This window comes from Burkholderia metallica, from assembly GCF_001718555.1.
Lineage (GTDB): Bacteria > Pseudomonadota > Gammaproteobacteria > Burkholderiales > Burkholderiaceae > Burkholderia > Burkholderia metallica.
This window is the reverse complement of sequence record NZ_CP013401.1, coordinates 3407125-3519646: the sequence shown is the minus strand read 5'-3', so window position 1 is coordinate 3519646 and position 112522 is coordinate 3407125. Positions and strand designations below refer to the sequence as shown.

General features: G+C 67.9%; 107 protein-coding genes and 2 tRNA genes (2 of these 109 running past the window's edge). 52 read left to right on the top strand and 57 right to left on the bottom strand.

Translation table 11 applies throughout. The features are described 5' to 3' along the window. A protein-coding gene (locus WJ16_RS15930; RefSeq protein ID WP_069257874.1) for an alpha/beta fold hydrolase crosses the window boundary here: on the bottom strand, window positions 1-793 show its 5' portion. 23 nt of this gene lie to the left of the window's left edge; the window shows 793 of its 816 coding nt (coding positions 1-793); its start codon is at window positions 791-793; the stop codon falls past the left edge of the window. Between the two features lie 81 nt (window positions 794-874). Here WJ16_RS15930 and WJ16_RS15925 point away from each other — a divergent pair, with 81 nt between their 5' ends. Then, the gene (locus WJ16_RS15925) at window positions 875-1489 is read left to right on the top strand and encodes a CGNR zinc finger domain-containing protein (protein ID WP_069257873.1); all 615 of its coding nucleotides are present in this window, start codon (window positions 875-877) and stop codon (window positions 1487-1489) included. A gap of 60 nt (window positions 1490-1549) precedes the next feature. On the opposite strand, the gene WJ16_RS15920 is transcribed toward WJ16_RS15925, so the two are convergent. Both WJ16_RS15920 and WJ16_RS15915 read right to left on the bottom strand, forming a co-directional pair. Beyond that, window positions 1550-2464 carry a DUF3592 domain-containing protein gene (locus WJ16_RS15920; RefSeq protein ID WP_226263519.1) on the bottom strand — a complete coding sequence of 305 codons (915 nt, stop codon included), beginning with the start codon at window positions 2462-2464 and terminating at the stop codon, window positions 1550-1552. Between the two features lie 611 nt (window positions 2465-3075). Then, window positions 3076-3151: transfer RNA gene (locus WJ16_RS15915), tRNA-Lys, on the bottom strand. 189 nt (window positions 3152-3340) lie between these two features. Between WJ16_RS15915 and WJ16_RS15910 the strand changes: the two genes are divergently transcribed. Both WJ16_RS15910 and WJ16_RS15905 read left to right on the top strand, forming a co-directional pair. Further along, window positions 3341-3745, top strand: a complete 405-nt coding sequence (locus WJ16_RS15910; protein ID WP_006477449.1) for a PaaI family thioesterase — start codon at window positions 3341-3343, stop codon at window positions 3743-3745. A gap of 8 nt (window positions 3746-3753) precedes the next feature. After that, on the top strand, window positions 3754-4620 hold the full coding sequence (locus WJ16_RS15905) for a patatin-like phospholipase family protein (protein ID WP_069257871.1): 867 nt from the start codon (window positions 3754-3756) through the stop codon (window positions 4618-4620). A 44-nt stretch (window positions 4621-4664) separates the two neighbouring features. On the opposite strand, the gene WJ16_RS15900 is transcribed toward WJ16_RS15905, so the two are convergent. After that, on the bottom strand, window positions 4665-5678 hold the full coding sequence (locus WJ16_RS15900; RefSeq protein WP_069257870.1) for a D-2-hydroxyacid dehydrogenase family protein: 1014 nt from the start codon (window positions 5676-5678) through the stop codon (window positions 4665-4667). A gap of 429 nt (window positions 5679-6107) precedes the next feature. Here WJ16_RS15900 and WJ16_RS15895 point away from each other — a divergent pair, with 429 nt between their 5' ends. Then, window positions 6108-7157, top strand: a complete 1050-nt coding sequence (locus WJ16_RS15895) for a LysR family transcriptional regulator (protein WP_069257869.1) — start codon at window positions 6108-6110, stop codon at window positions 7155-7157. Between the two features lie 132 nt (window positions 7158-7289). Here WJ16_RS15895 and WJ16_RS15890 read toward each other — a convergent pair whose 3' ends face one another. The 3 genes from WJ16_RS15890 to dprA form a co-directional block, all read right to left on the bottom strand. Continuing rightward, window positions 7290-9887 carry a DNA topoisomerase III gene (locus tag WJ16_RS15890; RefSeq protein ID WP_069257868.1) on the bottom strand — a complete coding sequence of 866 codons (2598 nt, stop codon included), beginning with the start codon at window positions 9885-9887 and terminating at the stop codon, window positions 7290-7292. A gap of 192 nt (window positions 9888-10079) precedes the next feature. After that, on the bottom strand, window positions 10080-10460 hold the full coding sequence (locus WJ16_RS15885) for a thioredoxin family protein (RefSeq protein ID WP_069257867.1): 381 nt from the start codon (window positions 10458-10460) through the stop codon (window positions 10080-10082). A 36-nt stretch (window positions 10461-10496) separates the two neighbouring features. Then, the gene (gene dprA / locus WJ16_RS15880; RefSeq protein ID WP_236858162.1) at window positions 10497-11882 is read right to left on the bottom strand and encodes a DNA-processing protein DprA; all 1386 of its coding nucleotides are present in this window, start codon (window positions 11880-11882) and stop codon (window positions 10497-10499) included. Window positions 11883-12067: 185 nt separating this feature from the next. Between dprA and def the strand changes: the two genes are divergently transcribed. From def to WJ16_RS15810, 14 genes are all read left to right on the top strand, one after another. Continuing rightward, complete coding sequence (def, locus tag WJ16_RS15875; protein ID WP_069257865.1) at window positions 12068-12571, top strand: peptide deformylase; 504 nt, start codon at window positions 12068-12070, stop codon at window positions 12569-12571. Window positions 12572-12605: 34 nt separating this feature from the next. Beyond that, window positions 12606-13589, top strand: coding sequence for a methionyl-tRNA formyltransferase (gene fmt, locus WJ16_RS15870; RefSeq protein WP_069257864.1), 984 nt, complete (start codon window positions 12606-12608; stop codon window positions 13587-13589). 120 nt (window positions 13590-13709) lie between these two features. Further along, a complete protein-coding gene (locus WJ16_RS15865) occupies window positions 13710-14345 on the top strand; it encodes a LysE family translocator (protein ID WP_069257863.1) in 636 nt (211 codons plus the stop codon). Window positions 14346-14445: 100 nt separating this feature from the next. Further along, window positions 14446-15303 carry a zinc metalloprotease HtpX gene (gene htpX, locus WJ16_RS15860; protein ID WP_006485774.1) on the top strand — a complete coding sequence of 286 codons (858 nt, stop codon included), beginning with the start codon at window positions 14446-14448 and terminating at the stop codon, window positions 15301-15303. 234 nt (window positions 15304-15537) lie between these two features. Next, the gene (gene rsmB, locus WJ16_RS15855; RefSeq protein WP_069257862.1) at window positions 15538-16929 is read left to right on the top strand and encodes a 16S rRNA (cytosine(967)-C(5))-methyltransferase RsmB; all 1392 of its coding nucleotides are present in this window, start codon (window positions 15538-15540) and stop codon (window positions 16927-16929) included. Continuing rightward, complete coding sequence (locus WJ16_RS15850) at window positions 16926-17516, top strand: DUF4390 domain-containing protein (RefSeq protein WP_069257861.1); 591 nt, start codon at window positions 16926-16928, stop codon at window positions 17514-17516. Before rsmB ends, WJ16_RS15850 begins: the two co-directional genes overlap by 4 nt. Continuing rightward, a complete protein-coding gene (gene esaS, locus WJ16_RS15845; protein ID WP_069257860.1) occupies window positions 17506-19920 on the top strand; it encodes a sensor histidine kinase EsaS in 2415 nt (804 codons plus the stop codon). The genes WJ16_RS15850 and esaS overlap by 11 nt, the downstream gene beginning before the upstream one ends. Then, complete coding sequence (esaR, locus tag WJ16_RS15840) at window positions 19921-20622, top strand: response regulator transcription factor EsaR (RefSeq protein WP_069257859.1); 702 nt, start codon at window positions 19921-19923, stop codon at window positions 20620-20622. 61 nt (window positions 20623-20683) lie between these two features. After that, window positions 20684-20759: transfer RNA gene (locus tag WJ16_RS15835), tRNA-Phe, on the top strand. Between the two features lie 347 nt (window positions 20760-21106). Next, the gene (gene queC / locus WJ16_RS15830; protein WP_069257858.1) at window positions 21107-21841 is read left to right on the top strand and encodes a 7-cyano-7-deazaguanine synthase QueC; all 735 of its coding nucleotides are present in this window, start codon (window positions 21107-21109) and stop codon (window positions 21839-21841) included. A 76-nt stretch (window positions 21842-21917) separates the two neighbouring features. Continuing rightward, complete coding sequence (gene queE / locus WJ16_RS15825) at window positions 21918-22550, top strand: 7-carboxy-7-deazaguanine synthase (RefSeq protein ID WP_069257857.1); 633 nt, start codon at window positions 21918-21920, stop codon at window positions 22548-22550. Window positions 22551-22568: 18 nt separating this feature from the next. Next, on the top strand, window positions 22569-23021 hold the full coding sequence (gene queD, locus WJ16_RS15820; protein ID WP_011353563.1) for a 6-carboxytetrahydropterin synthase QueD: 453 nt from the start codon (window positions 22569-22571) through the stop codon (window positions 23019-23021). A 311-nt stretch (window positions 23022-23332) separates the two neighbouring features. Continuing rightward, on the top strand, window positions 23333-24118 hold the full coding sequence (locus WJ16_RS15815) for an HpcH/HpaI aldolase family protein (RefSeq protein ID WP_069257856.1): 786 nt from the start codon (window positions 23333-23335) through the stop codon (window positions 24116-24118). Then, entirely contained in the window at window positions 24115-24891 is a 777-nt protein-coding gene (locus tag WJ16_RS15810; protein ID WP_069257855.1) for a tetratricopeptide repeat protein, read from the top strand. Before WJ16_RS15815 ends, WJ16_RS15810 begins: the two co-directional genes overlap by 4 nt. Window positions 24892-24986: 95 nt before the next feature. Here WJ16_RS15810 and rodA read toward each other — a convergent pair whose 3' ends face one another. The 5 genes from rodA to WJ16_RS15785 all read right to left on the bottom strand — a co-directional run bounded on the left by rodA (window position 24987) and on the right by WJ16_RS15785 (window position 31291). Further along, window positions 24987-26135 (bottom strand): rod shape-determining protein RodA, encoded by a 1149-nt coding sequence (rodA, locus tag WJ16_RS15805; RefSeq protein WP_039353786.1) that lies wholly within the window; start codon window positions 26133-26135, stop codon window positions 24987-24989. 11 nt (window positions 26136-26146) lie between these two features. Next, the gene (gene mrdA, locus WJ16_RS15800) at window positions 26147-28414 is read right to left on the bottom strand and encodes a penicillin-binding protein 2 (RefSeq protein ID WP_069257854.1); all 2268 of its coding nucleotides are present in this window, start codon (window positions 28412-28414) and stop codon (window positions 26147-26149) included. Between the two features lie 114 nt (window positions 28415-28528). Then, the gene (gene mreD / locus WJ16_RS15795; RefSeq protein WP_009687274.1) at window positions 28529-29041 is read right to left on the bottom strand and encodes a rod shape-determining protein MreD; all 513 of its coding nucleotides are present in this window, start codon (window positions 29039-29041) and stop codon (window positions 28529-28531) included. Further along, window positions 29038-30114: a rod shape-determining protein MreC gene (gene mreC, locus WJ16_RS15790; RefSeq protein WP_069257853.1), complete on the bottom strand. Its 1077-nt coding sequence runs from the start codon at window positions 30112-30114 to the stop codon at window positions 29038-29040. The genes mreD and mreC overlap by 4 nt, the downstream gene beginning before the upstream one ends. 133 nt (window positions 30115-30247) lie before the next feature. Further along, entirely contained in the window at window positions 30248-31291 is a 1044-nt protein-coding gene (locus tag WJ16_RS15785) for a rod shape-determining protein (protein WP_004189550.1), read from the bottom strand. Between the two features lie 367 nt (window positions 31292-31658). Here WJ16_RS15785 and gatC point away from each other — a divergent pair, with 367 nt between their 5' ends. The 5 genes from gatC to WJ16_RS15760 all read left to right on the top strand — a co-directional run bounded on the left by gatC (window position 31659) and on the right by WJ16_RS15760 (window position 36771). Beyond that, window positions 31659-31958, top strand: a complete 300-nt coding sequence (gene gatC, locus WJ16_RS15780) for an Asp-tRNA(Asn)/Glu-tRNA(Gln) amidotransferase subunit GatC (RefSeq protein ID WP_069257852.1) — start codon at window positions 31659-31661, stop codon at window positions 31956-31958. 69 nt (window positions 31959-32027) lie between these two features. Continuing rightward, the gene (gatA, locus tag WJ16_RS15775; RefSeq protein WP_069257851.1) at window positions 32028-33518 is read left to right on the top strand and encodes an Asp-tRNA(Asn)/Glu-tRNA(Gln) amidotransferase subunit GatA; all 1491 of its coding nucleotides are present in this window, start codon (window positions 32028-32030) and stop codon (window positions 33516-33518) included. A gap of 4 nt (window positions 33519-33522) precedes the next feature. Further along, window positions 33523-34998, top strand: a complete 1476-nt coding sequence (gene gatB, locus WJ16_RS15770) for an Asp-tRNA(Asn)/Glu-tRNA(Gln) amidotransferase subunit GatB (RefSeq protein WP_069257850.1) — start codon at window positions 33523-33525, stop codon at window positions 34996-34998. A gap of 118 nt (window positions 34999-35116) precedes the next feature. Then, the gene (locus WJ16_RS15765) at window positions 35117-35956 is read left to right on the top strand and encodes a polyphosphate kinase 2 family protein (RefSeq protein WP_069257849.1); all 840 of its coding nucleotides are present in this window, start codon (window positions 35117-35119) and stop codon (window positions 35954-35956) included. Between the two features lie 41 nt (window positions 35957-35997). Beyond that, on the top strand, window positions 35998-36771 hold the full coding sequence (locus tag WJ16_RS15760; RefSeq protein WP_069257848.1) for an exodeoxyribonuclease III: 774 nt from the start codon (window positions 35998-36000) through the stop codon (window positions 36769-36771). A 129-nt stretch (window positions 36772-36900) separates the two neighbouring features. Here the strand turns inward: WJ16_RS15760 and WJ16_RS15755 are convergent, their stop codons facing one another. Beyond that, window positions 36901-37953: an NAD(P)-dependent alcohol dehydrogenase gene (locus WJ16_RS15755; protein ID WP_069257847.1), complete on the bottom strand. Its 1053-nt coding sequence runs from the start codon at window positions 37951-37953 to the stop codon at window positions 36901-36903. Window positions 37954-38180: 227 nt separating this feature from the next. Here WJ16_RS15755 and WJ16_RS15750 point away from each other — a divergent pair, with 227 nt between their 5' ends. Then, window positions 38181-39125, top strand: coding sequence for an AraC family transcriptional regulator (locus tag WJ16_RS15750; RefSeq protein ID WP_069257846.1), 945 nt, complete (start codon window positions 38181-38183; stop codon window positions 39123-39125). A 41-nt stretch (window positions 39126-39166) separates the two neighbouring features. Here the strand turns inward: WJ16_RS15750 and WJ16_RS15745 are convergent, their stop codons facing one another. From WJ16_RS15745 to argB, 8 genes are all read right to left on the bottom strand, one after another. Beyond that, a complete protein-coding gene (locus tag WJ16_RS15745; protein ID WP_069257845.1) occupies window positions 39167-40228 on the bottom strand; it encodes a M48 family metallopeptidase in 1062 nt (353 codons plus the stop codon). Continuing rightward, entirely contained in the window at window positions 40218-41639 is a 1422-nt protein-coding gene (locus WJ16_RS15740) for an AmpG family muropeptide MFS transporter (protein WP_069257844.1), read from the bottom strand. The genes WJ16_RS15745 and WJ16_RS15740 overlap by 11 nt, the downstream gene beginning before the upstream one ends. A 119-nt stretch (window positions 41640-41758) precedes the next feature. Beyond that, window positions 41759-42367: a methionine biosynthesis protein MetW gene (gene metW / locus WJ16_RS15735; RefSeq protein WP_011658215.1), complete on the bottom strand. Its 609-nt coding sequence runs from the start codon at window positions 42365-42367 to the stop codon at window positions 41759-41761. Beyond that, entirely contained in the window at window positions 42364-43509 is a 1146-nt protein-coding gene (gene metX, locus WJ16_RS15730) for a homoserine O-succinyltransferase MetX (RefSeq protein ID WP_069257843.1), read from the bottom strand. The genes metW and metX overlap by 4 nt, the downstream gene beginning before the upstream one ends. Before the next feature lie 263 nt (window positions 43510-43772). Next, window positions 43773-46700: an autotransporter family protein gene (locus tag WJ16_RS15725; RefSeq protein ID WP_236858160.1), complete on the bottom strand. Its 2928-nt coding sequence runs from the start codon at window positions 46698-46700 to the stop codon at window positions 43773-43775. Window positions 46701-46938: 238 nt separating this feature from the next. Next, window positions 46939-47601 (bottom strand): nucleoid occlusion factor SlmA, encoded by a 663-nt coding sequence (slmA, locus tag WJ16_RS15720; protein WP_069257841.1) that lies wholly within the window; start codon window positions 47599-47601, stop codon window positions 46939-46941. Next, window positions 47568-48359, bottom strand: coding sequence for a pyrimidine 5'-nucleotidase (locus WJ16_RS15715; RefSeq protein ID WP_069257840.1), 792 nt, complete (start codon window positions 48357-48359; stop codon window positions 47568-47570). Before WJ16_RS15715 ends, slmA begins: the two co-directional genes overlap by 34 nt. After that, a complete protein-coding gene (gene argB / locus WJ16_RS15710; protein ID WP_069257839.1) occupies window positions 48356-49255 on the bottom strand; it encodes an acetylglutamate kinase in 900 nt (299 codons plus the stop codon). The genes WJ16_RS15715 and argB overlap by 4 nt, the downstream gene beginning before the upstream one ends. A gap of 340 nt (window positions 49256-49595) precedes the next feature. Here argB and WJ16_RS15705 point away from each other — a divergent pair, with 340 nt between their 5' ends. The 3 genes from WJ16_RS15705 to WJ16_RS15695 all read left to right on the top strand — a co-directional run bounded on the left by WJ16_RS15705 (window position 49596) and on the right by WJ16_RS15695 (window position 51886). Further along, the gene (locus tag WJ16_RS15705) at window positions 49596-49820 is read left to right on the top strand and encodes a cysteine-rich CWC family protein (protein WP_069257838.1); all 225 of its coding nucleotides are present in this window, start codon (window positions 49596-49598) and stop codon (window positions 49818-49820) included. Between the two features lie 91 nt (window positions 49821-49911). Beyond that, a complete protein-coding gene (locus WJ16_RS15700) occupies window positions 49912-51330 on the top strand; it encodes an ATP-binding protein (RefSeq protein WP_069257837.1) in 1419 nt (472 codons plus the stop codon). A 13-nt stretch (window positions 51331-51343) separates the two neighbouring features. Then, window positions 51344-51886 (top strand): response regulator transcription factor, encoded by a 543-nt coding sequence (locus WJ16_RS15695; protein ID WP_021156278.1) that lies wholly within the window; start codon window positions 51344-51346, stop codon window positions 51884-51886. Between the two features lie 119 nt (window positions 51887-52005). Here the strand turns inward: WJ16_RS15695 and hslU are convergent, their stop codons facing one another. From hslU to dapF, 8 genes are all read right to left on the bottom strand, one after another. Further along, complete coding sequence (gene hslU, locus WJ16_RS15690; RefSeq protein ID WP_069257836.1) at window positions 52006-53349, bottom strand: ATP-dependent protease ATPase subunit HslU; 1344 nt, start codon at window positions 53347-53349, stop codon at window positions 52006-52008. A gap of 10 nt (window positions 53350-53359) precedes the next feature. After that, a complete protein-coding gene (hslV, locus tag WJ16_RS15685; protein WP_006477497.1) occupies window positions 53360-53896 on the bottom strand; it encodes an ATP-dependent protease subunit HslV in 537 nt (178 codons plus the stop codon). A gap of 234 nt (window positions 53897-54130) precedes the next feature. Then, entirely contained in the window at window positions 54131-54547 is a 417-nt protein-coding gene (dksA, locus tag WJ16_RS15680; RefSeq protein WP_006477498.1) for an RNA polymerase-binding protein DksA, read from the bottom strand. A 507-nt stretch (window positions 54548-55054) separates the two neighbouring features. Continuing rightward, window positions 55055-56125: a CobW family GTP-binding protein gene (locus tag WJ16_RS15675; RefSeq protein ID WP_069257835.1), complete on the bottom strand. Its 1071-nt coding sequence runs from the start codon at window positions 56123-56125 to the stop codon at window positions 55055-55057. 202 nt (window positions 56126-56327) lie between these two features. Beyond that, entirely contained in the window at window positions 56328-57542 is a 1215-nt protein-coding gene (locus tag WJ16_RS15670; RefSeq protein ID WP_069257834.1) for a class I SAM-dependent rRNA methyltransferase, read from the bottom strand. Between the two features lie 76 nt (window positions 57543-57618). After that, window positions 57619-58539, bottom strand: coding sequence for a tyrosine recombinase XerC (gene xerC, locus WJ16_RS15665; RefSeq protein WP_069257833.1), 921 nt, complete (start codon window positions 58537-58539; stop codon window positions 57619-57621). A 14-nt stretch (window positions 58540-58553) separates the two neighbouring features. After that, entirely contained in the window at window positions 58554-59282 is a 729-nt protein-coding gene (locus WJ16_RS15660) for a DUF484 family protein (protein ID WP_069257832.1), read from the bottom strand. A gap of 37 nt (window positions 59283-59319) precedes the next feature. Then, complete coding sequence (gene dapF / locus WJ16_RS15655) at window positions 59320-60189, bottom strand: diaminopimelate epimerase (RefSeq protein ID WP_069257831.1); 870 nt, start codon at window positions 60187-60189, stop codon at window positions 59320-59322. 419 nt (window positions 60190-60608) lie between these two features. Here dapF and WJ16_RS15650 point away from each other — a divergent pair, with 419 nt between their 5' ends. Continuing rightward, entirely contained in the window at window positions 60609-60872 is a 264-nt protein-coding gene (locus tag WJ16_RS15650; protein WP_069258095.1) for a HigA family addiction module antitoxin, read from the top strand. 36 nt (window positions 60873-60908) lie between these two features. On the opposite strand, the gene lpxL is transcribed toward WJ16_RS15650, so the two are convergent. Continuing rightward, window positions 60909-61793 carry a lauroyl acyltransferase LpxL gene (lpxL, locus tag WJ16_RS15645; RefSeq protein WP_069257830.1) on the bottom strand — a complete coding sequence of 295 codons (885 nt, stop codon included), beginning with the start codon at window positions 61791-61793 and terminating at the stop codon, window positions 60909-60911. 266 nt (window positions 61794-62059) lie between these two features. Between lpxL and metK the strand changes: the two genes are divergently transcribed. Next, a complete protein-coding gene (metK, locus tag WJ16_RS15640; protein ID WP_006482984.1) occupies window positions 62060-63247 on the top strand; it encodes a methionine adenosyltransferase in 1188 nt (395 codons plus the stop codon). Between the two features lie 123 nt (window positions 63248-63370). Here metK and WJ16_RS15635 read toward each other — a convergent pair whose 3' ends face one another. Beyond that, window positions 63371-63709, bottom strand: coding sequence for a hypothetical protein (locus tag WJ16_RS15635; RefSeq protein ID WP_069257829.1), 339 nt, complete (start codon window positions 63707-63709; stop codon window positions 63371-63373). 353 nt (window positions 63710-64062) lie between these two features. Here WJ16_RS15635 and WJ16_RS15630 point away from each other — a divergent pair, with 353 nt between their 5' ends. Continuing rightward, on the top strand, window positions 64063-64836 hold the full coding sequence (locus WJ16_RS15630) for a phytanoyl-CoA dioxygenase family protein (RefSeq protein WP_069257828.1): 774 nt from the start codon (window positions 64063-64065) through the stop codon (window positions 64834-64836). 148 nt (window positions 64837-64984) lie between these two features. Here the strand turns inward: WJ16_RS15630 and WJ16_RS15625 are convergent, their stop codons facing one another. Beyond that, window positions 64985-65191: a DUF3185 family protein gene (locus WJ16_RS15625; protein WP_069257827.1), complete on the bottom strand. Its 207-nt coding sequence runs from the start codon at window positions 65189-65191 to the stop codon at window positions 64985-64987. Between the two features lie 193 nt (window positions 65192-65384). Here WJ16_RS15625 and mgrA point away from each other — a divergent pair, with 193 nt between their 5' ends. After that, entirely contained in the window at window positions 65385-66428 is a 1044-nt protein-coding gene (gene mgrA / locus WJ16_RS15620; RefSeq protein ID WP_069257826.1) for an L-glyceraldehyde 3-phosphate reductase, read from the top strand. Window positions 66429-66537: 109 nt separating this feature from the next. Here the strand turns inward: mgrA and WJ16_RS15615 are convergent, their stop codons facing one another. Then, on the bottom strand, window positions 66538-66723 hold the full coding sequence (locus tag WJ16_RS15615; RefSeq protein ID WP_011353526.1) for a hypothetical protein: 186 nt from the start codon (window positions 66721-66723) through the stop codon (window positions 66538-66540). 303 nt (window positions 66724-67026) lie between these two features. Further along, window positions 67027-67908, bottom strand: a complete 882-nt coding sequence (locus WJ16_RS15610; protein ID WP_069258094.1) for a DMT family transporter — start codon at window positions 67906-67908, stop codon at window positions 67027-67029. A gap of 788 nt (window positions 67909-68696) precedes the next feature. Between WJ16_RS15610 and WJ16_RS15605 the strand changes: the two genes are divergently transcribed. Together WJ16_RS15605 and WJ16_RS15600 are read left to right on the top strand one after the other, a co-directional pair. Then, window positions 68697-68909: a hypothetical protein gene (locus tag WJ16_RS15605; protein WP_004198969.1), complete on the top strand. Its 213-nt coding sequence runs from the start codon at window positions 68697-68699 to the stop codon at window positions 68907-68909. A gap of 58 nt (window positions 68910-68967) precedes the next feature. Next, the gene (locus tag WJ16_RS15600) at window positions 68968-69990 is read left to right on the top strand and encodes a serine/threonine protein kinase (RefSeq protein ID WP_157126768.1); all 1023 of its coding nucleotides are present in this window, start codon (window positions 68968-68970) and stop codon (window positions 69988-69990) included. A gap of 70 nt (window positions 69991-70060) precedes the next feature. On the opposite strand, the gene WJ16_RS15595 is transcribed toward WJ16_RS15600, so the two are convergent. Then, on the bottom strand, window positions 70061-71503 hold the full coding sequence (locus tag WJ16_RS15595; protein ID WP_069257824.1) for a coniferyl aldehyde dehydrogenase: 1443 nt from the start codon (window positions 71501-71503) through the stop codon (window positions 70061-70063). Between the two features lie 39 nt (window positions 71504-71542). Continuing rightward, window positions 71543-72016: a hypothetical protein gene (locus tag WJ16_RS34825; protein WP_157126767.1), complete on the bottom strand. Its 474-nt coding sequence runs from the start codon at window positions 72014-72016 to the stop codon at window positions 71543-71545. Between the two features lie 216 nt (window positions 72017-72232). On the opposite strand from WJ16_RS34825, the gene WJ16_RS15590 reads away from it, so the two are divergent. Beyond that, a complete protein-coding gene (locus WJ16_RS15590; RefSeq protein ID WP_069257823.1) occupies window positions 72233-73873 on the top strand; it encodes a GMC family oxidoreductase in 1641 nt (546 codons plus the stop codon). A gap of 27 nt (window positions 73874-73900) precedes the next feature. Here the strand turns inward: WJ16_RS15590 and WJ16_RS15585 are convergent, their stop codons facing one another. From WJ16_RS15585 to fliF, 6 genes are read right to left on the bottom strand one after another with little or no spacing between them, the layout of a single operon-like run. Continuing rightward, on the bottom strand, window positions 73901-75265 hold the full coding sequence (locus WJ16_RS15585; protein WP_069257822.1) for a flagellar hook-length control protein FliK: 1365 nt from the start codon (window positions 75263-75265) through the stop codon (window positions 73901-73903). Between the two features lie 31 nt (window positions 75266-75296). After that, the gene (gene fliJ / locus WJ16_RS15580; protein WP_069257821.1) at window positions 75297-75755 is read right to left on the bottom strand and encodes a flagellar export protein FliJ; all 459 of its coding nucleotides are present in this window, start codon (window positions 75753-75755) and stop codon (window positions 75297-75299) included. A 5-nt stretch (window positions 75756-75760) separates the two neighbouring features. Then, a complete protein-coding gene (fliI, locus tag WJ16_RS15575) occupies window positions 75761-77308 on the bottom strand; it encodes a flagellar protein export ATPase FliI (protein WP_069257820.1) in 1548 nt (515 codons plus the stop codon). Further along, on the bottom strand, window positions 77302-77985 hold the full coding sequence (fliH, locus tag WJ16_RS15570; RefSeq protein ID WP_069257819.1) for a flagellar assembly protein FliH: 684 nt from the start codon (window positions 77983-77985) through the stop codon (window positions 77302-77304). The genes fliI and fliH overlap by 7 nt, the downstream gene beginning before the upstream one ends. After that, a complete protein-coding gene (gene fliG, locus WJ16_RS15565; protein ID WP_069257818.1) occupies window positions 77978-78973 on the bottom strand; it encodes a flagellar motor switch protein FliG in 996 nt (331 codons plus the stop codon). Before fliG ends, fliH begins: the two co-directional genes overlap by 8 nt. Then, window positions 78963-80726 carry a flagellar basal-body MS-ring/collar protein FliF gene (fliF, locus tag WJ16_RS15560; protein WP_069257817.1) on the bottom strand — a complete coding sequence of 588 codons (1764 nt, stop codon included), beginning with the start codon at window positions 80724-80726 and terminating at the stop codon, window positions 78963-78965. Before fliF ends, fliG begins: the two co-directional genes overlap by 11 nt. Before the next feature lie 249 nt (window positions 80727-80975). On the opposite strand from fliF, the gene fliE reads away from it, so the two are divergent. The 6 genes from fliE to WJ16_RS15530 all read left to right on the top strand — a co-directional run bounded on the left by fliE (window position 80976) and on the right by WJ16_RS15530 (window position 85449). Beyond that, on the top strand, window positions 80976-81320 hold the full coding sequence (gene fliE / locus WJ16_RS15555; RefSeq protein ID WP_069257816.1) for a flagellar hook-basal body complex protein FliE: 345 nt from the start codon (window positions 80976-80978) through the stop codon (window positions 81318-81320). A 249-nt stretch (window positions 81321-81569) separates the two neighbouring features. Then, window positions 81570-82004, top strand: a complete 435-nt coding sequence (gene fliS, locus WJ16_RS15550; protein WP_069257815.1) for a flagellar export chaperone FliS — start codon at window positions 81570-81572, stop codon at window positions 82002-82004. After that, complete coding sequence (locus WJ16_RS15545) at window positions 82001-82333, top strand: flagellar protein FliT (RefSeq protein ID WP_069257814.1); 333 nt, start codon at window positions 82001-82003, stop codon at window positions 82331-82333. Before fliS ends, WJ16_RS15545 begins: the two co-directional genes overlap by 4 nt. A 436-nt stretch (window positions 82334-82769) precedes the next feature. Next, window positions 82770-84131, top strand: coding sequence for a flagellar hook-length control protein FliK (gene fliK / locus WJ16_RS15540; protein WP_069257813.1), 1362 nt, complete (start codon window positions 82770-82772; stop codon window positions 84129-84131). Beyond that, on the top strand, window positions 84128-84445 hold the full coding sequence (locus tag WJ16_RS15535) for an EscU/YscU/HrcU family type III secretion system export apparatus switch protein (protein WP_006477526.1): 318 nt from the start codon (window positions 84128-84130) through the stop codon (window positions 84443-84445). Before fliK ends, WJ16_RS15535 begins: the two co-directional genes overlap by 4 nt. Window positions 84446-84714: 269 nt before the next feature. After that, window positions 84715-85449, top strand: a complete 735-nt coding sequence (locus tag WJ16_RS15530; protein ID WP_069257812.1) for a PepSY-associated TM helix domain-containing protein — start codon at window positions 84715-84717, stop codon at window positions 85447-85449. Between the two features lie 103 nt (window positions 85450-85552). Here WJ16_RS15530 and WJ16_RS15525 read toward each other — a convergent pair whose 3' ends face one another. The 9 genes from WJ16_RS15525 to WJ16_RS15485 form a co-directional block, all read right to left on the bottom strand. After that, window positions 85553-86578, bottom strand: coding sequence for an XdhC family protein (locus tag WJ16_RS15525; protein WP_069257811.1), 1026 nt, complete (start codon window positions 86576-86578; stop codon window positions 85553-85555). A gap of 167 nt (window positions 86579-86745) precedes the next feature. Beyond that, window positions 86746-88152: an amino acid permease gene (locus WJ16_RS15520; protein WP_069257810.1), complete on the bottom strand. Its 1407-nt coding sequence runs from the start codon at window positions 88150-88152 to the stop codon at window positions 86746-86748. 253 nt (window positions 88153-88405) lie between these two features. After that, the gene (gene rqpR / locus WJ16_RS15515) at window positions 88406-89062 is read right to left on the bottom strand and encodes a response regulator transcription factor RqpR (RefSeq protein WP_069257809.1); all 657 of its coding nucleotides are present in this window, start codon (window positions 89060-89062) and stop codon (window positions 88406-88408) included. Between the two features lie 7 nt (window positions 89063-89069). Further along, a complete protein-coding gene (gene rqpS, locus WJ16_RS15510; protein ID WP_069257808.1) occupies window positions 89070-89885 on the bottom strand; it encodes a quorum system sensor histidine kinase RqpS in 816 nt (271 codons plus the stop codon). Between the two features lie 415 nt (window positions 89886-90300). Beyond that, window positions 90301-91071 (bottom strand): ferredoxin--NADP reductase, encoded by a 771-nt coding sequence (locus WJ16_RS15505; RefSeq protein WP_069257807.1) that lies wholly within the window; start codon window positions 91069-91071, stop codon window positions 90301-90303. 233 nt (window positions 91072-91304) lie between these two features. Further along, entirely contained in the window at window positions 91305-91952 is a 648-nt protein-coding gene (locus WJ16_RS15500; protein WP_069257806.1) for a LysE family translocator, read from the bottom strand. 141 nt (window positions 91953-92093) lie between these two features. Continuing rightward, on the bottom strand, window positions 92094-92909 hold the full coding sequence (locus tag WJ16_RS15495) for an endonuclease/exonuclease/phosphatase family protein (RefSeq protein ID WP_069257805.1): 816 nt from the start codon (window positions 92907-92909) through the stop codon (window positions 92094-92096). Window positions 92910-92914: 5 nt separating this feature from the next. Then, complete coding sequence (locus WJ16_RS15490; protein ID WP_069257804.1) at window positions 92915-93403, bottom strand: hypothetical protein; 489 nt, start codon at window positions 93401-93403, stop codon at window positions 92915-92917. Window positions 93404-93549: 146 nt separating this feature from the next. After that, a complete protein-coding gene (locus tag WJ16_RS15485) occupies window positions 93550-94269 on the bottom strand; it encodes a nitroreductase (protein ID WP_069258093.1) in 720 nt (239 codons plus the stop codon). 228 nt (window positions 94270-94497) lie between these two features. Here WJ16_RS15485 and WJ16_RS15480 point away from each other — a divergent pair, with 228 nt between their 5' ends. The 3 genes from WJ16_RS15480 to WJ16_RS15470 all read left to right on the top strand — a co-directional run bounded on the left by WJ16_RS15480 (window position 94498) and on the right by WJ16_RS15470 (window position 97226). Continuing rightward, window positions 94498-95478 carry an AAA family ATPase gene (locus WJ16_RS15480; protein ID WP_069257803.1) on the top strand — a complete coding sequence of 327 codons (981 nt, stop codon included), beginning with the start codon at window positions 94498-94500 and terminating at the stop codon, window positions 95476-95478. Between the two features lie 166 nt (window positions 95479-95644). Next, window positions 95645-96754 (top strand): NAD(P)/FAD-dependent oxidoreductase, encoded by a 1110-nt coding sequence (locus WJ16_RS15475; protein ID WP_069257802.1) that lies wholly within the window; start codon window positions 95645-95647, stop codon window positions 96752-96754. Window positions 96755-96914: 160 nt separating this feature from the next. Then, entirely contained in the window at window positions 96915-97226 is a 312-nt protein-coding gene (locus tag WJ16_RS15470) for a high-potential iron-sulfur protein (protein WP_069257801.1), read from the top strand. A gap of 206 nt (window positions 97227-97432) precedes the next feature. Here WJ16_RS15470 and WJ16_RS15465 read toward each other — a convergent pair whose 3' ends face one another. Together WJ16_RS15465 and WJ16_RS15460 are read right to left on the bottom strand one after the other, a co-directional pair. Further along, window positions 97433-97948 carry a hypothetical protein gene (locus WJ16_RS15465; protein ID WP_069257800.1) on the bottom strand — a complete coding sequence of 172 codons (516 nt, stop codon included), beginning with the start codon at window positions 97946-97948 and terminating at the stop codon, window positions 97433-97435. Next, on the bottom strand, window positions 97945-99153 hold the full coding sequence (locus tag WJ16_RS15460) for a DUF6402 family protein (RefSeq protein WP_236858158.1): 1209 nt from the start codon (window positions 99151-99153) through the stop codon (window positions 97945-97947). The genes WJ16_RS15465 and WJ16_RS15460 overlap by 4 nt, the downstream gene beginning before the upstream one ends. A 408-nt stretch (window positions 99154-99561) precedes the next feature. Between WJ16_RS15460 and WJ16_RS15455 the strand changes: the two genes are divergently transcribed. From WJ16_RS15455 to WJ16_RS15425, 7 genes are all read left to right on the top strand, one after another. Next, on the top strand, window positions 99562-100869 hold the full coding sequence (locus tag WJ16_RS15455; RefSeq protein ID WP_069257799.1) for an MFS transporter: 1308 nt from the start codon (window positions 99562-99564) through the stop codon (window positions 100867-100869). Between the two features lie 326 nt (window positions 100870-101195). Further along, window positions 101196-102824: an ABC transporter substrate-binding protein gene (locus WJ16_RS15450; RefSeq protein WP_069257798.1), complete on the top strand. Its 1629-nt coding sequence runs from the start codon at window positions 101196-101198 to the stop codon at window positions 102822-102824. Window positions 102825-102934: 110 nt separating this feature from the next. Then, window positions 102935-103945 (top strand): ABC transporter permease subunit, encoded by a 1011-nt coding sequence (locus tag WJ16_RS15445; RefSeq protein ID WP_069257797.1) that lies wholly within the window; start codon window positions 102935-102937, stop codon window positions 103943-103945. Between the two features lie 4 nt (window positions 103946-103949). Then, complete coding sequence (locus WJ16_RS15440) at window positions 103950-104867, top strand: ABC transporter permease subunit (RefSeq protein ID WP_069257796.1); 918 nt, start codon at window positions 103950-103952, stop codon at window positions 104865-104867. Between the two features lie 2 nt (window positions 104868-104869). Continuing rightward, on the top strand, window positions 104870-105865 hold the full coding sequence (locus WJ16_RS15435) for an ABC transporter ATP-binding protein (RefSeq protein WP_069257795.1): 996 nt from the start codon (window positions 104870-104872) through the stop codon (window positions 105863-105865). Then, window positions 105862-106878, top strand: coding sequence for a peptide ABC transporter ATP-binding protein (locus WJ16_RS15430; protein ID WP_069257794.1), 1017 nt, complete (start codon window positions 105862-105864; stop codon window positions 106876-106878). Before WJ16_RS15435 ends, WJ16_RS15430 begins: the two co-directional genes overlap by 4 nt. Beyond that, entirely contained in the window at window positions 106871-108016 is a 1146-nt protein-coding gene (locus tag WJ16_RS15425; RefSeq protein WP_069257793.1) for a TraB/GumN family protein, read from the top strand. Before WJ16_RS15430 ends, WJ16_RS15425 begins: the two co-directional genes overlap by 8 nt. A gap of 556 nt (window positions 108017-108572) precedes the next feature. On the opposite strand, the gene pxpA is transcribed toward WJ16_RS15425, so the two are convergent. The 3 genes from pxpA to pxpB form a co-directional block, all read right to left on the bottom strand. Beyond that, window positions 108573-109337, bottom strand: coding sequence for a 5-oxoprolinase subunit PxpA (gene pxpA, locus WJ16_RS15420; protein WP_069257792.1), 765 nt, complete (start codon window positions 109335-109337; stop codon window positions 108573-108575). A gap of 73 nt (window positions 109338-109410) precedes the next feature. Then, window positions 109411-110478 carry a 5-oxoprolinase subunit C family protein gene (locus tag WJ16_RS15415; RefSeq protein WP_069257791.1) on the bottom strand — a complete coding sequence of 356 codons (1068 nt, stop codon included), beginning with the start codon at window positions 110476-110478 and terminating at the stop codon, window positions 109411-109413. Further along, window positions 110475-111131: a 5-oxoprolinase subunit PxpB gene (pxpB, locus tag WJ16_RS15410; RefSeq protein ID WP_069257790.1), complete on the bottom strand. Its 657-nt coding sequence runs from the start codon at window positions 111129-111131 to the stop codon at window positions 110475-110477. The genes WJ16_RS15415 and pxpB overlap by 4 nt, the downstream gene beginning before the upstream one ends. Window positions 111132-111279: 148 nt before the next feature. Here pxpB and WJ16_RS15405 point away from each other — a divergent pair, with 148 nt between their 5' ends. Beyond that, window positions 111280-111792: a winged helix DNA-binding protein gene (locus tag WJ16_RS15405; protein ID WP_006483173.1), complete on the top strand. Its 513-nt coding sequence runs from the start codon at window positions 111280-111282 to the stop codon at window positions 111790-111792. Between the two features lie 74 nt (window positions 111793-111866). Here WJ16_RS15405 and WJ16_RS15400 read toward each other — a convergent pair whose 3' ends face one another. Further along, a complete protein-coding gene (locus WJ16_RS15400; protein WP_069257789.1) occupies window positions 111867-112436 on the bottom strand; it encodes a 5-formyltetrahydrofolate cyclo-ligase in 570 nt (189 codons plus the stop codon). A 47-nt stretch (window positions 112437-112483) separates the two neighbouring features. Between WJ16_RS15400 and WJ16_RS15395 the strand changes: the two genes are divergently transcribed. Beyond that, on the top strand, window positions 112484-112522 hold the 5' end (the start) of the coding sequence (locus tag WJ16_RS15395) for a lytic transglycosylase domain-containing protein (RefSeq protein WP_069257788.1). It continues 1914 nt past the right edge of the window; 39 of the gene's 1953 nt are visible here — the first part of the coding sequence; it begins with the start codon at window positions 112484-112486; the stop codon falls past the right edge of the window.

Below are 112522 nucleotides of genomic sequence, written 5' to 3'. Positions count from 1 at the left end.
GCACGGCCGCGACGATCGCCTCCGGCGCATCTTCCTGCACCAGATGGCCCGCGCGCGGCACCCGGATCAACCGGCCGTTCGCGATGCGATCGGCCAGCGCCTGCCCCTGTTCGAGCGGAATCCACGCGTCGTCCTCGCCCCACACGATGCGCACCGGAAAGTCCGGCGGCGCGTAACGGGCCTCGGCTTCCTCGATGTAGCGCTGGCGCATCTGCGCGATCTGGCGATAGAACGCCGCCTGACCGGCCGGCGTGAGCCACGGTGCGCGGTAGATCGACAGCGCGTCGTCGCTCAGCGGCCGGGCGACCGCATTGCCGAGATAGGCCGACACGAGCGCGTGATGCGCATACGCGGGCAATCCGGTGAATGCGGCTTCGTGCTGCGCGACGTGGCGCACGAACGGCGAACCCTGCGGCGCGATCGCGACCGGATTCACGAGCGTGAGGTCCGCATACGCGATGCCGTCGAGGAAGTGCGCGCGCAGCACGGTCGCGCCGCCGTAGTCGTGCGCGAGCACGCGCGGACGCGAAATGCGCCATGCGTCGAGCAGCGCGCCGAACAGTCCGTTCTGGCGGCCGAGCGACACGTCGGCGTCGGGCATGTCGGATTGACCGTAGCCGAGCAGGTCATAGAAGAACACACGATGACGCCGCGCAAGCCACGGTGCGATCCGGCGCCACACCTGCGACGAGAACGGCGTGCCGTGCACGAGCACGAGCGGGGGGCCTTCGCCGATCGCGCCCCACGCGATCCGGTGACCTTCGAAAATGAAGCGGTTGGCGAGTTCGAGCATCGGTATCTCCGTGCTAACCTGTTTTGGTTGTTAACAGGTTACGCCGGATTTCCCGGGATTGAAACCGATAGGTGGAAATAAATGGTTACTCGACACGCGCCCGTGCCACCTGCGCACGAATGGACGGCAGCCGATTTCGTCGGCGGCCATCCTGCGCTCGACTTCCTCAACACGGTGGCCGACACGGGCAAGACGCGCGATGCGGACAAGCTCGTCGACTGGCCGCACGTGCATGCATGGGCGGAACGAGCGGGGCTGCTGGCGCCGGCCGATCTGGCGCGGCTGCTGCGTCACGCGCGGCAGGACGACGCCGATGCGCTGGCGGCGCTGCACGATTTTCGCGAGGACGCTTACACCGCGGTCGCGTACCTGACGGCCGGAGGCGGCGGCACGGCCGGCGCGCGCGCGGCGCAGCGGCTTGCCGCTGCGATCCGCGACGCGACCGGGCGCAGCGCGTTCGATGCGGTCGACGGCCGCTTCGCGTGGCGGCCCGATGCGCGCGCCGCGTCGCGCTGGGTCGATGCGGCCGCACTCGGCTTCGAGCAACTGCTGCGCAGCGACGATTTCGCGCGCGTGCGGCAGTGCGGCCGGTGCACGTGGTTCTTCGTCGATCGCGGCCGCGGCGTCGGGCGGCGCTGGTGCGACATGCGCACGTGCGGAAATCGCGCGAAGGTAGAGGCGTTCAGGGAGCGGTGACGCGCGCGTCGCGCCGGTGGTCGTGCCGCGCGGTGCGCGGCCGGCGCGCGCGTCGTCGAGTCAGTGGGCGGCTTCGTGCGGCGGGGGTTCCGGCCACAGCGTCGCGGCGATGAACAGCCCGGCCGCGAGGAACGGCGCGCCGATCGCGAACAGGATGGCCGTGAGGCTCCAGTGATCCCAGAAGCGGTCGACGACTGCGCGCTCCGGTGTGACGGGGTCGTACAGCACGTTGACCGCGTCGCCTTCGCGCAGGCCCGGATGCGACGACGCCGAGCCCTGGGCGAACGTGACCTGGCGTCCGCTGTCGGTCGTGAAGGCGACGATCGCCGAATACAGCGACGTGCGCGAGCGGGACGTGCGCGCGGTTTGGGCGATCTCGACGACATGGCCGGTCGAGCGCGCGTAGTGATGGACGATCTGCCACTGACGCAGGCCGGCCGCGCCGGCGCCGGCGACGAAGCCCGTGCCGATCGCGATCGGAATCAGCACGATCGCGATGTCCCAGCGGCCGCGCGCGCGCTTGCGGGCGGGGTGGGCGGGGTGGGCCGGCGGCGGCGCGGATGCGCGGCGGCGGCGCGCGCTGCCGATCAGGAGGCCGCCGATCGAGAACGCGACGATCGCGAACAGCGCCGACACGGCGGCCGGCAGCCAGCGCTGCGCGAAATCGTCGATCAGCGCGGGGCGTTCGGGGTGACGGGGGTCGAGCCATATCTCGACGTTCTCGCCGATGTCGTAGGCGGGGACGGGCGAGGCGGTATTGCCGGCGACTTCGCGGCGCTGGCCGTCGTTCGCGAGATACGCGACGATCGGCCGATACGCGCGCAGCGCGTCGCTGTCCTGCACGATGCGTACGACCGTGCCCGGCGTACGGACCAGCTGACCGGTCGCCTGGCTGGCCGTGACGGCGAGCATGCCGGCCAGCACGAGCAACACGACGCCCAGCACCATCGCGACGAGCGCGTCCTTACCCGGCATGGCCTGAGCCAGTTCGTGCGTCGCACGGCGGATGTCGGCGTGATCGGGGGAGCGGCTCGTCCCGACGGACTGGCCGATGCCGGCGCGACCTGGCTCTCCGAACGGTCGCGTCTCGATTACATGCTTCCATGTCTGACGTCCCATGTTCTCTCAGTGCCGGCGGGCAAGCGGCAGTGCCTGCGCCGGTCGTGTGATATTTGTCGGACGATTCTAGCGGAAACCGTGCGCAACATGCGCGTTGTGGCGCGTGGCGACAGGATCTGCGCCGCGAGGGTGGTGTGGGGTAACGAGAAGGCCGGTCGGTTTTCGCCGGCTGGCCTTCGGGATGCGTGATGGGTTTGGGGCTGGATAGGGAAGGGCGGTTCCCGAGGAATCGCTTCGTGCGAATGTTCAGCAGCGACTGGTAGAGCAATGGCGATGTATTGTCGGCAATCGCGGTGGAACTGCCGAATGGGACGCGGTGGCGGGCAGAATGATCGGGGGGCGTTGCGGGCGCCGTGCGCTGACGGAGGCGCGGCCCACAGTATCCGGCCGATGCAATTGACCGGAAAAAAAGGCGCGGACAAAGGAAAAAGCCCGGTCAGCTTTCGCTGACCGGGCTTCGGAATTCCTGGTGGGGCGTGAGTGACTCGAACACTCGACCTACGGATTAAGAGTCCGCTGCTCTACCAACTGAGCTAACGCCCCCAACAGAAGAAAGATTATGCACGGGTATTTCGACCTTGGCAAGTCTTTTCTGCGAATTTCGTCGAAATATTTCGACGCGACAACGGCGGCTGTCGGCAGGATGACGAGCGATCGCAGTTGGCCCGCTCCCGGTATGATGACGTCCAACTGTTGCGCGGCGGTCGCGCAACGTTTTCTGGACATTCGAAGATGGACGAAAACGCAGTCCGCGAATTGCTGGATCGCCTGCTGGCCCCGTGGGTCCGCTCGCTGGGTCTGGTCCCCGTGTCGATCGGCGACGACAGCGTCACGCTGCGCCTGCCGTTTTCCGGCGAGTTCCGCCATTCGGGCGGCATCATCTGCGGGCAGGTGTTCACGGCGGCCGCCGATACCGCGATGGTGGTCGCGATCTCGGCCGCGCTCGGCGAATTCCGGCCGATGACGACGGTATCGCTGAACACGAACTTCATGCGCCCCGTGCGCAAGGGTGACGTGCTCGTCACCGCGCGCGTGCTGCGAATGGGGCGCAACCTCGTGTTCGGCGAAGTCGAGCTGTTCGACGAGGACGGCAAGATGGCCGTCCACGCGACGTCGACCTACGCGCTCGTCAGCTGAGCAGCGCGATGTTCGACCAGATCGTCTTCGCGGGCGGCGGCAACCGCTGCTGGTGGCAGGCCGGCTTCTGGGACGTCGCGCAGCCGGCCCTCGACCTGCGCCCGCGCGTGATCACCGGCATCTCGGCCGGCGCGGCGACTGCCTGCATGCTGTATACACGCGATGCCGCATGGGTGATGCGCTATTACGAAGAGGCGCTGCGCCACAACCGCAAGAACGCGTACTGGGGCAACCTGTTCGGCCGCGAGCCCGTGTTTCCGCACTACCGGATCTACCGTCAGGCGCTGCTCGACATCTACGGCGAGCCGTTCGCGAAGCTCGCGACGGCGCCGGAGATCCGCATCGGCGTGTCGCACGTGCCGCGCTGGCTCGGCGCGCGCAGCGCGGTCGCGGCCGGCCTCGTCGCGTACAACATCGAGAAGTACGTGCGCAAGACGCTGCATCCGACGCTCGGGCGCACGCTCGGTTTCCGGCCCGAATTCGTGCGGGCGCAGGCCTGCACGCAAGTCGACGAACTCGCCGACCTGATCCTGCAGTCGTCGTGCACGCCGCCGTTCACGCCGGTATTGCGGCGCGGCGGTCGGCCGGTGCTTGACGGCGGAATGGTCGACAACGTGCCGGTCGACGCGCTCGACCCGACGCCCGGCGACGTGCTGGTGCTGGTCACGCGGCTGTATCCGCGCCCGCAGATGTTCACGGTCGCGCATGGCGAGCAGCGGCGGCTGTACGTGCAGCCGTCGAGCAAGGTGCCGATTTCGAGCTGGGATTACACGAGCCCGTCGCAGATGCGGCATGCATACGACCTCGGGCGGCGCGACGGAGAGCATTTCCTCACGCGCGTCGGCGCGATGACGGGCGGCCGCGTGGCCGCCTGAAGACGGGAGTCGGGAAGCGGGGCCGCGCGCGCGGCCCGCAGCGCTCAGCGCACGCGGCGCGGCGCGAGCGCTTCCGGGTTGGCCACGCTCGACATGTCGCCCTGGTCGAACGCCAGAATGTTGCGGAATGCCGCGCTGAAGTAGAGCTCGTAGCTTTCGCGCTCGACGTAGCCGATGTGCGGCGTGCAGATCACGTTTTCCATCCGCAGCAGGCTGTAGCCCTGCAGGATCGGCTCGCTTTCGAACACGTCGATCGCGACCATCCCCGGACGGTTGTGCGACAGCGCGTTGACTAGCGCGTTTTCCTCGAGCAGCTCGGCGCGGCTCGTGTTGACGAGCAGCGACGTCGGCTTCATCCGCATCAGGTCTTCCTGTTTCACGATCCCGCGCGTGTCGTCGTGCAGGCGCAGGTGCAGCGACAGCACGTCGCTCTGCTCGAACAGCGCTTCGCGGCTGTCGGCAGCCGTGTAGCCGTCGGCGCGCGCGGCCTCCAGCGAATGCTCGCGGCCCCAGATCAGCACGTTCATCCCGAACGCCTTGCCGTAGCCGGCGACGAGCCGGCCGATCTTGCCGTAGCCCCAGATGCCGAGCGTCTGGCCGCGCAGCACCTGACCGAGACCGAAGTTCGGCGGCATCGCCGACGTCTTCAGGCCCGACTGCTGCCACGCGCCCTGCTTCAGGTTCGCGACGTACTGCGGAATGCGGCGCTGCGCGGCCATCACGAGCGCCCAGGTCAGCTCTGCCGGGGCGACCGGCGAACCCGTACCTTCGAGCACCGCGATGCCGCGTTCGGTACATGCTTCGAGATCGATGTGGCTGGAAATACGGCCGGTCTGGCTGATCATGCGCAGGTTCGGCAGCTTGGCGAGCAGTTGCGACGAAATCGGCGTCCGTTCGCGAATCAGCACGAGCGCCTCAACTTCCGCCAGACGGCTCGCGAGTTGTCCCAACCCGCGCACCGTATTGTTGAAGACCTTCACGTCGTGGTCGGCAAGCATGTCGAAGCAGTTCAGCTTGCGGACGGCGTCCTGGTAGTCGTCGAGGATGGCAATTTTCATGGTGAGCGGGTGTCGCACGTTGAAAGCGGCGGCGGTCGCGGCGGCGCACGTTGCGCGCCCGTCCCGCCCGGCCGGGGCCGACATGATGCTACGCCGGCCGCCTTTTTGGTGTCTTTTTAACAGGTTGTTACGCTCCGCCGCAATCGGCGGCAGCCTGACCCGGTGCCGCTCGCGCGACGTGCGCAGGGGTGCGCTGTTGTGTCGCATCAAATACGTCCTTCCTGATTCAGCCGCTTCCTCGACGAGGTTCACCCAATTGTTGCTCCAATCAGAATAATTGGATCAACTATCCGCATAAGCCGAGGATTTTTGACTATTTTTATCGTCAACCGGCCCCTTGTTGAGCAACTCTGCATCATTTCCGCTGTCGTAGGAGAATTACGCATTTGCTTCATCTTTTTGAAGTTGTAACAGCGGCAGGAGTCGTTTATGGATCATTTGCAGTCGATGCGTGTATTCGTCAAGGTTGCAGATCTCGGCAGTTTCGCGCGGGCCGCGAGTGCAATGGATATCTCCAACGCGGTCGCGACGCGTCACGTCGCCGATCTGGAAGGCCGGCTCGGCACGCGTTTGCTGAACCGCACCACGCGCAGCCTTTCCCTGACGGAGTCGGGCCAGGTCTATCTGGAGCGTGCTCGCCAGATCCTCGATGAACTCGAGGACGTCGAGCAGATGGTCGTCGCGCGCAATCACGAGCCGGTCGGCACGCTGCGCATCGTCGCGCCGGTGGTGTTCGGGCTGCATAACCTCGCGCCCGTGTTGCAGTCGTACACCGAGAATTTCCCGAAAGTGGTGCCGGATCTCACGCTGGTCGACCGGCAGGTCGATCTGGTCGAGGAAGGTTTCGACGTCGGTATCGTCGTCACGCGCCAGATGCGCAGCGCGAGCATCGTCACGCGGCGCCTGACCACCGGCTGCATGACCGTCTGCGCGACGCCGAGCTATCTGGAGAAGCACGGCGTGCCGACTCATCCGGAGCATCTCGCCGAGCACCCGAGCCTGAGCCTGCCGACCGAATACTGGGGCGACGAGCGCGTGTTCACGGGGCCGGACGGCGAAGTGCGCGTGCGCCCGACCAACGTGATCGTCGCGAACAACACCGCGATGCTGCGCCAGTTCGCGCTGCTCGGGATGGGCGTCGCGATCCTGCCGAGCTACCTGATCGGCGGCGACATCGCGCGCGGCGCGCTCGTGCGGCTGCTGCCGGATTTCCGGCTGCCGCAGGTCGAAATCAACATCGCTTACCCGAGCCGGCGCCATCTGCCCGCGAAGGTGCGCACGTTCATCGACCACCTCGTCGAGCATTTCAGCCACTCGACCGACGCGACGATGGGCGAGCAATGGGCCGCGCAGGGTTCCGCGCTCGCGCCGATCGGTGTCGAGACGCGTGCCGAGCAGCCGGAATCGGCCGACCCGAACCTGTCGCCGCGCCTGCCGCGTTCGCCGCGCACGCGCGTTGCGGTACCGTCGCCGCTGTAACGGCGCGACGCCCGCGCGGCGGTTGCCGCCGCCGGCACAAAGAAAAACGCGGATCGAGCAATCGATCCGCGTTTTTTTACGGCTGCGCGCCGGCGCCTGGCGTGGCCGGGGAGAACCCCGGCTGCCGGAGCGTTACGAGCCCGTCTTGCGCGCCGTCGTCTTGCGGGCGGCAGTCTTGCGAGCCGGTGCCGGTTTCTCTTCGGCGCCTTCCGTCACGGTTTCCGTATCCTTCGTCGCCGATTTCGCCGTCTTCTTCGCGGCGGCGGCCTTCGGCTCCTTCTTCTCGAATTCGAAGCCGATCTTGCCGTCCGGCTGCTTGACGAGGAATGCCTTGAAGTTGCGGCCCGTCCGCGACGACTTGAAGTTCGGCAGCAGATCCGTGCGGCCGTCGGCAAGCAGCTTGCCCATCTGTTCGCGCGTGATTTCCTGCTGCAGGATCACCTTGCCCGAGCGGAAGTCGCAGGTCTTCGGGTTCGCGACCGAGTGCTCGCAGACGTAGCTCATCCCGTGCTCGAACACGCGGCCCTTGCACTTCGGGCACGCGCCGACCGGCTCCTGCGCGGAGAAGTCGGGCGCCTCGCCTTCCTCGCCGCCCGTATCCTGGCCGAAATCGAATTCGAGCTTGTAGTTCTTCGTCTCGTCGTCGAACGACAGCTTGAGGATCGCCGAGAACGGGCGGCCCATCTTGCTGCGGAAGCCGGACAGCGGGCCGATCGTCTTCTCCCGCAGCAGCTCCTCGACTTCCGCGATCTCGAACTGCCGGCTGCCCGGGATCTTCGAGATCGAGAACTCGCACTTCGTGCACGCGAAGCGGCGGTAGTTTTCCTTCACCTGGCCGCCGCAGTTCGGGCACGGCGTCTCGAGCGTCGCGTAATCGCCGGGGATCGTGTCGGAATCGTATTCCTTCGCGCGCTTGACGATCTGCTGCGTCATGCGGGCGATTTCCTGCATGAACGCTTCGCGCCCGAGGTTGCCGCGCTCCATCTGCGACAGCTTGTATTCCCATTCGCCGGTGAGCTCGGGCGCGGTGAGTTCCTTCACGCCGAGCCCGCGCAGCAGCGTCATCAACTGGAATGCCTTCGCGGTCGGGATCAGTTCGCGGCCTTCGCGCACCAGGTATTTCTCGCCGAGCAGGCCTTCGATGATCGCCGCGCGCGTGGCCGGCGTGCCGAGGCCCTTCGCGGCCATCGCCTCGCGCAGTTCGTCGTCCTCGACGAGCTTGCCCGCGCCTTCCATCGCGGACAGCAGCGTCGCTTCCGAGTAGCGTGCGGGCGGCTTCGTGACGAGCGCGACGGCGGCGATCTCGTCGGTCTTCACCTTCTCGTTCTTCTGCACCGGCACGAGGTTCGCATCCGCGCCTTCGGCGTCGCGGCCGTACACCTGCAGCCAGCCCGGCTCGACGAGCACCTTGCCTTCGGTCTTGAAGTGATGACCGGCGACTTCGGTGATTCGCGTCGTGACGCGGAATTCGGCAGCCGGGAAGAACACCGCAAGGAAGCGCTTCACGACCATGTCGTACAGCTTCTGCTCCGGCTCGGACAGCGACTTCGGCGCCTGCAGCGTCGGGATGATTGCAAAGTGGTCGCTGATTTTCGAGTTGTCGAAGATCCGCTTGTTCGGCTTCACCCAGCCCTTGTCGAGCACCTGCTTCGCATGCGGCAGGTAGTTGTGGCTCTCCTTGAGCATCTCGAGCGTGGACTGCACCGTCGCCAGGTAATCCTCCGGCAGCGCGCGCGCGTCGGTACGCGGGTAGGTCAGCACCTTGTGCTTTTCATACAGCGCCTGCGCGAGACCGAGCGTGTTCTTCGCGGAGAAGCCGAAGCGGCTGTTCGCTTCGCGCTGCAGGCTCGTCAGGTCGAACAGCAGCGGCGACAGTTGCGTCGACGGCTTCGATTCCTCCGAGACCGTACCGACCTGGTCGCGGCACGCGGCGACGATCGTTTCGGCAGCCGGCAGGCTCCACAGGCGCGAGTCGCGCTTTTCCGGATCGAATTCGTCGCGCTTGAATTTCGGGTCGAACCACTTGCCTTCGTAGAAGCCGCCCGCGCACGCGAATTCGGCCTTCACTTCCCAGTAGTCGCGCGGGACGAAGCGGCGGATTTTCTCTTCACGTTCGACGACGATCGACAACGTTGGCGTCTGAACGCGGCCAACCGTCGTCAGGAAGAAGCCGCCGCCCTTGCTGTTGAACGCGGTCATCGCGCGGGTGCCGTTGATCCCGACGAGCCAGTCGGCCTCCGAGCGGCAGCGGGCGGCGTCGGCGAGCGGCTGCATGTCGGTGTCGCTGCGCAGGTTCGCGAAACCGTCGCGGATCGCCTGCGGAGTCATCGACTGCAGCCACAGGCGCTGGACCGGCTGCTTCGCTTTCGCGTGCTGCGCGATCAGGCGGAAAATCAGTTCGCCCTCGCGCCCCGCGTCACATGCGTTGATCAGGCGGTCGACGTCCTTGCGCTTCATCAGCTTCGTGAGCACTTTCAGGCGCGACTCGCTTTTTGCGATCGGGTTCAGGTCGAAATGCGGGGGGATGACGGGCAGATGCGCGAAGCTCCATTTCCCGCGCTTGACCTCGTATTCTTCCGGGGCGGCGATTTCCAGCAGGTGGCCGACAGCGGACGAAAGGACGAAATCGTCGCTCTCGTAATACTCGTCATGCTTGGTAAAGCCGCCCAAAGCGCGTGCGATGTCGTTCGCGACAGAAGGCTTTTCCGCAATGATCAGTGCTTTGGACATGACAGGTGTGTGTTGGTAGACCGGGTTCGCCGGTGTGGGTCCCTTTTACGACCGCTTTATAGCACACGCCGAAGCGACGGCGGCCCAGCGTGTAAAAAGCGGCTCATCATAGAGGGGGGGCGCAACGGCGGCAAGCGCCCGGCGCGGCGGCGCGTGCAAACGCACGCCAAATCACCGGGCCGGCCCGCGAATTCAGGCTTCGACGGCCAGGACGTTGCGCAATTTCGGGGCGTGCGGCGCGCCGGGTACCGCGCTCAGGTCGGACAGCATCCGCTCGACGATCGCCGCATGCGGCAGCACCGTGCCGAAGAAGCGCGCGGTATGGGAATCTTCGATCAGGATCGTCGGGAAGTTCTCGACGTCGAGGTCGTCGAGCTGGTCGGCATGCGTTTCGATGTCGATCCAGGCGAAGCAGGCGTCCGGATGCGCGTCGGCGAGCTGGTCGAAGGCCGTCCGGTAGTCGCGGCACGTGCCGCACCACTCGGCGCACAGGCAGGCGACGAGCAACGTGCCGGGATCGGCGAGGCGCTCGGCGATCCGATCCGCATCGGTGTCGAGATTCAGCGCGGGCATGGGTTTCCTTGGATTGCGTCGGCGGCGTGGCCGCTCCTATGCGGGGAAATGTAGCACGCCATGCACGGGCGGGGTGCGCGCCGCGTCAAGCCGCGCGAAGCGTCCGCCGGGAAGGCTGGCGACGCGGCCGGCCAGTTCCAGGGCAAGCAGCGCGCGGTGCAGCACGTCGTCGGACAGGCCGCTGTGCTCGGCGAGCCATTCATAGGTGACGGGGCCGTATCCCAATGCGGCAAGCAGGGCCTGTTCGGACGGGCTGTCGGGCAGCGGGTGGGCGGGCGACGGCGACGAGGCATCGTCGCGAGCGGGCGCGGTGCCCGCAGCGGTGCTGTCAGCCCGCACGACGCCGGCAGCGGCAGCGGCAGCGGCACCGGCACCGGCACCGGCACCGGCACCGGCAGCGGCAGCGGCAGCGGCACGCGGGGCGGCGGCTTCGGATTCGCGGAGGTCGCCGGCGCTCGTGGCCGCCGCGCCGCCTTTCGGTTCGCCCAGCCCGTATTCGTCGAGCACGTCGAGCGGCGTGGCCGTGAGCTTCGCGCCGTCGCGGATCAGCGCGTGGCAGCCCTGCGCAAGCGGCGCGTGGATCGAGCCCGGCATCGCGAACACGTCGCGCCCGAGCTCGTTCGCGAGCCGCGCGGTGATCAGCGAGCCGGAGCGCGGCGCGGCCTCGACGACGAGCACGCCGATCGCGAGCGCGGCGATCAGCCGGTTGCGCTGCGGGAAGTACGCGGCGCGGGCCGGCGTGCCGAGCGGCCATTCCGACACGATGGCGCCATGTGCGGCGATTTCGTGGGCGAGCGCGCGGTGCCGCGCCGGATAGACGAGATCGGCGCCGGTCGCGATGACCGCGATCGTGCCCGAGCGGCCGTCGAGCCCGCCGCGGTGCGCGGCGCCGTCGATTCCGAGCGCGAGGCCCGATATGATCGGAAGCCCGGCGTCGGACAGCTCGCGTGCCAAGCGCGTTGCGTCGGCGAGCCCCTGCGGCGTCGCATGACGGCTGCCGACCACGGCGAGACCGCGCGCGTGCAGCAGGTCGAGCCGGCCCTTTACATATAGCAGCGGCGGTGGATCGTGCAGGTCGCGCAGCCGCGGCGGATAGGCCGGATCGTCGAGCGTGACGAGCGCGTTGCCCGGCGCGTCGAGCCACGCGAGGGCGGCATCGGTACGCGCGTCGAGATCGCCGCGCTCGCTCGCGCGTACGGCCAGCGCGGCGGCGGGGCTGGTGACGGCGGCGATGGCCGGGGCGGACGCGCGCAGCAGCGCGTCCGGCGAGCCGAACGCATCAAGCAGCGCCTGCAGCACGGCGGGGGGCAGGCCGGGCGCATGCGCGAGCTGCAGCCACGCGCGCACGGCGGAGGCGGTCAGCGCTTGCGGCGACACGAGGCGGCCCTCGAATGCGGCGGCCAGCGGAGCGCGTGGCGCCATGATAAAATTTTCATCATCCGAAATACTCGACAGGGCCGTGCGCGCAGGCGCCCGGCCAATTGCAGGAGGCGTGATCCGCGGCATTGATTCGCCGCGCGTCCGCCTCATCTTCATTGCATCCCGGCGGCACCGCCAGCTGGCCGGATGGCCGATGCGGCACGCCGCTACACCGAATACCGAACACCATGGCTTTACTCAATATTCTTCATTACCCCGACAAGCGGCTGCACAAGGTCGCGAAGCCCGTCGACAAGGTCGACGACCGCATCCGCAAGCTCGTCGCCGACATGGCCGAGACCATGTACGCGGCGCCCGGCATCGGCCTGGCGGCCACGCAGGTCGACGTGCACGAGCGCGTGATCGTGATCGACGTCTCCGAGGAAAAGAACGAGCTGCGCGCGTTCATCAACCCCGAGATCGTGTGGTCGAGCGATGCGAAGCAGGTCTATGAAGAGGGCTGCCTGTCGGTGCCCGGCATCTACGACGAAGTCGAGCGTCCCGACCACGTGCGCGTGCGCGCGCTCAACGAGCAGGGCGAATCCTTCGAGCTCGACTGCGAGGGGCTGCTGGCCGTGTGCGTGCAGCACGAGATGGATCATCTGATGGGGCGCGTGTTCGTCGAATACCTGTCGCCGCTCAAGCAGACGCGCATCAAGACGAAGATGAAGAAACTCGAACGCGCGATGTGACGCGCGTTCGCCCAGCCCGACCCCGAACGCTGTCATGACCCATACGTTGCGCGTAGTTTTTGCCGGCACGCCGGAATTCGCCGCGGCCGCCCTCGCCGCGATCCACGAGGCCGGTTTTCCGGTGCCGCTCGTGCTCACCCAGCCCGACCGCCCAGCCGGGCGCGGGATGAAACTGCACGCGAGCGCGGTGAAGCGCTACGCGGTCGAGCACGGGATGCCCGTCGCGCAGCCACCGTCGCTGCGCCGCGCGGGCAAGTACCCGGCGGAAGCGGCCGACGCGATCGAGCTGCTGCGCACGACGCCGCACGACGTGATGGTGGTCGCCGCATACGGGCTGCTGCTGCCGCAGGAAGTGCTCGACATTCCGCGCGCCGGCTGCATCAACATTCATGCGTCGCTGCTGCCGCGCTGGCGCGGCGCCGCGCCGATCCACCGCGCGATCGAGGCCGGTGACGCCGAGACGGGCGTCACGCTGATGCAGATGGACATCGGCCTCGACACCGGTGCGATGATCGAGGAAGCGCGCGTCGCGATCGCCCCCGACGACACGACCGCGACGCTGCACGACCGGCTCGCTGCCGAAGGCGCGCGCCTGATCGTCGATGCGCTCGTGCGGCTCGAGCGCGACGGCGCACTGCCGGCGACGCCGCAGCCGGCCGACGGCGTGACCTATGCGGAAAAGATCGGCAAGCACGAAGCGGCGCTCGACTGGCGCAAGCCGGCCGACGTGCTCGCGCGCCAGGTGCGGGCGTTCGATCCGTTCCCGGGCGGCGTCGCGACGCTCGACGGCGCGGCGATCAAGCTGTGGGTGGCCGAGCCCGTGGCGGCGCGCGGCGACGCGGCGCCCGGCACGATCGTCGAAGCCGCGCCGGAAGGCGTGGTCGTCGCCTGCGGCAGCGGCGCGCTGCGCGTCACGCAGCTGCAGAAACCGGGCGGCAAGCGGCTGCCCGCCCGCGAATTCCTGGCCGGTTCGCCGCTGGCCGCGGGCCAGCGTTTCGCGCTGCCCGACCTTGACTGACACGGCCTGACTGCCATTCCACACGGTCTGCCGGCCGGGCACAACTGGCCGGATGGCCGAGTCGCACGGCGCGGCAGGCGCGCGTAGAATTTCCTGGCGCTCTCCGATTTCGAGGTTTTCATGTTCGGCATCACCCATTTCGGCTTCTTCGTGTTCGCGGTTTTTCTGCTGAACATCACGCCCGGCCCCGATACGGCGTACATCGTCGGCCGCAGCGTCGCGCAGGGCCGCGGCGCGGGGCTGATGTCGGCGTTCGGCATTTCGACCGGCTGCTGCGTCCATGCGCTCGCGTGCGCGTTCGGCCTGACCGCGCTGCTGGCGGCGTCCGCCACCGCGTTTACGGTGATCAAGCTGGTCGGCGCCGCCTACCTGATCTACCTCGGCGTGCGGATGATCGTCGCGAAGCAGGCGGCCGAGCCGTCGGGCACGGCGGCCGCGCAGGCCGCGAAGCCGCTGCGCCAGCTGTTCATGCAGGGTTTCTGGACCAACGTGCTGAACCCGAAGGTCGTGCTGTTCTTCGTGTCGTTCTTCCCGCAGTTCGTGTCGGCCGACAGCCCGCACAAGGCATGGGCGTTCCTGGCCCTCGGCGGCGTGTTCGTCGCGATGAGCACGGTATGGACGAGCCTCGTCGCGTGGGTCGCGGGCAGCGTCACGGAGCGCTTTTCCGGCAAGCCGGGTGTCAAGAAGTGGCTCGACCGCACGGTCGGCAGTGCGTTCGTCGGCCTTGGCCTGCGTCTTGCCGCATCGCAACGCTGAGATTGAATTTTTCCGGCAAGACCTTATCTAACAAATCACTTACAATTTTCCGTCGCGTGCTGTGATGCGCGGCGGGTCCCCTGACGGATAAGGAGTGGGTATGTTCAATTGGGTCAAAACGGCGATGCTGATGGCCGCGATCACGGCCCTGTTCATCGTGATCGGCGGGATGATCGGCGGCTCGCGCGGCATGACGATCGCGCTGCTGTTCGCGCTCGGCATGAATTTCTTCTCGTACTGGTTCTCGGACAAGATGGTGCTGCGCATGTACAACGCGCAGGAAGTCGACGAGAACACGGCGCCGCAGTTCTACCGGATGGTGCGCGAGCTGGCGACGCGCGCGAACCTGCCGATGCCGCGCGTGTACCTGATCAACGAGGATGCGCCGAACGCGTTCGCCACGGGCCGCAACCCCGAGCACGCGGCGGTCGCCGCGACCACGGGCATCCTGCGCGTGCTGTCCGAGCGCGAGATGCGCGGCGTGATGGCGCACGAACTCGCGCACGTGAAGCACCGCGACATCCTGATCTCGACGATCACCGCGACGATGGCGGGTGCGATCTCGGCACTCGCGAACTTCGCGATGTTCTTCGGCGGGCGCGACGAGAACGGCCGGCCGGCCAACCCGATCGCGGGTATCGCGGTCGCGCTGCTCGCGCCGATCGCCGGCGCGTTGATTCAGATGGCGATTTCGCGGGCACGCGAATTCGAGGCCGACCGCGGCGGCGCGCAGATTTCCGGCGATCCGCAGTCGCTCGCGACCGCGCTCGACAAGATCCATCGCTATGCGGCGGGCATCCCGTTCCAGGCAGCCGAAGCGCATCCGGCCACCGCGCAGATGATGATCATGAACCCGCTGCACGGCGGCGGCCTGCAGAATCTGTTCTCGACGCACCCGGCCACCGAGGAGCGCATCGCGCGCCTGATGGAGATGGCGCGAACGGGCCGTTTCGATTAAGCCGCGGCATACCGTGCGGCAGTTGGCCGCCGGGCGCCGCCACGCCACCCCGCACGCTTCGCGCTGCGGGGTGTTTCATTTGTGCGCGCCGTAAAGGGGCCAAAGGGGCTGCGGCGTCGCACGCTACAATGCCCGGTTTGGGATCGCCGGGCCCGTGGTCGCCGCGATTCCGCCGTCTGCCGCGCTGGTTTGCCGTACCCGTTTGCCGCGCGCTTGTTTGCCCAATTTGCTCCGATGACACGAACCCGTTCTACCGCTCCGTCTACTTCCGGCCGCACGGCGCGCCTGTCCGCGCTGCATCTCGCGCCCGAATCGCTCGGCTTCGCACTCGATGCGGCCGCGCAGGCGGTCGACGCGGTGCGGCGCGGCACCGCGCTGCCGGCGGCGCTTTCGGCGGTATTCGCGCACATGGTGCCCGGTGCGCAGGCACTCGCGCGCGGGGCGACGCAGGACGTCGCCTACCGGACGATGCGCCGCCTCGGCAGCGCGGACTGGCTGATCGGCAAACTTGTCAGCAAGGCGCCGCCCGCCCACGTGCACGCCGTTCTGGCCGGCGCGCTCGCGCTGCTGCTCGACCCGGCGGACGTCGCCGCCTATCCGGCGTTCACGGTGGTCGACCAGGCCGTGACCGTGATCGGCGCACGCCGCGAATACGCGTTCGCGAAGGGGATGGTCAACGCGGTGCTGCGCCGTTTCCTGCGCGAGCGCGACGCGCTCGTCGCGGCGATGCAGGACGATCCGGTCGCGCGCTGGAACTACCGCGCGTGGTGGGTCGATTCGGTGCGGCGCACCTGGCCCGACGCATGGCAGGCGATCCTCGCGGCCGGTGAGCGCCAGGGGCCGCTGACGTTGCGTGTGAACGCGCGTCGCGCGAGCGTCGACGCGTATCTCGAAACGTTGCGCGCAAGCGGGATCGATGCAGCCGCGATCGGCCGGCATGCGGTGCGGCTCGCGTCGGCGCTGCCGGTCGATCGCATCCCGGGATTCGCCGAGGGCGTCGTGTCGGTGCAGGACGCCGGCGCGCAGCTCGCGGCCGAATGGCTCGGCGCGCGCGACGGCATGCGCGTGCTGGACGCCTGCGCGGCGCCCGGCGGCAAGACCGGCCATATTCTCGAACTGGCCGACGTGGAAGTCGTTGCGCTCGAAAGCGACGCCGCACGCGCGGCGCGCATCGGCGAGAATCTCGTGCGGCTGTCGCTGGAGGCGGACGTGCGTGTCGGCGATGCGGGTGCGCCCGACGCGTGGTACGACGGGCGCCCGTTCGACCGCATCCTCGCGGACGTGCCGTGCTCGGCGTCCGGCATCGTGCGCCGGCATCCCGACATCCGCTGGCTGCGCCGCGAGGCCGACATCCCGGCGCTCGTCGCGGAGCAGCGTCGCATCCTGTCGGCGTTGTGGCCGCTCGTGAAGCCGGGCGGCGAACTGCTTTACGTGACCTGTTCGGTCTTCCCCGAAGAAGGCGAATTGCAGGCCCGCTGGTTTGAAGCGGCCTGTGAAGATGCGGTACGATTGGACGCCCCCGGCCAGCTGCTGCCGGGCGGAGTGCAGGGAGGAGCGGCCGCCGGCGCGCTCGACCAGAACACCGATCACGACGGATTTTTCTACGCGCGGTTTCAGAAACGGTGACGATCAAACACCTTTTTCCACTTCGGCTCGCGGCCGTCCTGATGGTCGCGCTGGCGCTGTGCCTGGCTGTCGTCCGGCCGGCGCATGCCGAGTCGATCGCCGTACAGCGCGCGTCGCTCCAGGCCGACGGAAGCGGCTGGAGTCTCGACGCCCGCTTCGATTTCGAACTGAACCCGAGCCTCGAGGATGCCGTCAACAAGGGCATCCCGCTTTATTTCACGACCGACTTCGAACTGAGCCGCGCGCGCTGGTACTGGTTCGACGAGCAGCCGGTGGCGGTGACGCAGACGATCCGCCTGTCGTTCCAGCCGCTCACGCGCGAGTACCGCGTATCGACCGGCGGCCTGCAGCTCGGCTTCCCGTCGCTGAAGGATGCGCTCGCGGTCATCCGGCACATCACGTCGTGGCACGTGATCGACCGCAACCAGGTACGCGCCGGTGAAACCTACACGGCGTCGGTGCGGATGCAGCTCGATACCGCGCTGATGCCGAAACCGTTCCAGGTCGACGCGGTGAACAACCGCGACTGGACGCTCGGGTCGGACTGGAAGCGCTTCAACTTCACGGTGACCGAACGTGCTAAATAAAGTGCGCCGCGCGGCCAGCGGGAAGAGCCTCCTCGTTCGCGTGATCGTCTCGACCGTCGCGCTCACCGCGCTGCTGCTGCTCGTGCTGCTAGCGGCCGCGAGCGCGAATACCGAATTCTTCGATCGCTACTACTCGTGGCTGTACGCGACGAACATCGTCGTCGCGCTCGTGTTCCTGCTCGTGGTGCTCGGGCTGATCGGGATGATCGTCGTGCGCTTGCGCAAGGGCAAGTTCGGCACGCGGCTGCTCGCGAAGCTCGCGGTGTTCTTCGCGCTTGTCGGCGTGGTGCCGGGCGGGATCATTTACATCGTGTCGTACCAGTTCGTGTCGCGCAGTATCGAGTCGTGGTTCGACGTGAACGTCGAGACGGCGCTGACGGCCGGCCTGAACCTCGGCCGCGGGATGCTCGATGCGTCGCTGTCCGATCTGCAGACGAAGGCGCGGCTAATGTCCGACCAGCTCGCGAGCGTCGACGCGAACACGAACGGCACGACGCTCACGCTGCTGCGGCTGCGCGACCAGTTCGGCGTGCAGGACGCGACGATCGTCGAGCCGAGCCGCGGCGGCTCGGGCGCGGCGCCCGACCTGCACATCGTCGCGCAGGCGTCGGGCAATTTCGCGGCGCTGATTCCGGACGACCTGCCGACGCCGCTGATGCTGAACCAGGCGCGCGAACACGGCGCGTATGCGGCGATCGAGGGCGAAGTCGACGGCGACCCGCGCGCGCACGGCGCGAAAGGGGCGCTGCGGCTGCGCGTCGTGCGGCCGATTCCCGATGCGACGACGTCACTGCTGCAGCCGGCCGAACGCTTCCTGCAGCTCACGCAGCCGGTGCCGCCCACGCTTGCCCACAACGCGGACGCGGTGCAGCGCGCGTATCGCGAGTACCAGGAAAAGGCGCTCGGCCGCACGGGGCTGCGCAAGATGTACATCGGCACGCTGACGCTCGCGCTGTTCCTCGCGACCTTCATCGCGATGATGCTCGCGCTCGCGCTCGGCCAGCAGCTCGCGCGGCCGCTGTTCCTGCTCGCGCAGGGGACGAAGGAGATCACGGAAGGCGACTACACGCCGAAGCGCGAAATCAAGACGCGCGACGAGCTCGGCTTCCTCACGCAGTCGTTCAACGCGATGACGCGCCAGTTGTCCGAGGCGCGGCTCGCGGTCGAGAAGAACCGCATCGCGCTCGAGCACTCGAAGACGTACCTCGAGAGCATCCTCGCGAACCTGACGGCCGGCGTGTTCGTGCTCGATCGCCAGTTCCGGCTGACCACGGCCAATCGCGGCGCCGAGCGGATCTTCCGGCAGCCGTTCAATACGCTGATCGGCACGACGCTCGACCAGATCGGCGTGGCCGCCGGGTTCGGTGCGATGGTGCGCAAGGCGTTCGCCGATCGCGAGGCCGCGTCCGACGGCGGCAGCGGCGATCGCGGCCACTGGCAGCAGCAGTTCGCGATCGAAATGCCGGGCGAAACCGAGCCGCTGACCTTGCTCGTGCGCGGCACGCGTCTCGTGTCGACGGTCGAAGGGCAGGCCGACGATCCGCAGACGTCCGGTTACGTCGTCGTGTTCGACGACATCTCCGACGTGATTTCAGCGCAGCGTTCGGTCGCGTGGGGCGAGGTCGCGCGCCGGCTCGCGCACGAGATCAAGAATCCGCTGACGCCGATTCAGTTGTCGGCGGAGCGGCTGCAGATGAAGCTCTCCGACAAGCTCGCGCCGCCCGACGCCGATGTGCTCAAGCGCGGCGCGACGATGATCGTCAACCAGGTGGCCGCGATGAAGCGGATGGTCGACGACTTCCGCGAATACGCGCGCACGCCGCCGGCCGTGCTCGCGAACCTGCAGTTGAACGACCTGGCGAGCGAGGTGCTCGGGCTGTACGGTGTCGGCGAAGGCAAGAGCGCGATCGTCGCCGAGCTCGCGCCGGCGCTGCCGGTGATACGCGGCGACGCGACGCAACTGCGCCAGGTGATTCACAACCTGCTGCAGAATGCGCAGGATTCGGTTGCGGAGTCCGCGCATCCGCGTGTGTTGATCGAAACCAAGACAGTAGAATATGGCGATCCCGACGCCGAGGGCAGAACGCGCGTCGCGGTACGTCTTACCGTGTCCGACAACGGGCCCGGCTTTCCGGCACGCATCCTGACCCGCGCGTTCGAGCCTTACGTGACGACGAAGGCGAAGGGCACAGGGCTGGGGTTGGCCACGGTCAAGAAAATCGTCGATGAGCACGGTGCGCGGATCGATCTGCGCAATCGCATGCACGGTGAGACCGTCGAGGGGGCGCAGGTGTCGATCCTGTTCCTGCAGATGGCGAGCGATGCGCCAGGCGCCGAACCGGGCGCGCAGGACGGGACGGCCCCCGCCAAGACAAAAGCAAGTGAGCAGACAAAGGCAGCGTAAATGGCAACCATCCTGGTGGTAGATGATGAAATGGGCATCCGGGAATTGCTCTCGGAGATCCTCAGCGACGAAGGACATGTCGTCGAGGCGGCGGAAAATGCGCAGGCCGCGCGGGAGTACCGGTTGAATCAGGCGCCCGACCTCGTGCTGCTCGATATCTGGATGCCCGATACCGACGGCGTGACGTTGCTCAAGGAATGGGCGGCGCAGGGGCTGCTGACGATGCCCGTGATCATGATGTCCGGGCACGCGACGATCGACACGGCCGTCGAGGCCACGAAGATCGGTGCGCTCGATTTCCTCGAGAAGCCGATCGCGCTGCAGAAGCTGTTGAAGTCCGTCGAGCACGGGCTCGCGCGGGGCGCCGCGCCCGTGTCCGCGAACGCGGCGGCCAAGGCCGGCGCAGGGCAGGCGGCGGGGCCGTCGGCGGTGGCGTCCGCGGCCGCGCTGCCGACGCTCGGCGACGACATGGCTGCGGCACTCGGCCTCGCGGGCCAGACGGCGGCGATCCCGTTCGACATCCCGTTGCGCGAAGCGCGCGATGCATTCGAGCGCGCGTACTTCGAATATCACCTCGCACGCGAAAACGGCAGCATGACGCGCGTCGCGGAGAAGACGGGCCTCGAGCGCACGCACCTGTATCGCAAGCTCAAACAGCTCGGCGTCGAGCTCGGCAAGAAACCTCCCGAAGGTGCCGTATAAAATTTTTTGCGAAAGTGCTTGCGCAAGTGAAGAGGGGCCGATATACTTTCTCTTCTTCGTTGGCCCGGTAGCTCAGTTGGTAGAGCAGCGGATTGAAAATCCGCGTGTCGATGGTTCGATTCCGTCCCAGGCCACCAGAATTAAAACCCCAAGAATCGGAAGGTTCTTGGGGTTTTTCGTTTGTGGTGGGGTTCGCGTGATCGGCGGCATGCCCGGCAGCGTTCGAGAGGGCATGCTAAAATCCGTGTCCGCTCAATAACTTAGCGCATCGCTTCATGCGCACGGCAGGCTGCCAGCGTGGCGCCGCCGTGGCGCGCGGCAACGATGCCGCGCGATGGGCGGTATAAGCGCGCCGCCGCGTTCGCGGCCAGCCGCGCTGCCTATACTGGTCGAGCCGGCGCAGGCCGGCCGCGTCGGGCCGCCCGGCGGCAGCCGGCCTTGGGGCGCAGCGCGACGCGAGCCTACACATTCACGGAGTATCACGGTGATTCGGACAGACGCTAAAGACGGCGCGCTCGTGTTGTTTTCCGGCGGCCAGGATTCGGCCACGTGCGTGGCATGGGCCCTCGAGCGCTACCAGACGGTCGAGACGCTCGGCTTCGATTACGGCCAGCGCCATCGCGTCGAACTCGAGTGTCGCGAAGGCGTGCGCGACGCGCTGAAGCGCAAGTTTCCCGCGTGGTCGGACCGGCTCGGCGACGATCACATGATCGACCTGTCGGTGCTCGGCGCGATCAGCGATACCGCGATGACGCGCACGATCGAGATCGAGACGGCGGCGAACGGTCTGCCGAACACGTTCGTGCCGGGCCGCAACTTGATGTTCATGACGATCGCCGCGGCGATCGCCTATCGCCGCGGGCTGCGCGTGCTGGTCGGCGGGATGTGCGAGACCGATTTCTCGGGCTACCCCGATTGTCGCGACGACACGATGAAGGCGCTGCAGGTCGCGCTGAACCTCGGGATGGACACGCGCATCGTGCTCGAGACGCCGCTGATGTGGCTCGACAAGGCACAAACCTGGCAGCTCGCCGAACAGCTCGGCGGCGAAGCGCTCGTCGAACTGATTCGCGTCGAGACGCACACGTGCTACGTGGGCGAGCGTGCGGAGCTGCACGACTGGGGCTTCGGCTGCGGCGAATGCCCGGCCTGCAAGCTGCGCAAGCGCGGCTACGAGGCCTACCTGAAGGGCGAGCGGGTGACCGAAGCGCCGCTGTGATGCACGGCGCGCCGGCAGCGCTTGATGAATAACGGATTCTGATCGACAACGAGCGGCGCGAGCCGGACGAAGGACGATGACTTACGCGGTCAAGGAAATTTTCTACACGTTGCAGGGCGAGGGCGCGAACGCGGGCCGGCCGGCCGTGTTCTGCCGGTTCGCCGGCTGCAATCTGTGGTCGGGCCGCGAAGAGGATCGGGCGGAGGCCGTGTGCCGCTTCTGCGATACGGACTTCGTCGGCACCGACGGCGAGAACGGCGGCAAGTTCAAAGATGCCGCCGCGCTCGTCGCGACGATCGCCGGCCTGTGGCCGGACGGCGAGGCGCACCGTTTCGTCGTCTGCACGGGCGGCGAGCCGATGCTGCAGCTCGACCAGCCGCTCGTCGACGCGCTGCACGCGGCCGGCTTCGAGATCGCGATCGAGACCAACGGCTCGCTGCCGGTGCTCGAATCGATCGACTGGATCTGCGTGAGCCCGAAGGCCGATGCGCCGCTCGTCGTCACGAAGGGCAACGAACTGAAGGTCGTGATCCCGCAGGACAACCAGCGGTTGGCCGACTACGCGAAGCTCGACTTCGAGTATTTCCTCGTCCAGCCGATGGACGGCCCGTCGCGCGACCTCAATACGAAGCTCGCGATCGACTGGTGCAAGCGTCATCCGCAGTGGCGGCTGTCGATGCAGACCCACAAATATCTGAACATTCCCTGAGCCCCGGCTTTTGACATCGTGCTGATTACCCGAAAACTCGAATTCGACGCGGGCCACCGCATTCCCGATCACCGCAGCCAGTGCCGCAACCTGCACGGCCATCGCTACGTGCTCGAAGTCACGCTGCGCGGCGATCTCGTCGATACCGAGGGGGCGCCCGACCGCGGCATGGTGATGGATTTCGCCGACGTGAAGGCGCTCGCGATGGAGCATCTGGTCGGCAAGTGGGACCACGCGTTCCTCGTCTACGCGCGCGACGACGTCGTGCGCTCGTTCCTCGAGCAGATGGCCGACCACAAGACGGTCGTGATCGACCGGATTCCGACCGTCGAGAACCTCGCGGCGATCGCGTTCGACATCCTCGCGAACGTGTACGACGCGCACTACGGCGTGAACCTGCGGCTCGAGCGCGTGCGCCTGTACGAAACGCCGAACTGCTGGGCCGACGTCGAGCGCCAGCCCGGCCGCTGATCCCGCCTTCCCGGCAGCCCCGCCAGCCGGCGCGGGCTGCCTGACGCCGCACCCGCCGCGGCTTCGTCCCGCCTTCGCCCTCCCAGCCGTTTCCACATTCCGCGTAACGCCGCGCTATGATCGTTGCGTGGCGCCGAAAATCGCGGCTGCGCGCCGTCGTGCGTCGCGTGTTGTCAGATCGGCCGCCCATGGCCGACCAAGGTTCCAGGGCCCGCTCCTGGCGCCGCCGTGCTTCGCCGCGTGGCGTGTCGCGCTCCGCTTCGCCGTTGCTTGTCCCGTTCGATTGCCGTTCCGTCCCGGAGGCCGTATCGATGAGCACGCTCACCAATTCCCTCAAGCAACGCCTGCACGACGGCGACGAGCCGCTGTACGGACTGTGGCTGTCGCTCGGCTGCGACTCGGCCGCGGAAGCGCTCGCGCATGCCGGCTACGACTGGCTGTGCATCGACATGGAGCACGCACCGAACGACAGCCGCGATGTTGCATCGCAACTGCGCGCGATCGCCGCCGCCCGTCTGCCGAGCGAACCCGTCGTGCGCGTGCCGGCGCGCGAGCCGTGGCTCGTGAAGCGCGCGCTCGACGCCGGTGCGCGCACGCTGATGTTCCCGTGTATCGAGACGCCCGACGAGGCCGCGCATGCGGTGCGGCTCACGCGTTTTCCGTCGCCCGACTCGCCGGACGGGCTGCGCGGCGTCGCGGGGATGGTGCGCGCGGCGGCATTCGGGATGCGCCGCGACTACCTGCAGACGGCGAATGCGCAGGTCGCGGTGATCGTGCAGATCGAATCGGCGCGCGCCGTCGACGAAGTCGAGCGGATCGCGGCATTGCCCGGTGTCGACTGCCTGTTCGTCGGGCCGGCCGATCTCGCGGCGAGTCTCGGGCATCTCGGCGACATCCGTCATCCGGACGTCGAAACCGCAATGGCGCGCGTGCTCGCGGCCGGCAGGCAGGCCGGCGTCGCGGTCGGCATCTTCGCGGGCGATACGGCGGCCGCGCGCCAGTATCGCGAGGCCGGCTACCGGATGATCACGTTGTCGGCCGACGTGAGCTGGCTGTTGCGCGCGACGCGGCAGGCGCTGCAGGAGGTACGATCATGAACGGTGGCGACGGCGTACGCCGCGGGCGGGCGCAGGGTGGGGGCCGGGTGCGCGGGCGGGTGGGCGCGATGCTCGGGTTGTGGTGGGTGTGTCTCGCGGCGGCCGCGCAGGGCGCGCCGCAGGCGAAGCCCGATCCGTCGCGCGAGACGCAAGCGGCGGTCGCCGATTACAACGCCGGCGACTATCGCGCGGCGCTGGTGCAGTTCCACGACGCGGCCGAGCGCGGCGACCGTCTCGCGCAATTCAACTACGCGATGATGCTGCTGACGGGCGAAGGCGTGACGGCGAACGTCGACGAAGGGCTGCGCTGGCTGAGGCGCGCGGCCGACGCGAACATGTCGCATGCGCAGTACGTGTATGGCCGGATGCTCGACGACGGCGAGTTCGTCGCGCGCAATCCGGCCGAAGCCCATCGCTGGTTTCTGCGGGCGGCCAGGCAGGGGCACGTGCAGGCCGAGCTGTCGCTCGCGAACCAGTTCCTCGACGGGCGCGGCACGCCGCGCGACAACCGGCAGGCGTTCACGTGGTACAAGCAGGCCGCCGACGCGGGCGAGCCGACCGCGCAGTACGTGACCGCGTCGTTCTACGAGCGCGGTGGCGACGGCGTCACGCAGAACCTGAACATCGCGCGCGCGTATTACGCGGCGGCCGCCGCCCAGGGCGACGAGACGGCCGGGCTGAAATTCAAGGAACTGAGCGCGCGGCTGAAGGCGCAGGGGCCGGCGTCGGGCGCCGGCGCGGCGCCGGGCGGGTCGCACGCACCGCCACAGTGAGCGACGCCCGTCGCGCCGCGCGGCCGCGTCCGGCATGCGCGGTCGCAAAAAACGGCGCCGGGGCGCCGTTTCTCGTGGTGCGGTGCATGTCGCGGTCAGCTCTTCATCAGCCGCCGCTGCCGCCCGACGCTCATGATCATCCCGATCGCAATGCCGAGCGTCGTGAGCGCGGTGCCGCCGTAACTCATGAACGGCAGCGGCACGCCGACGACCGGCAGCACGCCGCTCACCATCCCGATGTTGACGAACGCATAGACGAAGAACGCGAGCGTGAGCGAGCCCGCGAGCAGGCGGCCGAACAGCGTCGCGCCCTGTGCGGCGATATAGAGCCCGCGCGCGATCAGCGCCATGTACAGCGTCAGCAGCACGAGCCCGCCGACGAGCCCCCATTCCTCGGAGAACACCGCGAAGATGAAGTCGGTGTGCTTCTCCGGAATGAATTCGAGGTGCGCCTGCGTGCCTTTCAGGTAGCCCTTGCCGAGCACGCCGCCCGAGCCGATCGCGATCACGGCCTGGATCGTGTGGAAGCCCTTGCCGAGCGGGTCGGACGTCGGGTCGAGCAGCGTGCACACGCGGTGCTTCTGGTAATCGTGCATCAGCGGCCACTGCACTTCCGGCTGGCAGATGCGCTCTTCGAACACGGCGATCGAGCCGACCGCGATCACGCCCGCGACGAGCACCGGCACGATCAGCTTGAACGACAGGCCGGCGAGGTAGATCACGAAGAAGCCGGCCGCGAACACGAGCAGGCCCGTGCCGAGGTCGGGCTGCTTCGCGATCAGCCCGACCGGCACCAGCAGGATCCCGAACGCGGCGATGAAGTCGTACCAGCGCAGCCCGCCTTCGCGGCGCTGGTAGTACCACGCGAGCATCAGCGGTGTCGCGATCTTGAGGATTTCCGACGGCTGGATCACGACGCCGACGTTCAGCCAGCGCTTCGCGCCCTTCTTGGTCATCCCGAACAGCGCGACCGCGACCAGTAGCGCGACCCCGAACGTATAGAGCGGGACCGCGAAGCGCATCAGCGTCGTCGGCGGGATGTTGGCGATCACCCACATCAGCACGAACGTCAGCAGGATGTTGCGCAACTGGTCCTCGACACGGCCCGGCATGTCGATCGCCGCGCTGTACAGCGTGACGATGCCGACGCACAGCAGCAGGAACACGATGAGGGCGAGCGGGCGGTCGAAACCCGCGAACATCTGCTTGATCTTGTCGAGCCAGGCGCGCTTGTCGAATTGCATGCCTTTCTCCGTTAATGAGCGGTGCCGGCGTCCGCCGCCTTCGCGGGGGCCGTCGCACGGTGGTTGTCGTCGCGCGGCGCGGCGACGAGCGGCTGCGTGTCGCCGGCGGGGCGGCGCGGCCGGTGCGGGCGCCGGATCGGCGGCAGGCTCGCGGCCATCGGCGCTGCGGCGCTGGCGGGCGGCGCGGCGGCAGCCGACGCATCGGAGGCCGCCGCGGCCGATGCCGCTTCCGCCGCGCTGGCCGCGGTCGGCACGACCGGCTGCGGCAGCGCGGTGAAGCCGGCCGCGACGGCGGCGGGCTTGTTCGCGTCACCGATCACCGGCGCGTTGACGGGTTCGGTCGCCGACGCCGCGGCGGCCACGGCAGCGGCCTCGTTCTGCGGGTTCTGGCGGTCGACGAGATAGAAGTCGAGCACGCGGCGCGCGATCGGGCCGGCGGCCTGCGCGCCCCAGCCGCCGTTTTCGACGACCAGTGCGACGGCGATCTGCGGATGGTCGACCGGCGCATACGCGATGAACAGCGCGTGGTCGCGCAGGTGCTCGGCGAGCAGGTGGCCCTTGTAGTTGGAGCCCTGCAGCGAGAACACCTGCGCGGTACCGGTCTTGCCGGCGGCGAGGTACGGCGCGCCGCGGAACACCTTGTACGCGGTGCCGGACGGGTTCTCGATCACGTTCTCCATCCCGCGCTTCACGACGTCGATGTCGGCCTGCTTGAGCGGGATCGTTTCGCTTTCCTTCGGCACGGTCAGGCGGCGCCCACGCGTGATCGGATCCTCGACCTCCTTCACGAGGTGGGGCTTCATCACGACGCCGTTGTTCGCGAGCGTCGCGGTCGCGTGCGCGAGCTGCAGGATCGTGAACGAGTTGTAGCCCTGGCCGATCCCTAGGCTGATCGTCTCGCCGTCGAACCACTTCTGCTGCGCGGCCTTCTTGAACGCCTTCTTCTTCCAGTCGGTCGACGGCAGGATCCCGCGCGCCTCGCCCTGGATGTCGATCCCGGTGATCTGGCCGAAGCCGAACGGCTTCATGAAGTTCGCGATCGCGTTCACGCCGAGGTCGCGCGCGAGCATGTAGAAGTAGGTGTCGTTCGACACCATGATCGCCTTGTTCATGTCGACCCAGCCCTGGCCCGAGCGCACGTCGTTGCGGAACGTGTGGCCGCCGAACGTGAAGTAGCCGGGATCCTGGAAGCCCCAGCCCGGCGTGCGCTTGCCGAGCGTCAGGCCGGCGAGCGCCATGAACGGCTTGTACGTCGAGCCGGGCGGGTAGGTGCCGTGCAGCGGACGGTTCAGCAGCGGCTTGTCGGTCGAGTTGTTCAGCTCGTCCCAGGTCTGCTGGTCGATGCCGTCGACGAACGAATTCGGGTCGAAGCTCGGCGACGACACGAACGCGAGCACGTCGCCCGTCTTCGGCTCGATCGCGACGAGCGCGCCGCGCTTGCCGGCGAACGCCTGCTCGGCGACCTGCTGCAGCCCGATGTCGAGCGACAGCACGAGGTTGTTGCCGGGCGTCGCCTGCGTGCGCGACAGCGTGCGCACCGGCCGGCCGCCGGCCGTCACCTCGACTTCCTCGAAGCCCGTCAGCCCATGCAGCTCGGTCTCGTAGCTCTGCTCGACGCCGATCTTGCCGATGTAGTCGGTGCCCTTGTAGTTGTTCGCGTCGCGGCGCGGATCGTAGTTTTCCGGGTCGCTGTCGTTGTCGTCGCTCATCGAATCGATGCGATCCTGGTCGCGCTTCGAGATCCGGCCGATGTAGCCGATCACGTGCGCGGCCGTCGTGCCGAGCGGATATTGCCGGAACAGCCGTGCGCGCACGTCGACGCCGGGGAAGCGGAAACGCTGCGCGGTGAAGCGCGCGACTTCCGCGTCGGTGAGCCGCGTGCGGATCGGCAGGCTCTCGAAGTTCTTCGAGTCTTCCTGCAGCTTCTTGAAGCGGCGGCGGTCGCGTGCGTCGATCGGGACGATCTCGGACAGCTTGTCGATCGTGTTGTCGAGCGTGTCGTCGAGCTTCGACGGCGTGATCTCGAGCGTGTACGCCGAGTAGTTCTTCGCGAGGATCACGCCGTTGCGGTCGGTGATGATCCCGCGGTTCGGCACGATCGGCGCGACCGAGATCCGGTTTTCCTCGGCCTGCAGCGCGTATTTGCCGTGCTGCATCAACTGCAGGTAGAAAAAGCGGCTCGCGAGCAGCCCGAAGCAGACGAACACGAACACGCCCGCCGCCGCGACGCGCAGGCGGAACTTCGAGAGCTGCTGTTGGGTGTCGTTGAATTCGGTCATGCGGTCAGGTGCAGTCTGGCCCGCGCACGACGTGCGGGTGCGGGCGAGGTGCCGCCCCGGAGCGCGGCGCGCGGCGGGCGGGGAGGCGGCGGGTATTCAAGGCGGGCTCTTCGCTCAGATCGGGCGCGTATCGTCCGGATCGACCGGACGGCGTTGCGGCATCAGCAGCAGATGGCTCGCGATCGGCCACAGCGCGGCTTCGACGAAGCCGTCTACCAGGTAGCGCCAGCCGGGGAACGCGGCGCCCATCACGAGGCGGATCACGAACGGCACGAGCTGCGCGACGACCAGCAGCGGCGTGACGTACAGCACCTGCACGCCGATCGGCATCCACAGCACGCGGCGATGGATCGTGATCGCGCCGTACGACAGCAGCGTGTAGGCGAGTGCGTGCTCGCCGAGCAGCCCCGCGTCATGCACGTCCATCAGGATGCCGAGCGCGAACGCGACGCCCATCCCGACCTTGCGCGGCTGGTGGATGTTCCAGAACAGCAGCACGAGCGCGACGAAGTCGGGCACGCCGGGCAGGCGGCCCCACGGCATCAGGTTCAGCAGGAACGCGGCGGCGAGGCTGAAGACGATGAAGTACGGATTGACCGGCTGCAGGATGTATTGCGGGCGATTCATCGCTGGGCTCCTGATTGGCCGGCCGCAGGTTTCGCGGGCGTGGCGGCGGGCTTGGCCGGCGCGGCCGGCGCCGCAGCCGCGGGTTTCGCGCCGGGCTGGGCCGCGGCGGCCGGCTTCGCGTTCGCGTCGGCCTTGTCACCCTTCTCGGCTTTTTCGCCCTTCGCGGCGGCTTTCGCGCCTTTCTTGCCCTTCGCGTTCTTGTCGGCGGCCGGATCGGGCTCGGCCGGGCGCGGCGGGACGTCGTTCTGGTAGTGCAGCACGAGCATCTGGCGCGCGCCGCGCACGGCGGCGACCGGTGCGCAGGTCACGCGCGCGAACGCCGTATCGGCGAGCTTGTCGACGCGCACGACCTTCGCGACCGGCAGCCCGGGCGGATAGACGCCGTCGAGGCCGCTCGTGACGAGCTCGTCGCCGACGACGAGATCCGCGCTGGTCGGCACGAAGCGCAGGTCGAGCGAGTCGCCCTTCGGCGTGCCGTAGATCACGCTGCGCAGGCCGGTGCGCAGCACCTGCACGGGAATCGCGAGATCGCGGTCGGTGACCAGCGTGACTTCGGACTGCAGCGGGAAGACGCGCGTGACCTGGCCGACCACGCCGTCCTCGCTGACGACGGGCGCGCCGTCCTGGATGCCCTGCTGCGACCCCTGGCCGATCACGATCTTCTGCGTGAACGGATCGCTGGTGTCGTACTGGATCTCGACCGGCGTCGACTGCGTCGCGATGTGCTGGCGCAGCTCGAGCACCGCGCGCAGATGCGCGTTCTCCTGCGCGAGCACGGCGGCCTGGTTGGCCTGCGTGGACAGTTGCAGGTTGCGCTTGCGCAGGTCGTCGTTCTCGTGGCGCAGCGACGCGCCGGTGACCGCGATGTCGGCCGCGCCCATGAACAGGTCGCGCGGCACGAGCGCGGCGCGCTGCAGCGGATAGAGCACGGTGCCGAGCACGCCGCGCGCGATTTCGAGCGTGTTGAAGCGCGCGTCCGACACGAGGAGCGCGATGGCGAGGGCAACAAAGAAGATGAGCCGCGCGAGCGCGGGCGGACCTTGCTTGAAGAGGGGCGGCGGACTGTATTCCATGGTCGGCGCCGGGCGCGTGGCGATCGGTTAAATAATGCTCAGACGCGCAAACGGCGTGGCGGTTCGTTCTGAACGAGCGATCCGGCCACGCCGCGGGTGCGTCATATCAAACGGGACTGCTTTTCCTAGACGATCACTCGTACGAGAAGATGCTGCCCAGCTTGTCCATGCGCTCGAGCGCCATGCCCGAACCGCGCACGACGCAGGTGAGCGGATCTTCCGCGACGAGCACCGGCAGGCCGGTTTCTTCCGCGAGCAGACGATCGAGGTCGCGCAGCAGCGCGCCGCCGCCCGTCAGCATCATCCCGCGTTCGGCGATGTCGGCGCCGAGTTCCGGCGGCGTCTGTTCGAGCGCGATCTTCACCGACGACACGATCTGGTTCAGCGGATCGGTCAGCGCTTCGAGGATTTCGTTGCTGGAGATCGTGAAGCTGCGCGGGATGCCTTCCGACAGGTTGCGGCCCTTCACTTCCATTTCCTTGACTTCGGAGCCCGGGAACGCGGAGCCGATTTCCTTCTTGATCGCTTCGGCGGTCTGCTCGCCGATCAGCATCCCGTAGTTGCGGCGGATGTAGTTGACGATCGCCTCGTCGAACTTGTCGCCGCCGACGCGCACCGAACCCTTGTACACGATGCCGCCGAGCGAGATCACGCCGACTTCGGTCGTGCCGCCACCGATGTCGACGACCATCGAGCCGGTGGCTTCCGACACCGGCAGGCCCGCGCCGATCGCGGCCGCCATCGGCTCTTCGATCAGGTAGACCTGCGACGCGCCGGCGCCGTGGGCGGCTTCCTTGATCGCGCGGCGCTCGACCTGGGTCGAGCCGCACGGCACGCAGATGATGATGCGCGGCGACGGCGAGAACATGCGCGACTCGTGGGCCGTCTTGATGAACTGCTTGATCATCTGCTCGGTGACGGTGAAGTCGGCGATCACGCCGTCCTTCATCGGGCGGATCGCCTCGATGTTGCCCGGCACCTTGCCGAGCATCTGCTTGGCTTCCTTGCCGACTGCCTGGATCGTCTTCTTGCCGTTGGGCCCGCCTTCCTGGCGGATCGACACGACGGACGGCTCATCGAGCACGATGCCCTTGCCGCGCATGTAGATCAGGGTGTTTGCGGTGCCGAGGTCGATCGCGAGATCGTTGGAGAAGTAGCTGCGCAAAAAACCGAACATTCAGAATCCTGTTTCGCTCTGGGCCGGCCCTGCATAGCGAACGCTGAGGGCGGCAGCGGAAAAAATAACAGCCTCGGGAAGCGTGGCGGAAGCGGCCGCCGCGGCGCACGAAGCTGCGAGTGATGTCTACCGGGGATCGCACGAAGCACGCACGGCTTGCCGAAGCGGGGCGAAACGGTGCGGGAAAAGGCTGCCGGGTTTGGGTCGAACGCGTAATGATACCTTATAATTTCACGGTATTTGAATCGAAACGGGCGGTATTTTTGCCGCTTCGGCCCCGATTTTTGAGGGTGGGATCGCACCCTCCAACCCCCCGCCGCAGCGCTGTATCCGATGCGCTGCGCAGCCTTGTTTTTCCGGTGATCGCATGGCCCTGACCCTGACCGATGTGAAACGCATCGCGCACCTGGCGCGACTCGAAATGGCCGACGCCGACGCCGAGCACATGCTCGGCCAGCTCAATGATCTCTTCGGCCTCGTCGAGCAGATGCAGGCGGTCGACACCGCCGGCATCGCGCCGCTCGCCCACCCGATCGAACAGATCCAGGAAGTCGCGCAGCGCCTGCGCGACGACGCCGTGACGGAAGTCGTCCATCGCGACGACAACCAGCGCCCGGCGCCGGCCGTCCAGGACGGCCTCTATCTCGTGCCGAAGGTGATCGAGTAAGCATTCGATGACAAGCGCGCCGCCGCCTTCGCGCCGCGCGCCACCCAGAATTCCCAGGAAAACCACTCAATGCACGCAAAAAGCCTGACCGAACTGCGCGCCGCGCTCGCCGCCAAGGAATGCTCGGCCGTCGAGCTCGCGCAGCTCTATTTGAAACGGATCGAAGCGGCCAGCGACCTGAACGCGTTCGTCCACGTCGATGCCGACCTGACGCTCGCGCAGGCGAAAGCGGCCGACGCGGCGCTCGCGCGCGGCGCGGGCGGGGCGCTCACCGGCCTGCCGATCGCGCACAAGGACGTGTTCGTCACGCGCGGCTGGCGCTCGACCGCCGGCTCGAAGATGCTCGCGAACTACGAGAGCCCGTTCGACGCGACCGTCGTCGCCCGCCTGCAGGCGGCCGGCATGGTCACGCTCGGCAAGACCAACATGGACGAGTTCGCGATGGGCTCGTCGAACGAGAATTCGGCGTTCGGCGCGGTGAAGAACCCGTGGGACACGAACGCGGTGCCGGGCGGCAGCTCGGGCGGCAGCTCGGCCGCCGTCGCCGCGCGCCTTGCACCGGCCGCGACCGGCACCGACACCGGCGGGTCGATCCGCCAGCCCGCGTCGTTCGCGGGCGTGACGGGCATCAAGCCGACCTACGGCCGCGTGTCGCGCTACGGGATGATCGCGTTCGCGTCGTCGCTCGACCAGGGCGGCCCGATGGCGCAGAGCGCGTCCGACTGCGCGCTGCTGCTGAACGCGATGGCCGGCTTCGACGAGCGCGACTCGACGAGCCTCGAGCGCGACGACGAGGATTTCACGCGTCATATCGGCCAGCCGTGGGCGGCCGGCAACGATGCGGGCAAGCCGCTCGCCGGCCTGCGCATCGGCCTGCCGAACGAGTATTTCGGCGACGGTCTCGCCGACGACGTGCGCGCGGCCATCGACGCGGCGCTCAAGCAATACGAAGCGCTCGGTGCGACGCTCGTGCCGGTGTCGCTGCCGAAGACGGAACTGTCGATCCCCGTGTACTACGTGATCGCGCCGGCCGAAGCGTCGTCGAACCTGTCGCGTTTCGACGGCGTGCGCTTCGGCCACCGTGCCGCGCAGTACGGCGACCTGCTCGACATGTACAAGAAGTCGCGCGCGGAAGGCTTCGGCCCCGAGGTGAAGCGCCGCATTCTGGTCGGCACGTACGTGCTGTCGCACGGCTACTACGACGCGTACTACCTGCAGGCGCAGAAGATCCGCCGCATCATCGCCAACGATTTCCAGGAAGCGTTCAAGTCGTGCGACGTGATCATGGGCCCGGCGTCGCCGACGGTCGCATGGGATCTCGGCTCGAAGGGCGACGATCCGGTGCAGATGTATCTCGCGGACATCTACACGCTGTCGGTGAGCCTTGCCGGCCTGCCCGGCATGAGCGTGCCGTGCGGCTTCGGCGCGGGCGCGAACGCGAAGCGCCCGGTCGGCCTGCAGATCATCGGCAACTATTTCAACGAAGCCCGGATGCTGCAGGTCGCCGACGCGTTCCAGCGCGCGACCGGCTGGCACAAGCAAGTTCCGGCGGGGGTGTAAGCACATGACTACGCAATGGGAAGTCGTTATCGGTCTGGAGACGCACGCGCAGCTGTCGACCGTCTCGAAGATTTTCTCGGGCGCATCGACGCAGTTCGGCGCCGAGCCGAACACGCAGGCGTGCCCGGTCGACCTGGCGCTGCCGGGCGTGCTGCCGGTGCTGAACCGCGGCGCGGTCGAGCGCGCGATCCGTTTCGGCCTCGCGATCGGCTCGACCATCGCGCCGCGCAGCATCTTCGCGCGCAAGAATTATTTCTACCCCGATCTGCCGAAGGGCTATCAGATCAGCCAGTACGAGATTCCGGTCGTGCAGGGCGGCCAGATCACGATCCAGGTGCCCGCCAACGAAAAGGCCGGCAAGCCCGCGTACGAGAAGACGGTCAACCTGACCCGCGCGCACCTCGAGGAAGATGCGGGCAAGTCGCTGCATGAAGACTTCGCCGGGATGACGGGGATCGACCTGAACCGCGCGGGCACGCCGCTGCTCGAAATCGTCACCGAGCCGGAAATGCGCAGCGCGGCCGAAGCCGTGGCCTACGCGAAGGCGCTGCACGGGCTCGTCGTGTGGCTCGGCATCTGCGACGGCAACATGCAGGAAGGCTCGTTCCGCTGCGACGCGAACGTGTCGGTGCGCCCGGTCGGCCAGGAGAAGTTCGGCACGCGCGCGGAAATCAAGAACCTGAACTCGTTCCGGTTCCTGGAGGAAGCGATCAACTACGAAGTGCGCCGCCAGATCGAGCTGATCGAGGACGGCGGCGAAGTCGTGCAGGAAACGCGCCTCTACGATCCGGACAAGCGCGAGACGCGTTCGATGCGCAGCAAGGAAGACGCGCACGACTACCGCTACTTCCCCGACCCCGACCTGATGCCGCTCGTGATCGGCCAGGACTGGATCGAGCGCGTGCAGTCCGGGATGCCCGAGCTGCCGGCCGCGATGCAGCAGCGCTTCGTCGACGAATACGGCGTGTCCGCGTACGACGCGGGCGTGCTGACGTCGAGCAAGGCGATGGCCGCGTACTTCGAGGCCGTGGTCGCGAAGGCGGGCGCCGCGAACGCGAAGATCGCCGCGAACTGGCTGATGGGCGACGTCTCGTCGCAGCTGAACCGCGACGGCATCGAGATCGACGCGATTCCCGTGTCGGCCGCGCAGCTCGCGCTCGTGCTGCAGCGCATCGCCGACGGCACGATCTCGAACAAGATCGCGAAGGAAATCTTCACGACGATCTGGGACGAGAAGGCGGACGACGAACGGGCGGCCGACCGCATCATCGACGCAAAGGGGCTGAAGCAGATCTCCGACACCGGCGCGCTGGAAGCGATCATCGACGAAGTGCTCGCGGCGAACGCGAAGTCGGTCGAGGAATTCCGCGCGGGCAAGGAGAAGGCGTTCAACGCGCTGATCGGCCAGGCGATGAAGGCGACCAAGGGCAAGGCCAATCCGCAGCAGGTCAACGAACTGCTGAAGAAGAAGCTCGGCTGAGCATGACCGCGCGCCTGAACCGCGCTTGACGACGGGCCGCTCCGAACCAGTTCGGGGCGGCCCGTTGCGTTTGGTGGATGCGTTATCGTATGCACCACAGCGTCCAACGGAGGAACGAATGGCGAAACAACCGTCGCTCGACGATTTCCGCGTGCCGTACAGCACGCGCGAGAAGGAAGCCGCCGCATTCACGCTCGATGCGTTCGACCCGGCCGCGAAGCCGTTTTCGTCCGGTTCGAAGGAGGCCGACCGCGAACGGCTGTCGGCCGTGTCGACCGAACTCGACGTACAGCAGGAGCGCCTGCACACGCAGCAGAAGAAGCGCGTGCTGCTGGTGCTGCAGGGGATGGATACCAGCGGCAAGGACGGTACCGTGCGCGCGGTGTTCCGCGAGGTCGATCCGCTCGGCCTGCGCGTCGTGTCGTTCAAGGCGCCGACGCCGATCGAGGCCGCGCACGACTTCCTGTGGCGCGTGCATGCGCAGGTGCCGGCCGCGGGCGAGCTCGCGATCTTCAACCGCAGCCACTATGAAGACGTGCTCGTGCCGCGCGTGCTCGACCTGATCGACGCGAAGGAGTGCGAGCGCCGCTACCGGCAGATCCGCGATTTCGAGACGATGCTGGTCGAGAACGGCACGACGATCGTCAAGTGCTTCCTGCACATCTCGAAGGACGAACAGCGCGAGCGGCTGCAGGCGCGCATCGACGATCCGACCAAGCACTGGAAGTTCGACATCTCCGACCTCGACGCGCGCAAGCACTGGGATGCATACCAGTCGGCCTACCGCGACGCGCTCGCCGCGACGTCGGCCGAGCATGCGCCGTGGTACGTGATCCCGGCGAACTCGAAGACGCACCGCAACGTGATGATCGCCGAGCTGCTGCTGCGCACGATGACCGACATGAAGCTGGAATTCCCGCCGCCGAAGCCCGAGCTCGAAGGCGTGAAGATCCGTTAAGCTGCCACCCTGTAAAAACATCGAACTGAACGGAATCCGACATGATGCGAGTGATTACCGCCAACCTGAACGGCATCCGCTCCGCCGCGAAGAAAGGCTTCTTCGACTGGCTCGGCGAGCAGAACGCCGATTGCGTGTGCGTGCAGGAAATCAAGGTCTCGGCCGACGACCTGCCGGCCGAATTCGTCGAGCCGCACGGCTACAAGAGCTATTTCCACCACGCCGCGAAGAAGGGCTACAGCGGCGCGGGCGTGTACAGCCGTCACGAGCCCGACGACGTGATCATCGGCTTCGGCAGCAGCGAGTTCGATGCCGAAGGGCGCTACGTCGAGGCGCGCTACGGGAAGCTGTCGGTCGTGTCGGTGTACGTGCCGTCCGGCTCGAGCGGCGAGGAGCGCCAGCAGGCGAAGTACCGCTTCATGGACGAATTCATGCCGCACCTCGCCGCGCTGAAGAAGAAGCGCGAGGTGATCCTGTGCGGCGACGTGAACATCGTCCACAAGGAAATCGACATCAAGAACTGGAAGAGCAACCAGAAGAACTCGGGCTGCCTGCCGGAAGAGCGCGCATGGCTCACGCAGCTGTTCGACGATGTCGGCTACGTCGACGTGTTCCGCACGCTCGACCCGCGCCCCGAGCAGTACACGTGGTGGAGCAACCGCGGCCAGGCGTATGCGAAGAACGTCGGGTGGCGGATCGATTACCAGATCGCGACGCCGGGCGTGGCCGGCACCGCGAAAAGTACGTCGATCTTCAAGGACATCAAGTTCAGCGATCACGCGCCGCTGACGGTGGACTACGACTACAAGAAGTGAGATCCGGCGCTGCGCTGCGCGCGCAGCTGTCGAACCGCCCATCCGGTCGCGGGATGCAGAACGGGCCGCATGTCGACATGCGGCCCGCCGTGTTTTCGGGGCGGCGATCCTGCATGCCGCCGTCGACGCTTACTGCTTGATCGACGCCATGTCGATCACGAACCGGTACTTCACGTCGCTCTTGAGCATCCGCTCGTAGGCCGCGTTGATCTGCTGCATCGGAATCGTTTCGATGTCCGACGTGATCCCGTGCGCCGCGCAGAAGTCGAGCATTTCCTGCGTTTCCGCGATCCCGCCGATCAGCGAGCCCGCGAGGCGGCGGCGCTTGAAGATCAGGTTGAACACCTGCGGCGACGGGTGGTCGTGCTCCGGCGCGCCGACCAGCGTCATCGTACCGTCGCGCTTCAGCAGGTTCAGGAACGGATTCAGGTCGTGCTGCGCGGCGACCGTGTTCAGGATGAAGTCGAAGCTGTTCAGGTGCGCGTTCATCTGCGCTTCGTCCTTCGAGATCACCACTTCATGCGCGCCGAGCCGCTTGCCGTCGTCGATCTTCGACGGCGACGTGGTGAACAGCACGACGTGCGCCCCCATCGCGCGCGCCAGCTTCACGCCCATGTGGCCGAGGCCGCCGAGCCCGACGATGCCGACCTTCTTGCCGGGGCCGACGTTCCACTGCCGCAGCGGCGAGTAGGTCGTGATCCCCGCGCACAGCAGCGGCGCGGCGCCGGCTGCGTCGAGCGACTCGGGCACCCGCAGCACGAACGCCTCGTCGACCACGAGCTGCGTCGAGTAGCCGCCGAACGTGATGTCGCCCGTCACGCGATCCTGGCCGTTGTAGGTGCCGACGAAACCGTTCTCGCAATACTGTTCGAGACCTTCCTCGCAGCTCGCGCAGGTGCGGCACGAATCGACGAGGCAGCCGACGCCGACCAGCTCGCCGACCTTGAAGCGCGAGACCTGCGGGCCGGTCGCGGTCACGCGGCCGACGATTTCATGGCCCGGCACGACCGGATAGATCGTGTTGCGCCATTCGTTGCGCGCCTGGTGCAGGTCCGAGTGGCAGACGCCGCAGTAGAGGACGTCGATCTGGACATCGAGGTCGCGCAACGCGCGACGCTGGAATTCGAACGGGGCGAGCGGCGACTGCGAATCGGTCGCCGCGTAGGCATAGGTTGTGCTCATGCGATGGGCTCCTTGTCCGGAAAACATCCGGCGAAACAGACTGCCGTCGCACCATGTGGCGATGCGGCGAGGCAGGACGTCATCGTAAGGAGCGCGGCGCCGCAGCGAAATACACGAAGGTCTCGAAGATTTGCCTATTCCTCTCGAACTGCATGCGAACAGCCGTCAAAACACGCTCAAGGTGCTACATTGCGAGCCAGATTCTCTTGCCGGACAGGACGACGCAGATGAGCTTCCAGCCCCTTTTCGCCGACACGGGCGACCGGATGCAGCGCCGCATGATCGAGCTGCACACGCGCCTCGCGCCGAACGAGGGCGACACGCTTGCGGCGCTCGACGGCGTGCGCTTCATCCGCGTGAGCCGTCCGGCGCCGCGCATGCCCGTGTTGTACGAACCGAGCATCGTCGTCGTATGCCAGGGGCGCAAGCTCGGCTATCTCGGCGAGCGCTCGTTCGTGTACGACGCGCAGCAGTATCTCGTTCTGTCGGTGCCGCTGCCGTTCGAGTGCGAGACCTTCGCGAGCCAGGACGAGCCGTTTCTCGCGATCTCGATCCGCATCGATCTCGCGGTGATCGCCGAGCTCGCGATCCTGCTCGACGAGACGCTCGGCGCGGCCGCCAGCGAGCCGGCCGGCGTGTATTCGACGCCGCTCGACGCGCCGCTCGCCGACGCGGTCGTGCGGCTGCTCGAAGCGCTCGCGTCGCCGCACGACACGCGCGTGCTGGGCCCCGCGATCATGCGCGAGATCGCCTATCGGGTGCTGACGGGCGAACAGGGCGACGCGATCCGCGCGGCGCTCGTCCAGCAGCATCACTTCGGCCGCATCGCGAAGGCGCTGCGGCGCATCCATGCGGACCTGAAGGCCGACCTCGACGTCGAGACGCTCGCGCGCGAGGCCGGGATGAGCCTCGCGGTGTTCCATGCGCAGTTCAAGCACGTGACGGCGACGTCGCCGATGCAGTACGTGAAGGCCGCGCGGCTGCACCAGGCGCGGCTGATGATGGTGCAGGACGGAGTCGGTGCCGGCGCGGCAGCCGCGCGCGTCGGCTATGCGAGCGCGTCGCAGTTCAGCCGCGAGTTCAAGCGGCTGTTCGGCCGCAGCCCGGGTGACGACGTGCGCTGGATGCGCGAGAGCGGCGCGCGGCCGGTCGCGGCGGATGCGGATGCGTAGCGCGGCGGCGTGGCTGCTTGGCGATCGGCCGTGCGCGGCGCTCAGCGCCGCACGACCTTGCGACGCTGTGCGCTGATGCCCGCGTAGTCGGGGAGCGCGTCGACGCGCTTGCCCACCGCCTTTGCGTACAGCGGCATGAGATCCGGCAGGCGGTTCAGCAGATCCTGGCGGCGGGCGGTGCTGTACGGGTGCGTATAGATGAAGCCCGTCGCCTTGTTCCCGCGTGTCGCGGCCGCGAGCTTGTCCCACAGCGTGATCGCCGCGCGCGGATCGAAGCCCGCGCGTGCGGCGATGTCGCCGCCGATCACGTCGGCTTCGGTTTCGTCGGTCGCGTTGTAGTGGAGCGACTGCAGGCGTTCGCCGAGGTTCAGCACCTGCGGCAGCGGGTCGCCGACGCCGAACAGCGGCGGCAGCGCGGCCGCGCGCAGCGACGTCTGCGACGTCGCGCTGAAGTTGCTGCGCGCGTGTTCGCGCAGCGCATGCGCGATACCGTGCGCGAGCAGCACGCCGAGCTCGTCGTCGTTCAGGCGGACGCGATCGAGCAGGCCGCCGTACACGAGCACCTTGCCGCCCGGCAGGCAGGTCAAGCGAATGTCGCGCGAGCGGATCACGTTGACGTCCCACGCCCAGCTCTTGACGCGATCGTTCCATTTCACCGAATACGGCGCGAGCTTCGCGACGATCGCGCGCAAGCGCTTCACGCGCGGCTGGCTCGCGGGCAGCAGGCGGTTACTGTCGGCGGCCGTCTGCACGATCTGTGCGTATTCGCTCGCGGTGAGTTGCTCGAGCAGCGGCGACGGGATCAGCGTGCGAAAGGCGATGGCGTCGCCGAAGCGGACCTGCTGCGGCGTCTGCGCATAAGCCTTCGTCGATACGGCGGCGCCGGTCGGCTGCGCGGGTTCCGCGGCGGCCGGCTGGGCGGCAGCGGCGGGCGTCGACGTCGCGGGCGGTGACGCCGGGGCCGCGGCCGGTGCGGCGCCCGTGGCCGTCGCAGCGGATGCGCCGGCGTCGGTCGCGTGCGCGAACCCCGCGGCGAGCGCGGCGGCACCGACGCTCAACGAAGCCGCAACGTGCGCGAAGCGGCGCAGGCGGTTACTGCGCACGACTGGCCTCGCCGTTGCGCGCGGCACCGTTCCACGGCGCGATCTTGAACAGCAGCAGCATGCCGGGAATCGCGAGCGCGGTGCACACGAGGAAGTAGTCGAACCAGCCGATCTTCGCGACGACGAAGCCGCTCGCGGCCGACGCGAGCGTGCGCGGCACCGACGCGAGGCTCGTGAACAGCGCGAACTGCGTGGCCGTATAGCGCGGGTCGGTCGTGCTCGCGATGTACGCGACGAACGCGGACATCGTCAGGCCGGTCGTGAAGGTCTCGGCGCCGTAGACGATCGCGAGCGCAACGGTCATCGGGCTGAATTGCGGCGTGACGGCGATGCCGAACACCGACAGCGCCGACGCGATCGCGTGGCTCGTCGATACGGTGAAGTCGTAGAGCATCGCGAGCACGGGCGAACCGGGGCCGAGCTGCGCGAGCCATGCGAAGCCGAGCGTCGACACCATCTGCAGCGCGCCGAAGATCCACAGCCCGCGGCCAATGCCGATCTTCACGAGCCAGACGCCGCCGATGATGCCGCCAGCGACGCTCGCGACGAGCGCGGTGGTCTTCGCGACGATGCCGATCTCGGTGCGCGTGAAGCCGATGTCGAGGAAGAACGACGTCGACAGCGTGGTAGCCATCGTGTCGCCGATCTTGAACAGGAAGATGAACGCGATGACGAGCAGCGCGCCGGCCCAGCCGTCGCGCTGGATGAATTCGCGGAACGGCAGCACGATCGCGTCGCGCAGGTTGCGCGGCGGCGCGCCGACCACTTCGGGCTCGCGCACGACGAGCGTCATCAGGATGCCGGGCAGCATGAATGCGCCGGTGACCGCGAACACGACGTCCCACGGCAGGTGGTCGGACAGGATCAGCGCGAGCGAGCCGGGGATCAGCGCGGCGAGCTTGTAGGCATTCACGTGCACCGCGTTGCCGAGGCCCTGCTCGGTATCGCGCAGCAGCTCGCGGCGATACGCGTCGATCACGATGTCGGCGCTTGCGCCGAAGAACGCGACGAGCGTGGTGAGCGCGGCCACCGTCCAGATCGAGTCGCGCGGCGACACGAACCCGAGCGCGGCGATCGCGCCCGCGACCAGCACCTGCGTGAGCAGCAGCCAGCCGCGCCGGCGGCCCGGCCGCCAGCCGGGCAGGCGCGGGATGTAGCGGTCCATCAGCGGCGCCCACAGGAACTTCCACGTATACGGGAACTGGATCAGCGCGAACAGGCCGATTTCCTTCAGGTTCACGCCCTCGGAGCGCAGCCATGCCTGCACCAGATAGACGAGCGTGAAGAGGGGCAGACCCGACGTGAAGCCCAGGAACACGCAGATCAGCATGTGCGTGTTCAGATAGGCTCGCCAGCCGGGGTGATCCTCGTGAGCGGTGAGTGCGGGCGCCTCGTGTGGCGTTTTCGACATGGACTGGAACTGGGTAGCGTTGACTGATTGCGGCGGCAGCGCGGGCGGCGGCGCGGGTCGCGCAGCGGCTTGGCCGCACGTGCGTGCGGGCCGTCTGTGTCCGTCAACGGCTCCCCGGCTCAGCTGCGCTTGACGCGGTAGACAGCAAGACTACCACGCCAGTTCGCTCCCCATCGAATCGGCTGGCCTTCGTGCAGCACGACGCGGTCGAGGATCGTCACGCCGACTTCGGGCGCGAGCGCCTCGAAATCCTCGATCGTCAGCACCCGGACGTTCGGCGTGTTGTGCCACTGGTAAGGCAGCGCCTTCGACACCGGCATCCGGCCGTTCAGCACCGACAGCCGGTGCGGCCAGTAGCCGAAGTTCGGGAACGACACGATGCATTCGCGGCCGACGCGCGCGGTTTCGCGCAGGATCGCGGCCGTCTGGTGAATCGTCTGCAGCGTCTGCGACAGGATCGCGATGTCGAAGCTGTGATCCTCGAACAGGCGCAGGCCGTCCTCGAGGTTCTGCTGGATCACGTTGATGCCGTTCTTCGCGCTCGCGAGCACGCCCGCGTCGTTCAGTTCGATCCCGTAGCCGGTCACGTCGAGCTCCTCCATCAGCAGCGCGAGCAGCGAGCCGTCGCCGCAGCCGAGGTCGAGCACGGTCGAGCGCGGCTCGACCCAGCGCGCGATCGTGCGGAAGTCCGCGCGCGCGGACAGGGAATTCAGCGCTTGCTGGTTCATGCACCCACCTCGTTGGCGATTCGTTCGTAATACGCGCGGATCAGGTTGTGATAGCGCGCGTCGTCGAGCAGGAACGCGTCGTGGCCGTGTGGCGCGTCGATCTCCGCGTAGCTGACCGTGCGCTTGTTGTCGAGCAGCGCCTTCACGATTTCGCGCGAACGCGCGGGCGCGAAGCGCCAGTCGGTCGAGAAGCTCGCGATCAGGTATTTCGCCTGCGTTTGCGCAAGCGCGGCGGTCAGGTTGCCGTCGAACGCCTTCGCCGGATCGAAGTAGTCGAGCGCGCGCGTGATCAGCAGGTAGGTGTTCGCGTCGAAGTAGTCGGCGAACTTGTCGCCCTGGTAGCGCAGGTACGACTCGACCTCGAACTCGACGTCGAAGCTGAAGTTGTACGCGTCGAGCGCGCCGTCCGCGCGGCGCAGCGCGCGACCGAATTTCTCGGCCATGTCGTCGTCCGAAAGATACGTGATGTGGCCGATCATCCGCGCGACGCGCAAGCCGCGCTTCGGCTTCACGCCGTGCGCGTAGTAGTCGCCGCCGTGGAAGTCGGGATCGGACAGGATCGCCGAGCGCGCGACCTCGTTGAACGCGATGTTCTGCGCGGACAGCTTCGGCGTCGACGCGATGTCGATGCAGTGCGCGACGCGCTCCGGATACATCAGACTCCATGCGAGCGCCTGCATCCCGCCGAGGCTGCCGCCCATCACGGCCGCGAAGCGCTCGATGCCGAATGCGTCGGCGACGCGCGCCTGCGCGTGCACCCAGTCCTCGACGGTGACGACCGGGAAGCTCGCGCCGTACGGCTTGCCGGTCGACGGGTCGATGCTCATCGGGCCCGTCGAGCCGAAGCATGAGCCGAGGTTGTTCACGCCGATCACGAAGAAGCGGTTGGTGTCGAGCGGCTTGCCCGGCCCGACCATGTTGTCCCACCAGCCGGTGCTGCGCGGATCGTCCGCGTAGACGCCGGCGACGTGGTGCGACGCGTTGAGCGCGTGGCAGACGAGCACCGCGTTCGAGCGCGCGGCGTTGAGTTCGCCGTACGTCTCGACGACGAGCTGATAGTTGCCGAGCACGCTGCCGCTTTGCAAGCGCAGCGGTTCGGCGAAGTGCATGGTCTGTGGAGCGACGATGCCGATCGATTCCATTCATTCCGCCTTATGACTGGGCAGCTAAATGGTGTCGGCGAGGCGCGGAGTCGGAGATGCGCGGCTGACGACCTCTTTAGCCGCATTTGTAGTGAACCGCCGGGACAAGGACACAACATCCACACCCCGGCCGGTTCGCGCGCCCGCAATCGAGTCAGCAAATCGGCGCGCTTCCGACCTGCCGCCAACGAGGCGGCAAGTCGGCAAAGTATAGCGGAATTCGGCGGGCGCGGATTTCGCGCACCGCCGTCGGCTTGCTTGGCTTACCAGCGGTATTTTGCCGAGAGCTGCCCTCGGACTACCGAGTAGTCGGACAGATTGCCTTCCACGCCGACGCTAGCCGATACCGAGAAGCGACGGTTCAACTGGCCGGTTGCGCCGATCCGGACGGCAGCCCGGTCGCGCGGCAGGCTGAACGAGAACGCATTGCCGTCGAGCGTTAGCGCGCGCGAACCCGGGCCATGCCACCAGTTCGCTTCGATGAACGGTCGAAGTTCGCGTCCATGCGGCATCGCGGTGACCCCGTGCACACGCACGCCGACGCGGGTCAGTACGTCGGTCGCGCCTTGACCGTCGATTCGGCCGCCCGGCGCGGCGTGCGCGTTTGCGCGGTAGTCCGATACGACGAGTTGCACTTCGGGTTCGACGAAGAAGCGCGAGTCGCCTCGCTCGTAGAACGGCAATGAATAGCCCGTTTCGATCGAGCCCGTGAGGGTGCGCGACCGGTACGAGTCAGCAGCCAGACTGCCGCCGACGCTGTTCGCATAAGCGCCATACATGAACCATGCATCGACGTACGGGCCGGACAGGATGTCGCGACTGCCGTACCACGTGCCGTAAACCCCGACGTTGTAGCCCGACACGCTGCCGCGCGCGGTGGCGTTCGCGATGCGCTGTTCGGTCGCGTTCCACAGCGGTCGGGTCGACCAGTTCGTCTGGCTGCCGTACAGGCCCATCGCGCCGACCCGTACGCTGCCGCCGCGACCGTCGTCGAAGCGGAGCACGTCGGCGCCCGCGTGAATCAGACGGCCGTTGCCCGATACGCTGCGGCTGCCGCCCGACATCGACGTCATCTGGCCCTCGGCGCGCAGCCAAACCGCACTGTCGAGCGGACCGCTTGCTTCGGTGCGAAGCGAGCGATCATCGCGCTGATGCAGCGTGTGGATCGCCATCGTCGACGCTGCATCGGCGTTCGCCAGATATGCGTCGGGCTCCGGGGCAGCCGTGCGCGCAGGCGGCCTGGTTTCGGGTTCGATCGGCGGATCCGGGTCCACCGGGCCGGGCGGTTGCGGCGGTACGGGTTTGGCCGCGGAAACGAGATACCAGTCGTCCTCCTGGCCGGCTTGGCCGCCGCGCTTGAGCATGTAGTCGTAGCCGCCCGCGGACAGCGTGCCGAAGCCTTGCCGGTAGCCGTCCGATGCTGCGTCGAGCGCGAAGGCCGCGGCATCCGTGGTGCCGCCGTTGCGGGTTTCGACGATCGGGATGCCGACCGTCGTTTGCGCGCCTTCGCCGCTCGTGCGTTTCACGACGATCCCGGTATGGCCGGATGCGTGGCCGCTGTCGATCACGAGCCGGTCGGTGGGCGACGCGTCGTCGCGCAGCGCGGTATGGACGACCAGCCTGCCGTTGCGGGCCGCGTAGTCGCCGTTGACGACGAGCGTGCGTGGCGTGGGCGGCGCGCCGGCCTCCGGCGCGGCGAATGCGATCGTCGAGTCGTTCAGCGCGACGGATCCGACCGACGAATCGGCGGTGACGATCCAGCGGCTGTCGGTATCGAGCGACAGCGTGTGGACAGCGTCCGTTGCTCCGCGCCATATCGACGCGTTGGACAGGGCGACGTCGGTCACGGCGGAAGTCGGGCTGCCGTCGTCGGCCGGCTGGTTCACGATGTCGCCTGCCGCTTGCGCGCCGGTGTCGAGCGTCAGGCGCACGGGCGCGCCCGACTGGGCGAGGACCGACAGCAGCGTGCCGGCGCCGCTGGCGGCGCGGGCGCCGTTCCGCAGCGTGATGTCGGCGTCGGACGCGTCGATGGCCGCATGCCGTTCGCTGAAGAGCGAGCCGCCGTCGGCCGTCAGCTTGCCGCCATGGACGCTAGCCGCAGACGCGGCGTCACCGGTCGCGCGGGCGTCGGTGCGCAGCAGGTCGATGCTGCCGCCGGCGCTTGCATACAACGCTGCGGCCTCGTTGCCGCGCGTCTCGACGGTTGCGTCGACGAGCGACGCAACCGACCCCGTGCCGGCGGACATCGCACCGCGCGCGCGCTCGCCGGTCGTCACGATGCCGCCGCGTGTCATCGTGACCCGGCCACCGAACCGGGCCAGTACGCCGATCGAACGGGCGCCGGTGGTGGTCACTTCAGTATCGATCGCGTCGATGGCCGGTATGTCGGCGTATTCCTTCGACGCATACAGCCCGTGTGCGCTGCGGCCGTGCGTGACGACTTGCGTGCGCGCGAGCTCGACGCGCCCTTCGCGGGTGTCCACGCCGAGCGCGTAATCGCCGCTGGTTTCGAGGCGGCTGTCGGCGAACGAGACAGCCGATGCGCCGGGCAGGTACAGCGCCGATGCGTAGCCGCCGTCCGTCCGGATATCCGAGCGGTTCAACGTCGCACGGACGCCCTCGTAGCTGATGGCCATGCCATAGGCAAACAGGCCGCTGGTGCGAATCAGCGTGTCGTTGACGTCGATGACGCCGCCCGGCACGTAGTTCACCGAAATGCCATACGCTTCCTTGCCGCGCGTGACGATGACGCTGTCGGCGATGCGGAGCCGGCCGCCGGCGCTGTCGACGGCCGCGCCGTGCGCGTAGTCGCCGTCGGTATCGATCGAGATGCGTTCCGCGGTCGCACTGCCGCCGTATCGGAGGTCGATGCCGGCACTGGAGCCGCCGCGGGTGCGGATTTCCGTATCGCTCAGCCTGACGCTCGAGCCCGCGCCTAGCGCAGTCGCGCCCGCCGCGAGAGGGGCGGTGGTGAACACGCGTGTCTTGCCGGTCGTCACCAGCGTGCCGCCATTGACGGCGGAAAGCACGGCCTCGCCCAATCGCGTCGTCGAATATTCGCCCGGTGCGATTTCAAGCACGACACCGTCCGCCTGTTGCGGCTCGCCGTTGGTCACCTGCGCGGCCGACGGCCATGGCACTGCCGCCCCCGCCAGCAATGCCGAATGGGCGAGGCGTCGGGCTGCCCTCATCCGGGAAGGTCGGAATCTGCGTTTCACCATCTCACCTGAATTTGTCTTTAACGAGACGAATTTAACGCGTGAGGCGGCGGCATGAAATTGGACGAGTTCGAATTGGCGCGAGGTATTGAGCGCCGGCAGAAGGGGGCGGCAAGGTGCGAATCGACGCCGCCCCTTGACGGGGCGACCGCATCATCCGTCGTCGAATGCGCGCGATCGGCAGGCGTGGCCGGATGCGGCCGGCGCGGCGCTACTGCAGGATCAGCCGCAAATGCGCGTCGGCCTGCTCGCCGGGCGATTTCTGGAACCCGCCCTTTGCGAAGCGGTGCCATCGGCCGATCACGTAGCTGACGAGCAGGCTCGCGCGGGCGGCCGGATCGTAATCGGCCGGTAGTGCGAGCGGCGCTGCGCCGTCAGGCGCGTTCGCCTCCGTGCGCGCGACCCGCAGGCATTGCTTGACCGTTGCCTCGATGCGATCGAGCAACTGGTTCACGCGCTCGGTGAGCCGTTCGTCCTCGCCGACCAGCGCCTCGCCGGTCAGCACGCGCGTCATTCCCGGGTTCTTCGCGGCGAAATTGAGCATCGTCAGCGCGATCGTGCGTGCTTGCAGCACGCCGTTCGGCTCCTTCTCGACGATCTGGTTGACGAGCCCGAACAGCGACTGCTCGATGAACTCGATCAGCCCTTCGTACATCTTCGCCTTGCTCGGGAAATGGCGGTACAGCGCCGCTTCCGACACGTCGAGCCGGGCCGCGAGCGCGGCCGTCGTGATCTTCTCGCGTTTCGGCGCCTCGAGCATCGATGCGAGCGTCTGCAGGATCATCACGCGGCGCTCGCCCGGCTTCGGGCGCGGGCGGGACGGCGTGGCCTGGTCTTCCGTTACGGCGTGGTCCTGCGGGTGAGTCGGCTGCATTTCTGTCGCCCCGATCGAGTGCCCAGTCGCAGCGATTTTAACGAACGAATCCGCTGATCGACATAATGCGGGCGGCCGGTACCCGGCAGGTGGCCGGGAAGATGGCCGGTAATCCAGACCGTGCCGATGCCGAGGCGCTTGTAGCGCTTCAGATGGCCGCGCGTGTCCTCGACGAGGATCGCGTCGGTCATCCGCGCATGCACGGCGCGCAGCGTTCGACGCAGCATCATGTGGTCAGGTTTCGCGCGCCACGTGCGGCGGTCGCGCATGTGCTCGATCGCGATCACGCGCTCGAACAGCCGCTCGATGCGCAACTCGCGCAGCACCGCGCGCGCATAGTTCTCCGGCGCGTTGGTCAGCACGAACTTGCGGCCCGGCAGCGCGGCGATGATGTGCGCGAGGCCGCGCTCGGCGCGTACCATCGCGGGGAGATCGGCGAACGTATGGACCGCGCGCAGGAAGTCGTGCGGATCGATCGGATGATGGCGCGTGAGGCCGAGGAGTGCGGCGCCGTAGCGCTCGGTATAGCCGTTGCGCAGGCGATCGGCTTCGGCGCGCTCGACCTTGAGCGCATCGATGATGTATTGCGTCATCGCACGGTTGATCTCGGGAAAGATCGCGTGCGATGCGTGGTGCAGCGTGTTGTCGAGATCGAACAGCCAGACGGGCGCGCCGGCACGCGGCCGGCTGCGCGAGATGCGCCGGCGCCGCAGCGGGGCCGGCAGGTCGGGGCTGGCGGTCTTGCGGCGCGCGCTCAATGCGAGCGGATCATCGTGCCGAACGGCTGCTCGGTCAGGATTTCCAGCAGCACCGAGTGCTCGATCCGGCCGTCGACGATGTGCACCGACTTCACGCCGCTCTTCGCCGCGTCGAGCGCCGACGAGATCTTCGGCAGCATGCCGCCGGAGATCGTGCCGTCCTCGAACAGCGCGTCGATCTCGCGCGCGGACAAATCGGTCAGCAGGTTGCCGTCCTTGTCCATCACGCCCGGGATGTTGGTCATCATCAGCAGCTTCTCGGCGTTCAGTACCGTGGCGAGCTTGCCCGCGACGAGGTCGGCGTTGATGTTGTACGACAGGCCGTCTTCGCCGAAGCCGATCGGCGAGATCACCGGAATGAACGCATCGTCCTGCAGCGCCTTCACGACCGCCGGGTTGATCGCCTCGACTTCGCCGACCTGGCCGATGTCGATGGTCTGGCCCGGGTTGTCGCGATCCGGCATCAGCAGCTTGCGTGCGTGGATCAGGCCGCCGTCCTTGCCCGTCAGGCCCACCGCGTGGCCGCCGAAGTGATTGATCAGCGTCACGATGTCCTGCTGCACTTCGCCGCCCAGCACCCATTCGACGACTTCCATCGTCTCTTCGTCGGTGACGCGCATGCCCTGGATGAAGGTGCCGGCCTTGCCGATCTTCTTCAGCGCCTGATCGATCTGCGGACCGCCGCCGTGGACGATCACCGGGTTGATGCCGACCAGTTTCAGCAGGATCACGTCGCGCGCGAAGCCTTGCTTGAGCCGCTCTTCCGTCATCGCGTTGCCGCCGTATTTGATGACCACGGTCTTGCCGTGGTAACGGCGGATGTACGGCAGCGCCTCGGCGAGGATTTCTGCTTTCAGCGTGGGGGCGATCTGCGAGAGGTCGATGGGCTCGGACATGGCGGCGGCTCAGGCTGGGAACGGTTGAAACACGGCGAATTGTACAGGAGTGGCGCAGCGCAGCATCGGGTTTTTGGGCGGGCCGGAACGCCGGCGGCGCGGCCCGGGCGCCGCACGCGGCGGCCCGCCGGCTATGGCGCGGCGCGATGTGGGCGACGATCGGGCCGCGGTGCGGACGGCCGTGCGGACGGTGGTGCGGGCGGCGATGCGGGCGGCGGCGGCGGGGTCGTTCGCGGGGAGTGCGCGATGACCATCGGCCGAATGGCCGGCGTGCAAAATCCGTTCGCCGCGCTATGCTTGTCGCGTAGGGCGGCTTCACGCCCGCTTCCGCGCTTTCGCCATGACCGATTCCGCCGCCGACGCCCGTTCCACCCCGCGCCGCGCGCGTTGCCCGCACTGCGGGCGCAGCTTCGACTGCGGCGCGCTCACGCAGCCGTTCGAATGCTGGTGCGCGTCGATGCCGGTCGTGCCCGGCGGTACGCCGCCCGCGGCCGGCGCGCGCTGCCGGTGCCCCGAGTGTCTGGCCGACGAAATCGCGCAGCGGATGGCCGGCGCGGCCGGCTGACGGCACCAGCCGCGTACGCGGGCGTTCCGTTCGACGCGCACCGATCCGGCCCCGCTAGAGGCGCTCCACGCTAAACGGGTAAACTGCTCGGATGCAACGAATCACCACCACCGGGCGCGTTAACCTCAGTCACCTGTTCTGGCTCCGCAATCTCGCGATCATCGGCCAGCTGGTGACGATCGGCGTCGTGCAGACTTATTTCGGCGTGCATCTGCCGTTGCCGGCGATGCTGATGGTCATCGCGCTCGAAATCGTTTTCAACGCGCTGACCTGGGTGCGCGTGCTGCGTGCGCGGCCCGAGACCAATTTCGAGTTGCTCGGCCAGCTGTGGGTCGACCTCGGTGCGCTGTCCGCGCTGCTGTTCCTGTCGGGCGGCACGACCAATCCGTTCGTGTCGCTGTACCTGCCTTCGCTTGCGATCGCGGCGGCCGTGCTGCCGTGGCACCTGATGATCTGGCTCGCGGCGTTCGCGGTCGCGTGCTACGCGGCGCTCGGTTTCGATTCGGTGCCGCTCAACATGGACAATCCCGCGAACCTGTTCGACTACTACCGTACCGGGATGTGGGCGAACTTCATGGTCAGCGTCGGGCTGATCGCGTGGTTCGTCGCGCGCATGTCGAATGCGCTGCGCCAGCGCGATTCGGCGCTCGGCGAAGCGCAGCAGCGCCTGCTGCGCGACGAGCGGGCGGTCGCGCTCGGTGTGCAGGCCGCCACCGTCGCGCACGAGATGGGCACGCCGCTGTCGACGATCGCGATGCTCGCCGAAGAGCTGCGCGACGCGGCGCGCGCCGATCCGGGGCTGGCCCGCTATGAAGCCGACCTGAAGGTGCTCGAGGAACAGATGACGCTCTGCACATCGGCGCTCGCGCGCCTGCGCATCCGTGCGAGCGCGCCCGCAAGCCGCCAGCCGGTGGACGACTGGCTCGACACGTTCGTCGAGCACTGGCGCCTGCGGCATCCGCACGTGCAGTTCGAACTGCTCGGTGCGCGTCCGGCGGGCGTCGCGCTCGACGACACGGTCGCGGCGGGCCAGATCCTGACGATCCTGCTCGACAACGCCGCGCGCGCGAGCCCGCAGCGCGTGACGCTGGCCGCGAAGGTCGCGCACGCCGGCACGGCCGACGAGATCGAATTCGAGGTATGCGACGACGGGCCCGGCATTCCGGCCGCGCTGCGCGAATCGCTGGGCGCAATGCCGGTCGACAGCACGCAGGGCGGGCACGGCGTCGGCCTGTATCTCGCGTTCAGTGCGGCCGCGCGGCTCGGCGGCGCGATCGAACTGTCCGATGTCGTGCCGCGTGCGGCGGCCGGCAACGGGCGGGCGAGCGGTGCGGCGAATGGTCACGCCGCGGCAGGCTCGGCCCAGCGCGCGGGCCAGCGCGTGAACGAACGGACCCACGGCGCGCCGGACAGCCGCCCGGCCGGCACGAGCGCCGCGCGCGGCACGCGGGCCGTGCTGCGACTGCCGGCGGTGCGCGTCGCGGCGCCGGCCGCCTCAACCAACACGTAGACGGAGAAACCCCATGAGCGAGAACAATTTCCTGGTGATCGACGACAACGAGGTGTTCGCGGGCACGCTCGCGCGCGGCCTCGAGCGCCGCGGTTACGCGGTCCAGCAGGCGCACGACAAGGAGGCGGCGCTCCGGCTCGCCGCGGGCGGCAAGTTCCAGTTCATCACCGTCGACCTGCATCTCGGCGAGGATTCGGGCCTGAGCCTGATCGCGCCGCTGTGCGACCTGCAGCCCGATGCGCGGATTCTGGTGCTGACCGGCTACGCGAGCATCGCGACCGCCGTGCAGGCGGTGAAGGAAGGTGCCGACAACTATCTCGCGAAGCCCGCGAACGTCGAGTCGATCCTGGCCGCGCTGCAGACCAACGCGACCGAAGTGCAGGCCGACGAAGCGCTCGAGAATCCGGTCGTGCTGTCGGTCGACCGGCTCGAGTGGGAGCATATCCAGCGCGTGCTGGCCGAGAACAACAACAACATCTCGGCGACGGCGCGCGCGCTGAACATGCACCGCCGCACGCTGCAGCGCAAGCTCGCGAAGAAGCCGGTGCGGCAGTAAGCGCGGTTTGCGCCCGGCGCGTCATCCGCCGGGCGGCCTCGCGCGTCGCATCGCACGACCATGAAAAAACGGGCGGCCCCGGAAGGGGGCCGCCCGTTTGTCGTCCGGCGCCGCGCGCGTTACAGCACGTAGCGCGACAGGTCTTCGTCCTGCGACACTTCGCCGAGTGCGCGGTCGACATACGTCGCGTCGATCGTCACGCGCTCGCCGGCGTGGTTGCCGGCCGAGAACGACACTTCCTCGAGCAGCTTTTCGATCACCGTGTACAGCCGGCGCGCGCCGATGTTCTCGGTCTTCTCGTTGACCGCGAACGCGATCTCCGCCAGCCGGCGGATGCCGTCGTCGGCGAATTCGAGTTGCACGTCTTCGGTCGCGAGCAGCGCCTGGTACTGCTTGACGAGGCTCGCGTCGGTTGCGTCGAGGATAGCTTCGAAGTCTTCCACCGACAGCGAATCGAGCTCGACGCGGATCGGGAAGCGGCCCTGCAGTTCGGGAATGAGGTCGCTCGGCTTCGCGAGATGGAACGCGCCGCTCGCGATGAACAGGATGTGATCGGTCTTCACCATCCCGTACTTCGTGTTGACCGTCGTGCCTTCGACGAGCGGCAGCAGGTCGCGCTGCACGCCCTGGCGCGACACTTCGCCGCCGCTGCCTTCGTTGTTGCGCGACGTGATCTTGTCGATCTCGTCGAGGAACACGATGCCGTTCTGCTCGACGTTCTGCACGGCCTTCGTCTTCACTTCCTCGTCGTTGAGCATCTTCGCCGCTTCCTCGTCGGTCAGCAGCTTCAGCGCTTCCTTGATCTTCACCTTGCGGCGCTGCTTCTTGCCGCTGCCGAGGTTCGAGAACATCGAGCGGATCTGCTCGGTCATCTCTTCCATCCCCGGCGGCGCCATGATGTCCATGCCGGCCGACGGCTGCTCGAGATCGAGCTCGACTTCCTTGTCGTCGAGCTGGCCTTCGCGCAGGCGCTTGCGGAACGTCTGGCGCGTCGCGTTGTTGTCGTCGTTCGCGTGATCGGCATTGCCGCCGAAGCCCACCGCGCGCGGCTGCGGCAGCAGGATGTCGAGGATGCGGTCTTCCGCCTGGTCGGTCGCCTTGCTGCGCACCTTGCGCATCTCGCTCTCGCGCGTCTGCTTGACCGAGATTTCGATCAGGTCGCGCACGATGCTGTCGACGTCGCGGCCGACGTAGCCGACTTCGGTGAATTTGGTCGCTTCGATCTTGATGAACGGCGCGTCGGCGAGCTTCGCGAGGCGGCGCGCGATTTCGGTCTTGCCGACACCCGTCGGCCCGATCATCAGGATGTTCTTCGGCGTGATTTCCTGGCGCAGCGGGTCGGCGACCTGCTGGCGGCGCCAGCGGTTGCGCAGCGCGACCGCGACGGCCTTCTTCGCCTTTGCCTGGCCGATGATGTGCTTGTCGAGTTCCGAGACGATCTCGGCAGGGGTCATGGTGCTCATGGGGCGGTCCTTACTCGATCGTTTCGATGATGCGGTTGTGGTTCGTGTAGATGCACATGTCGCCGGCGATGCCGAGCGACTTCTCGACGATCTCGCGCGGCGACAGCTCGGTGTTCTCGACGAGCGCGCGGGCCGCGGCCTGCGCATAGGCGCCGCCCGAGCCGATCGCGCAGATCCCGCCTTCGGGGTCGAGCACGTCGCCGTTGCCGGTGATCACGAGCGTGGTGGTGGCGTCGGCCGTGATCAGCATCGCCTCGAGGCGGCGCAGCATCCGGTCGGTGCGCCAGTCCTTCGCGAGCTCGACGGCCGCACGGGTGAGGTTGCCCTGGTGCTTCTCGAGCTTCGCCTCGAAGCGGTCGAGCAGCGAGAACGCATCGGCCGTGCCGCCCGCGAATCCGACCAGCACCTGGTTGTTGTAGATCCGCCGCACTTTCCGCGCGCCACCCTTCATGACGATGTTGCCGAGGGTTACCTGGCCGTCGCCGCCGAGCGCGACCTTGTCGCCGCGCCGGACCGAAACGATGGTCGTGCCGTGAAATTGCTCCATCTGCGTTCCTTGAGAAAAACGGGGAAGAGTCGGACGGCGCGTGGCGCCGCCGCGTGACTCGCAGTGCGCCGGAAAGCGGCCCGGCGCGCGTCCGTTCCATTTTAGGGCGGGCGGCGGGATATCAAGAGGGGGGAGCCGAAACGGCGGACCGGGAACCGGTGCCGGAAAAACAGAAAGCGCGCGGCAGGCCGCGCGCTTTCGGGAAGCAGCGTGTCTGAGCGGAACGCCGCTCGATCAGTCGCCGAACAGCTTCTGGCGCAGTTCGCGGCGCTCCTGCGCCTCGAGCGACAGCGTGGCGGTCGGTCGCGCGAGCAGGCGCGGAATGCCGATCGGCTCGCCGGTTTCCTCGCACCAGCCGTAATCGCCGGAATCGATGCGGGCGAGCGACTGCTGAACCTTCTTGAGGAGCTTGCGTTCGCGATCGCGCGTACGCAGTTCGAGCGCGTGCTCTTCCTCGATCGTCGCGCGATCGGCGGGATCGGGCACGATCACCGTTTCGCGCAGGTTCTCGGTCGTCTGGCCTGCATTCTTGAGGATGTCCGCCTGCAACTGTTCGAGCCGATTTTTGAAGAAGGCGAGCTGATCCTCATTCATGTAATCCTTGTCGCTCATCTTCAGGATTTCGGCTTCGGTCAAGAGTTTCTTCGTCATCTGCTTGCTTCTTCAATGTGCGGCAAATCGACAGATATTGCCTGCACTTTGGGATTACCCGCAACTGCGCTTGCAATCATTTGCGATTTGCCGCCGCGGGGCCGAAAGCCTCTGGAAAACCGGTTCTCAAATACCAGGATTGGCCTGGCGCGGAGTGGCGCGCGCTGCGAACCGGTGTGCTGCGCGGCACATTGCATCGGCCGCGGCCGGGAGGCGGATGGGCGATCCGGCGCGGTTGCGATGCCCGGAAAACTGGTTCAGCAAGAACCGGGCCTGTTTGTTACCGTACTCCAGCGGGCACGTATTGTAACTGAATCGCAAGCGGGCGCCGTATCGGGTCGATCCCCGTCGGCTGCGCCAATATCTAGAAAATATAACGCGCAAATCGCGAAAAAGCGATGACGACGAAACCCTGCCCGCACGCGGCCCCCGGTGCCGCCGCGAAAGCGGCGGCGCGGGCGGGGCGCAAAGGGGCAAAAAGGGCCGCAAACGCGGCGCCCGCGCGCGTCAGGCGAGGCAGGCGTCGAGGCCGTCGGTGATCAGGTCCTGCGGCAGATCGACGCCGATGAACACCATCTTGTTCGTCTTCTTCTCGGCCGGCAGCCACTTCGCGGCGAGGTCGCTACCCATCATCTGGTGCACGCCCTGGAACACGACCTTGCGGTCGACGCCCTTCATGTACAGCACGCCCTTGTAGCGCAGCATCCGCTCGCCGTAGATCTGCAGGATGCCGCCGAGGAAGTCTTCCAGCTTGTTCGGGTCGAACGGGCGGTCGTTGCGGTACACGAACGACTTGATCTTGTCGTCGTGGTGCGCGTGGTGATGGTGGTGGCCGTGGTCGTGATCGTGCGCGCATTGACCGTGATCGTGGTCGCAATGGGCGTGATCATGGTCGTGATCGTGGTGGTGGTGCGCGTGATCGTCTTCGGCGAGGAAGTCGGGATCGATCTCGAGCTTCGCGTTCAGGTTGAAGCCGCGCAGGTCGAAGATTTCCTTGATCTCGGCTTCGCCGAAATTCACGACCTTGATCGCGGCCTTCGGGTTCATGTGCATCAGGCGGTGCTTGAGGCCGGCCACCGTCTGGTCGTCGACCAGGTCCGACTTCGTGATGAACAGGCGATCGGCGAAGCCGACCTGACGCTGCACGACTTCGTGCTCGTCGAGCTGCGCGTTCGCGTGCTTCGCGTCGACCAGCGTGATGACCGCGTCGAGCAGGAAATCGTCGGCGATCTCGCTGTCGATGAAGAAGGTCTGCGCGACGGGGCCCGGGTTCGCGAGGCCGGTGGTCTCGATCACGATACGGTCGAAGTCGAGCTTGCCCTCGCGCTTCTTCGCGGCGAGATCGCCGAGCGTGCGCGCGAGGTCGCCGCGGATCGTGCAGCAGATGCAGCCGTTGCTCATCTGGATGATCTGCTCGTTCGAATCCTGGATCAGGATTTCGTTGTCGATGTTCTCTTCGCCGAACTCGTTCTCGATCACGGCGATCTTCATGCCGTGCTGTTCGTTCAGGATGCGCTTGAGCAGCGTCGTCTTGCCGCTGCCGAGGAAGCCGGTGAGGATGGTGACGGGAGTGGCCATGTCAATCGCCTGTGGTTCGTGAATCGGGGTCAAAACTAGGATGTGCATCGCGCCCCGGGGCTTGGCCAGCCGGGGCGCACAACCATCCATTGAAACATATCTGTCAAGCCCTCGCCCGTCGTCCGAACGACAGGCGGGAGCGCGGATGCGCCGGGCGCGGGGCCGCGGGCCGGCTGACGGTTACGCGCGTAGATCGGGGCGATCAGACGATTTGCAACAGCAGGCCCTTCAGATACTCGCCCTCCGGGAACGCGGCGAGCAGCGGGTGATCGACGCCCGCGCCGAGCCGCTTCAGGATGCGCGCGTCGACCTTCGCGTCGGCGGCCGCGCCCGCGACGATCTTCTGGAACAGGTCCATGTCGATCGCGCCCGAGCACGAGTACGTGAACAGCAGGCCGCCCGGACGCAGCAGCTTGAAGCCGCTCAGGTTGATGTCCTTGTATGCGCGCGCCGCGCGATCGACGCTGTCGCGGGTCGGCGCGAACTTCGGCGGATCGAGCACGATCAGGTCGAAACGCTCGCCTTCGTCGACGAGGCGGCGCAGCGTCTTGAATGCATCGGCATCGAGCCAGGTCGCGCGTTCGGCATCGAAGCCGTTGGCGACGACGTTCTGCTGTGCGAGCGCGAGCGCATCGCCCGACGAGTCGATCGACACGACACGCTTCGCGCCGCCCTTGAGCGCCGCGAGCGAGAAGCCGCCCGTGTAGCAGAAGCAGTTCAGCACGTCGCGGTCGGCCGCGTACTGCGCAACCAGCGCGCGGTTGTCGCGCTGATCGACGTAGAAGCCCGTCTTGTGGCCGTTCGGCACGTCGACGTGATAGCGCACGCCGTTTTCGTTCGCGATCAGCGTCGCGGGCGGCGCGTCGCCGGCGAGCACGCCGGTCGTCTGTTCGAGCCCTTCCTTGTCGCGGATCGACACGTCCGAGCGCTCGTAGACGTTCGGGCAGTCCGTCGCGCCGACGAGCGCCTTCACGATCGCATCCTTCCAGGCCTCGACGCCCGCGGCCATGAACTGGCACACGAGCTGGCCGCGCGGCGTGGCGCCCGCTTCGGCGGTGTCGGCCACGTAGTAGTCGACGATCAGCCCCGGCAGCCCGTCGGCTTCGCCGAACACGAGCCGGACCGCGCCGGTGCCCGACACCATCGTCGTGCGGTGCGCGACCGCGCGCTGCACGCGGCGCTTGAAGAACGCATGGTCGATCGGCTCGTTCTCGTCGAAGCTCCACACGCGCACGCGGATCTGCGACTGCGGGCTGTACGCGCCGCGCGCGAGGAAGCGGCCGTCGTGCGCACGCACGACGACGGTCGCGCCGGGCGCGGGCTTGCCGTCGACGCGGTCGATCGCATTGGCGTAGATCCACGGATGGCGGCGCAGCAGCGATTTTTCCTTGGACGGCTTGAGGGTGACGGTTTGCATGATGAAATCGAAAGGGGCCATGCGCGACGCCGGCCGTGGCCGGCCGCCGCGCGCGGCGGGTCGTACGGGACGCGCGTCAGTCGCGCTTCTTCGCGCGCGGATGCGCGCTGTCGTAAATCTTTGCGAGATGCTGGAAGTCGAGCGACGTATAGATTTGCGTCGCGGCAACGCTCGCGTGGCCGAGCAGTTCCTGCACCGCGCGCAGGTCGCCGCTCGACTGCAGCACGTGGGTGGCGAACGAGTGGCGCAGCACGTGCGGATGGACGTTGGCGGGGATGCCCGCGGTGAGCGCCGCGCGCTTCACGCGCTCGCGTACGACGCCCGGCGACATCCGGTTGCCGCGCACCGACAGGAACAGCGGATGCGGATCGTGCTTCACGAATTCGCCGCGCACCGCGAGCCATGCGTTCAGCGCGTCGATCGCCTTGCGGCCGACGGGCACCTTGCGCTCCTTGTTGCCCTTGCCGCGCACGGTGACTTCGGCTTCGGCGAGATCGAGCCAGCCGGCCGACCGGTAGCCGTCGGCCTGCGTGTACATCACGTCGAGCCCGATCAGCTCGGCGAGGCGCAGCCCCGACGAATAGAACAGCTCGAGGATCGCGTGATCGCGGATGCCTTCGGTCGTGCCGGCAAGCGGTGCGTCCATCAACGCCGATGCGTCGTCGACCGACAGCGCCTTCGGCAAGGTCTTCGCGCGTTTCGGCGCGCGCACCGCGGCGACCGGGTTCGCGGGCATCTCGATGCGCTGCGCGAGCCAGCGGTAGAACGCGCGCCACGCGGACAGCCGGTGCGCGATCGAGCGTGCGGACAGCCCGCCCGCATGCGCGCGCGCGACCGCGCCGCGCATGTCGGCGGCCGTCAGCGTTTCGAGCGGCCGGCCGTTCGCGAGCTTCTTCAGCTCGTCGAGTTCGTGCGTGTAGCCGCGCAGCGTGTGGTCCGACAGCTGCCTGACGTGCTTCAGGTTCGACAGGTAGGCGGCGACCGGATCGTCTGTCATCGCGGGCGGACGGATCAGTGCGGCAGCAGGCGCGTGAGCGCGGCGCTCGCGAGCGTCGCGATCTGCGCGAGGAAGTCGGTGGCCATGCCGTCGTGGAAGCGGCGCGGGTCGGGCGAACCGAGCACGAGCAGGCCGAACGCGGGCGCATCGGCGCCGGCGAGCGGCGCACGCAGTGCGAGCAGCGCGACCGATGCGGCCGAGCCGTCGCCGGCCGGCGGCGCGGCTTCCGCACCTTCCGCCGCATTCGCGGCCGATGCGGCGAGCGCGGGCACGAGCCACTGCGCGGCCTCGAAGCCCGTGTTGGCGCCGCAGTACGGCGTCGACAGCCCGTTCGTGAACAGCCGGACTTCCTCGCCGACCTGGCGCGCGAAGTCGGCCTGCGAGTAGGTGTCGGCGACGTCCCAGACGCGCAGCGCGGTTTGCGGCACGTCGAACACGTCGGCGATGCCGTCGGCGATCGTGCGCGGCAGCGCGTACGGATCGCGTTCCGCGATCACGCGTGCGGTCCAGCGGCTGAACTTCGCGGACAGGCTGTCGTTCTCGTGGCCGTACCGCACGAGTTCGGCGAGGCGGCGCTCGAGATGCTTGTTCTTGTCGCGCAGCATTTCCATCTGCCGCTCCTGCAGCGAGATCGCGGCCTTGCCGTGCGGGTTCGCGAGACGGATCGTCGCGAGCAGCTCGGCGTGGCGCGCGAAGAATTCGGGATTGGCGAGCAGGTAGTCGGCGACTTCGCGATCGTTCATGTGGCGGGAGCGTTCAGTTATCAAGGACGTTGCAGGGTCAGGCGTGCAGGTCGATCTCGCCTTCGAACACGGTGGTGGCGGGGCCGGCCATCATCAGCGCGGCGCGTTCGTCGCGCGCGCCGTCCCAGTCGATCGTCAGCGTGCCGCCGTGCGTGTGCACGGTCACGGGCGAATCGAGCAGGCCGCGCCGGATGCCGGCCGCGACCGCCGCGCATGCACCGGTGCCGCACGCGAGCGTCTCGCCCGCGCCGCGTTCGTACACGCGCAGTTTCACTTCGCTGCGCGACACGATCTGCATGAAGCCGGCGTTCACGCGCTGCGGGAAGCGGGCGTGGCGTTCGATCAGCGGGCCTTCTTCCAGCACCGGATACGCTTCGGTGTCGTCGACGACCTGCACCGCGTGCGGATTGCCCATCGTCACCGTCGAAATCCAGCGCGTCGCGCCGCCGACGTCGAGCGGCCACAGCGTGTCGCGGCCCTCGGTGCGGCCGTCGAGGCCCGCCGCGTCGAACGGCACCTGCGCCGGCGCGAACCCGGGCGCACCCATGTCGACGACGACTTCGCCGTTGTCCTGCATCGTCAGCGTGATCAGGCCCTTCATCACCTGCACGCGCACGCTGCGCTTGTCGGTCAGGCCGCGGTCGCTGACGAATTTCACGAAGCAGCGCGCGCCGTTGCCGCAGTGTTCGACCTCGCCGCCGTCGCAATTGAAGATCCGGTACTTGAAATCCGCGCCGTCGACGGTCGGTTTCTCGACGAGCAGCAACTGGTCGGCGCCGATACCGAAGTGGCGGTTGGCAAGCGCACGCACCTGCGCTTCGGTGAGCGGCGGCAACGCGCGCGAATAGCCGTCGAGCACGACGAAGTCGTTGCCCGCGCCGTGCATCTTGGTGAACGAGAGTTTCACTGGGTCCGGATTTCCATGGCGAACAAGGCGGTCGGCACGACGCGAACGGCCGGCGGCCATGCGGTGCGGCCTCGTCGTTCGTCGTGCTGATCTCAACCGCAAATGATACATGCAGCGGACAGGGGCGTCCCGCGCGGGCGGCCGTTTCGCGTCGCCGGCGGGAAGGAACGGGCGATATCTGTCGATCGGTCGACTGGTCGCGTCAGCGGCGAGCGGACAAATTGACGCGGTGTGGCGGGCGTTGTCGCAGCCCAGGCGGGGCGTGGCGATGCGTGCCCGATGCACGGCAAAAGCACAGGGCGACCCGGACGCACGTTTCGTACGGGTCACATTGACAAGGTGATGTCTGACGTTCAGGTTCGACGGCTCCGATGTCGTCCTGGTCAATTACCAGGATGATCACTGAGGTGATTCAAGCGATGACACGCATCTTCAATCCGCCCCATTCAGGCGAAGCGCTGCGCGACGACGTGCTGCCGGCGCTGGGCCTGTCCGTCACCGAGGCCGCCGCGCAGCTCGGCGTGACGCGTGCGGCGCTGTCGCGGATCCTGCACGGCCATGCCGGTATCTCGCCGGAAATGGCATTGCGTCTCGAGGCATGGCTGGGCGAAGACAATGGCGGGCGTGCCGACCTTTGGCTCGCGCAGCAGGTTGCGTTCGATCTCTGGCAGGCGCGCGCATGACGGCGCGCCCGCGGGATTCGCCCGACGGGCGTCAGGTCAGTACAGGCTCGGTTCGCCGGCCGGGCGGGTCTTGAAGCGCTTGTGGACCCAATAGTATTGCTCGGGCATCAGCGGGATCTGTTCTTCCAGGAATGCGTTCATCCGCCGTGCGTCGAGATCGTCGTCGCCGGTCGGGTAGTGATCCCACGGCTTGAATACCTTCAGACGATAGCCCTTGTAATTCGGCAGCACCTCGCCGATGAACGGCACGACCTGCGCGCGGCCCGTCTTCGCGAGCCGGCCGACGGCCGTCAGCGTGCAGGCAGGCACGCCGAAGAACGGGACGAACGTCGAATTGCGCAACCCGTAGTCCATGTCGGCGCCGAGCATCACCGGCTTGCGGTCGCGCAGCCAGCGCAGCACGACGCGCGCGCTGTCCGCGCGGCCGACCATCTCCGCGTCGAATCGCCCGCGCGCCTGCTTCGCCGCTTCCTCGAGCACCGCGTTCGAGAACGGCTGGTAGAGCGACCCGCAGCGGCGGTGCAGCGAACGATTCAGCCAGATCGAGCCGGCCTCGATGCCGACGAAATGCAGGCCGAGGAACAGCGTCGGCGGCAGGTCCGGATCGTCGAGATCGACCGCGCTGTCGACCTGGATCAGCTTCGCGAGCTTTTTCTCCGAGCCGAACCACTGCACGCTGCGCTCGACGTAGCTGCGGATCGCATGGCGGAAATGCTGCCCGGCGACTTCCTCGCGCCGCGCGTCGCTCCAGTCCGGGAAGCAGAGTTTCAGATTGGTGTGTACGATGCGTTTTCGCCGGCTGGGGATCTTGTAGAGCAGCCAGCCGAGACCATCGCCGAACCGTGCGGTCAGGCCGTACGGCAACAGGGCGAGCAGTTTCAGCAAGCCAATGGCGAGGTGCGTGCCGAGACGACCTAGCATGCGAAACCTCCGTGGAACCGGCTGGCCGGCGCGTTGCGAACAGGTGGGTGAGACAGCGGAAGATGCAGCACGGGCGGCGCTCTGTGACAATTCAGGAAAGCCGCTATAATACGGGCTTCGCCGAGTTAACTGACAACTTGCGGGGCGAAGCCGGTTGGCGTCACACACGCTGCCCGGTCCTGGTAATCCGCTAAAGCGTCGCCGCTTCAGGCCCAACGAAGCTGGCTACGTGAAACCAACCGTAACCACACAGGAGCCTGAAAAAAGTGGCAAACGATTATCTCTTCACGTCCGAATCCGTCTCCGAAGGCCATCCGGACAAAGTCGCGGACCAGATCTCGGACGCGATCCTCGACGCCATCCTCGAGCAAGACAAGTATTCCCGTGTCGCGGCGGAAACGCTGTGCAACACGGGTCTCGTCGTGCTGGCCGGTGAAATCACCACGACGGCCAACATCGACTACATCCAGATCGCACGCGACACGATCAAGCGCATCGGCTACGACAACACCGACTACGGCATCGACTACAAGGGTTGCGCGGTGCTCGTCGCGTACGACAAGCAGTCGCCGGACATCGCGCAGGGCGTCGATCGTGCGCACGACGACAACCTCGATCAAGGCGCGGGCGACCAGGGCCTGATGTTCGGTTACGCGTGCGACGAAACGCCGGAACTGATGCCGCTGCCGATCTACCTGTCGCACCGTCTCGTCGAGCGCCAGGCCAGCCTGCGCCGCGACGGCCGCCTGCAATGGCTGCGCCCGGACGCGAAGTCGCAGGTGACGGTCCGCTACGTCGACGGCAAGCCCGATTCGATCGACACCGTCGTGCTGTCGACGCAGCACGCACCGGACATCGAACTGCCGGCGCTGCGCGAAGCCGTGATCGAGGAAATCATCAAGCCGACGCTGCCGGCCGACCTGATCAAGGGCGACATCAAGTTCCTGGTGAACCCGACCGGCCGGTTCGTGATCGGCGGCCCGCAGGGCGACTGCGGCCTGACCGGCCGCAAGATCATCGTCGACACGTACGGCGGTGCCGCACCGCACGGCGGCGGCGCGTTCTCGGGCAAGGATCCGTCGAAGGTCGACCGTTCGGCTGCGTACGCAGGCCGCTACGTCGCGAAGAACATCGTCGCCGCCGGCCTCGCGTCGCGCGCGCTGATCCAGGTGTCGTACGCGATCGGCGTGGCCGAGCCGACCTCGGTGATGGTCAACACGTTCGGCACGGGCCGCGTGTCGGATGCAGTGATCACGAAGCTCGTGCGCGAGCATTTCGACCTGCGTCCGAAGGGCATCATCAAGATGCTCGACCTGCTGCGCCCGATCTACGAAAAGACCGCCGCTTACGGCCACTTCGGCCGCGAAGAGCCGGAATTCTCGTGGGAAGCGACCGACAAGGCGCTCGCACTGGCCGAAGCGGCCGGCGTCGAGCCGACGGCACGCGTCGCGTAGGCGTCGTTCGCCCGACATGAAAAACCCCGGCCTGGCCGGGGTTTTTTTATGGGTGTCGATCACCGGTGGGTACGGGCACGGCAGCGCGACGGCGATCGTCGCGCGGTGCCCGCCGGCGTGCGCTCAGCGCGCGCCGAACCCGAACCAGCCGTTGCTGGCCGCGAGGCGGCGCGGGCGGTTGATGCGGCGCTGCGGGCCGAGCGTGCGGCGCAGCGCGAGCGCGCGCAGCGACGACGGCTTCTGCAGCAGCGAGCGCAGGCCCGCGCGGCGCGAGAACGCCTGCGCGCTCATCATCAGAAATGCGTGGAACCACGCACGGATGCCGTCCAGCCGGCTGTGTGCGGGCGTACGCTCGGCCAGCGCCTGCGTGCGGGCGCGGTGATGGCGCAGCGAGCGGGCAGGAGCGGGCGGCATGACGCGCTTCGCAGCGCGGCTGAGACGGGAAGTCAGACGGAATGGCATGTGAACGATGCTTCGCTTGTATGGATGGCGCCCTTGGGAGCGCACTGGTATGAACGGCCTCGGATGGCGCAACGGATCTTACCGAAACTCGCTGCGCGCCGCGCCCGCCAGAATTGACAGGGCCGCGACAGGCTACAGGGGAAACATGACCGGCAAAAGTCGCGATAAACCCTTGTGCCGCAACGCGTGTGCCGCATACCGCCTGTCGGTGAGGCCGGCGCCGCGCCGCACAGTTCCCTTGACCCGGATCAAATCCGCGATTGGCATGCCCCTGCGCACGACAATGGCGCTGTTCGCCGAATCCGGCGCCGATTTACAATCGTCACATTCACACAATAAGCATCTGGCATCCCATGTCGTCTCCATTGCAGTCGGAATCGATCCGCGCGCAAGTCGCGGAATTGCGCGAGCGCGGCTTCGTCGTCGCGCGTGGCCTCGTCAGTGACGAGCAGTGCGCGGCACTCAGGCAGATCGCCGAGCGCCAGTTGCGGGAGGCGGCCGAGCCGATCGAGTTCGAGGCGGATTTGCGCTATCCGGGCGCGCCCGAGTCCAAACATGCGCCGGGCGGGCATACGGTGCGACGGCTGCTCGATGCGTATTCGCGCGATCCGGCCTTCGCCGAGCGCGCGGTCGCCCCTGAAATCGGTGCGTGGATGCGCGCGTATTTCGGCGAAGAGCCCGTGCTGTCGCGCGCCCATCACAACTGCATGATGACGAAGCATCCCGCGTACGGCAGCCTGACCGGCTGGCATCGCGATTTTCGCTACTGGTCGTTCGAGCGCCCGGACATGGTGTCGGTATGGCTCGCGCTCGGGCCGGAGACGAACGAGAACGGCGCATTGTGGCTCGTGCCGGGGTCGCATACGGCCGAATTCGGGCCCGAAGCGTTCGACGATGCGAAGTTCTTCCGCAGCGACCTGCCGGAGAATCGCAGGATGATCGACGCGGCCACGTGCCCGTCGCTGCAGACGGGCGACGTCGTGTTCTTCCACAGCAACACGCTGCATTCGGCCGGGCAGAATCGTTCCGACCAGGTGAAATTCTCGCTCGTGTACACCTACCACGGCGCGAGCAACCGGCCGGTGCCGGGCACGCGCTCGGCGTCGAAGTCGGAAGTGCCGTTCTAGGCACGGCGCGGGCGGCCGGCAACGCCGCGGCGATGCCGTGGTGCCGGGCATCGCGGGAGAATGAAGCAACGGGCGGCCTGGCCGCCCGTTTCGTCTGGCGCGGCCCGGCGTGCGACGCGGGCCGTTCGCGTGTCGCGCGGCTACTTGCTCAGCGCTTGCCGCCCGGCATCGCGAAACCGATCAGGCCGATGAACGATGCGACGGCGCCGCCCACGATCAGCAGGATCGTCTTCGTCGCGGGCGAGCCCGTGAAGAAGCGCGACATGTTGTCGTTGAGCGAATGGAACGACTGGCCGCCGAAATACAGCAGCACGACGCCGCCGACGAGCAGCGCAACCGAGATGACCCGGGACATACCAACCTCGCAGAAACGGTGATTCGAGACGCCGCAGTGTAGGCGACGGGCACGGCCGCGTCCATCGGCGCGTCGTCGTGCGCACGCCGGCCGCTTTCGTTACCATAGTCGTCGTATGACTCCTTCGCCACCGCCGCGCCGTGGGTGCGGCGCGTGCGCGTCCCTTTCCCCGATGTCCTGACGGAACCGACTCATGGCCTACGAAGCAGCTTCCGAACGTTACGCCGACATGCAGTACCGCACCTGCGGCAAATCCGGGCTCAAACTGCCCGCGCTGTCGCTCGGCCTGTGGCACAACTTCGGCGATACGACGCCGATCTCGACGCAGCGCGAGATCCTGCGCACCGCGTTCGACCTCGGCATCAACCACTTCGATCTCGCGAACAACTACGGGCCGCCGTACGGCAGCGCCGAAACCAATTTCGGCCGGCTGCTGAAGGAGGATTTCCGGCCGTATCGCGACGAGCTGCTGATTTCGACGAAGGCCGGCTGGGACATGTGGCCGGGGCCGTACGGCAGCGGCGGCGGGTCGCGCAAGTACGTGCTCGCGAGCCTCGACCAGAGCCTGCAGCGCATGGGGCTCGACTACGTCGACATCTTCTATTCGCACCGCTTCGACGCCCACACGCCGCTCGAGGAAACGGCGAGCGCGCTCGCATCGGCCGTGCAGCAGGGCAAGGCGCTCTACATCGGCATTTCGTCGTATTCGGCGGCGAAGACGCGCGAGATGGCCGAACTGCTCGCGCAGTACAAGGTGCCGCTGCTGATCCACCAGCCGTCGTACAACCTGCTGAACCGCTGGGTCGAAACCGAACTGCTCGGCACGCTCGACGAGATCGGGACGGGCAGCATCGCGTTCACGCCGCTCGCGCAGGGGCTGCTCACGTCGAAGTACCTGAACGGCGTGCCGGCCGACGCGCGCGTGAACAAGCCCGGCGGCGGCTCGCTGAAAGAGGATCACCTGAGTGCGCACAACCTCGAGCACGTGCGCAAGCTCAACGCGATCGCCGAGCGGCGCGGGCAGAGCCTCGCGCAGATGGCGCTCGCATGGGTGCTGCGCAACGGCCGCGTGACGTCCGCGCTGATCGGCGCGAGCCGGGCGGAGCAGGTGCGCGAAAACGTCGGCGCGCTGAAGAACCTCGACTTCTCGGCGGAGGAACTCGCGGAGATCGATCGTTACGCGACGGAAGGCGGCATCAATCTGTGGGAAAAGCCGTCCACCGATCAGGCGATCTGACCGGGACTCGATACGGGATGCGAAACATCGCATGCCGTATCGACGGCTTGCACGCAGACCCGCGCATCGCTTCGATGCAAGCGATGCGCGTCGCGCACGGGTTGCGCGGCTAGATCAGCGCAGGCAGGCCTTCGACGAGCAAGACCGCGACGCCGACGCCGAGGATCACGCCCAGTACGCGCAGCAGGTTGTGACGGAATTCGGTTGCGCACGGCACCGCGCCGAGAAATAGCGCTCCGGCCAGCGCCATCGGAATCAACAGGATGAAGTCGCCGATCGTGAAGTAGGTCGTCATGCGTGTCTCCAGTGTCGGCCGGAGTGGGCGCTTCAGCGCTTACTCCGGCCCCATGCCGGGTATTTCTAGTGTGGGTCCGACCCGATCGCGAGCGGGCCGGTCAATTCGAGTATAGGCAACCGGCAGCGCTTTTCGCTATCCGAACCATTAAAAATCAGCGGAAAGCCCCGCGAAATCCCGCATTTTCACCGCCAGGTCGACGAATGCCTTGCGCGTATCTTTCCCGTGCCTTTCGACTGGTGCGAATTCGTCGTATATGTCCGATGCGTGCCGCCGCACGCGCAGGCGCGGCGGCACGCCCGCTCATGCGCGGTCGGGTTGCGCGCGGGCGGCCGGCGCGCGGAACACCAGCGCGAGCCCCGCGATGATCGCCCCCATGCCGGCGAGCGCGAGCGGTTCGGGCCGGTTGCCGAGCCACACGGCATCCATCAGCGTGGTGACGACGGGCACGAGATAGAACAGGCTCGTCACGTTGACGAGATCGCCGCGCTGCATCAACCGGTAGAACAGCAGTTGCGCGATCACCGAAATCACGATGCCGAGCCACAGCAGCGGGATCGCGAACGCCCAGCTCAGGTCGAACGACAGCGGCCGGAACGGCGCGATCGCCACGCACAGCGCGAGACCGATCGCATTCTGCAACGGCAGCACGTCGGCGGGCGCCGCGCGTACGCGCTTTTGCAGCAGCGAGCCGGCGGTCAGCGCGACGAGCGCGGTGAGCGCGCACGCGATGCCCGCCGGCGTCAGGCCGCCGTCCCCTGCGCCGCGGAACACGACGAGCGCGAGGCCGGCCAGCGACAGCGCGAGCCCCGCGATGCGCACCGGCTGCCAGCGCCGCTCGACGAGCGCGAGCGTGAGGATCGGCTGCACGCCGAGGATCGTCGCGAGCACGCCCGGCGCGATCCCGCGTTCGAGCGCGAGCAGGTAGAAGATCGAATAGCCGCCCATCATCAGCAGGCCGGTGAGCGCGGCCATGCGCCGCTCGCCACGCGGCGGCAGCCAGCGTTTGCGCACCAGGGCCAGCCCGAGCAGCACGAGCGAGGCAACGGCGAAGCGTGCGGTGAGAAAGGCGAACGCGGACGCGTGACGCAGACCGAGTTCAGCGAAGATCGCGCCGCTGCTCCACAGCAGCACGAAGAGCGACGTAGCGCCATGCGCGGCGAGCGCGCGTTTGAACGAAACCATGTGAATCCACCTGTCGAACGGATCGGAACGTTCCATCCGCGCGCGCAGCGGCACGCGGTGCGTCACGACGCACGCATGCAGGCCGACGGGCGAATGGAAGACGGAACGAAAAGCCGGCCGGTCAGCCGGCGCGTGCCGCCGGAGGGGGCGGCGCGGCGCCGACGAGCGGCGGTGCGACAGGAGGAGGCAGGACCGACGGATGCACGCACGCCTGCGGCCGCGAGTCGAACTGCGGCCGGGATCTTGCGAGGGCGGACGTGAGCGGATGCATCGTGGCGGAATGCGCTTGAACGCGAATGAGCATCAAAGGTACCGCAAGGCCGGCATCGTACGCAACATTCGTCGGCGGCATCGTATGACGAACGAAGGGCGGGTGCGCGCGACCGCGCGCCGTGCCGGCCGCGTTCAACGCACGCGAAGGCGATGAGGATGCCGCATCGAGCGGGTGCCGCGATCACGCGACATGTTGCCGCGACCCGCGTGCCCACCCGCGACGCGTGAGCGGCGCCCGCCACATGCGCGCCGCAGTGATGCCGCGGATTCGGCGGACGGACACATTCGACAGGGTATGATGGGGGTAACCGGGCGGGCAAGCGCCGGCCCGGCGCAGTGGTTGATTGGAGACATTCGACGAATTCGCGGCACTTCGCCCGCTTCTTCTTCTTTTCGCGCTTCGATAAACCGTGAACAATGGGATCACGCGCAACGCTCCGACGAGAGCGCGCGGATCGTGCATTTGCCGGCTCGCCAGCGAGCCGGGTTTCAAGATTCAAGAGTGGGGAACCATCATGCATGTCGGGTCGATTGTCTGCACTACCCATATCGCGGTGCCGAAGGGCGCGCGCGGCATCGTCCAGCGCATCCTGGGCGACATGGCCATGGTGACCTGGTACGCGGGCGTACCGGGCGAGTCGAAGGAACTCAACACCGAGCCGTTCTTTCTCGAGGACCTGATCGACACCGGCGAATCCGTGCTGCCGGCCGGCGCGGCGCTTCACTGAACGCACACGCCGCAGTCGGCGCTCGTCTTTCGGCCCCGCAGGCGGCACAATGCGGGGCATGAAAGACGCCACTTCCGCTCCCGCTTCTCCCGCCGGCCCGCCGTTCGCCGGACTCACGCCCGAATGCGTGCTCGACGCGCTCGACAGCATGCTGATGCCGGCCGGGCTGCGCACCGACGGGCGTCTGCTCGCGCTCAACAGCTACGAAAACCGCGTGTACCAGGTGGGCATCGAAGACGGCCCGCCGGTCGTCGCGAAGTTCTATCGTCCGGCACGCTGGTCGGACGAAGCGATCCTCGAAGAGCACGCGTTCGTCGCCGAACTCGCCGCGCGCGAGATTCCGGCGGTGCCCGCGCGCGCATTCGACGGCCGCACGCTGCACACGTTCGACGGTTTCCGCTTCTCGATTTTCGAGCGGCGCGGCGGCCGCGCGCCCGACCTCGATCGCAGCGACACGCTCGAATGGCTGGGCCGCTTCATCGGCCGGATCCATGCGGTCGGCGCGACCGAGCCGTATGCCGCGCGCCCGGTGCTCGATATCACGACGTTCGGCTACGAGCCGCGCGACTACCTGCTCGCGCACGATTTCATTCCGGATGACGTAAGGCCCGCGTACGAGACGGCGGTCACGCTCGCGCTCGAAGGCGTGGAGGCCGCGTTCGAGCGGGCGGGCGACATCCGCCTGCTGCGCACGCACGGCGACTGTCATCCGAGCAACGTGCTGTGGACCGATGCCGGCCCGCACTTCGTCGATTTCGACGACAGCCGGATGGCGCCCGCGATCCAGGATCTGTGGCTGCTGCTGCCTGGCGATCGCGAAGGCGCGTCGCGTGCGCTGGCCGACCTGCTGGCCGGCTACGAGGATTTCTGCGAATTCGAGCCGCGCGAGCTGCATCTCGTCGAAGCGCTGCGCACGCTGCGGCTGATCCACTACGCGGCCTGGCTCGCGCGGCGCTGGGACGATCCCGCATTTCCGGCCGCGTTCCCGTGGTTCAACACGCATCGTTACTGGGAAGCGCGCGTGCTCGAGTTGCGCGAGCAGATCGGCGCGATGCAGGAAGGGCCGCTCTGGCCCGTGTGACGGCGCGCGCGGCAGCTTCGCCGCGCGACAGGTTCAGCGCGGGCCGCTGCGAATCCGCGGCCCGTTTCGCTCAGAACTTCAGCATCATCTTGATCACGGCGGCGAAGCGCTTGCCATAAGGCGGCGCGATCAGCCCGCGCGTATTCAGGCGTGCCTGCGTGAGCACCGGCTTCATCTTCGAGAACGTCACGAAGCCGTCGTAGCCGTGATACGCGCCCATCCCGCTCGCACCGACGCCGCCGAACGGCAAGCTGCCGCACGCGATGTGCAGCAGTGCATCGTTTACCGTCACACCGCCCGAGATCGTTTCGCGCATCACGCGCTCGACCGTGCCGCCGTCCTCGTCGAACAGGTACAGCGCGAGCGGACGTGGGCGCGCATTCACATATGCGATCGCCTCGTCGAGCCGTTCGTACGGCACGAGCGGCAGCAGCGGCCCGAAGATCTCCTCCTGCATCAGTTGCGACGCGGCCGGCACCTGCGTGACCGCGCACGGCACGAAGCGGCGCGACGCGGGGTCCGATTGCGCGTCGGACAGCGGATGCAGTTGCGCGCCGGCCGCCTGCGCGTCGCTCGCGAGCTGCTGCAGCCGTGCGTAGTGGCGCGGCGATACGATCGTCGTGTAGTCGCCGTTGGTCGACAGGTCCGGATACATCTTCGCGAAGCGTGCCCGCGCGCGCTCGATGAACGCGGCTTCCATCCCGCGCGGCAGCAGCACGTAGTCGGGCGCGATGCAGGTCTGGCCCGCGTTCAGCGTCTTGCCGGTGACGATCGCGTCGACGGCCGCATCGAAGCGCGCGTTCGGGCCGACGATCGCCGGCGACTTGCCGCCGAGTTCGAGCGTGACGGGCGTGAGGTTGTCGGCGGCCGCGCGCATCACGTGGCGGCCGACGTGCGTCGAGCCGGTAAACAGCAGATGATCGAACGGCAGCGCGCTGAACGCGGCGCCGACTTCCGCATCGCCGTTCACGACCGCGACGTGGTCGCGCGCGAAGGTCTTGCCGATGAGCTGCTCGAACAGCGCCGACGTGCGCGGCGTCAGTTCGGACATCTTGATGATCGCGCGGTTGCCGGCGGCGAGCGCGCAGATCAGCGGGCCGGCCGCGAGCAGCACCGGGTAGTTCCACGGCACGACGATGCCGACCACGCCGAGCGGCTGCGGCATCACCTTCGCGCGCGCCGGGTGCAGCCACTTGTTCATCGGCTTGCGGACCGGTTTCATCCAGCGCTTGCCGTGCCGGAGTGCGTCGTCGATCTCTTCCTTCGCCATCCAGATTTCCGACAGCAGTACTTCCTGCTTCGAGCGATGACCGAAATCGGCGCTGATCGCTTCGGCGAGTGCGTCCGTGTTGTCGATCAGCATCGTGCGCAGCGCACGCAGGTGCTGGGCCCGCGTGTCCCACGCCGGGTACGGCGCCCGCAGGTACGCCGCACGCTGGTCGCGCAGCAGCGCCGTCAGCGCGTCGGCCGACGGCACGGCTTGCGGGGCCAGTTCGGGCAGGTCGTTCTTCATGTCGTCTCCTCCAGTTGGGCCGGGCTGGTCGGCCGGCCGTCACGCCGCACGCGCACGCTCGGCGAGCGCGGCGACGCGGATCGGGGTGGTGCGTGTCGCGCGGCGCGAGGCCGGCTGCGACGGGTGCTCGAAAACCGGTTGAAGCGTGCAACGGGCGTCGCATCCGCGCGACGGTGTGCGCATCCGCCAACCCGGCCGACACGTGCGGGCATGTCGCGCGAGACGATGGCCAACCGGCACGCGGTGCGGTGTCGCGCGCGCCTGCCGGGGCACCGAAGCAGGGCGGCGCGACGAGTCCGCCGAATCGTGCCGCAGCGCACTTCGCCGCTGCAGCAACAAACCGTCCAAACGGTCGGCGACGACGCAGGCCGTTCGATTTCGATCGACTGCGCACACGACGTCGAGCCTCTTCGCGCAGGCAGCCGTTTGAAATGAAATGCGGGTTGCGCGCATCGCATCCGGACCATCCGGTCGGCACGCGGCCTGCAGAACCTGGCGCTGCATCGTCGTCACTCCCGTTTCGCGACGGCTCGGCTTCTCGTGGCCGGCACGTCGCGCAAAGCGAATCGATACATCTTAAATTTAGTTCACGCGGGCGTTTAGAGGAATCGCTCTTGAATCGGCGCGCCGCGCGCGCGACCGCCATTCCTACAATGCCCGAACATTACAAGAGGGGACGCGGTCGCGCGGCGGTGCCGGGCGCCTTCCATGACACGAAGGAGACGTGACATGCAATACGACTACATCATCGTCGGCGGCGGTTCGGGCGGCTCGAGCCTGGCCGGCCGTCTCGCCGATGCCTGCCCCGATGCGACGATCGCGCTGATCGAAGCCGGCTCGCATACGGAGCGCAACCTGCTCGTCAACATGCCGGTCGGCATCGCCGCGCTGGTGCCGTTCAAGCTCGGCACGAACTACGGCTACGAGACGGTGCCGCAGGCGGGCCTCGGCGGGCGGCGCGGCTACCAGCCGCGCGGGCGCGGGATGGGCGGCTCGAGCGCGATCAACGCGATGATCTATACGCGCGGCCATCCGGGCGACTACGACGAATGGGCGCAGCTCGGCGCGACGGGCTGGAGCTGGCAGGAGGTGCTGCCGTATTTCCGCCGCGCGGAAGGCAACGTGCGCGGCGCCGATGCATGGCATGGTGCGGACGGCCCGCTGTCGGTGTCGGATCTGCGCTTTCGCAATCCGTTCTCCGAACGATTCATCCAGGCCGCGCATGCGGCCGGCTATCCGCTGAACGACGATTTCAACGGCGCGACGCAGGAAGGCGTCGGCTTCTATCAGGTCACGCACCGCGACGGCTCGCGCTGCAGTGTTGCCCGCGCGTACATCTACGGCCGCAACCGGCCGAACCTGCACGTGATCACCGATGCGACGGTGCTGCGGGTGGTGTTCGAAGGCAAGCGCGCAGTCGGCGTCGCGCTTGCACGCAACGGGCGGGTCGAGACGCTCGACGCGCGTGCGGAAGTGATCCTGTCGGCCGGCGCGTTCAATTCGCCGCAACTGCTGATGTGCTCGGGGATCGGCCCGGCCGAGCAACTGCGCCGGCACGGGATCGCGGTCGTGCAGGATGCGCCCGACGTCGGCGCGAACCTGATCGACCATATCGATTTCATCATCAATACGCGCGTGAATTCGTCGGAGCTGGTCGGCGTGTGTCTGCGCGGACTCGCGAAGATGGCGCCGGCGCTCGCGCGCTATTTCTCGAGCCGCACCGGAATGATGACGAGCAACGTCGCGGAGGCCGGCGGCTTCATCAAGAGCGATCCGTCGCTGGAGCGCCCCGACCTGCAACTGCATTTCTGCACGGCGCTCGTGGACGACCACAACCGCAAGATGCACTGGGGCTTCGGCTATTCGCTGCACGTGTGCGCGCTGCGGCCGTTCAGTCGCGGCACGGTGGCGCTCGCGAGCGGCGATGCGCGCGACGCGCCGCTGATCGATCCGCGCTTTTTCAGCGATGCGCGCGATCTCGACCTGCTCGTGCGCGGCACGCAGGCGATGCGCCGGATTCTGTTGCAGGCGCCGCTCGCGTCGCAGGGCGGGCGCGAGCTGTACACGCGGGCCGACCAGAGCGAGGCGGAGCTGCGCCAGACGATCGTCGAACATGCCGACACGATCTATCACCCGGTCGGCACCTGCCGGATGGGTTCGGATGCGCGCGCGGTCGTCGATCCGCAACTGCGCGTGCGCGGCGTCGAAGGGTTGCGCGTGGTGGATGCGTCGGTGATGCCGACGCTCGTCGGCGGGAACACGAATGCGCCGTCGGTGATGATCGGCGAACGCGCGGCGGACTTCATCGTCGCCGCGCGCAAGGGCACGGCGACGCGCGGCGAGGCAGCCGCGGCGGTGCACGGCCGCTGAGCGGCGCGCGCACGGCGGCGATCATGCTCAGGCAAACGTATCGACGAGGCCGGCGCGGCTCACGCTCGCGGCGGCCGGTGCGGATTGCGCAGCGCCGGCCGGTGCCTCGACGGCTGACTGTCCGCCGTTCCCGCGCCGCGACGACGACTGGCCGCCGGCGAAGGTTTGCTGCGGGTTCTGTTGCTGCGACGCGAAGCCGCCGTCGCTGACGGTCGCGCTGCCGAGCCCGAGCCCGCCCGCTTCCATCGCCTCGCGCAGCTTCGGCAGCGCGGCTTCGACCGCTTCGCGCACTTGGGCGTGCTGCGACACGAACAGCGCATGCGCGTTGTTGTCCGCGACGCGCAGCACGACCTGCAGCGGCCCGAGATCGGCCGGATTGAGCGTCAGCTCGGCGCTCTGCTGGTGCGCATTCGACAGGAACACGACCTTCTGGCTCAGCGCGTCCGTCCAGTCCGGGGTGCCGACGTGGGGCGCGAGCACGTGCGCGTTCGCGGCGGCGATCGCCCCCGCGGCCGGCGACAGCTGCAGGTTCGCCTGTGCGGCGGCAGCGGCCGTCGCGCCGGCCGCGAGCGTCGCGCTGGCGGCCGGGTCCGTCGCGGCGCCGGCTGCCGCGAGCGCGTGCTGTTCTCCCGACTGCGCGTTCGCGCTGGCCTGCAGCGCCTGCGCGGCGGCCGGCGTCGGCGTTTGCTGGGTGGCAAGCGCGCCCTTCGCGTCGGCGAGCGTGCGGTCGAAGCTCGGCGCCTTCGGTGTCAGCGGTGCGGCGGTGCCGGTCGCTGCGGCGGAGGCCGGTGCGGACGCCGTCGCCGTCGCGCCGGTCGCGGGCATCGCGATCGCGCCCGCGCCGCCCGCGCCGCCCGTCAGCCTGTCGAGCGCGGTTTGCAGCGCATCGCGGCCCGACGCCGGCGCGGCCGGCGGGGAGGCTGCGCTCGCGTCGCCGGTCGCGTGATCCGCCAGCGTGGCCGTGGCATCGGGCTGGCCGGACACGGCCGTTTTCTGCGCGGCGGCGGCCGTTGCATCGGCCGGCGTCGCGTTGTCCGTGCGCGCCTGTAGTTGCGCCTGCAACGCCGCGGCGGCCGCGAGCGCGGCGGCGTCGGGGTTGGTGGCGGCGTTCGCGGTCGTATCGTCGTTCGCGTCGCTGTCATCGGCCGCGGACGGCTTCGTGCCGGCGGCCGGCTTCGACGCAGCCTGTTTCGGCGACGCATCCGGCACGCCGGAGTTCGACGCGTCGTGACGCGTGGCGACGCTTTGCTTCAGCGTCTGCGCGAACGGGACGGCGGCCGTGGCGGTCGCGGCATCGTTGCCGGCGGCGCCGGACGCAGCCGCGCCGCGGGCGGCCTTGAGTGCGGTGCCGGCGGTGTCGAGCAGCGCGCCGAGCAGGGGCAGGGGAGGCATGGCGATTCTCTCGTTCGAATGCGGTGGTCGGTTACGACGAACGGGCCGCGTCGGCCCGCATGCGCAGGATCTTCGCGGCGTGTTCGTCGGCGTCGCGCTGTTCGCGCCGGGCGTCGCGCATCGCATCCTGCGCGGCGCCGCGCGCCTGCAGGATTTCGAACGAGCCGACGGTGCGTTTCTTCTGTTGCCAGTTCGGGCGGGCTTCGTCGATGCGGACCTCCGCCGCGGCCAGCACGCTGCGCTGCTGCGCGATCGCGGCGTCGAGCGTGTCGATGAATGCCTGGAAATTGCGCCAGTTGCCGGCCGGCATCCCGTGCTGCGCGGATTGCGAGAAGCGCGCGTGGTATTCGTCGCGGTAGCGCAGCAGCGCGTCGAGCTGCTCGGCGGCCGCGGTGCGCTCGCGCTGCGCGGTGCCGAGCTGCTTCGCGGCGGAATCGAGATCCTCCTGCGCGCGATCGAGCAGCAACTGAAGCGGAAAGCCGTGTGCCATCGGGGTCAGCCTCCGTAAGCGTCGAACAGCGCATCGAGCCCGGCGAGGCTCGACGCGAACGGCGCGCATTCGCGAAAGCCCTGCTGCAGGAACGCCTCGATGCGCGGATAGAGCGCGATCGCGCGGTCGAGCTGCGCGTCGCGGCCGGGCGCGTACGCGCCGACCGCGATCAGGTCGCGATTGCGCTGGTAGCGCGACAGCATCTGCTTGAACTGCCGGACGTGGTCGAGATGCGTTTCGTCGATCAGCGCGGTCATCGCGCGGCTGATCGACGCCTCGATGTCGATCGCCGGATAGTGGCCGGCCTCGGCGAGCGCGCGCGACAGCACGATGTGGCCGTCGAGGATCGCGCGCGCCGAATCGGCGATCGGGTCCTGCTGGTCGTCGCCTTCGGTCAGCACCGTGTAGAACGCGGTGATCGAGCCGCCGCCTTCGGGCCCGTTGCCGGTGCGCTCGACGAGCGCGGGCAGCTTCGCGAACACCGACGGCGGGTAGCCCTTCGTCGCGGGCGGCTCGCCGATCGCCAGCGCGATCTCGCGCTGCGCCATCGCATAGCGTGTCAGCGAATCCATCAGCAGCAGCACGTGCTTGCCCTGGTCGCGGAAATACTCGGCGAGCGACGTCGCGTACGCGGCGCCCTGCATCCGCAGCAGCGGCGACACGTCGGCCGGCGCCGCGACGACGACCGAGCGCGCGAGCCCGTCCTCGCCGAGAATCTGTTCGATGAATTCCTTCACTTCACGGCCGCGCTCGCCGATCAGCCCGATCACGATCACTTCCGCGCTCGTGTAGCGCGCCATCGTGCCGAGCAGTACCGACTTGCCGACGCCGGAGCCCGCGAACAGGCCCATCCGCTGCCCGCGGCCGACGGTGAGCAGCGCGTTGATCGCGCGCACACCGACGTCGAGCACGTGGTGGATCGGTTCGCGCTCGAGCGGGTTGATCGACGGCGCCGACAGCGGCGCGTCGACCTTCGACGCGAGCGGGCCGAGGCCGTCGAGCGGGCGCCCCGACGCGTCGACGACGCGCCCGAGCATTTCCCAGCCGACCGGCAGGCGCTTGGCGCCCGCGAGCGGATCGGTGACGGGCGCGCTTTCGCGCGGCCACACGCGCGCGCCGGGCAGCACGCCGGCGACGTCGGTGGTCGGCATCAGGAACAGGCGATCGCCGGCGAAGCCGACGACTTCGGCTTCCGCGTGCGACAACGTGCTGCCGGGCGGCAGTTCGATCGTGCATTCGGCGCCGACCGACAGGCGCAGCCCGATCGCCTCGAGCACGAGGCCGGCTGCGCGCGTCAGGCGCCCGCACGGCCGCAGCGGCAGCGCGCGGTGGCTGCGTGCGGCGAGCCCGTTCAGGTGGGTGCGCCAGTGCGCGAGATGCGGATTGTGCGGCGCGCGCGGCGCGGCGCCGTCGGCCGCTGCCGCGGCGGCGTGCCGGCGCGGGTCTCGTGCGCTGTCGCGCGCGGCGTCCGGGCCGAACGACGCGAGCGCGAGTTCGCGCTCGAGCGGCGTCATGCCGTCGTGCGCGAGCGAATCGGGCGTGGGCGTCACCACGTGCTCACCTTGCCGATCGCGGCGGCGACGCGCTGCCAGCGGGTGGGCAGCGTCGCGTCGACCTCGCCGGTCGCGGCGTGCGCGCGGCAGCCGCCGCGCTCGATCGACGCGTCGGTGCGCACGTTCCAGCCGAGCGCATCGAGATCGTCCTGCAGATACGCTTCGACGACGGGCAGGTCGGCCGGATTCACCGCGAGATGCGGCGCCCCGGACAGCGCGGGTTCGGCCGCGAGCACGTCGCGCACGGCGGCCACCAGCGCGGCCGGGTCGTGCTTCACGTGCTGGCGCACGACCTGCTGCGCGATGTCGAGCGCGAGTTGCGCGAGGTCGGCGGCCAGATCGTGTTCGACGCTCGACACGGCCTCGCGGAACGACGCGGCGAGCGCCGCGAGCTGCGCGGCCTGTTCGCGCGCGTCGGCCCGGCCGGCCTCGAAACCCTGTTCGCGGCCCTGCTCGAAACCGGCCTGGTAGCCGAGCGCGTGGCCTTCGGCGTGGCCGGCCGCATGGCCTTCGGCGTGCGCGGCGTCGCGCACGCGCTGCAGATCCGCGGCGAGCGCGGCGGCGGCCGCTGCCGCGTCGTCGGGCGGCGGCGGGGGCGGCGGCGGGTCGAACGACGCCATCTCCCACCGCTGGTACGCGGTGAGGGTGCCCGCGCGATCGCTCGCCGAATCAGACATACGCGTCTTCCGCCTTGCCGCCGATCGCGATCGCGCCGCTCTCGGCCAGGTTGCGCACGATCTGCAGGATGCGGCGCTGCTGCGTCTCGACTTCGGACACGCGCACCGGGCCGCGCGCGTCGAGATCCTCGGCGAGCAGTTCGGCCGCGCGCTGCGACATGTTCGCGAGGAACTTCTGGCGCAGCGCGGGCGGCGCGCCCTTCAGCGCGATGATCAGCGCTTCCGACTCGACTTCCTTGAGCACCATCTGGATCGCGCGATCCTCGAGGTCGAGCAGGTTCTCGAACACGAACATCTGATCGACGATCTTCTGCGCGAGATCGGCATCGTACTGGCGCACGCTCTCCAGCACGCCTTCCTCGTGCACGCTCGTCATGAAGTTCAGGATCTCGGCCGCGGTGCGGATGCCGCCCATCGGGCTGCGCTTCAGGTTGTCGCTGCCGGACAGCAGGCCCGTCAGCACGTCGTCGAGTTCGCGCAGCGCGGCCGGCTGGATGCCGTCGAGCGTCGCGATCCGCAGCATCACGTCGTTGCGCAGCCGCTCGGTGAAGCACGACGCGATCTCGGACGCCTGGTCGCGGTCGAGATGCACGAGGATCGTCGCGATGATCTGCGGATGCTCGTTCTTGATCAGTTCGGCCACCGCGCCCGAGTCCATCCACTTCAGGCCCTCGATGCCGCTCGTGTCGCTGCCCTGCAGGATGCGGTCGATCAGCACGCCGGCCTTGTCCTCGCCGAGCGCCTTGGTCAGCACCGAACGGATGTACTCGCTCGAATCGAGCGACAGCGCGGTGTGCTGCTCGGCTTCCTTCGCGAACTCCTGCAGCACGTCCTCGACCTGCTCGCGCGTGACGTTCTTCAGCGCGGCCATCGCGGCGCCGATCTTCTGGACCTCGCGCGGCGCGAGGAACTTGAATACCTGCGCGGCCTCTTCCTCGCCGATCGACATCAGCAGGAGCGCGCTCTTGGTCAAGCCTTCAGCGTTCATCGGACACCCAGTTCTTCACGACGGTGGCGACGATCTTCGGATCCTGGCGGGCGATCGTGCGCGCGTAGTCGAGGTTGCGTTCGTAACGGTTCTTTTCGCTCTCGAAACCGAGCAGCAGCGCGTCGGGCTCCTCGGCCTTCTCCGGCGCCGGCAGGCCGTCGAGCGCGACCGGGTCTTCCGGCGCGGCGAGCGCCGGCGCGGCCGGCTCGGGCGGCGGGAAGGCGCGGCGCATCGCCGGGCGCACGAACATGAAGTAGAGCGCCGCCGCGGCCGCCGCGATGCCGAGCCATTTCGCGGCTTCCTTCGCCATCGCGATCATGTCGGGCTGGCGCCACCACGGCAGGTCGGCGTACGGATCGCTCGCGGTCGAGAACGCGCTGTTCACGACGTTCACCGAGTCGCCGCGCTTCTCGTCGTAGCCCATCGCGTCCTTCACGAGCTGTTCGACCTGCGCGAGCTTCGCGGGCGGCAGCGGCTGCATCGTCACGTGGCCCTTCGCGTCGGCGACCGGCTGGTAGTTGACGACGACCGCGACCGACAGCCGCTTCACGCTGCCCATCGGCTGCTCGAGATGGCGGATCGTCTTGTCGACTTCGTAGTTGGTCGTCTGGTCCTTGCGGTCGCTCACCGGGGTGGTCTGCGGCGCGTTCTGGCCGTTGCCGGCGACGATCGGCGCGGACGCAGGCTGCGGCGGCGTGTTCGACAGCGCGCCCGGCACGCCCGACGCGCCGCCCTGCGCGAGCTCGGTCGAGCTGCTGGTCTGCTGGCTGCGGATCGCGGCCTGCTGCGGCGTGCCGTTCGGGCCGTAGCTTTCCGACGTCTGCTCGATCTTCGAGAAATCGAGGTCCGCGCTGACCTGCGAGCGCGCGTTGCCCGCGCCGAAGATCGGCGCGAGGATCGCGTCGATGCGCTTCTGCGTGTTGTGCTCGACCTGCTGCACGTATTTGAGCTGGCTCGCGTCGAGGCCGGAGGCCGACGCGGTCTGGGTCAGCAGGTTGCCGTCCTGGTCGACGATCGTCACGTTCTTCGCGGGCATGTCGGGCACGCCGGACGACACCATCCGCGTGATCGCCTGCACCTGGCCCTCGTCGAGCACGCGGCCCGGGTAGAGGTCGACGAACACCGACGCGCTCGGCGCTTCCTTGTCGCGCACGAACACCGACGGCTTCGGGATCGCGAGATGCACGCGCGCACCGCGCACGGCGTTGATCGATTCGATGGTGCGCTGCAGCTCGCCTTCGAGCGCGCGCTGGTAGTTGATCTGCTCGGCGAACTGGCTGATGCCGAATTTCTGGTTGTCCATCAGCTCGAAGCCGACCGAGCCGCCCTTCGGCAGTCCCATCGCGGCGAGCTTCAGGCGCGTTTCGTGCACCTGGCTCGACGGTACGAGGATCGCGCCGCCGGCATCGGCGAACTTGTAGGGAACGTTTGCCTGCTGGAGCGCGGCGATGATCGCGCCGCCGTCGCGGTCCGACAGGTTGCTGTACAGCACGCGATAGTCGGGCGCGCGGCTCCACAGCACGAGCGCGGTGATCACGGCGACCGCGAACGCGACGGCGATCACGAACGGCAGCTTCGGGTTGCCCTTCATCCGCGAGATGCCGGGAATGCGTTCCGCGAAGCCGCCCAGCCCGAAGTCTGCGCCTGCGCCACCCGCGCCCGGCAGCGCGGCGGCCGCGGCGGCGCCGGGCGCCGGGCTGGCGAGGCCCGCGCGGGCGTCTGGGTTGATCAGCGAGTTGGCCTGCGAATCCATGCGTCGAGTTTCTCCGGAGCGGGACGACTGAGCTCGCTCGGACGAGCGGGCGGACAATGACACGATGCGATTATCGTGACCCGGGCCGCACTCCGATCGACCGAAAAGAACGGGGTTTCCCCCGTACTTTCTCGGCTTTGACGCGCGGCGCGCTGCTATCCTTTTTCGGAATCCGGCATGGCGCGCGTGGTGCGGCGCCGGCGGATCTCCCGGCACGTCCGGGTCTCTTCTCTCGGTTTTGGGGACAGCATGGCTGCGAACGTCAGCGGAATCGGTTCGGTGTTGCAACAGATGCAGTCGATGGCCGCGCAGGCGTCCGGCGGCGTCGCGAGCCCGACGGCGGCGCTGGCCGGCTCGGGCGCGGCGACGGCCGGCACGTTCGCGAGCGCGATGAAGGCGTCGCTCGACAAGATCAGCGGCGACCAGCAGCACGCGCTCGGCGAGGCGCAGGCGTTCGAGGTCGGCGCGCCGAACGTGTCGCTCAACGACGTGATGGTCGACATGCAGAAAGCCAACATCGGCTTCCAGTTCGGGCTCCAGGTCCGCAACAAGCTCGTGAGCGCTTACAACGACATCATGCAGATGTCGGTGTGACGGGCCGGCCATCCGGGGACGGCTATCCGGTTGGCCGCTATCCGAACCCGCCCATCCCGGAACCGTTATCCGGCCACGGCCATTCGCAAAGCGCCGCCGGGCTCGCCGGCGGACCGGCGCCTCGGCGCCCGGCAGCAGGCACGCTTGCCTAAAGCTTTCGCGATCCCTTCCGATAACTCCGGTGAAGGCCGCGTCGTGCGATGCACGGCGGCGGTTCCCGTATAGCCAAGGCAGAACAAGGAGAAGCGCATGTTTTCCCCAGGACACGCTGGAGCCAGTGCCTACGCGCGTGTCGGCGTCGAGACAGGGGTGATGGGCGCCTCCCCGCACCGGTTGATCGCGATGCTGTACCAGGGCGCGCGGCAGGCGATCGCGCTGGCGCGCATGCATTTGCAGCAGGGCAACGTATCCGCGCGGGGCGACGCGATCGGCAAGGCGATCCGGATCGTCGAGAGCGGGCTGAAGGCGTCGCTGAACCGCGACGCGGGCGGCGAGATCGCGGAGCGGCTGGACGCGCTGTATGCGTATATCGGCCGGCGTCTGCTGGAAGCGAACGCGCAGGCGAGCGACGCGATGCTGGTCGAGGTCGACCGGCTGCTCGCGACGCTCGAGGAAGCATGGACGGGGATCGCCCCGGAGGTCGCGCGGATGGCCGCGCAACAGGCAGTGGAAGCATCACGATGAATCGCAAGGCCGAATACTTCGAACGTTACGAGGCGCTCGCCGCCGTGTCGGGCCGGATGCTGGGCGCCGCCCGCAGCGCCGACTGGAGCGCGTTGCCGGGGTTGCAGGCCGAATTCATGCAGTTGGTCGACAGGCTGAAGGAAGCCGATTCCGGCGTCGTGCTCGACGAATCGGATCTCGGCCGCAAGCTCGACCTGATCCGCCGCATCCTGGCCGACGACGCCGCGATCCGCGATCTCGCGAGCCCCGACGTCGCGCGGTTGTCCGCGCTGTTCGAGGCGCGGCGCTCGACCCAGGTATTGACCGATCTCTACCGCGCGCGCGGGTAGCACCCGTTTTCCGGAGAAACGGGCGCGGGGGCGCGCCGTTCCCGGATTCGCAACGATGTGCAGGGCCTGTTTTACATATGGAATGCACGTGCGAATGCCCGAAGTCGCTCGTCTCCCAAGGGGACTTCCTTGCCGAGTGCAGGCAACGCGTGACGCGCGCCGTCTGGCCGAGCCAAGCGCGCCGAACGAAGTGGCCTTGGAGGACAGGCGACGAACGCCGCCGCCATGCGGGCGATTGCGCGCATTCCCGTGGAATGATTTTTTATTGGGCGTTTTCGCGAGAACGGCCGCTCGCCGCGTTGCGCGCCTTGCAAACACGTCGTCGGTCTTCGCGGCGTCTCGCGAGGACTTGCGTGGGTCGTCGCGAGCGGTCGTTCTCGTGGCACCGCCTATGCGGCCCTCTGGAAACAGACCCTGAGATGAGCAGGCTCCGATCATGACCGGTATCGACTCCGTTGCGGCCGCGCTGCTGGCGAGCCGCCTCGACAGCCTGCTGACCGGCACCGTGTCGGCGCCCGCCGGCGGCGGGGCGACCTCGCAGGTCGGCACGCCGGGCACCGGCGCGTCGTCCACGCCGTCGGCCGGCAGCCCGCCCGCCGCGCCGCCGGCGTCCACCCAGACCGCGCTGTCGGATGTCGGGCGCGTGCTCGACGCGATCTCGCGCGCGGGCGGCGATACGACGCCGGCGATCGCCGGACGCGTGCCGCTGCTCGCCGATCCCACCGTGCTGCTGACCGACACCGCCGTGCCGGCCCGCGCGCCGGCCGCCGCCGATCCGGCGGCGCCTTCCACGCCGGCGTCCGCTGCGGCGTCGTCCGCGGCGGCGGCGCGTGAAGCGGCCGCCGCGTTGCCGGTCGCGGCGCTGCGCGCGGCGCTCGCGCAGGCCGTGAGCGAAAGCGGCCTCTTCTACGAATCCCATCTGGCGCAGTGGCTGGCCGGCCAGCGTCCGCTCGCGGCGCTGCTGCGCGAGCCGCAGGCGCGCCTCGCGGCCGCGCTCGCGCCGGCCGACCCGGAGGCCGCGCAGCACGGCGCGACCGACGTGCTCGACGAACTGCTCGCGCAGCGTCCGCCGCTGCCGGCGGGCGCGCGCGCCACCGCGCAGCCGGGTACGCCGGCCCAGGGCGGCGCGCCGACCCGCGACCCCGCGCAGGCGTTGCCGGCAGGCGCACGGCAGGGCGCGTCGCTACCGCCCGATACGGCCGATCTGCTCGGCGAGCGTTCCGATCCGCGCTGGACGCCCGCGCGGGCCGAACCGGCCGCCGCCGCGCCGGATACGCCGGCGCAGACGCTCGCGCCCGTGCACCCGGCCGCCGTGCCGCTCGTCAGGCAGCAGCTCGACGCGCTCGCGACCGACCAGTTCCGCTGGACGGGCGAGGCGTGGCCCGGCGCCCGGCTCGACTGGACGATCGAGCCCGACGATCCGGGCAGCCGCGCGCCGCGCGGCGACGACGGTGCAGGCGACGGCATCGCGTGGCGCACGCGTCTCACGTTGACGTTGCCGTCGCTCGGCACGGTCGACGCGGACCTGGTGCTGAACGGCACGCAGCTCGTCGCGCGCCTGCGGGCGAACCAGACGGGCGCCGAGCGCCTCACGCGGCACGAGGCGGCGTTGCGACAGCGGCTCGAGGTGTCGGGGCTGCGGGTGGGCGGGCTGTCTATCCGCGCGGTCGACGACGGCCCGGATAGCTTCGACCTGTTTGCTGCGCAGGCGGCCGCTGCCGCGTATGCGCGCGGTGCGGCCCCGGCCGGCGGCCCGGCGACGCATGCGCGGGACACCGACGACGAGGCGCTGCAATGAGCATGACGTCCCGCAAGCGCGCGGCCGCGCTCGTCTACGATCCGAAAGGCGGCGATGCGGCGCCGCGCGTGGTCGCGAAGGGGTATGGCGTACTCGCCGAGATGATCGTCGCGCGCGCGCACGATGCGGGGTTGTACGTGCATACGGCGCCGGAGATGGTGTCGCTGCTGATGCAGGTCGACCTCGACGACCGGATTCCGCCGCAGCTTTACCAGGCGGTCGCGGATCTGCTCGCGTGGCTGTACGCGCTCGACCGCACCGAGCCCGCGCCGGACGACGCCGCACCGCGCTTTCCGTTGCCGCCGCTGCGCTGAGCGGCGCCGGCAACGCGCGACTTCTTACGAAATGCTGTCCTTGTCTTGCAACGGTATTTCGTCGGCATTTCCCGTTCATCGGTCGGCATCGTTCCGCAACCTGCGCATTTCGTCCGAATTTCTCCGCTGATCGTGCCTGCCGCTGCGTAAGCCGGCGGATTGAGCCGCCGATTGATTTATGTAATGATATCCATTCTCATTTTCATGTTGCCGGGCGGCGCGCATTCCCTGCGTGCCGCCCGTTGTTTTGAACGAATGGAACCTCTCGCGTGAACGCGCCCGAAACGATCAATCCGCCCGATGCGGGTATTGCCCGCGCGGGCGTCACCGTGCTGCACCCGGCGGCCCGCCCGCTGAGCGACGACGAACTGGCCGCGCGCCGCCAGCGTTCGCGCCGCGCGACCTTCATCAAGTGGCTGCGCAAGGTGCATGGCTGGGTCGGGCTGTGGGGCGCGATGCTCGGGCTGCTGTTCGGCGTGACGGGCGTGCTGCTCAATCACCGCGCGCCGCCGCTGAAGATTTCGACCGGCGAGCCGCAGGTCGAGGAGATGCAGATCGCGTTGCCGGACCCGGCGCCGAAGACGCCCGCCGCGATGACGAAATGGCTGCAGCACGAACTCCATTTCGACGGCAAGCCGGGCCGCGTGCGCAAGGAGCCCGCGCAGCCCGTCGCGTGGGGCGACAAGCGCGTGATGCAGCCGGAACACTGGCAGATGGGCCTGTTCGGCCCGCACCAGAACCTGCAGGCCGAATACTGGGTCGGCAACGGCTACGTCGCGGTGAAGCGCACGGGCAACACGTTCCTGACGACGCTGAACAACCTGCATCGCGGCGTCGGGATGAATCTCGGCTGGGTGCTGCTGATGGACACGATCGCGGGTTCGCTGATCCTGCTGTCGCTGACCGGCGTGCTGCTGTGGACCGAGCTGAACAAGCGCCGGACGGTCGGCGTCGTGCTGGTGGTCGGTTCGGTCGCCGCGGCGCTCGCCGCCGGGTTGACCTGATCGACGCCTCGCGCCGGCTTCACGCCGGCGCGCGGCGGCCGGTCGGCATCGCCCGCTTTGCGCGTGGCGCCCGCAGACCGGGCGCCCCCCGCGCGGGTGCGGCTCAGAGCCCGCAGGCCGCGCCGCTGTTCGCGGCGATCTCGCGCGCGGCCTTCGCGCCCTCGACCTGCAGGATCGTCGGCAGCGACACGTTGTTCTTCGCGGCGGTGATCTCGGCGAGGATCGAGATCGCGATTTCCGGCGGCGTCCTGCTGCCGATGTAGATGCCGGCCGGCCCGTGCAGCCGGGCCAGTTCCGCTTCGTTCAGATCGAATTCGCGCAGCCGCTCGCGTCGTGCCGCGTTGTTGCGCCGCGAGCCGAGCGCGCCCACGTAGAACGCGGGCGTCTTCAGCGCTTCCATCAGCGCGAGATCGTCGAGCTTCGGATCGTGGGTGAGCGCGATCACGGCCGAACGCGCGTCGAGCTTCATGTCGAGCACCGTATCGTCGGGCATCGTGTGCACGACGCGCGTGCCCGGCACGTCCCACGCATCCGTGTATTCGTCGCGCGGATCGCACACCGTCACCTGGTAGTCGAGCCCGACCGCGATCTGGCACAGATAGCGCGACAACTGGCCGGCGCCGATCACGAGCATCCGGTAGCGCGGCCCGTGGATCGTCACGAGCCGCTCGCCGTCGAACGCGAGTCCGTCGGCCGCCTGCGCGGGCGACAGCGACGCACGGCCCGTCGCGAGCGTCATCGTGCGCGTGACGAGGCGGCCGGCCTCGACTTCCGCGCACAGCGCGGCAATCCCGCTGTCGCGCGTGAGCGGTTCGAGCACGAGCTGGATCGTGCCGCCGCAAGGCAGCCCGAAGCGGTGCGCTTCCTCGGCCGTCACGCCGTACTTGAGCGCTTCCGGGCGCGCATCGGCCGCGATGCCGCTCGCGTGCACGCGGGCGATCAGGTCGTCCTCGATGCATCCGCCGGACACGGAGCCGACCACGAGCCCGTCCTCTCGCACCGCGAGCATCGCGCCTTCGGGGCGCGGCGACGAGCCCCACGTCTTCACGACCGTCACGAGCAGCACGCGGCGGCCTTCTTCGAGCCAGCGCGCGCTGGATTTCAATACATCGAGATCGACGCTTTCCATCATCTTCTTCCTGTTGCCGGGCGCCCGCCGATGCGGGGCCGCCGTTCGATGGCGCGATTATGAACCGGCCGCGGCAAGCGTGCAGGGGGCTGGAAGGCGGAAGAGGGGCGCGGGGCCGATGCACGGCCCCGCGGATGCGCACCGTGCCGCATGCGGCACGGCGGCGCTCAGTGCGCGTCGTGGTGACCGTGCGCGAGCTTCGAGTGGTGACGCGAGTACAGGAAGTAGATCACGAGGCCGATCACGAGCCAGATGCCGAATGCGGCCCACGTGACGGGCTGCAGGTTCAGCATCAGGAACAGGCACGCGGCGACCGCGAGGATCGGCACCACGGGCACGCCCGGGCAGCGGAACGCGCGCGGCAGGTCGGGGTGCGTACGACGCAGCACGAGCACCGCGATCGACACCATCGAGAACGCCGCGAGCGTGCCGATGTTGATCAGCTCGGCGAGCACGTTGAGCGGCACGAGCGCGGCGATCAGCCCGAAGAACAGGCCGACGAGCCAGGTGGTCAGGAACGGCGTCGCGTAGCGCGGATGCACGCGCGACAGCGTCGCCGGCAGCAGCCCGTCGCGCGACATCGCGAAGATCACGCGCGTCTGGCCGTAACTCATCACGAGAATCACGGTCAGCATGCCGAGCACCGCGCCGAGATCGATGAAGCCGGCCACCCACGTCTCGCCGGCCATCTGCAGCGCATACGAGATCGGGTGCGAGATGTTCGCGTACCGGGCCGACGGCACGATGCCGGTCGCGACCGCGGCGACCGTCACGTACAGCACCGCGCACACTGCGAGCGACGCGATGATGCCGATCGGCAGGTCGCGCTTCGGATTCTTCACTTCCTCGGCGGCCGACGACACCGCGTCGAAGCCGATGAACGCGAAGAACATCACGGCCGCCGCGCCGAACACGCCGTTCCAGCCGTGCGGCATGAACGGCTTCCAGTTCGCCGGCGTCACGTGGAACAGGCCGACCGCGATCACCAGCAGCACGACCGACACCTTGATGAACACCATGATGTTGTTGATGCGGGTCGACTCGCGGATGCCGATCGACAGCAGCGTCGTGATCACGATCATCACGAGGAACGCGGGCAGGTTGAACCACGTGACGACGCCGGGTACCGCGCCGGGCGCGGCCGTCAGCACGGTGGGCAGCGTCAGCCCGAAGCCCTGCAGCAGCGACTGCAGGTAGCCCGACCAGCCGACCGACACGGCCGACGACGCGAGGCCGTATTCGAGCATCAGGTCCCAGCCGATGATCCACGCGACGAGCTCGCCGAGGGTGGCGTACGAATACGTGTAGATCGAGCCGGCGACGGGGATCGTCGACGCGAATTCCGCGTACGACAACGCGGCGAGGCCGCACGCGATCGCGGCAATCACGAACGACAGCATCAGCGCGGGGCCGGCCTGCACGGCGCCGGTGCCGGTCAGCACGAAGATGCCGGTGCCGATGATCGCGCCGATGCCGAGGAAGGTGAGATCGATCGCGCCGAGCGCTTTCTTGAGCCCGGCGGCATGTGCGCCGGCGATCATGCGATCGACGTTTTTCTTGCGGAAGAGAGACATTGAGGAGGAATCGCCGGCGCGCGCGGGCGCGGTAGCGCTGACTGAGTGAAAACCCGCAATTTTAGCCGATTTGACGAGTAAAACCCGCTGCGGCGCAGCGCAATGCTGCGAAATCGTCCGATAAAACAAGCGCTTGCGCGCGCGGCGGGCGCCACGGACGGCGACGCGGCAGGCGCCGCGCCGCGGGCGCGGATGAATCGGACGAACGGGGGCGAACCGGGCCGAACCGGACGATTCGGGCCCGGCGGGAACATCACGCGCCGGCGGTGGGCGCCATGTCGACGAGCCGGTTGCTCATCACGTAGAACGTGAGCTCCGCGTTGTTCGACAGCCGCATCTTCTCGAGCAGCCGCGACCGGTACACGCTCACCGTCTTCACGGACAGCGACAGCGTGTTCGCGATGTCGGTGAGGCGCTTGCCCGACGCGAGCATGCAGAGCGTCTGGTATTCGCGGTCGGACAGCTTCTCGTGCGGCAGCGGCTCGTTCTCGAACGACACGTATTCGGCGAGCGCCTCGGCCATCGCGGGGCTCACGTACTTGCGGCCGGCCGCCACCTGCTGGATCGCACCGATCATCTGCGCGGCGTTGACCGTCTTCGACAGGTAGCCGGCGGCGCCGGCCTTCAGCGCGCGCACCGCGTACTGATCCTCGCGGTACATCGAGAACATCAGCACCGGCGTGCGCGGCAGCTTGCGCTTGAGGCGCTTGAGCACCTCGATGCCGTTCGTGTCCGGCAGCGAAATGTCGAGCAGGATCACGTCGAATTCCTGTTTGTCGACAGCGGCCATCGCGTCGCCGCCGTTCTCGGCCTCGGTGACGTCGCGTGCGACGCTCCGGTCGATCAGCAACTGGCGGATCCCTTGCCGGACGATCGCATGATCGTCCACGAGCAGGATGTTCAGGCTCATGACGACCTCACGAAAGCGACGCGCGGCGGGCCGCGACGGGCACCGCGAGCAGCGAATCCCACGCGAAGCGCGCGGTGACGCGCGTGCCGCGGCCGGTTTCCGGCGTGGCCGTCTCGAAGCGGCCGCCGAACGCCTCGCAGCGCGCGCGCATGCCGGCCAGCCCGTAGCCGGCGCGGCGGCTGCGCGAGAAACCGGTCCCATCGTCGGAGACGATCAGTGACAGATGCGTGCGGTCGGTGGCGATCCGCACGTCGGCCGACGTCGCGCGCGCGTGCTTCGCGACGTTCGACAAGGCTTCCTGCGCGACGCGGAACACCGCGAGCGCGCCGGCGCCGGCGAGCTGCGTCAGGCGCGCGTCGGCCGCGCACACGAAGCTGGTGCGCAGGCCCGTGCGGGCCGCATGGGCGTCGACCCACGACGACAGCGCACCGACCACGCCCGCGTCGAGCGCCGGCGCGGCGCGCTCGTCGATCAGCCGGCGATTCGCGTCGGTCGCGGCGTCGAGCGCCTGCTGCGCTAGCGCCAGCGCGCGCAAGCAGCCGTCCGGCGCATCGGCCGGCAGCCACGTTTGAACGTTTGCGAGTGCGAACCGCGCAGCGGTGAGTTCGGCGCCGAGCCCGTCGTGCAACTCGCCGGCCAGATGGCGGCGAGCCGCTTCGTCGGCGGCGAGCAACTGGGCGGACAGCACGGCGATCCGCGCGGCGGAGGCGTCGCGTTTCGACGCGGCGCCGGCAATGGGCGGAGTCGCGGCGCAGCCCGGCACGAGCTGTTGCGACGGGAACGGGGCGTGGGCGCTCGAAGGCGCGTTAAGCGACGTATCCATGACTCTCCCTGCTGTCAGAAAGCGGTTCAGACACCGGCTGGCTGCGTGGATCGGCTGCCGTTTCGATGACGGTCGCCGCCAGAGAATCGCCCTCTGCCGAGGTAACAAAAGTTACATCCTGTAACACTTGCATCCGACCCTTCCACCCTCATCCGAACGGCAACCACGCGCGGCGAATAATATCTCAAAAATTCCGAAAAGGTCATGTCGGGCGGACATTTAAGGGTAAATGTGAATAATCCGAATGAACCTGTTGTAGGAAAAACACTGACGCCCAAGCACCGTCCGATGGCGTATCCAAATGTAACTATTTGATGTGGGATGATCCCAATTTGTTACGAATTCGCCAAGTGTGGACGAAAAAAAACCGGAGCTTTCGCTCCGGTCCTTGATGACGCGCAAATTCGGGGATCGATCAGTCCACGAACGCGCGCTCGATCACGTAGTGGCCCGGCGCGCTGTTCTTGCCTTCGACGAGGCCGGCCTGCTTCAGCAGGTCGGTCGTGTCCTTCAGCATCGCGGTGCTGCCGCACAGCATCACGCGGTCGTTTTCCGGCGAGAACGGCGCGACGCCGAGATCCGTGAACAGCTTGCCCGTGGCGATCAGGTCGGTGATCCGGCCTTCGTTGTCGAACGCTTCGCGCGTGACCGTCGGGTAGTAGACGAGCTTTTCCTTGATGATGTCGCCGAGGTACTCGTGGCCCGGCAGGTCGTGCTTGATGTAGTCCATGTACGCCAGCTCGCCCTTCAGGCGGCACGTGTGCGTGAGGATCACCTTGTCGAAGCGGTCGTAGATGTCCGGATCGCGGATGATCGACATGAACGGCGCGAGGCCCGTGCCCGTCGACAGCATCCACAGCGTCTTGCCCGGCAGCAGGTTGTCGGCAACCAGCGTGCCCGTCGGCTTCTTGCCGATCAGCACCGTGTCGCCCACCTTCAGGTGCTGCAGGCGCGACGTCAGCGGGCCGTTCTGCACCTTGATGCTGAAGAATTCGAGATGCTCTTCGTAGTTCGGGCTGACGATCGAGTAGGCGCGCGCGAGCGGCTTGCCGTCGACCTCGAGGCCGACCATCGTGAATTCGCCGTTGTTGAAGCGCAGGCTCGCCTCACGGGTGCAGGTGAAGCTGAACAGCGTGTCGGTCCAGTGATGGACGGATTGGACGGTGGCGGTGTCGTATTTGCTCATGGCTTTGAAAACGGACGCGCGTGGCGAACGCGAGTAACGGGCCCAAAAACGGGCAAAAAAACCGAGTGCGTCGGCCCGATCGCGGATCGGCCGGCCGGCGCGTCGGACACGCGCCTTCTCGATGACAGACGTTTGAGGAACTGGTTATTTTACCCTGTTGGCGCGGATCGCGGGCTTGACCCCCGTGGCCGCGCGGATTTGGCGCAACGAATCCTTTCAATCCACTTTCTTTTTCAGCGCTCGGCCGCGAGTTTCGCGCCGAGGCCGACGAGCGCCACGCCGCACAGCGCGTCGAGCGGGCGCCGCACGCGCCGGTAGCCGCGCTGCGCGCGCGGGCTCGCGAACAGGCAGGCGACGCACGAGTACCAGCCGGCCGACAGCACGCCGATCGTCACCAGCACCGCGCCGTTGAACCACAGCGGCACGTGCGCGGGCAGCATCGCCGCGAACACGCTGGTCCAGAACGCGCACGATTTCGGGTTCGTCAGGCACGTGAACAGGCCGCTGCGATACGCGCGCAGGTAGTCGCGCGCGTGCGGCGCGGCAGCCGGTGCGCGGGTGTCGGGCGCGTCGGCCGGCGCCGCGTCGCGGCGCACGCCCGCGCGCAGCAGCTTGAAGCCGAAATACACGAGATACGCGGCGCCGCCGATCCGGATCGCCTCGTACAGCCATTCCACCTGGTGCAGCACGGCCGCGAGGCCGAGCATCGCGAGCGTCGCCCACGCGACCGACGCGGTGCCGACGCCGAGCGCCGATGCGGCGCCGAGGCTGCGCCGGCCCGCGAGCGACAGTTGCGAAATCATGAAGAAATTCGGGCCGGGGGTGATCGCCGCGACGAGATAGACGACGGCGATTTGCAGCAGGATCGGCAGGTAGGTCATGGCGGCGCGGCCCGGCGGCGGGCGCTGGCGGAATGGGCAAGCCGTTAATGTAGCGCGCGCCGCGCAACCGGGCTGCTATCGGGCCGACATCGGGCCCACATCGGGCCGATTGCGGACCGAAAGCGACCGATTGCCGGAACGTTATTGCGGGTCGAGGCGCAGCCGCGCGATGTACGGCAGATGGTCCGACAGCCACGCGGCTTCGCCGGACGGGGCGCGCCATTCGAGCGGCGTCAGCCCGCGCACGAACATCTTGTCGAGCGCGAGCGCCGGCGAGAACGCGGGAAACGTGCGGCCCGATTCACCGAGCAGCGTCGCGACCTCGGACAGCCCGATCTCGCCGAACAGCGCGACCGAATCGTTGCGCCAGTCGTTGAAGTCGCCGGCGAGCATCAGCGGGCCGTCGCCCGCGTTGCGCACGATCCAGTGCGCGATCCAGTGCATCTGGCGCAGCCGCGCGGCGCGCGTGAGCGCGAGGTGCGCGCACAGCAGCGTGACCGGGCGCGCACCCGCGAGCGTCGCGCGCGCGACCAGCAGCCCGCGCCGTTCGAAGCGGTGTGCGGAGATGTCCCAGCGGCCGCCGAGGTCGAGCGGATGCGGCGACAGGATCGCGTTGCCATGCCGCCACGACGGCTTGAACACGTTCGGCCCGAGCGCGATCTGCCAGTCGAGCGCATGCGCGATCTCGGTGGCCTGGCAGTGCCATACGTCGTCGACCGCGTCGTCCATCGGCGCACCGAAGCCGGTCGCGAGCACCGGGCGCGGCATGCGGCGCGCCATCGCTTCCTGCAGGAAATACACGTCGGCGTGCGTCGACTGCATCCAGTTGCGCATCGCGTTCCACGCGGTGAAGCCGAGCGGCGAGCGGCCCTTGTGCAGATTCCAGCTCACCGCGGTGATTTCGTCGGGAGCGGCGTGCGGTTCGGCGAACGGCAGGGACAGGGCGTCGGCGGACATGACGCTCAATCCTTCGCGACGTGCGCCCGCACGCGGTACACGAGGTGCGGATGCTGCTCGACGAGCGTCCAGTCGGTCCATGCGTCGGCGCCGACCGTCAGGCCGGGGTGGCTTGCGACGATTTGCCGCGGCGACGCGGGCACGCACGGATCGGCCGGCTTCGCGTTTTCGTCGTCGAGCGTTTCCTGCACGTCGAGCGCGAGCGACACGGTGTTCGCGCCCGCATCGACGGTGAGCGGCGCGACCGTCACCGAGCGCGAGCGCTCGGTGGGCACGACGCGCGCGGCGTTGCCGCAGCCGACCGGCACCGCGGACGGGTAGCGATGGGTGTCGGTACGGGACTGACCCACGGTGGTGCGTTGCTGGAACGTGTCGATGGTCTGACCGTCGCGTACCACCTGGATCTCCCATGCGACGGAAGCCGGCGCGGGGCTCTGCGCATGGGCGGCGAGCGCGACGCTCGCGAGCAGGACGGCCAGGCCGTGTTTCAGCATGAAACGTCTCCGGAAACGCGCAATAGCGGGGAACGGACGCACATCTTACGCCCGATCGATTTCGGTCGCGATGTGACGGGACGCGACGCGGCAGGTTCGGCGCACGATGCGTTCCTGTCCGAAAGGTAGGGTCGCGTCATGCGTTTTCAAGCGAAAAAGCGCGTGAACTCGGCGACCGGCGCGCGCTCGGTGACGAGGCGGTTCTCGATCGCGGCCGGGTCCGCATGGCCGAGCGCCATCCCGCAGACGAACTGTTCGTTGGCGGGAATGCCGAGGTGCTCGGTGATGATCCGGTGAAACGGCACGAACGCGGCCTGCGGGCAGGTATCGAGCCCGCGTGCGCGCGCGGCCGTCATCACGCCCTGCAGGAACATCCCGCAATCGAGCCACGCACCGTAGCTCATCACGCGATCGAGCGTGAAGAACAGCGCGACGGGCGCATCGAAGAAACGGAAGTTGCGCGCGTGCTGCGCATGCATGCGCGCCTTCTCGTCGCGGCCGATGTTCAACAGCCCGTACAGGTCCCAGCCGACCTTGCGGCGCCGGTCGATGTACGGCGACACCCATTCGCGCGGGTAGTAGTCGTACTCGGCGACGTATTTCTCGTCGCGGGCGGGATCGTCGTGGGCAGCGGTGAGCGCGGCGGCGAGCGCATCGCGCGTGGCGCCCGTCGCGACGTACACGCGCCACGGCTGGATGTTGGTGCCCGACGGCGCGCGGCTCGCGGCTTCGAGGATTGCCTCGATCGTGTCGAGCGGCACGGGCGTCGGCAGGAACGCGCGAATCGCGCGGCGCGACGTGAGCGCCGCGTCGACGGCGGCGGCCGCATCGGCATCGACGCGCGGCAAGGCAGTGGGGACGGACATCGGCATACCTTCGGGACGGGTGCGACAGCGCCGCGCGCGCGGCCGGCCAGGCCGGTGCGGCGGGCGGGTTGAACCGACGATCATACGCCGCGGCGCGCCGGCGTGCAGCGCGCGCGGGTGTTAGCAGCAGACGCACGCGGCTGCTTGCTTGCGCGGGGATGCGGGATCGCTACACTGAAATCGTAAGGGTCTGATGATCGTGTGACGGCAAGCAGCAGCGAGGTTGGTATGACGACGGCGATGGTGAAACAGGAACTGGCGGTGGCATCCTTCAGCACGGTGTACGACCTCGAGCAGGTCGAGGCGGCGCTGGGCGACCTGAACGAGAGCGCGAGCGACGCACTGCGCGCCACCTACGAAAAAATGCTCAAGACGGGGAATCTGCGTTTCTGCGTGAAGCCGAACCGGATGCCGTCGTTCGACGCGCTCGGCGAGACGTTGCCCAATTTCGCCGAACCGCTCGACGACGTGCGCAAGCAGGTCGCGCTGTGCCTCGAAACGGACGACCGGCTCGAACTGATGCCGATCCTGCTGCTCGGGCCGCCCGGCATCGGCAAGACGCACTTCGCGAAGGCGCTCGCGCAACTGCTCGGCACCGCCTACCACTATGTGCCGATGAGTTCGCTGACGGCCGGCTGGATCCTGTCGGGCGCGTCGTCGCAATGGAAGAACGCGAAGCCCGGCAAGGTGTTCGACGCGCTCGTGAACGGCAGCTACGCGAACCCGGTGATCGCGGTCGACGAAATCGACAAGGCCGGCAGCGATGCGCAGTACGATCCGCTCGGCGCGCTGTATGCGTTGCTCGAGCACGACACCGCGCGCGCGTTCATCGACGAATTCGCGGAAGTGCCGATCGATGCGGGCAACGTGATCTGGGTCGCGACCGCGAACGATGCGCACGCGATTCCGGAGCCGCTGCTCAACCGGATGAACGTGTACGAGATCGAGCCGCCGGATGCGGCCGGCGCGCGCCGGATCGCGCAGACGATCTACGACGAGATCCGCACGTCGCATGCGTGGGGGCGGCGCTTCCCCGACCTCCTCGGCGACGACGCGCTCGACGTGCTGGCCGCGACGCCGCCGCGCACGATGCGCCGCGCGCTGCTGCACGCATTCGGCGCCGCGCGGCTCGACGGCCGCGATGCGATCGGGCCGGGCGACATCCGGGCCGACGAGGGCGCCGCGAAGCGCCGGCCGATCGGCTTCTGAAGCGGCGGTGCGCGCCCCACGGCGGCCGGGGCGCGCCGGGTAGAAGCCGTGCGTCCCGCGTGATGCACGGTGTCGTCGCCATCGGCGGCACGACCTTCGGCACGCGGGTGAACCGGGACGTACAATCGTCTTCTCTCCCCTCGACGCGCTAGCGGCGCGAAACGTCATGGAGCAGATGGATTGTGTCGTGATCGGTGCGGGCGTCGTCGGTCTGGCGATTGCGCGCGAACTGGCCGCGCGCGGGCGTGAAACGCTCGTGCTCGAGGCGGCCGATGCGATCGGCACCGGTACGAGTTCGCGCAACAGCGAAGTGATCCACGCGGGGCTCTACTATCCGCGCGGGTCGCTGAAGGCGACGTCGTGCGTACACGGGCGCGACCTGCTGTACGAATTCTGCGACACGCATCACGTGCCGCACCGGCGTGTCGGCAAGCTGCTCGTCGCCACCAGCGCCGCGCAGGTGAAGCAACTGAAGGCGATCGCCGCGCGCGCGGCCGAAAACGGCGTGCTCGACCTGATGCCGCTCACGCGTGCCGAGGCGCAGACGCTCGAGCCCGCGCTCGAATGCGTCGAGGCGCTGTTTTCGCCGTCCACCGGCATCGTCGACAGCCACCAGCTGATGCTCGCGCTGCTCGGCGACGCGGAACGCGACGGCGCCGTGTGCGCGCTGAAATCCCCGGTCGAGTCGATCGACGTGCTGCGCGGCGGCCGCTTCATCGTGCGCACGGGCGGCGACGCGCCGACCGAGATCGAGGCCGCGTGCGTGATCAACAGCGCGGGCCTCGGCGCCCAGGCGCTGGCGCGCCGCACGCATGGCCTTGACCCGCGCTGGGTGCCGCCGCTCTATCTCGCGCGCGGCAACTACTTCAGCCTGTCGGGCCGCGCACCGTTCTCGCACCTGATCTACCCGATGCCCGACCGCGCGGGCCTGGGCGTGCACCTGACGTTCGATCTCGGCGGGCAGGCGCGCTTCGGCCCGGACGTCGAATGGATCGATGCGCTGCGCTACGAAGTCGATCCCGCGCGCGCGGGCGCGTTCTATACGTCGATTCGCGCCTTCTGGCCGGGCCTGCCCGACGATGCGCTGCAGCCGGCGTACGCGGGCATCCGGCCGAAGGTCGCGGGGCCGGGCGAGCCGCCGGCCGATTTCGTCGTGCAAGGCGCCGCGCAGCATGGCGTGCGCGGGCTCGTGAACCTGTTCGGCATCGAATCGCCGGGGCTCACCGCGTCGCTCGCGCTCGCGCAGCGCGTGGGCGACATGGCGTCGCATGCGTGACGCGTGCGGCTCGCGCCGGCACGGCGGGCCGCACGAGACGCCGTGCGAAATTCCTTATCTCCGGAATTTCTGCGCGCACATTTATTCGCCGCAGCGTTATTCTGTCGAACGGCTGTCGCCAGAACAGCTTTCAAATCGATAACGTTGGAGCGAGTCCCCCATGAAAACAACCCGTCGGAGTTTCCTGATTACGAGCATTGGTGCGGTGTCCGCGCTGGCGCTGTCGCGCGAAGCGCTGGCCGATGCGCCGATGCTCGCGGAGAGCGATCCGACCGCGACGGCACTCGGCTACAAGGCCGATGCCACGAAGGTCGACAAGACGAAGTACCCGAAATACGCAGCGGGCCAGGATTGCGCGGCCTGCATGCTGTACCAGGGCAAGAAAGGTTCGGCCTCGGGCCCGTGCGGCGCATTCCCCGGCAAGCAGGTGTCGGCGAAGGGCTGGTGCAGCGCCTTCTCGAAGATGGGTTGAGCCCCGTGCGGCATCGTGCGATGCCGCATTGCGGCGCAAACCGCAACACGCCCGCCGTCGAAAGACGGCGGGCGTTTTTATTGCTTGAAAACGGTTTCTGTGCGGGCGGCCTCGTTACGTGTACACAGGGCAGGTCGATGCCGGCCCGAAGCGCTTTGCCAGGGGCGAGGGTGATGTGACCGTCTCTTTGGCGTGTCTCGCGTGACTTATGGAAGTTGCGTCAGGATTCGATCGTAAAGAGAAGGCGGGAGATTGATCGTCTTGAGGACATCGCCGTCGGGATAGGTCAATGAGTTCTCTGTCCAAGTCAGGCTGACGAGGACCCCCGACGTGTCCCGGTAGGTTCGCTCGGCACGAAGCCGCATATTGTCTTTGCCATACAGCCTCAGAATGATCGTATCTCTGAAGTAGCAGTATTTCGCGACATAGCGACCGTCAGGCGAGTATTCGGTCACCTGGTCTCGCGGGCTGCAGGCCGCACGCAGTCGCGCGTCCTGCCAGTAGCGCCATGCAATACCGAGCATGATCAGGGCAGCGAGCGTGACGACGATGCGTCGGATCGAGACGCAGAGCATTTGCCTGGCCCGCTGCGGTCGGCCATCGTGACCCGACCAGATGAAACGTAGCACGCGAATCATCGAGATCGATGCAATCACGATAACCATGCTCGCCAATAACAGGACGAGCGTACCGATACTTGTGGATTCTCCGGCGGTACTCACGAAAACACGATCTCGATAGGTTGGGGGAGGGTTACGCAGCGATAGTCAGAGAAGATAATGAAGTCGCCGCCGCGCCGATGCCGTCGCTGCCACTCGCGAAACGACTTGTTTCTGACCGGATAGTAGATGTTGTCTCGAGATCGTTTGCCTTCGACGACAACGGGATAGTCCAGCCAGGGAATGCCGGCAATTCCGGCTGCGCCCGCTGCGGGGACGAGGACGACACGCTTGTGGTTCCAATGCCCGAGATATTGCGACTGATTGTCGCTCCTGTCGGAAAATGTATAGTTGTCGCGCACGTAAAGGTAAATCGATGTGACCGTTGCGCGACGTGCCTCCCGGTTGAATTCGGCATACGCGACTGCCGCATAGATATTGAACGACCCCAGCGCTCCCGTCAGGTCATCTGGGATTCCACTGTTGGTCAGGCGCTTCAGGATGAACTCGTCGAGTTTTTGACCGAACGTACTTTCAACGCCTGCGAACTGGAACTGGAAGCGGTTGTGCAATTCCACGAGGTTTCCATTGCAAAGCGACAACGCATCGATCGTCGCGTCCGGGGTTCGGACACGAGACAGGCACTTGCGAAGCGCTTCGACGGCTCTGGGTGTGATCAACCGCTGCCTTTGTTGAAGTGCCAAATATTGCACCTTTGCACGAGGGTAGTTGAGAATCCATTCGAGCTTGATGGATCTCATGTCGTACATGTCGGCTGGATAGGGCTGACCGTCCTGATTGATGCATAGTGCCTCGTCCTTGTCGGTCGGTGAATAGTTCAGCGCTCCGGCAAACCATCGTTCCATCAGCCGCGCGGATACCGGCATCGAGAGTTTCCGCATCGCCCCGGGGATCTCCTGGATATCCAGCGGTGCGATTGCTTGTTTCTTTTCGCGCTCTGCTGTCGGTGTGGGTTCGGAATGTTTCGGCGTGTCCGGCGTGTCGAGCCACTTTTTGAATCGCGCGAGCGCTTCTGCAACGGCCAGAAGATCGTCGAGCGATTTGTTCACACGATCCTTGTGAGTCAGGCGTTTGACGGACTGCCTGGCGGGTTCGGGGGGGGGCGGCGTGGCCGGCAAAGGCGGTGGTGCCTGGTCCATCGACAGCTTGGTTTCGCGAACGATTTCGCAGCCGTCGATGCCTTCGCATCGAGCCCATTTCCACAGCAGCCTATTTGCCTTGTAATAGGGAATCTTGTTATTGCCCACGGCGGTGTCCGAGAAAGATATGTTGCGACAGACCAACGTTCCGGCGCCTCGGCCGGATGCCATGCGATCTGACGAGGCGGAACGGCATCGGATGAAAGTTAATGGAAAGAAATAAGGCGGGAAATCAGACAAAGTCGAAAGTTCAGCCGTCACAACGCGAATGACGTGCAAGGCGAACGGGTGGGGGTATCGCTGGGCCCGTGTCCCCAGGTGTCGCGCTCACACGCGATCGTGCGATGCCGCATTGCGGCGCAAACCGCAACACGCCCGCCGTCGAAAGATGGCGGGGCGTTTTTTATTGCTTGAAAACGGTTCCGTCGCTTTCTACACTCGCTGCAAACCAGCGCGCCGCGGGGCCCCCGCATGCCGCGCCGCCCGACACGGCGAACTGACGAGGACGAGGCACGCATGGCGACGATTGCGAATTCAACCAAAACGGTCCGGCCCGAGCGTGCGCTGAACCGGCGCGCGGTGGTGGCGGCCGTGATCGGCAACGCGCTCGAGTGGTACGACTTCACGGTGTTCGGCTTCATGACGGTCGTGATCGCCGAGCTGTTCTTCCCGACCTCGAGCGAATACTCGTCGCTGCTGCTGACCACCGCGACGTTCGGCGTCGCGTTCTTCATGCGCCCGATCGGCGGCATCGTGTTCGGGCTGTACGCGGATCGCGCGGGCCGCAAGGCCGCGCTGTCGCTCGTGATCCTGCTGATGACGGCCGGCATCTTCCTGCTCGCGATCGCGCCGCCGTATGCGGCGATCGGCATCGGCGGGCCGATCCTGATCGTGCTCGGCCGGCTGCTGCAGGGCTTCTCGGCGGGCGGCGAATTCGGCAGCGCGACCGCGCTGCTGATCGAGGCCGCGCCGTTCTCGAAACGCGGCTTCTACGGCAGCTGGCAGATGGCGAGCCAGGCGGCCGCGCTGCTGATCGGCGCGCTCGTCGGCGCAGCCGTCACGCGCGGGCTGTCGCACGATGCGCTGCGCAGCTGGGGCTGGCGTGTGCCGTTCATCCTCGGGCTCGTGATCGGCCCGATCGGCTTCTACATCCGCCGCCATCTCGCCGATTCCGAAGCGTTCCTGCATGCGCAGCAAAGCGCGCGCCGCGCGACGCTCGGCGAAGTGTTCACGCGCCACCCGCGCGAAGTGCTGTGCGGGCTCGGCTCGGTGATCGCGCTGACGGTGACGATCTACGTGCTGATCAGCTATCTGCCGACCTTCGCGGTGAAGCAGCTGAAGCTGCCCTACGCGGAATCGTTCTACGCGGTGATCGTCGGCAACCTGCTGCTGATGGTGCTGTCGCCGATCGCGGGCGCGTGGTCCGACCGCATCGGCCGCAAGGGGCTGTCGCTGTGGTCGCTGGTGCTGACGCTCGCGCTGATGTATCCGCTGTTCGCGTGGCTCGATGCGGCGCCGAGCATCGCGCGGCTGATCGCGGTGCAGGCCGTGCTGTCGGTCACGCTCGCGGGCTACTACGGGCCGTTCGGCGCGATGATCGCCGAGCTGTTTCCGGCCAACGTGCGCTCGACCGGGCTGTCGATCGCGTACAACGTCGCGGTGATGCTGTTCGGCGGCTTCGGGCAGTTCATCGTCACGTGGCTGATCAAGGTCACCGGCACGCCGCTCGCGCCGACCTACTACGTGATGGCCGGCATCGCGCTGTCGATCGTCGCGGTCGCGTTCGTGCCCGCGCGCAGCGCCGATCTCGACGCGCCGGCGTGACGACGCGCCCCATGACGATTCGACGACGATCGACGGATCGTTTCGCAAAACGCAATGATGTGCTGCAGAACACGGGAAAGCGGCGCATCGCGCCTTCGTGTTCGCGCCCGAATTGTTTAGTTGTCGAACGAAACTTGCGCGAGATGAACGAAATTGTCGCTCGCGCGCGTTGTCGCATTTTTTACCCACACTAAACATCGGCAAAAACCCGCGCGGGGGTCTAGAAGAGTTTTTTCTCCAGCTTGTTGCCACATCGTTAGCTCAAGTAATATCCGCGTACGCCGGCCCCGGGCGGGCCGGTTCCGATCTGGAGACCTGGAGGAAACATGGAATACAACCGTCTGTTGCACACCCTGCGTGTTACCGCCATTGCAGGCGTGGCAGCGGCATCGCTCGGCATCGCGGGTTCTGCATTCGCACAGATCCCGAACAAAACGCTCGTCTACTGCTCAGAAGGCAGCCCGGCGGGTTTCGATTCCGCGCAATTTACGACCGGTGTCGATTTCACCGCGGCCACGTTCACCGTCTACAACCGTCTCGTCGAATTCGAGCGCGGCGGCACGAAGGTCGAGCCGGGCCTCGCCGAGAAGTGGGACGTGTCGTCGGACGGCAAGGTGTACACGTTCCACCTGCGCCACGGCGTGAAGTTCCACACGACCGACTTCTTCAAGCCGACGCGTGAATTCAATGCGGACGACGTGCTGTTCACGTTCCAGCGCATGCTCGATCCGAACCAGGCGTTCCGCAAGGCGTACCCGGTGTCGTTCCCGTACTTCACCGACATGGGCCTCGACAAGCTGATCACGAAGGTCGAGAAGGTCGATCCGTACACCGTGAAATTCACGCTCGCCGAGCCGAATGCGCCGTTCATCCAGAACATGGCGATGGAATTCGCGTCGATCTTGTCGGCCGAATACGGCGACCAGCTGATGAAGGCAGGCAAGGCCGCCGACATCAACCAGAAGCCGGTCGGCACGGGCCCGTTCATCTTCCGCAGCTACACGAAGGACGCGACGATCCGGTTCGACGGCAATCCTGATTACTGGAAGAAGGGCGAAGTGAAGATCTCGAAGCTGATCTTCTCGATCACGCCCGACCCGGGCGTGCGCGTGCAGAAGATCAAGCGCAACGAATGCCAGGTGATGAGCTATCCGCGTCCGGCCGACATCGCGACGCTGAAGGCCGATTCGGGCGTCGACATGCCGTCGCAGGCCGGCTTCAACCTCGGCTACCTCGCGTACAACGTCGAGCACAAGCCGGTCGACAAGCTCGAAGTGCGTCAGGCGCTCGACATGGCGATCAACAAGAAGGCGATCCTCGAGTCCGTCTACCAGGGCGCCGGCCAGGCTGCGAACGCGCCGATGCCGCCGACCCAATGGTCGTACGACAGGAACCTGAAGATGGCCGCGTACGACACCGCGAAGGCGAAGGCGCTGCTCGCGAAGGCCGGCTATCCGAACGGTTTCGATATCACGCTGTGGGCGATGCCCGTGCAGCGCGCATACAACCCGAACGCGCGTCTGATGGCCGAGATGATCCAGGCCGACTGGGCGAAGATCGGCGTGAAGGCGAAGATCGTCACGTACGAGTGGGGCGAGTACATCAAGCGTGCGCACACGGGCGAGCAGGACACGATGCTGATCGGCTGGACGGGCGACAACGGCGATCCGGACAACTGGCTCGGCACGCTGCTCGGCTGCGAGGCGATCAAGGGCAACAACTTCTCGCACTGGTGCTACAAGCCGTTCGACGAGCTGGTCCAGAAGGGCCGCACGACGACGGGCCAGGATGCGCGCACGAAGCTCTACACGCAGGCCCAGCAGATCTTCGCGCAACAGCTGCCGTTCTCGCCGATCGCGAACTCGACGGTCTACCAGCCGGTTCGCAAGAACGTGGTCGACATGCGTATCGAGCCGCTCGGCTATGCCCGTTTCGACGGTGTTAGCGTGAAGTAACGCGCCTGTCGTAAGCTGTCGAGAAGACCGGCCAATTCATCCGGCGGCGGGAGGCCAAAAGCTTCCCGTCGCCGGTCGCACATTTCCCACAAGAAAATCCGAGACGCATCATGTTCACATTCGTGTTGCGCCGCGTGGGCATGGTGATCCCGACTTTCATCGGCATCACCATCCTGGCGTTTGCGCTGATTCACCTGATACCGGGCGACCCCATCGAAGTGATGATGGGCGAGCGCGGCGTCGATCCCGCGATGCATGCGGAGGCGATGAAACGCCTCGGGCTCGACCAGCCGCTGCCCATGCAGTACCTGCACTACATCGGCCGTGCGCTGCACGGCGACCTCGGCACGTCGATCATCACCAACACGAGCGTCGCGGGCGAGTTCTTCGCGCGCTTCCCGGCGACGGTCGAGCTGTCGCTGTGCGCGCTCGTGTTCGCGCTCGCGGTCGGGCTGCCGGCCGGCGTGATCGCCGCGCTGCGGCGCGGCTCGGTCATCGATCACGGCGTGATGGGCACCGCGCTCACCGGCTATTCGATGCCGATCTTCTGGTGGGGGCTGATCCTCATCATGGTGTTTTCGTCATACCTCGGCTGGACGCCCGTGTCGGGGCGCATCGCCGTCGAATACGACTTTCCGCACCCGACGGGCTTCATGCTGATCGACGCGCTGCTCGCGCCGGACGAAGGCTCGTTCAAGTCGGCGGTGAGCCACCTGATCCTGCCCGCGATCGTGCTCGGCACGATCCCGCTCGCGGTGATCGCGCGGATGACGCGCTCGTCGATGCTCGAAGTGCTGCGCGAGGACTACATCCGCACCGCCCGCGCGAAGGGGCTGTCGCCCGCGCGCGTGGTGGTCGTGCATGCGCTGCGCAATGCGCTGATCCCGGTCGTCACCGTGATCGGCCTGCAGATCGGCACGCTGCTCGCGGGCGCCGTGCTGACCGAGACGCTCTTTTCGTGGCCCGGCGTCGGCAAGTGGCTGATCGATGCGATCGGCCGCCGCGACTATCCGGTCGTCCAGGGCGGCATCCTGCTGATCGCGACGCTCGTGATCGTCGTGAACCTGGTCGTCGACCTGCTGTACGGCGTGCTGAATCCGCGCATCCGCCACACGAGGTAATCCCATGAGCAACCTGCAAAACACCCTGCCGAGCGAATCCGCGCCGGCCGGCGGCCGTGCGCTCGCGCTGCGCGAGTTCTGGGCCAACTTCTCGCGCAACCGCGGCGCCGTCGGCGCCGGCATCGTCGTGCTCGTGCTGATCCTGGTCGCGCTGTTCGCCCCGCTGCTCGCGCCGCACAGCCCGGTCGAGCAATACCGCGACTTCGTGAAGATCCCGCCCGCGTGGCTGGACGGCGGCAACTGGAAATTCATCCTCGGCACCGACGAAGCGGGCCGCGACATCCTCTCGCGCCTGATGTACGGCGCGCGGATGTCGTTCTGGATCGGCTTCGTGTCGGTGGTGCTCGCGCTGATCCCCGGCATCGTGCTCGGGCTCGTCGCCGCGTTCTTCCAGAAGTGGGCCGACACGCCGGTGATGCGCATCATGGACGTGCTGCTCGCGCTGCCGTCGCTGCTGCTCGCGGTCGCGGTCGTCGCGATCATCGGCCCGGGCCTCACCAACACGATGTTCGCGATCGCGATCGTCGCGCTGCCGGCCTACGTGCGCCTCACGCGCGCGTCGGCGCTCGGCGAACTGCAGAAGGAGTACGTGACGGCGTCGCGCGTGGCCGGCGCCGGCACGCTGCGCTTGATGTTCTCGCAGGTGCTGCCGAACTGCACGGCGCCGCTGATCGTGCAGGCGACGCTCGGCTTCTCGTCGGCGATTCTCGACGCGGCCGCGCTCGGCTTCCTCGGCCTCGGCGTGCAACCGCCGACCGCGGAGTGGGGCGCGATGCTGGCGTCCGCGCGCGACTACATCGACAACGCGTGGTGGATCGTGACGATGCCCGGCCTGTCGATCCTGATTTCGGTGCTCGCGATCAACCTGCTCGGCGACGGGCTGCGCGACGCGCTCGATCCCAAGCTGAAACGGATGGCGTGACCATGAACAATCTTCTGACCATCCGCAATCTCGCGGTGAACTTCAACGGCCTGCCCGCCGTCGACCGGATCAACCTGTCGATCGCGCCGGGCGAGGTGGTGGGCGTCGTCGGCGAATCGGGCTCGGGCAAGAGCGTGACGATGATGGCGCTGATGGGCCTGATCGACGCGCCGGGCAAGGTGACGGCCGACGAAGTGACGTTCAACGGCGTCGATCTGCTGAAGGCGTCGCCGAAGGCGCGCCGCAAGATCGTCGGCAAGGACATCGCGATGGTGTTCCAGGACGCGCTGACGAGCCTGAACCCGAGCTACACGGTCGGCTACCAGATCAAGGAGGTGCTGAAGCTGCACGAGGGCCTGCGCGGCGACGCGCTGCACCGGCGCGCGCTCGAACTGCTCGACCAGGTCGGCATTCCCGATGCGAAGAACCGCATTGCGTCGTTCCCGCACCAGATGTCGGGCGGGATGAACCAGCGCGTGATGATCGCGATGGCGGTGGCGTGCAACCCGAAGCTCCTGATCGCCGACGAGCCGACCACCGCGCTCGACGTGACGATCCAGGCGCAGATCATGGACCTGCTCGTGAAGCTGCAGAAGGAGCGCGGGATGGCGCTCGTGCTGATCTCGCACGACCTGGCCGTGGTGTCGGAGGTCGCGCAGCGCGTGGCGGTGATGTACGCGGGCGAGGTGATCGAGACGAACCGCGTGCCCGACATCTTCCGCGCGCCGCATCATCCGTACACCGAAGCGCTGCTCGCGGCGATTCCCGAGCACAATAAGGGGGCGCGTCGCCTTGCCGCATTGCCCGGCATGGTGCCGGGCCGCGATGATCGCCCGTCCGGGTGCCTGTTCGCGCCGCGCTGCAAGTACGTCGTCGACGACTGCCGCAAGGCGCGGCCGGCGCTCGACACGCTGGTGTCCGGCAACGATGCGATGCGCGCACGCTGCATCAAGCCGCTCAACGTTTCCAACCTCGACCTGACGGGAGGCGCACGATGAATGCAGTCAATCAAACGCGTGCCACGCCGCACGACGAGGAAGCCGTGCTGGTGGCCGACGGACTCGCGAAACACTATTCGGTGAAGCGCGGGATGTTCGGGCAGGGCACGGTGAAGGCGCTGAACGGCGTGTCGTTCTCGCTGAAGCGCGGCAAGACGCTCGCCGTCGTCGGCGAATCGGGCTGCGGGAAGTCGACGCTCGCCCGCCAGCTGACGATGATCGAGACGCCCACCGCGGGCAGCCTGACGATCGACGGCAAGAACGTCGCCGGGGCGAGCCGCGAGACGGTCGCCGACCTGCGCCGCCGCGTGCAGATGGTGTTCCAGAACCCGTTCGCGTCGCTGAACCCGCGCAAGACCGTCGAGCAGACGCTCGCCGAGCCGCTCGAGATCAACGCGAACCTGACGGCCGCCGAACGCGCGCAGCGCATCGCGCAGATCATGCGCACGGTCGGCCTGCGGCCCGAGCACGCGAAGCGCTATCCTCACATGTTCTCGGGCGGCCAGCGCCAGCGTGTCGCGATCGCGCGCGCGATGATCCTCGATCCGCGCATCGTCGTCGCCGACGAGCCGGTGTCGGCGCTCGACGTGTCGATCCAGGCGCAGATCCTGAACCTGTTCATGGATCTGCAGGAGCAGTTCAAGACGAGCTACGTGTTCATCTCGCACAACCTGTCGGTGGTCGAGCACGTCGCGGACGACGTGATGGTGATGTACTTCGGCAGCGTCGCCGAGCTCGGCGACAAGGAGACGATCTACGCGCGGCCGCGCCATCCGTACACGCGCGCGCTGATGTCGGCGACGCCGGCGATCTTCGAGGAAGACCGCCGCGTGCAGATCAAGCTGCAGGGCGAACTGCCGTCGCCGCTCAATCCGCCGTCGGGCTGCGCGTTCCACCAGCGCTGCCCGTATGCGGTCGAGCGCTGCCGTGCGGAGGAGCCGCAGCTGCGCGAGGTCGACGGCCGGCGCGTGGCCTGCCATCGGGCCGAGGACGTAGGGGAGGCGAATGCCTGAAGCGTTGGCGGCGCGCGCGTGTGGCGTGCGCCGTGCGGGGGCCGGCGGTGCGCGCGTGATGCGCGCGTACCGCTACGCGCGGCGCTGGAGCGTGCGTACCGTCACGGGCGCGGCGCTGGCCGGCGCGTGCGTGGCGGCCAGCCTCGTGGTTCCCGTCGAATCCGCGCGCGCCGAAGGGCGCGCGCCGGCCACTTCACCGATTCGCCCGTCGCAAGTCCCGCCGCCCGGCATGAGCCTGCCGGGCTTTCATGCGCCCGCCGTGACCGACGGCACGGTATCGCGCGGCACCGTGCGCGTGCAGCCCGCGCGCATGCCGTTCTACGTCGCGACCAAGGGCAAGGTCACGCTGTACGTGCTCGGCACGCTGCATACGGGCGATCCGTCCGATTACCCGAGCGCGCAGCCGTTCCGGCCGCGCATACTCGCGGCGCTCGCCGCGTCGCCGACGCTCGCGCTCGAGCTGTCGCCCGACGACCTGCTCGAATCGCAGGACGACGTGTCGAAGTACGGCGTCTGCCGCTATCCGTGCCTGCAGCGCCTGCTGCCGGAGCCGCTGTGGCAGCGGCTCGCTGCGCGTCTGCGCGGCAACCCGGCCGCGCTCGCGGAGATCCGCAAGATGCGGCCGTGGCTCGCGGCGCTCGTCGTCGAGACCTACGATTCGCTGTCGGCCGGCCTGCAGACCGAGTACGGCACCGAGGCGCAGCTGCAGAACGTCTTCCTGAAGAAGAAGGGCGGCCGCGTGATCGGGCTGGAGACGCTCGCCGAACAGATGCGCGCGTTCACCGGGCTCACGCTGGCCGAGCAACGCGAGATGCTTGCGCAGGACATGGTGCAGACCCCGGCGCAGAACGCCGACGACATCAAGGCGCTGCATCGACTGTGGCGAATTGGCGACGCCGATGCGATCTCGGCCTGGGCGGTCGCGAAGAGCGAACGGCTCGCGCGTTCGAAGGCGTTGTCGGCGTCGCTCGACAACAAGATCGTGTACGAGCGCAACCGGCGCTTCGTTGCACGGATGACGGCAATCGCCGCACCGAACCGGCCGCTGTTCGTCGCGATCGGCGCGCTGCACCTGGGCGGCCCGCGCGGCGTGCTCGAATTGTTGCGTCAACAAGGTTACAACGTCGACGCGAACTGATCGCCGTCAGCGCGTTCGAACCGATCCTCCCCTGTTTGATCGACGTCGCGCCGGCGGCGTCAAACGCCTGTATGGGCAGGCTATTCGATAAGGAAAACCCTCGAATCGTCAGAAAATAGCGTTTCAAACGATTGACATCCCGATCTGCCAATCTCTATTCTTCGATCCACAAGTTGAAAAAATGAAAAGAATAGATAAGTTCTACGGGGTAGCAGAAAAAAGCGCGGGGTGAGCGCGTTGCCGGCACGTGATGCACGTGCCGGCCGCGGAAGTGTCTGCATGTACGGCGGGGCCAATCATCGTCGGACAACAACAATGCATGCAGGCCGACTTGCGAATAAGCGACGTTCCGTCGTCCAACCGGGGAAAGGCAGTAAACGGGCGGCGGCGGACGTTTTTTAATCCGGAATGTTTTTCCGGTCACCGTCGCAAGACGGTTTCGGGGGGCGAATCGACAGACGGCGAAGCCGCGGCGATTGCGCCAACGGAAAAGCGCCACGAGGGCGCTTTTTTCTTTGGTGCGACGGATTTGTATCCGCTTGCGCGGCCGGCCGGATTACGTGCGTTCGTCGGCCTGCAGCACGCCGGGCGCGACCACGTCGACGCCCACCGACTCGAGCGCCGCGCGAATCCGTTTCGCGAACGCCAGCGCGTGCGGCCCGTCGCCGTGCAGGCAGACCGTCTGCGCATTGAGCATCACCCATTCGCCGCCGATCGCCCGCACCTGGCGGCTGCGCACCATGTCCAGCGTGCGCGCGATCATCGCGTCCTCGTCGTCGATCAGCGCGCCGGGCTGGTTGCGCGGCACGAGCGAGCCGTCGGCGCGGTAGCCGCGGTCGGCGAACACTTCTTCCACCGCGGCGAGCCCCGCGTGCCGCGCGGCCGCGACGAACACGCTGTTCGCGAGCCCGAACACCGCGAGCGACGGATCGAAATCGCGGATCGCGGACACCACCGCATCGGCGATCATCGGGTCGCGCGCGGCCTGGTTGTACAGCGCGCCGTGCGGCTTCACGTGCGCGATGCGCCCGCCCTCCGCCTGCGCGATCGCCGACAGCGCGCCGAGCTGGTACAGCACGCCCGCGTAGATGTCGCCGGCCGGCAGCTGCATTTCCTTGCGGCCGAAATTCTCCGGATCGTGAAAGCTCGGGTGCGCGCCGATCGCCACGCCTTTCTGCACGGCCCAGCGCACGCAGTCGCGCATCGCGTTCGCGCCGCCCGCATGCCACCCGCATGCGATGTTCGCGGACGTCACGAGGTCGAGCAGCGCCTCGTCCGAACCGCATCCTTCGCCGAGATCGGCATTCAGATCGATTTCCATGATGTTCCTCGTCCACTGATTGCGTGGCGCGTCTTGGCTCCTGCTACTGACTTCGGTACGTCCACCGTCATTGTCACGCCGCTTGCGACTGCGCGCGGCGGCGCGCTTCCTCGCGCATGTCGATCGCCACGTCGATCTGCCGCAGATACGCACGCTCCGCGGCGAGGGCGGCACGCGCGGCGTCGGGCGTCGTGCGCACGAAGCGGATCGGCAGGTTGAGCCGCGCCTGCGCGAGTTTCCACAGGTCGGCCCGGATCACCGTGCCGATCTTCGGGTAGCCGCCGGTGGTCTGCGCATCGTGCATCAGCACGATCGGCTGGCCGTTCGGCGGCACCTGGATCGTGCCGGGCAGCACCGCATGCGACAGCAGCTCGGCCGGCTTTTCGCGCACGAGTTCGACGCCGGCGAGCCGGTAGCCCATGCGGTTGCTGTTCGCCGTGACGAGCCATTCCTCATCCCAGAACGCCTGCTGCGAATCGGCGGCGAACGACGCGTAGTCGGGGCCCGGCAGCACGCGCACGGGCATCGCCCACGGCGCATGCGCGGGGCGGTGGCGGCGCGGCGGCTCGTCGACGCGCACGAACGCGCACCACGCCGGCGCCTTCACGCCGAATTCCGGCGCATCGGCCGCGAGGCAGCCGATGCCGGCCGGCGGCACGCCGACCGGGAGGCGATCGCCGTCGCGCAGCGCGCGGCCGCCAAGGCCGCCGAAGCGCGACGCGAGATCGGTGCTGCGCGAGCCGAGCATCGGCAGCACGTCGATGCCGCCGGCGATGCACAGGTAGCCGCGCATTCCGCGTTTCGCGGCCGGCAGCACGAGCGTCTGCCCGGCCTCGACCGGCAGGCTCCACCATGAAAAGACGCGCCGGCCGTCGAGCGTCGCGCCGAACTCGGTGCCGGTGATCGCGATGCGGGTCGCGCGCGTGAAGCGGAACGCGGCCGGGCCGATCGTGATTTCGACGGCCGCCGCGTCGGCGCGGTTGCCGACCAGCCGGTTGCCGACCTCGAGCGCGAGGCCGTCGAGCGCGCCGCCCTGCGCGACGCCGAGATGGCGTGCGCCGCGGCGCCCGAGATCCTGCACGGTAGACAGCGGCCCGGCCCGCACCACTTCGATGGTGCCCGGTGCGTTGCTCTGGGTCATCGTGCGTCGACTCCCGCAATGGTGAAGCGCACGCGGTCGCCGGGCAGCAGCAGCGTCGGCTGCGGCCGCGCCGGATCGAACAGCACGTGCGACGTGCGGCCGATCAGCTGCCAGCCGCCGGGCGACGTGGCCGGGTAGATGCCCGTCTGCGCGCCGCCGATGCCGACCGAGCCGGCGGGCACCTCCAGGCGCGGCGCCGCGCGGCGCGGCGTGTGCAGCGTGGCGTCGAGGCCGCCGAGATACGCGAAACCCGGCTGGAAGCCGACGAAGAACACGACGTAGGCGCCGGCCGCATGGCGCGCGACGACCTCGTCGGCCGACAGGCCGGTATGCGCGGCGACGGCCGGCAGGTCGGGGCCGGCGGCGCCGCCGTACTCGACCGGAATCTCGACTTCGCGGCCGTCCGCGTGTTCGACGTCGGCCGTCTCCCACGCGTCGCGCAGCGCCGGCGTGAGCGAATCGGCGGTCGTCGCGAGCGCGTCGAACACGATCGTCAGGTTGTTCATCCCGGGCACGACGTCGATCACGTCGGGCCACGCGCGCGCGGCCTCGGCAACGGCCCAGACGCGGCGCTGGCAATCGAGCGTGGCGGGCGGCGGCACCTCGCAGACGAGGGCGGCATCGCCGAGCGGATAAAAGCGGGGTTGCGTCATCGGACTGGCACGGTTCGGACGGCAATGTTAGCGCACATTGTCAATAAAATATCGACAACTTCCCAATAAGCGTTTTCGCCTAGCCCGTATGGCGGGGCTTCTGGCGTACACTCGGCACACCCTGTCAACCGGCTTGCTCCGCCTTTCCATGAAGCGTCCTGCGACCAAGATCGTGTCATCCGAACACCTCGTTTCCGATTCGAGCGCGGAGCTCTCGGAGCTCGAATACGGGCTCATCATGGCAGGCAACGCGTTCAACCGGTGGATGGTGCGCTGCATGTCGGCGGCCGGCGCGAAGGACATGACGGCGGTCGAGGTGTCGCTGCTGCATCACGTCAGCCATCGCGAACGCAAGAAGAAGCTCGCCGACATCTGCTTCGTGCTCAATATCGAGGATACGCACGTCGCGACCTATGCGCTGAAAAAACTGATCGCCCGCGGCTATGTGAAGAGCGAGAAGAACGGCAAGGAAGTGTTCTTCTTCGCGACCGACGCGGGCCGCGACCTGTGCCTGAAGTACCGCGAGGTGCGCGAGCACTGCCTGATCGAGACGCTGAAGGACAGCGGGCTCACCAACGAGCAGATCGGCGACGCGGCGCAGTTGCTGCGCCACGCATCGGGCCTGTACGACACGGCCGCGCGCGCGGCGGCGTCGCTGTAAACGGTTGCGCCGGCGGCGGCGCGCGGCACTGCGCTGACGGGCGCGGGACGGCGGATGCGGCGCGGCCCGCCGCGTCATCCGGCGGCCGGGTACAGCGCGCCGTCGGTCACGATCCATTGCAGCGCGAGATCGTGCGCTTCGGCCGGCAGCGCGTCGACGCGGCACGCTTCATACGCGATGCCGACCGTCACGGGCAATGCGCTGCCCGGCCACGCGGCGAGCGTGCGGTCGTAATAGCCGCCGCCGTAGCCGAGCCGGTAGCGCTGCGCATCGAATCCCACGCACGGAATCAGCAACAAATCAGGGACGACGACGAGGCCCGACGCCGGTTCCGGAATCCGGTGATGACCTTCGCGCATCGGCGTGTGCGCATCCCATGCATGGAACGCGAGCGGCGTGTGCGGCTCGCCGATCACGGGCAGCGCGGCCTGCCTGCCGGCACCGGCCGCGCACCAGGCGAGCACCGCGTCGCGCGCATCGAATTCGCCCGGCAGCGGCCAGTAGAACCCGACCGTGCGCGGCGCGAGCCGGTCGAGCAGCGAGCGCAGCCGCGCGTCGAGCGCGGCGTTCGCGGCGGGTTGCGACGCGGCGTCGCGACGCGCGCCGGACAGCGTTTTGCGCAGCGCAACCTTCGGGTTCGGCACAGGGTTGCGTGCTATGCTTTCGCTCACTTCGTGCTCCAGTCAATACGATGTCGAACAGCCTTTTCCGAGTATATCGCGCGGTCGCG

Coding starts and splice junctions, on each gene's coding strand:
- WJ16_RS15505 (WP_069257807.1), bottom strand. CDS start 91,071: ATGAGCAAATACGACACCGCCACCGTCCAATCCGTCCATCACTGGACC.
- hslU (WP_069257836.1), bottom strand. CDS start 53,349: ATGAGCACCATGACCCCTGCCGAGATCGTCTCGGAACTCGACAAGCAC.
- gatC (WP_069257852.1), top strand. CDS start 31,659: ATGGCCCTGACCCTGACCGATGTGAAACGCATCGCGCACCTGGCGCGA.
- WJ16_RS15785 (WP_004189550.1), bottom strand. CDS start 31,291: ATGTTCGGTTTTTTGCGCAGCTACTTCTCCAACGATCTCGCGATCGAC.
- WJ16_RS15700 (WP_069257837.1), top strand. CDS start 49,912: ATGCAACGAATCACCACCACCGGGCGCGTTAACCTCAGTCACCTGTTC.
- xerC (WP_069257833.1), bottom strand. CDS start 58,539: ATGACAGACGATCCGGTCGCCGCCTACCTGTCGAACCTGAAGCACGTC.
- WJ16_RS15635 (WP_069257829.1), bottom strand. CDS start 63,709: ATGCCATTCCGTCTGACTTCCCGTCTCAGCCGCGCTGCGAAGCGCGTC.
- argB (WP_069257839.1), bottom strand. CDS start 49,255: ATGTCCGAGCCCATCGACCTCTCGCAGATCGCCCCCACGCTGAAAGCA.
- WJ16_RS15810 (WP_069257855.1), top strand. CDS start 24,115: ATGAACGGTGGCGACGGCGTACGCCGCGGGCGGGCGCAGGGTGGGGGC.
- mreD (WP_009687274.1), bottom strand. CDS start 29,041: ATGAATCGCCCGCAATACATCCTGCAGCCGGTCAATCCGTACTTCATC.
- WJ16_RS15755 (WP_069257847.1), bottom strand. CDS start 37,953: ATGAGCACAACCTATGCCTACGCGGCGACCGATTCGCAGTCGCCGCTC.
- WJ16_RS15480 (WP_069257803.1), top strand. CDS start 94,498: ATGACGACGGCGATGGTGAAACAGGAACTGGCGGTGGCATCCTTCAGC.
- WJ16_RS15615 (WP_011353526.1), bottom strand. CDS start 66,723: ATGACGACCTACTTCACGATCGGCGACTTCATCCTGTTGATTCCGATG.
- WJ16_RS15885 (WP_069257867.1), bottom strand. CDS start 10,460: ATGCCCGCGCTGAATCTCGACACCGATGCGGATCGGATCGCCGAGCGC.
- hslV (WP_006477497.1), bottom strand. CDS start 53,896: ATGGAGCAATTTCACGGCACGACCATCGTTTCGGTCCGGCGCGGCGAC.
- WJ16_RS15605 (WP_004198969.1), top strand. CDS start 68,697: ATGCATGTCGGGTCGATTGTCTGCACTACCCATATCGCGGTGCCGAAG.
- WJ16_RS15675 (WP_069257835.1), bottom strand. CDS start 56,125: ATGGCCACTCCCGTCACCATCCTCACCGGCTTCCTCGGCAGCGGCAAG.
- fliK (WP_069257813.1), top strand. CDS start 82,770: ATGACCGGTATCGACTCCGTTGCGGCCGCGCTGCTGGCGAGCCGCCTC.
- metX (WP_069257843.1), bottom strand. CDS start 43,509: ATGGAATCGATCGGCATCGTCGCTCCACAGACCATGCACTTCGCCGAA.
- WJ16_RS15900 (WP_069257870.1), bottom strand. CDS start 5,678: ATGAAAATTGCCATCCTCGACGACTACCAGGACGCCGTCCGCAAGCTG.
- WJ16_RS15445 (WP_069257797.1), top strand. CDS start 102,935: ATGTTCACATTCGTGTTGCGCCGCGTGGGCATGGTGATCCCGACTTTC.
- WJ16_RS15705 (WP_069257838.1), top strand. CDS start 49,596: ATGACCGATTCCGCCGCCGACGCCCGTTCCACCCCGCGCCGCGCGCGT.
- pxpB (WP_069257790.1), bottom strand. CDS start 111,131: ATGACGCAACCCCGCTTTTATCCGCTCGGCGATGCCGCCCTCGTCTGC.
- WJ16_RS15520 (WP_069257810.1), bottom strand. CDS start 88,152: ATGTCTCTCTTCCGCAAGAAAAACGTCGATCGCATGATCGCCGGCGCA.
- dprA (WP_236858162.1), bottom strand. CDS start 11,882: ATGGCGCCACGCGCTCCGCTGGCCGCCGCATTCGAGGGCCGCCTCGTG.
- WJ16_RS15750 (WP_069257846.1), top strand. CDS start 38,181: ATGAGCTTCCAGCCCCTTTTCGCCGACACGGGCGACCGGATGCAGCGC.
- WJ16_RS15670 (WP_069257834.1), bottom strand. CDS start 57,542: ATGCAAACCGTCACCCTCAAGCCGTCCAAGGAAAAATCGCTGCTGCGC.
- WJ16_RS15425 (WP_069257793.1), top strand. CDS start 106,871: ATGCCTGAAGCGTTGGCGGCGCGCGCGTGTGGCGTGCGCCGTGCGGGG.
- WJ16_RS15760 (WP_069257848.1), top strand. CDS start 35,998: ATGATGCGAGTGATTACCGCCAACCTGAACGGCATCCGCTCCGCCGCG.
- WJ16_RS15765 (WP_069257849.1), top strand. CDS start 35,117: ATGGCGAAACAACCGTCGCTCGACGATTTCCGCGTGCCGTACAGCACG.
- WJ16_RS15430 (WP_069257794.1), top strand. CDS start 105,862: ATGAATGCAGTCAATCAAACGCGTGCCACGCCGCACGACGAGGAAGCC.
- WJ16_RS15610 (WP_069258094.1), bottom strand. CDS start 67,908: ATGGTTTCGTTCAAACGCGCGCTCGCCGCGCATGGCGCTACGTCGCTC.
- rqpR (WP_069257809.1), bottom strand. CDS start 89,062: ATGAGCCTGAACATCCTGCTCGTGGACGATCATGCGATCGTCCGGCAA.
- WJ16_RS15910 (WP_006477449.1), top strand. CDS start 3,341: ATGGACGAAAACGCAGTCCGCGAATTGCTGGATCGCCTGCTGGCCCCG.
- WJ16_RS15485 (WP_069258093.1), bottom strand. CDS start 94,269: ATGTCCGTCCCCACTGCCTTGCCGCGCGTCGATGCCGATGCGGCCGCC.
- metW (WP_011658215.1), bottom strand. CDS start 42,367: ATGAACCAGCAAGCGCTGAATTCCCTGTCCGCGCGCGCGGACTTCCGC.
- WJ16_RS15920 (WP_226263519.1), bottom strand. CDS start 2,464: ATGCCGGGTAAGGACGCGCTCGTCGCGATGGTGCTGGGCGTCGTGTTG.
- mrdA (WP_069257854.1), bottom strand. CDS start 28,414: ATGACCGAATTCAACGACACCCAACAGCAGCTCTCGAAGTTCCGCCTG.
- WJ16_RS15740 (WP_069257844.1), bottom strand. CDS start 41,639: ATGTCGAAAACGCCACACGAGGCGCCCGCACTCACCGCTCACGAGGAT.
- WJ16_RS15440 (WP_069257796.1), top strand. CDS start 103,950: ATGAGCAACCTGCAAAACACCCTGCCGAGCGAATCCGCGCCGGCCGGC.
- WJ16_RS15590 (WP_069257823.1), top strand. CDS start 72,233: ATGCAATACGACTACATCATCGTCGGCGGCGGTTCGGGCGGCTCGAGC.
- WJ16_RS15925 (WP_069257873.1), top strand. CDS start 875: ATGGTTACTCGACACGCGCCCGTGCCACCTGCGCACGAATGGACGGCA.
- mgrA (WP_069257826.1), top strand. CDS start 65,385: ATGGCCTACGAAGCAGCTTCCGAACGTTACGCCGACATGCAGTACCGC.
- WJ16_RS15595 (WP_069257824.1), bottom strand. CDS start 71,503: ATGAAGAACGACCTGCCCGAACTGGCCCCGCAAGCCGTGCCGTCGGCC.
- WJ16_RS15405 (WP_006483173.1), top strand. CDS start 111,280: ATGAAGCGTCCTGCGACCAAGATCGTGTCATCCGAACACCTCGTTTCC.
- fliF (WP_069257817.1), bottom strand. CDS start 80,726: ATGGATTCGCAGGCCAACTCGCTGATCAACCCAGACGCCCGCGCGGGC.
- slmA (WP_069257841.1), bottom strand. CDS start 47,601: ATGCAGCCGACTCACCCGCAGGACCACGCCGTAACGGAAGACCAGGCC.
- WJ16_RS15535 (WP_006477526.1), top strand. CDS start 84,128: ATGAGCATGACGTCCCGCAAGCGCGCGGCCGCGCTCGTCTACGATCCG.
- WJ16_RS15545 (WP_069257814.1), top strand. CDS start 82,001: ATGAATCGCAAGGCCGAATACTTCGAACGTTACGAGGCGCTCGCCGCC.
- rsmB (WP_069257862.1), top strand. CDS start 15,538: ATGACACGAACCCGTTCTACCGCTCCGTCTACTTCCGGCCGCACGGCG.
- mreC (WP_069257853.1), bottom strand. CDS start 30,114: ATGGAATACAGTCCGCCGCCCCTCTTCAAGCAAGGTCCGCCCGCGCTC.
- WJ16_RS15890 (WP_069257868.1), bottom strand. CDS start 9,887: ATGTCCAAAGCACTGATCATTGCGGAAAAGCCTTCTGTCGCGAACGAC.
- rqpS (WP_069257808.1), bottom strand. CDS start 89,885: ATGGATACGTCGCTTAACGCGCCTTCGAGCGCCCACGCCCCGTTCCCG.
- WJ16_RS15695 (WP_021156278.1), top strand. CDS start 51,344: ATGAGCGAGAACAATTTCCTGGTGATCGACGACAACGAGGTGTTCGCG.
- WJ16_RS15815 (WP_069257856.1), top strand. CDS start 23,333: ATGAGCACGCTCACCAATTCCCTCAAGCAACGCCTGCACGACGGCGAC.
- WJ16_RS15455 (WP_069257799.1), top strand. CDS start 99,562: ATGGCGACGATTGCGAATTCAACCAAAACGGTCCGGCCCGAGCGTGCG.
- fmt (WP_069257864.1), top strand. CDS start 12,606: ATGACCCATACGTTGCGCGTAGTTTTTGCCGGCACGCCGGAATTCGCC.
- esaR (WP_069257859.1), top strand. CDS start 19,921: ATGGCAACCATCCTGGTGGTAGATGATGAAATGGGCATCCGGGAATTG.
- WJ16_RS15865 (WP_069257863.1), top strand. CDS start 13,710: ATGTTCGGCATCACCCATTTCGGCTTCTTCGTGTTCGCGGTTTTTCTG.
- WJ16_RS15500 (WP_069257806.1), bottom strand. CDS start 91,952: ATGACCTACCTGCCGATCCTGCTGCAAATCGCCGTCGTCTATCTCGTC.
- WJ16_RS15625 (WP_069257827.1), bottom strand. CDS start 65,191: ATGTCCCGGGTCATCTCGGTTGCGCTGCTCGTCGGCGGCGTCGTGCTG.
- fliE (WP_069257816.1), top strand. CDS start 80,976: ATGGCTGCGAACGTCAGCGGAATCGGTTCGGTGTTGCAACAGATGCAG.
- WJ16_RS15895 (WP_069257869.1), top strand. CDS start 6,108: ATGGATCATTTGCAGTCGATGCGTGTATTCGTCAAGGTTGCAGATCTC.
- gatA (WP_069257851.1), top strand. CDS start 32,028: ATGCACGCAAAAAGCCTGACCGAACTGCGCGCCGCGCTCGCCGCCAAG.
- htpX (WP_006485774.1), top strand. CDS start 14,446: ATGTTCAATTGGGTCAAAACGGCGATGCTGATGGCCGCGATCACGGCC.
- WJ16_RS15630 (WP_069257828.1), top strand. CDS start 64,063: ATGTCGTCTCCATTGCAGTCGGAATCGATCCGCGCGCAAGTCGCGGAA.
- fliJ (WP_069257821.1), bottom strand. CDS start 75,755: ATGGCACACGGCTTTCCGCTTCAGTTGCTGCTCGATCGCGCGCAGGAG.
- WJ16_RS15650 (WP_069258095.1), top strand. CDS start 60,609: ATGACACGCATCTTCAATCCGCCCCATTCAGGCGAAGCGCTGCGCGAC.
- WJ16_RS15905 (WP_069257871.1), top strand. CDS start 3,754: ATGTTCGACCAGATCGTCTTCGCGGGCGGCGGCAACCGCTGCTGGTGG.
- WJ16_RS15475 (WP_069257802.1), top strand. CDS start 95,645: ATGGAGCAGATGGATTGTGTCGTGATCGGTGCGGGCGTCGTCGGTCTG.
- WJ16_RS15725 (WP_236858160.1), bottom strand. CDS start 46,700: ATGAGGGCAGCCCGACGCCTCGCCCATTCGGCATTGCTGGCGGGGGCG.
- gatB (WP_069257850.1), top strand. CDS start 33,523: ATGACTACGCAATGGGAAGTCGTTATCGGTCTGGAGACGCACGCGCAG.
- rodA (WP_039353786.1), bottom strand. CDS start 26,135: ATGCAATTCGACAAGCGCGCCTGGCTCGACAAGATCAAGCAGATGTTC.
- def (WP_069257865.1), top strand. CDS start 12,068: ATGGCTTTACTCAATATTCTTCATTACCCCGACAAGCGGCTGCACAAG.
- WJ16_RS15600 (WP_157126768.1), top strand. CDS start 68,968: ATGAAAGACGCCACTTCCGCTCCCGCTTCTCCCGCCGGCCCGCCGTTC.
- WJ16_RS15435 (WP_069257795.1), top strand. CDS start 104,870: ATGAACAATCTTCTGACCATCCGCAATCTCGCGGTGAACTTCAACGGC.
- WJ16_RS15495 (WP_069257805.1), bottom strand. CDS start 92,909: ATGTCCGCCGACGCCCTGTCCCTGCCGTTCGCCGAACCGCACGCCGCT.
- WJ16_RS15450 (WP_069257798.1), top strand. CDS start 101,196: ATGGAATACAACCGTCTGTTGCACACCCTGCGTGTTACCGCCATTGCA.
- WJ16_RS15660 (WP_069257832.1), bottom strand. CDS start 59,282: ATGAACGATCGCGAAGTCGCCGACTACCTGCTCGCCAATCCCGAATTC.
- WJ16_RS15585 (WP_069257822.1), bottom strand. CDS start 75,265: ATGCCTCCCCTGCCCCTGCTCGGCGCGCTGCTCGACACCGCCGGCACC.
- fliH (WP_069257819.1), bottom strand. CDS start 77,985: ATGTCTGATTCGGCGAGCGATCGCGCGGGCACCCTCACCGCGTACCAG.
- WJ16_RS15470 (WP_069257801.1), top strand. CDS start 96,915: ATGAAAACAACCCGTCGGAGTTTCCTGATTACGAGCATTGGTGCGGTG.
- WJ16_RS15490 (WP_069257804.1), bottom strand. CDS start 93,403: ATGCTGAAACACGGCCTGGCCGTCCTGCTCGCGAGCGTCGCGCTCGCC.
- WJ16_RS15525 (WP_069257811.1), bottom strand. CDS start 86,578: ATGGAAAGCGTCGATCTCGATGTATTGAAATCCAGCGCGCGCTGGCTC.
- queE (WP_069257857.1), top strand. CDS start 21,918: ATGACTTACGCGGTCAAGGAAATTTTCTACACGTTGCAGGGCGAGGGC.
- WJ16_RS15415 (WP_069257791.1), bottom strand. CDS start 110,478: ATGACCCAGAGCAACGCACCGGGCACCATCGAAGTGGTGCGGGCCGGG.
- dksA (WP_006477498.1), bottom strand. CDS start 54,547: ATGACGAAGAAACTCTTGACCGAAGCCGAAATCCTGAAGATGAGCGAC.
- fliS (WP_069257815.1), top strand. CDS start 81,570: ATGTTTTCCCCAGGACACGCTGGAGCCAGTGCCTACGCGCGTGTCGGC.
- lpxL (WP_069257830.1), bottom strand. CDS start 61,793: ATGCTAGGTCGTCTCGGCACGCACCTCGCCATTGGCTTGCTGAAACTG.
- pxpA (WP_069257792.1), bottom strand. CDS start 109,337: ATGGAAATCGATCTGAATGCCGATCTCGGCGAAGGATGCGGTTCGGAC.
- fliG (WP_069257818.1), bottom strand. CDS start 78,973: ATGAACGCTGAAGGCTTGACCAAGAGCGCGCTCCTGCTGATGTCGATC.